This window comes from Polymorphospora sp. NPDC050346 (assembly GCF_040655695.1).
Lineage (GTDB): Bacteria > Actinomycetota > Actinomycetes > Mycobacteriales > Micromonosporaceae > Polymorphospora > Polymorphospora lycopeni.
In genome coordinates this window covers 1-104,658 of the sequence record NZ_JBFAKM010000027.1, presented here as the reverse complement: position 1 = coordinate 104,658, position 104,658 = coordinate 1, and the positions used below count along the sequence as shown (strand labels likewise).

General features: G+C 71.0%; 95 protein-coding genes, 1 tRNA gene and 2 riboswitches. Of the genes, 25 read left to right on the top strand and 71 right to left on the bottom strand.

Going from position 1 to position 104,658, the window contains the following annotated elements:
* Positions 1-286 precede the first annotated feature (286 nt).
* Positions 287-1,228 carry an EamA family transporter RarD gene (gene rarD, locus AB0I42_RS25320; protein WP_357540701.1) on the top strand — a complete coding sequence of 314 codons (942 nt, stop codon included), beginning with the start codon at positions 287-289 and terminating at the stop codon, positions 1,226-1,228.
* Between the two features lie 36 nt (positions 1,229-1,264).
* Here rarD and AB0I42_RS25315 read toward each other — a convergent pair whose 3' ends face one another.
* Positions 1,265-1,954, bottom strand: a complete 690-nt coding sequence (locus tag AB0I42_RS25315) for a zf-HC2 domain-containing protein (RefSeq protein WP_357540699.1) — start codon at positions 1,952-1,954, stop codon at positions 1,265-1,267.
* A gap of 46 nt (positions 1,955-2,000) precedes the next feature.
* Positions 2,001-2,516: a sigma-70 family RNA polymerase sigma factor gene (locus AB0I42_RS25310; RefSeq protein ID WP_357540721.1), complete on the bottom strand. Its 516-nt coding sequence runs from the start codon at positions 2,514-2,516 to the stop codon at positions 2,001-2,003.
* 243 nt (positions 2,517-2,759) lie between these two features.
* On the opposite strand from AB0I42_RS25310, the gene AB0I42_RS25305 reads away from it, so the two are divergent.
* Complete coding sequence (locus AB0I42_RS25305; RefSeq protein ID WP_357540697.1) at positions 2,760-4,877, top strand: PhoX family phosphatase; 2,118 nt, start codon at positions 2,760-2,762, stop codon at positions 4,875-4,877.
* A gap of 54 nt (positions 4,878-4,931) precedes the next feature.
* Here the strand turns inward: AB0I42_RS25305 and AB0I42_RS25300 are convergent, their stop codons facing one another.
* The 26 genes from AB0I42_RS25300 to paaA all read right to left on the bottom strand — a co-directional run bounded on the left by AB0I42_RS25300 (position 4,932) and on the right by paaA (position 34,293).
* Positions 4,932-5,714: a helix-turn-helix domain-containing protein gene (locus AB0I42_RS25300; protein ID WP_357540695.1), complete on the bottom strand. Its 783-nt coding sequence runs from the start codon at positions 5,712-5,714 to the stop codon at positions 4,932-4,934.
* 555 nt (positions 5,715-6,269) lie between these two features.
* Positions 6,270-7,313, bottom strand: coding sequence for a polyprenyl synthetase family protein (locus tag AB0I42_RS25295; protein ID WP_357540719.1), 1,044 nt, complete (start codon positions 7,311-7,313; stop codon positions 6,270-6,272).
* A 79-nt stretch (positions 7,314-7,392) separates the two neighbouring features.
* Positions 7,393-8,958 (bottom strand): NADH-quinone oxidoreductase subunit NuoN, encoded by a 1,566-nt coding sequence (gene nuoN / locus AB0I42_RS25290; protein WP_357540693.1) that lies wholly within the window; start codon positions 8,956-8,958, stop codon positions 7,393-7,395.
* Positions 8,959-9,073: 115 nt separating this feature from the next.
* Positions 9,074-10,609, bottom strand: a complete 1,536-nt coding sequence (locus AB0I42_RS25285; RefSeq protein ID WP_357540691.1) for an NADH-quinone oxidoreductase subunit M — start codon at positions 10,607-10,609, stop codon at positions 9,074-9,076.
* Positions 10,610-10,673: 64 nt separating this feature from the next.
* Positions 10,674-12,593 (bottom strand): NADH-quinone oxidoreductase subunit L, encoded by a 1,920-nt coding sequence (gene nuoL, locus AB0I42_RS25280; RefSeq protein ID WP_357540689.1) that lies wholly within the window; start codon positions 12,591-12,593, stop codon positions 10,674-10,676.
* A 12-nt stretch (positions 12,594-12,605) separates the two neighbouring features.
* Complete coding sequence (nuoK, locus tag AB0I42_RS25275; protein ID WP_212824468.1) at positions 12,606-12,920, bottom strand: NADH-quinone oxidoreductase subunit NuoK; 315 nt, start codon at positions 12,918-12,920, stop codon at positions 12,606-12,608.
* Positions 12,917-13,690, bottom strand: a complete 774-nt coding sequence (locus tag AB0I42_RS25270) for an NADH-quinone oxidoreductase subunit J (RefSeq protein ID WP_357540687.1) — start codon at positions 13,688-13,690, stop codon at positions 12,917-12,919. Before AB0I42_RS25270 ends, nuoK begins: the two co-directional genes overlap by 4 nt.
* A complete protein-coding gene (nuoI, locus tag AB0I42_RS25265) occupies positions 13,687-14,271 on the bottom strand; it encodes an NADH-quinone oxidoreductase subunit NuoI (RefSeq protein ID WP_357516493.1) in 585 nt (194 codons plus the stop codon). Before nuoI ends, AB0I42_RS25270 begins: the two co-directional genes overlap by 4 nt.
* A 1-nt stretch (position 14,272) precedes the next feature.
* Positions 14,273-15,691 (bottom strand): NADH-quinone oxidoreductase subunit NuoH, encoded by a 1,419-nt coding sequence (gene nuoH, locus AB0I42_RS25260; protein ID WP_357540685.1) that lies wholly within the window; start codon positions 15,689-15,691, stop codon positions 14,273-14,275.
* On the bottom strand, positions 15,688-18,165 hold the full coding sequence (locus AB0I42_RS25255; protein ID WP_357540683.1) for an NADH-quinone oxidoreductase subunit G: 2,478 nt from the start codon (positions 18,163-18,165) through the stop codon (positions 15,688-15,690). The genes nuoH and AB0I42_RS25255 overlap by 4 nt, the downstream gene beginning before the upstream one ends.
* Positions 18,165-19,481: an NADH-quinone oxidoreductase subunit NuoF gene (nuoF, locus tag AB0I42_RS25250; RefSeq protein ID WP_357540681.1), complete on the bottom strand. Its 1,317-nt coding sequence runs from the start codon at positions 19,479-19,481 to the stop codon at positions 18,165-18,167. The genes AB0I42_RS25255 and nuoF overlap by 1 nt, the downstream gene beginning before the upstream one ends.
* Positions 19,478-20,491, bottom strand: a complete 1,014-nt coding sequence (gene nuoE / locus AB0I42_RS25245) for an NADH-quinone oxidoreductase subunit NuoE (protein ID WP_357540679.1) — start codon at positions 20,489-20,491, stop codon at positions 19,478-19,480. Before nuoE ends, nuoF begins: the two co-directional genes overlap by 4 nt.
* Positions 20,488-21,813: an NADH-quinone oxidoreductase subunit D gene (locus AB0I42_RS25240; RefSeq protein ID WP_357516503.1), complete on the bottom strand. Its 1,326-nt coding sequence runs from the start codon at positions 21,811-21,813 to the stop codon at positions 20,488-20,490. The genes nuoE and AB0I42_RS25240 overlap by 4 nt, the downstream gene beginning before the upstream one ends.
* A gap of 22 nt (positions 21,814-21,835) precedes the next feature.
* Positions 21,836-22,552, bottom strand: a complete 717-nt coding sequence (locus AB0I42_RS25235; protein ID WP_357540717.1) for an NADH-quinone oxidoreductase subunit C — start codon at positions 22,550-22,552, stop codon at positions 21,836-21,838.
* A 23-nt stretch (positions 22,553-22,575) separates the two neighbouring features.
* Positions 22,576-23,247 (bottom strand): NADH-quinone oxidoreductase subunit B, encoded by a 672-nt coding sequence (locus AB0I42_RS25230; RefSeq protein WP_212824486.1) that lies wholly within the window; start codon positions 23,245-23,247, stop codon positions 22,576-22,578.
* Between the two features lie 8 nt (positions 23,248-23,255).
* Positions 23,256-23,621 (bottom strand): NADH-quinone oxidoreductase subunit A, encoded by a 366-nt coding sequence (locus AB0I42_RS25225; RefSeq protein ID WP_212824488.1) that lies wholly within the window; start codon positions 23,619-23,621, stop codon positions 23,256-23,258.
* 92 nt (positions 23,622-23,713) lie between these two features.
* The gene (locus AB0I42_RS25220) at positions 23,714-24,991 is read right to left on the bottom strand and encodes a geranylgeranyl reductase family protein (protein WP_357540677.1); all 1,278 of its coding nucleotides are present in this window, start codon (positions 24,989-24,991) and stop codon (positions 23,714-23,716) included.
* A gap of 198 nt (positions 24,992-25,189) precedes the next feature.
* Entirely contained in the window at positions 25,190-25,882 is a 693-nt protein-coding gene (locus AB0I42_RS25215; protein ID WP_357540675.1) for a demethylmenaquinone methyltransferase, read from the bottom strand.
* 113 nt (positions 25,883-25,995) lie between these two features.
* Positions 25,996-27,531, bottom strand: coding sequence for a hypothetical protein (locus AB0I42_RS25210; RefSeq protein WP_357540673.1), 1,536 nt, complete (start codon positions 27,529-27,531; stop codon positions 25,996-25,998).
* Between the two features lie 112 nt (positions 27,532-27,643).
* Complete coding sequence (locus AB0I42_RS25205) at positions 27,644-28,771, bottom strand: cell wall anchor protein (protein ID WP_357540671.1); 1,128 nt, start codon at positions 28,769-28,771, stop codon at positions 27,644-27,646.
* A 315-nt stretch (positions 28,772-29,086) separates the two neighbouring features.
* Complete coding sequence (gene mqnC / locus AB0I42_RS25200; protein WP_357540669.1) at positions 29,087-30,274, bottom strand: cyclic dehypoxanthinyl futalosine synthase; 1,188 nt, start codon at positions 30,272-30,274, stop codon at positions 29,087-29,089.
* A 105-nt stretch (positions 30,275-30,379) separates the two neighbouring features.
* On the bottom strand, positions 30,380-31,483 hold the full coding sequence (gene paaE / locus AB0I42_RS25195; RefSeq protein ID WP_357540667.1) for a 1,2-phenylacetyl-CoA epoxidase subunit PaaE: 1,104 nt from the start codon (positions 31,481-31,483) through the stop codon (positions 30,380-30,382).
* 87 nt (positions 31,484-31,570) lie between these two features.
* The gene (paaD, locus tag AB0I42_RS25190) at positions 31,571-32,107 is read right to left on the bottom strand and encodes a 1,2-phenylacetyl-CoA epoxidase subunit PaaD (protein ID WP_357540665.1); all 537 of its coding nucleotides are present in this window, start codon (positions 32,105-32,107) and stop codon (positions 31,571-31,573) included.
* The gene (gene paaC, locus AB0I42_RS25185) at positions 32,104-32,829 is read right to left on the bottom strand and encodes a 1,2-phenylacetyl-CoA epoxidase subunit PaaC (RefSeq protein WP_357540663.1); all 726 of its coding nucleotides are present in this window, start codon (positions 32,827-32,829) and stop codon (positions 32,104-32,106) included. Before paaC ends, paaD begins: the two co-directional genes overlap by 4 nt.
* On the bottom strand, positions 32,826-33,125 hold the full coding sequence (gene paaB / locus AB0I42_RS25180; RefSeq protein ID WP_357540661.1) for a 1,2-phenylacetyl-CoA epoxidase subunit PaaB: 300 nt from the start codon (positions 33,123-33,125) through the stop codon (positions 32,826-32,828). The genes paaC and paaB overlap by 4 nt, the downstream gene beginning before the upstream one ends.
* Before the next feature lie 70 nt (positions 33,126-33,195).
* The gene (gene paaA, locus AB0I42_RS25175; protein ID WP_357540659.1) at positions 33,196-34,293 is read right to left on the bottom strand and encodes a 1,2-phenylacetyl-CoA epoxidase subunit PaaA; all 1,098 of its coding nucleotides are present in this window, start codon (positions 34,291-34,293) and stop codon (positions 33,196-33,198) included.
* Between the two features lie 393 nt (positions 34,294-34,686).
* Between paaA and AB0I42_RS25170 the strand changes: the two genes are divergently transcribed.
* Together AB0I42_RS25170 and AB0I42_RS25165 are read left to right on the top strand one after the other, a co-directional pair.
* Complete coding sequence (locus tag AB0I42_RS25170) at positions 34,687-35,640, top strand: serine hydrolase (RefSeq protein ID WP_357540657.1); 954 nt, start codon at positions 34,687-34,689, stop codon at positions 35,638-35,640.
* 117 nt (positions 35,641-35,757) lie between these two features.
* Positions 35,758-36,585 carry a serine hydrolase gene (locus tag AB0I42_RS25165; protein WP_357540715.1) on the top strand — a complete coding sequence of 276 codons (828 nt, stop codon included), beginning with the start codon at positions 35,758-35,760 and terminating at the stop codon, positions 36,583-36,585.
* A gap of 39 nt (positions 36,586-36,624) precedes the next feature.
* Here AB0I42_RS25165 and AB0I42_RS25160 read toward each other — a convergent pair whose 3' ends face one another.
* The 5 genes from AB0I42_RS25160 to AB0I42_RS25140 form a co-directional block, all read right to left on the bottom strand.
* Positions 36,625-37,473 (bottom strand): menaquinone biosynthesis protein, encoded by an 849-nt coding sequence (locus tag AB0I42_RS25160; RefSeq protein ID WP_357540655.1) that lies wholly within the window; start codon positions 37,471-37,473, stop codon positions 36,625-36,627.
* Positions 37,466-38,824 (bottom strand): MFS transporter, encoded by a 1,359-nt coding sequence (locus AB0I42_RS25155; protein WP_357540653.1) that lies wholly within the window; start codon positions 38,822-38,824, stop codon positions 37,466-37,468. The genes AB0I42_RS25160 and AB0I42_RS25155 overlap by 8 nt, the downstream gene beginning before the upstream one ends.
* 42 nt (positions 38,825-38,866) lie before the next feature.
* A complete protein-coding gene (locus tag AB0I42_RS25150) occupies positions 38,867-39,445 on the bottom strand; it encodes a helix-turn-helix domain-containing protein (protein ID WP_357540651.1) in 579 nt (192 codons plus the stop codon).
* Positions 39,446-39,524: 79 nt separating this feature from the next.
* On the bottom strand, positions 39,525-40,910 hold the full coding sequence (locus tag AB0I42_RS25145) for a DUF234 domain-containing protein (protein ID WP_357540649.1): 1,386 nt from the start codon (positions 40,908-40,910) through the stop codon (positions 39,525-39,527).
* 117 nt (positions 40,911-41,027) lie between these two features.
* Complete coding sequence (locus tag AB0I42_RS25140; protein ID WP_357540647.1) at positions 41,028-43,097, bottom strand: AAA family ATPase; 2,070 nt, start codon at positions 43,095-43,097, stop codon at positions 41,028-41,030.
* A 273-nt stretch (positions 43,098-43,370) separates the two neighbouring features.
* Here AB0I42_RS25140 and AB0I42_RS25135 point away from each other — a divergent pair, with 273 nt between their 5' ends.
* Complete coding sequence (locus AB0I42_RS25135) at positions 43,371-43,691, top strand: helix-turn-helix transcriptional regulator (protein ID WP_357540645.1); 321 nt, start codon at positions 43,371-43,373, stop codon at positions 43,689-43,691.
* 137 nt (positions 43,692-43,828) lie between these two features.
* A complete protein-coding gene (locus tag AB0I42_RS25130) occupies positions 43,829-45,055 on the top strand; it encodes a serine hydrolase domain-containing protein (RefSeq protein WP_357540643.1) in 1,227 nt (408 codons plus the stop codon).
* A gap of 60 nt (positions 45,056-45,115) precedes the next feature.
* Here AB0I42_RS25130 and AB0I42_RS25125 read toward each other — a convergent pair whose 3' ends face one another.
* From AB0I42_RS25125 to AB0I42_RS25105, 5 genes are all read right to left on the bottom strand, one after another.
* Complete coding sequence (locus AB0I42_RS25125) at positions 45,116-45,958, bottom strand: ABC transporter ATP-binding protein (protein ID WP_357540713.1); 843 nt, start codon at positions 45,956-45,958, stop codon at positions 45,116-45,118.
* 44 nt (positions 45,959-46,002) lie between these two features.
* Complete coding sequence (locus AB0I42_RS25120; protein WP_357540641.1) at positions 46,003-47,181, bottom strand: iron ABC transporter permease; 1,179 nt, start codon at positions 47,179-47,181, stop codon at positions 46,003-46,005.
* The gene (locus AB0I42_RS25115; protein WP_357540639.1) at positions 47,178-48,113 is read right to left on the bottom strand and encodes an ABC transporter substrate-binding protein; all 936 of its coding nucleotides are present in this window, start codon (positions 48,111-48,113) and stop codon (positions 47,178-47,180) included. The genes AB0I42_RS25120 and AB0I42_RS25115 overlap by 4 nt, the downstream gene beginning before the upstream one ends.
* Positions 48,114-48,222: 109 nt before the next feature.
* A riboswitch (cobalamin riboswitch) is annotated at positions 48,223-48,283 on the bottom strand.
* A 207-nt stretch (positions 48,284-48,490) separates the two neighbouring features.
* Positions 48,491-49,003, bottom strand: coding sequence for a ricin-type beta-trefoil lectin domain protein (locus tag AB0I42_RS25110; RefSeq protein ID WP_357540637.1), 513 nt, complete (start codon positions 49,001-49,003; stop codon positions 48,491-48,493).
* A 376-nt stretch (positions 49,004-49,379) separates the two neighbouring features.
* Positions 49,380-51,242 (bottom strand): M14 family zinc carboxypeptidase, encoded by a 1,863-nt coding sequence (locus AB0I42_RS25105; protein ID WP_357540635.1) that lies wholly within the window; start codon positions 51,240-51,242, stop codon positions 49,380-49,382.
* A 212-nt stretch (positions 51,243-51,454) separates the two neighbouring features.
* Here AB0I42_RS25105 and AB0I42_RS25100 point away from each other — a divergent pair, with 212 nt between their 5' ends.
* Positions 51,455-52,789 (top strand): C39 family peptidase, encoded by a 1,335-nt coding sequence (locus AB0I42_RS25100; protein WP_357540633.1) that lies wholly within the window; start codon positions 51,455-51,457, stop codon positions 52,787-52,789.
* 51 nt (positions 52,790-52,840) lie between these two features.
* Here the strand turns inward: AB0I42_RS25100 and AB0I42_RS25095 are convergent, their stop codons facing one another.
* From AB0I42_RS25095 to mqnE, 3 genes are all read right to left on the bottom strand, one after another.
* Positions 52,841-53,170, bottom strand: a complete 330-nt coding sequence (locus tag AB0I42_RS25095; protein WP_357540631.1) for a DUF4229 domain-containing protein — start codon at positions 53,168-53,170, stop codon at positions 52,841-52,843.
* An 85-nt stretch (positions 53,171-53,255) separates the two neighbouring features.
* On the bottom strand, positions 53,256-53,678 hold the full coding sequence (locus AB0I42_RS25090; RefSeq protein WP_357540629.1) for a hypothetical protein: 423 nt from the start codon (positions 53,676-53,678) through the stop codon (positions 53,256-53,258).
* A 137-nt stretch (positions 53,679-53,815) separates the two neighbouring features.
* Complete coding sequence (gene mqnE, locus AB0I42_RS25085) at positions 53,816-54,985, bottom strand: aminofutalosine synthase MqnE (RefSeq protein WP_357540627.1); 1,170 nt, start codon at positions 54,983-54,985, stop codon at positions 53,816-53,818.
* A 238-nt stretch (positions 54,986-55,223) separates the two neighbouring features.
* Here mqnE and AB0I42_RS25080 point away from each other — a divergent pair, with 238 nt between their 5' ends.
* The 4 genes from AB0I42_RS25080 (at position 55,224) to AB0I42_RS25065 (ending at position 61,732) form a co-directional block, all read left to right on the top strand.
* On the top strand, positions 55,224-56,801 hold the full coding sequence (locus AB0I42_RS25080) for a C40 family peptidase (protein ID WP_357540625.1): 1,578 nt from the start codon (positions 55,224-55,226) through the stop codon (positions 56,799-56,801).
* 595 nt (positions 56,802-57,396) lie between these two features.
* Entirely contained in the window at positions 57,397-59,184 is a 1,788-nt protein-coding gene (locus AB0I42_RS25075) for a hypothetical protein (protein ID WP_357540623.1), read from the top strand.
* A 304-nt stretch (positions 59,185-59,488) separates the two neighbouring features.
* On the top strand, positions 59,489-61,018 hold the full coding sequence (locus AB0I42_RS25070; RefSeq protein ID WP_357540711.1) for a DEAD/DEAH box helicase: 1,530 nt from the start codon (positions 59,489-59,491) through the stop codon (positions 61,016-61,018).
* 102 nt (positions 61,019-61,120) lie between these two features.
* Complete coding sequence (locus tag AB0I42_RS25065; protein ID WP_357540709.1) at positions 61,121-61,732, top strand: putative glycolipid-binding domain-containing protein; 612 nt, start codon at positions 61,121-61,123, stop codon at positions 61,730-61,732.
* A 43-nt stretch (positions 61,733-61,775) separates the two neighbouring features.
* Here the strand turns inward: AB0I42_RS25065 and AB0I42_RS25060 are convergent, their stop codons facing one another.
* Complete coding sequence (locus AB0I42_RS25060; RefSeq protein WP_357540621.1) at positions 61,776-62,867, bottom strand: PLP-dependent cysteine synthase family protein; 1,092 nt, start codon at positions 62,865-62,867, stop codon at positions 61,776-61,778.
* A 99-nt stretch (positions 62,868-62,966) separates the two neighbouring features.
* Entirely contained in the window at positions 62,967-63,422 is a 456-nt protein-coding gene (locus tag AB0I42_RS25055) for an Lrp/AsnC family transcriptional regulator (RefSeq protein ID WP_357540619.1), read from the bottom strand.
* Positions 63,423-63,664: 242 nt separating this feature from the next.
* On the opposite strand from AB0I42_RS25055, the gene AB0I42_RS25050 reads away from it, so the two are divergent.
* Positions 63,665-63,946 (top strand): BldC family transcriptional regulator, encoded by a 282-nt coding sequence (locus AB0I42_RS25050; protein WP_357540617.1) that lies wholly within the window; start codon positions 63,665-63,667, stop codon positions 63,944-63,946.
* Positions 63,947-63,962: 16 nt separating this feature from the next.
* On the opposite strand, the gene AB0I42_RS25045 is transcribed toward AB0I42_RS25050, so the two are convergent.
* Positions 63,963-64,601, bottom strand: coding sequence for a UbiX family flavin prenyltransferase (locus AB0I42_RS25045; protein WP_357540615.1), 639 nt, complete (start codon positions 64,599-64,601; stop codon positions 63,963-63,965).
* Positions 64,602-64,768: 167 nt separating this feature from the next.
* Between AB0I42_RS25045 and AB0I42_RS25040 the strand changes: the two genes are divergently transcribed.
* Positions 64,769-65,755, top strand: coding sequence for a terpene synthase (locus AB0I42_RS25040; protein ID WP_357540613.1), 987 nt, complete (start codon positions 64,769-64,771; stop codon positions 65,753-65,755).
* Positions 65,756-65,812: 57 nt separating this feature from the next.
* Here AB0I42_RS25040 and mqnP read toward each other — a convergent pair whose 3' ends face one another.
* From mqnP to hemL, 8 genes are all read right to left on the bottom strand, one after another.
* Positions 65,813-66,736: a menaquinone biosynthesis prenyltransferase MqnP gene (gene mqnP, locus AB0I42_RS25035; protein WP_357540707.1), complete on the bottom strand. Its 924-nt coding sequence runs from the start codon at positions 66,734-66,736 to the stop codon at positions 65,813-65,815.
* Entirely contained in the window at positions 66,712-68,175 is a 1,464-nt protein-coding gene (locus AB0I42_RS25030) for a menaquinone biosynthesis decarboxylase (protein WP_357540611.1), read from the bottom strand. The genes mqnP and AB0I42_RS25030 overlap by 25 nt, the downstream gene beginning before the upstream one ends.
* A gap of 58 nt (positions 68,176-68,233) precedes the next feature.
* Positions 68,234-69,220, bottom strand: coding sequence for a c-type cytochrome biogenesis protein CcsB (gene ccsB, locus AB0I42_RS25025; RefSeq protein WP_357540609.1), 987 nt, complete (start codon positions 69,218-69,220; stop codon positions 68,234-68,236).
* The gene (locus AB0I42_RS25020) at positions 69,220-70,848 is read right to left on the bottom strand and encodes a cytochrome c biogenesis protein ResB (protein ID WP_357540607.1); all 1,629 of its coding nucleotides are present in this window, start codon (positions 70,846-70,848) and stop codon (positions 69,220-69,222) included. Before AB0I42_RS25020 ends, ccsB begins: the two co-directional genes overlap by 1 nt.
* Positions 70,848-71,684 carry a cytochrome c biogenesis protein CcdA gene (locus AB0I42_RS25015; RefSeq protein WP_357540605.1) on the bottom strand — a complete coding sequence of 279 codons (837 nt, stop codon included), beginning with the start codon at positions 71,682-71,684 and terminating at the stop codon, positions 70,848-70,850. The genes AB0I42_RS25020 and AB0I42_RS25015 overlap by 1 nt, the downstream gene beginning before the upstream one ends.
* Positions 71,684-72,199 carry a TlpA disulfide reductase family protein gene (locus AB0I42_RS25010; protein ID WP_357540705.1) on the bottom strand — a complete coding sequence of 172 codons (516 nt, stop codon included), beginning with the start codon at positions 72,197-72,199 and terminating at the stop codon, positions 71,684-71,686. Before AB0I42_RS25010 ends, AB0I42_RS25015 begins: the two co-directional genes overlap by 1 nt.
* A 98-nt stretch (positions 72,200-72,297) precedes the next feature.
* The gene (locus AB0I42_RS25005) at positions 72,298-72,945 is read right to left on the bottom strand and encodes a histidine phosphatase family protein (protein ID WP_357540603.1); all 648 of its coding nucleotides are present in this window, start codon (positions 72,943-72,945) and stop codon (positions 72,298-72,300) included.
* 16 nt (positions 72,946-72,961) lie between these two features.
* Positions 72,962-74,302: a glutamate-1-semialdehyde 2,1-aminomutase gene (hemL, locus tag AB0I42_RS25000; protein ID WP_357540601.1), complete on the bottom strand. Its 1,341-nt coding sequence runs from the start codon at positions 74,300-74,302 to the stop codon at positions 72,962-72,964.
* 143 nt (positions 74,303-74,445) lie between these two features.
* On the opposite strand from hemL, the gene AB0I42_RS24995 reads away from it, so the two are divergent.
* Positions 74,446-74,781, top strand: a complete 336-nt coding sequence (locus tag AB0I42_RS24995) for an STAS domain-containing protein (protein ID WP_357540599.1) — start codon at positions 74,446-74,448, stop codon at positions 74,779-74,781.
* 60 nt (positions 74,782-74,841) lie between these two features.
* On the opposite strand, the gene AB0I42_RS24990 is transcribed toward AB0I42_RS24995, so the two are convergent.
* From AB0I42_RS24990 to AB0I42_RS24980, 3 genes are all read right to left on the bottom strand, one after another.
* Positions 74,842-75,117, bottom strand: a complete 276-nt coding sequence (locus AB0I42_RS24990; RefSeq protein WP_357540597.1) for a hypothetical protein — start codon at positions 75,115-75,117, stop codon at positions 74,842-74,844.
* 69 nt (positions 75,118-75,186) lie between these two features.
* Positions 75,187-75,741: a response regulator gene (locus tag AB0I42_RS24985; RefSeq protein ID WP_357540595.1), complete on the bottom strand. Its 555-nt coding sequence runs from the start codon at positions 75,739-75,741 to the stop codon at positions 75,187-75,189.
* A gap of 61 nt (positions 75,742-75,802) precedes the next feature.
* On the bottom strand, positions 75,803-80,170 hold the full coding sequence (locus tag AB0I42_RS24980; protein WP_357540593.1) for a HAMP domain-containing protein: 4,368 nt from the start codon (positions 80,168-80,170) through the stop codon (positions 75,803-75,805).
* Between the two features lie 199 nt (positions 80,171-80,369).
* Between AB0I42_RS24980 and AB0I42_RS24975 the strand changes: the two genes are divergently transcribed.
* Positions 80,370-82,430 (top strand): SpoIIE family protein phosphatase, encoded by a 2,061-nt coding sequence (locus AB0I42_RS24975; protein ID WP_357540703.1) that lies wholly within the window; start codon positions 80,370-80,372, stop codon positions 82,428-82,430.
* Between the two features lie 57 nt (positions 82,431-82,487).
* Here the strand turns inward: AB0I42_RS24975 and AB0I42_RS24970 are convergent, their stop codons facing one another.
* Positions 82,488-83,042 (bottom strand): DUF1772 domain-containing protein, encoded by a 555-nt coding sequence (locus tag AB0I42_RS24970; protein ID WP_357540591.1) that lies wholly within the window; start codon positions 83,040-83,042, stop codon positions 82,488-82,490.
* 70 nt (positions 83,043-83,112) lie between these two features.
* Here AB0I42_RS24970 and AB0I42_RS24965 point away from each other — a divergent pair, with 70 nt between their 5' ends.
* A complete protein-coding gene (locus AB0I42_RS24965) occupies positions 83,113-83,817 on the top strand; it encodes a helix-turn-helix domain-containing protein (RefSeq protein ID WP_357540589.1) in 705 nt (234 codons plus the stop codon).
* Between the two features lie 15 nt (positions 83,818-83,832).
* On the opposite strand, the gene AB0I42_RS24960 is transcribed toward AB0I42_RS24965, so the two are convergent.
* Positions 83,833-85,131: an FAD-binding oxidoreductase gene (locus AB0I42_RS24960; RefSeq protein ID WP_357540587.1), complete on the bottom strand. Its 1,299-nt coding sequence runs from the start codon at positions 85,129-85,131 to the stop codon at positions 83,833-83,835.
* 210 nt (positions 85,132-85,341) lie between these two features.
* Here AB0I42_RS24960 and AB0I42_RS24955 point away from each other — a divergent pair, with 210 nt between their 5' ends.
* A complete protein-coding gene (locus AB0I42_RS24955; RefSeq protein ID WP_357540585.1) occupies positions 85,342-87,450 on the top strand; it encodes a S9 family peptidase in 2,109 nt (702 codons plus the stop codon).
* Between the two features lie 76 nt (positions 87,451-87,526).
* Here the strand turns inward: AB0I42_RS24955 and AB0I42_RS24950 are convergent, their stop codons facing one another.
* Complete coding sequence (locus AB0I42_RS24950) at positions 87,527-88,471, bottom strand: threonine/serine dehydratase (protein WP_357540583.1); 945 nt, start codon at positions 88,469-88,471, stop codon at positions 87,527-87,529.
* 146 nt (positions 88,472-88,617) lie between these two features.
* Here AB0I42_RS24950 and AB0I42_RS24945 point away from each other — a divergent pair, with 146 nt between their 5' ends.
* Entirely contained in the window at positions 88,618-89,505 is an 888-nt protein-coding gene (locus AB0I42_RS24945) for a DUF4352 domain-containing protein (protein WP_357540581.1), read from the top strand.
* 2 nt (positions 89,506-89,507) lie between these two features.
* Here the strand turns inward: AB0I42_RS24945 and AB0I42_RS24940 are convergent, their stop codons facing one another.
* The 6 genes from AB0I42_RS24940 to AB0I42_RS24915 are packed head-to-tail and all read right to left on the bottom strand — an operon-like array spanning position 89,508 to position 95,178.
* On the bottom strand, positions 89,508-91,049 hold the full coding sequence (locus AB0I42_RS24940; protein ID WP_357540579.1) for a fused response regulator/phosphatase: 1,542 nt from the start codon (positions 91,047-91,049) through the stop codon (positions 89,508-89,510).
* Between the two features lie 3 nt (positions 91,050-91,052).
* Positions 91,053-92,456 carry an ATP-binding protein gene (locus AB0I42_RS24935; RefSeq protein ID WP_357540577.1) on the bottom strand — a complete coding sequence of 468 codons (1,404 nt, stop codon included), beginning with the start codon at positions 92,454-92,456 and terminating at the stop codon, positions 91,053-91,055.
* The gene (locus tag AB0I42_RS24930) at positions 92,456-93,490 is read right to left on the bottom strand and encodes a SpoIIE family protein phosphatase (RefSeq protein ID WP_357540575.1); all 1,035 of its coding nucleotides are present in this window, start codon (positions 93,488-93,490) and stop codon (positions 92,456-92,458) included. The genes AB0I42_RS24935 and AB0I42_RS24930 overlap by 1 nt, the downstream gene beginning before the upstream one ends.
* Positions 93,478-93,897 carry an ATP-binding protein gene (locus tag AB0I42_RS24925; RefSeq protein ID WP_357540573.1) on the bottom strand — a complete coding sequence of 140 codons (420 nt, stop codon included), beginning with the start codon at positions 93,895-93,897 and terminating at the stop codon, positions 93,478-93,480. Before AB0I42_RS24925 ends, AB0I42_RS24930 begins: the two co-directional genes overlap by 13 nt.
* Positions 93,894-94,313: an STAS domain-containing protein gene (locus tag AB0I42_RS24920; RefSeq protein ID WP_357540571.1), complete on the bottom strand. Its 420-nt coding sequence runs from the start codon at positions 94,311-94,313 to the stop codon at positions 93,894-93,896. The genes AB0I42_RS24925 and AB0I42_RS24920 overlap by 4 nt, the downstream gene beginning before the upstream one ends.
* Before the next feature lies 1 nt (position 94,314).
* Positions 94,315-95,178 (bottom strand): STAS domain-containing protein, encoded by an 864-nt coding sequence (locus AB0I42_RS24915; RefSeq protein WP_357540569.1) that lies wholly within the window; start codon positions 95,176-95,178, stop codon positions 94,315-94,317.
* A 213-nt stretch (positions 95,179-95,391) separates the two neighbouring features.
* Here AB0I42_RS24915 and AB0I42_RS24910 point away from each other — a divergent pair, with 213 nt between their 5' ends.
* Positions 95,392-95,754, top strand: a complete 363-nt coding sequence (locus tag AB0I42_RS24910) for an STAS domain-containing protein (protein ID WP_357540567.1) — start codon at positions 95,392-95,394, stop codon at positions 95,752-95,754.
* 7 nt (positions 95,755-95,761) lie between these two features.
* On the opposite strand, the gene AB0I42_RS24905 is transcribed toward AB0I42_RS24910, so the two are convergent.
* Positions 95,762-97,096 (bottom strand): MFS transporter, encoded by a 1,335-nt coding sequence (locus tag AB0I42_RS24905; RefSeq protein WP_357540565.1) that lies wholly within the window; start codon positions 97,094-97,096, stop codon positions 95,762-95,764.
* Positions 97,097-97,145: 49 nt separating this feature from the next.
* Between AB0I42_RS24905 and AB0I42_RS24900 the strand changes: the two genes are divergently transcribed.
* From AB0I42_RS24900 to AB0I42_RS24885, 4 genes are all read left to right on the top strand, one after another.
* Entirely contained in the window at positions 97,146-97,856 is a 711-nt protein-coding gene (locus AB0I42_RS24900) for an FCD domain-containing protein (protein WP_357540563.1), read from the top strand.
* 40 nt (positions 97,857-97,896) lie between these two features.
* The gene (gene mscL, locus AB0I42_RS24895; RefSeq protein ID WP_357540561.1) at positions 97,897-98,361 is read left to right on the top strand and encodes a large conductance mechanosensitive channel protein MscL; all 465 of its coding nucleotides are present in this window, start codon (positions 97,897-97,899) and stop codon (positions 98,359-98,361) included.
* Positions 98,362-98,409: 48 nt separating this feature from the next.
* Positions 98,410-98,643, top strand: a complete 234-nt coding sequence (locus tag AB0I42_RS24890) for a hypothetical protein (protein ID WP_357540559.1) — start codon at positions 98,410-98,412, stop codon at positions 98,641-98,643.
* Between the two features lie 81 nt (positions 98,644-98,724).
* Positions 98,725-99,069 carry a hypothetical protein gene (locus AB0I42_RS24885; RefSeq protein ID WP_357540557.1) on the top strand — a complete coding sequence of 115 codons (345 nt, stop codon included), beginning with the start codon at positions 98,725-98,727 and terminating at the stop codon, positions 99,067-99,069.
* On the opposite strand, the gene AB0I42_RS24880 is transcribed toward AB0I42_RS24885, so the two are convergent.
* Entirely contained in the window at positions 99,038-100,309 is a 1,272-nt protein-coding gene (locus AB0I42_RS24880; RefSeq protein ID WP_357540555.1) for a benzoate/H(+) symporter BenE family transporter, read from the bottom strand. The genes AB0I42_RS24885 and AB0I42_RS24880 overlap by 32 nt on opposite strands.
* 65 nt (positions 100,310-100,374) lie before the next feature.
* On the opposite strand from AB0I42_RS24880, the gene AB0I42_RS24875 reads away from it, so the two are divergent.
* Positions 100,375-100,956 (top strand): XRE family transcriptional regulator, encoded by a 582-nt coding sequence (locus tag AB0I42_RS24875; protein ID WP_357540553.1) that lies wholly within the window; start codon positions 100,375-100,377, stop codon positions 100,954-100,956.
* A gap of 54 nt (positions 100,957-101,010) precedes the next feature.
* A riboswitch (TPP riboswitch) is annotated at positions 101,011-101,109 on the top strand.
* Positions 101,110-101,163: 54 nt separating this feature from the next.
* Positions 101,164-102,033, top strand: coding sequence for a bifunctional hydroxymethylpyrimidine kinase/phosphomethylpyrimidine kinase (thiD, locus tag AB0I42_RS24870; RefSeq protein WP_357540551.1), 870 nt, complete (start codon positions 101,164-101,166; stop codon positions 102,031-102,033).
* Here the strand turns inward: thiD and AB0I42_RS24865 are convergent.
* The 5 genes from AB0I42_RS24865 to AB0I42_RS24845 form a co-directional block, all read right to left on the bottom strand.
* Positions 102,030-103,100, bottom strand: coding sequence for a P1 family peptidase (locus AB0I42_RS24865; protein ID WP_357540549.1), 1,071 nt, complete (start codon positions 103,098-103,100; stop codon positions 102,030-102,032). The two genes, thiD and AB0I42_RS24865, sit on opposite strands and share 4 nt — an antisense overlap.
* 72 nt (positions 103,101-103,172) lie before the next feature.
* The gene (locus tag AB0I42_RS24860; RefSeq protein WP_357540547.1) at positions 103,173-103,640 is read right to left on the bottom strand and encodes a hypothetical protein; all 468 of its coding nucleotides are present in this window, start codon (positions 103,638-103,640) and stop codon (positions 103,173-103,175) included.
* Between the two features lie 47 nt (positions 103,641-103,687).
* Positions 103,688-103,760, bottom strand: a tRNA-Lys gene (locus AB0I42_RS24855).
* Between the two features lie 145 nt (positions 103,761-103,905).
* Positions 103,906-104,490 carry a histidine phosphatase family protein gene (locus AB0I42_RS24850; RefSeq protein ID WP_357540545.1) on the bottom strand — a complete coding sequence of 195 codons (585 nt, stop codon included), beginning with the start codon at positions 104,488-104,490 and terminating at the stop codon, positions 103,906-103,908.
* The coding region (locus tag AB0I42_RS24845) for a hypothetical protein (RefSeq protein WP_357540543.1) at positions 104,454-104,658 on the bottom strand (205 nt) is incomplete at its 5' end. The genes AB0I42_RS24845 and AB0I42_RS24850, both read right to left, overlap by 37 nt.

Sequence of the window (104,658 nt, the reverse complement as noted above, 5' to 3'; positions counted from 1 at the left end):
AGACCCGCGTACGCGGGCGGGTGGCCGTGAAGCGTGAACCCGGCACGACACCAGTCGGTCAGACCGGGACCGTCCCGCCGCAAGGCAGGACTACCAATCGTGAGCTCACCAAAGCTCACTGAGAGGTAACGGTGACAGCAGTCACCTGCAAGGTTCAGAATCCGTTCGACCCCTTACGGTGAGGGCATGACGGAGCCGAGCGAGGTGGGCGCATGACCGAGCGGAGCGAGGGCATCGACAAGCTCAGCCCAAGTCATGCTGCCACGGAGCGCAGCGGAGTGGACGCATGACCGAGGTGCGCCGTGGCTACCTGTACGGCCTCGGGGCGTACCTGCTCTGGGGCTTCTTCCCGCTCTACATCAAGCTGTTGCGGCCGGCCGGTCCGGTGGAGATCCTGGCCCACCGGGTCGTCTGGTCGGTCCTGTTCGTCGCGTTGGTGCTGGCCGTACTCCGCAACTGGTCGTTCGTGCTGCCCCTGCTGCGGCGGCCGGCCGCGGTCGCCGGTGTCCTGCTCGCCGCCGCGTTGATCGCGGTCAACTGGGGCACGTACATCTACGGGGTCAACAGCGCGCGGGTCGTGGAGACGTCGCTCGGCTATTTCATCACCCCGCTGGTCGTCGTGCTGCTCGGCGTGACCGTGCTCGGTGAACGGCTGCGGGTGGCGCAGTGGGTGGCGCTCGGGCTCGGCACGGTCGCCGTGGCGGTGCTGACGTACGACTACGGCCGGCTGCCGTACGTCGCGCTGATCCTGGCCCTGTCGTTCGCGGCGTACAGCCTGACGAAGAAGCGGCTGGCGCTGCCGGCCGCGGAGGGGATGTTCGTCGAGTCGGCGGTGCTCGCCCTGCCCGCCGTGACCTACCTGGCCTGGCTGAGCTGGCAGGGTACGGCGGCGTTCGGCCATGTCTCGGCGACCCACACGACGTTGCTGGTGCTCGCCGGCGCGGCCACCGCGATCCCGTTGCTGCTCTTCGCCGGGGCCGCCAACCGGTTGCCGCTGACCGCGCTGGGGATCCTCCAGTACATCGCGCCGATCCTCCAGTTCGCGATCGGCGTCCTGGTCTTCCACGAGCCGATGCCGCCGGCCCGGATCGGCGGGTTCGCCCTGGTGTGGTGTGCCCTGGTGCTCTTCACCTTCGACGGTCTGCGTAACGCCCGCCGTCGTCGGCGGCAGGAGCGGGCGCGGGCCGCCGCGACCGCCGAGCCGGTCGCCACGACCGCGCCACACTGACCCGACCGCGCCGGCATCGATCACGCCGGGCCGGAGCTACGGTACGTCGTACGCCAGCAGCGGCGTGCCGTCGTACCTCGTCAGCTCGATCCGGACCAGTTCCTCGGCGGAGAACCGGGTGGCCCCGGTGAACGTGACGTCGTCGCCCGGCGCTGCCTTCCACGAGCCGACCTGCTCCGACGCACCGTCCGGCCCGTACGCGACGAGCCGGAACGTGTACGCCTTCGCGTAGTCCTCGGTCTCGGCGTACGAGCACCGCATGATGACCTCGGTGCCCCAGGTCGCGCCGTTCAGGCCGATCTCGGCGGTCACCGGCACCGATCCCGCGACCGGCGCCATGGTCACCGTACGGATCTCGAAGTCGGTGCCGTCCGGCCCGACTGTGCGCAGCGAGCCGACGCCGAGGCCGACGAAGAGGGCGAGGCAGCCGGCGACGAGGGCGACGCCGGCGTACCGCCAGCGCCTGCGCAACCGGTCCCGGCGGCGCATCGTGGCGGCTCCGGCGAGCAGGTCCGTGACCTGCGGTCCGGTGGACGGCGGGCCGGCGACCCGGTCCAGGCCGGCCTGGTCGAGGCGGCCGAGCAGCCCCGGCAGTACGGCGATCTCGCCGACCGCCTCCCGGCAGGCCGGGCAGTCGGCGAGGTGGTGTTCGTAGCGCTCCCGTTCGGCGGGTGCCATCGCCCCCAGCACGTACGCGCCGTCGTCGTGCGCGAACTCGCAGCTCATGTCACCACCCCGTGGGCCCGTACCGGGTGCCGCCCGCCGTGGCCGCTCACCGGGTCACTCCCATCTCTTCGAGTACCAGCCGCAACGAACGCAGCGCGTAGTGGGTGCGGGACTTGACCGTGCCCGGGGGGATGCCCAGCCGGGCGGCCGCCTCGTTCACCGAGCGCCCCTCGTAGAAGCACTCGACGAGCACTTCCCGGTGGGCCGGTGAGAGGCGGGCGAGGGCCTCGGCGACCGTCCACGCCTCGACGGCCCGGTCGGCTTCGTCGACGGTCGGTGGCGGCTCCGGCACGTCGTCGGTCACCACCTCACCGCCGCGGGCGGTTCGTCGCCGCCACGCGTCGATGGCGAGGTTGCGGGCGGTGGTGAACAGCCAGCCGCGGACCGGGCCGCGGCTGGGGTCGAGCGCCTCCGGATGCCGCCAGGCGCGCAGCAGCGTCTCCTGGACGAGGTCCTCGGCCCGCTGCCGGTCACCGCTGGTCAGTCGCAGGGCGTGCGCGAGGAGCGCGTCGGCGTGTTCGTCGTGCAGCGCGCGCAGCAGTTGGGCGTCCCGGTCGGTGATCGCTCCCCCTCGGCTCGCTCGCGGAAAGGTCCTCCGTAATAGTGCACGCAAGCCCGTCACCAGCGGTTCATCGTGCGCCCGGCGGTCCGGTCGGCGCATCGACGCAGGTGTTCATCCGTGGTTCACCGAGCGGCCGGTCCCCGCTCACGGCGTGCTCCTAGCGTCCGGCACGCACGCATCCCCGTCCCGACCAGGCCCCACCCCCGACGGGATGCGTCCCGACCAGCTAGGAGGCCCATTTCCATGAGTGACCGACGCCGGCTCCTGCCGCTGCTCGGCCAGGCTGTCCACGGCAGCCGCAGCGCCATGACCTGTCTGTACCGCTGCGGAAACGCCTGCGACCACCCGGTGCCCAACGAATCGGACAACCCCTACTTCACGGATGTGGTCAACTCCGGCATGTCGCGCCGGGGCGTCGTACGGGCCAGCGCCGTCGGCGCCCTCGTGCTGGGCGTCGGTGGTGCGGCTGGTGGCGCGCTGCTGGGCGCGGCCCCGGCCGCCGCCACGCCGCCCGGGCCGGACCTGGCGGCGCTGACCCCGAGCCGGCCGAAGTCCGGCAACGGTGCGCTCACCTTCAAGCCGATCCCGCCGAACCGGCTGGACACGTTCGTCGTGCCCAACGGCTACGACCACTCGGTCGTCATCCGCTGGGGCGACCCGGTGGTGCCCGGCGCGCCCGCGTTCGACGTCAACGACCAGACGGCGGCCAAGCAGTCGGTGCAGTTCGGCTACAACAACGACTTCGTCGCGATCCTGCCGCTGCACCAGCACAACAAGCACGCCCTGCTGGTGGTGAACCACGAGTACACCAACGAGAACCTGATGTTCCCCGGGTTCACCACCTTCGACGCGATGACGCTGGAGCAGATCAGGGTCGCGATCGCGGCGCACGGCATGACCGTGATCGAGCTGGCGCGGGTCGAGCAGACCGGCGAGTGGGAGGTGGCGACCAAGGGCAAGCGGCCGTACAACCGGCGGCTGACGGCGCTGGAGACGCCCTTCGCCTTCACCGGCCCGGCGGCCGGCTCCGACCTGCTCAAGACGGCGGCGGACCCGAAGGGCCGGACCGCGATCGGCACGCTGAACAACTGTGCCGGTGGCGTCACCCCGTGGGGCACCGTGCTCTCCGGCGAGGAGAACTTCAACCAGTACTTCGTCGGTGGCGACGGGGTGGCCGACGAGGTCAAGCCGAAGCTGGCCCGGTACGGCATCAGCACCACCGCCCGCTACCCGGGCGACAGCCGCAAGTGGGAGCGGGTCGACGAGCGCTTCGACCTGACCCGGCACCCGAACGAGGCCAACCGCTTCGGCTGGATCGTCGAGGTCGACCCGTACGACCTCAAGGGTGGTCAGCGCAAGCACACGGCGCTGGGCCGGTTCAAGCACGAGGGCGCGAACGTCATCGTGGCCAAGAACGGCCACGTGGTCGCGTACATGGGTGACGACGAGCGGTTCGACTACCTCTACAAGTTCGTGTCGGACAAGAAGTTCATCGACGACAACTCGACGGTGGCGCGTAAGCACAACCTGACCCTGCTGGAGTCGGGCACGCTCTACGTCGCGAAGCTGGACTCCACCAGCGCCGACGAGATCGACGGTTCGGGCAAGCTGCCGTCGGACGGCGCCTTCAACGGCACCGGTACGTGGATCAAGCTGGTCCGGGGCAACACGTCGTACGTGCCGGGGATGACCGCGGCCGAGGTGCTGACCTTCACCAGGCTCGCCGGTGACGCGGTCGGCGCGACCAAGATGGACCGGCCGGAGGACGTGGAGCCGAGCCTGCTGACCGGCAAGATCTACGTGGCGCTGACCAACAACACCAACCGGGGTGTGGGCAGCAACCCGAAGGCCGACGAGGCGAACCCGCGCAACGCCAACCGGCACGGCCACATCGTGGAGATGGTGGAGGACCGCGGCGACAACACGTCGGAGACCTTCACCTGGTCGATCCCGATCGTCTGCGGCGACCCGGCCGACCCGTCGACCTACTTCGCCGGGTACGACAAGTCGAAGGTGTCGCCGATCTCCTGCCCGGACAACGTGGCGTTCGACGGCGCCGGCAACCTCTGGATCTCGACCGACGGCAACGCGCTGGGCAGCAACGACGGCCTCTTCGCCACGGCGATCGAGGGCCCGGAGCGGGGTCACCTCAAGCAGTTCCTGACCGTGCCGCTCGGCGCGGAGACCTGCGGCCCGTTCATCACCACCGACAACCAGTCGGTGTTCGTGGCCGTCCAGCACCCGGGTGAGATCTCCGGTGCCTCGCTGGAGGAGCCGGCGTCGAACTGGCCGGACGGCGACTACGCCAAGCCGGGCGTGGTGGTCACCTGGCGGCTCGACGGGGGACCGATCGGTAGCTGACCACACACTCCACGGCGCCCCGTACACCGCCGGTGTGCGGGGCGCCGTGCTGCGTCAGGTGTCGCTGTTGATGGCGTCGGCGATCGACCGGGCGGCGGCCAGCAGGCGGGTCCGGACCACCCGCGCGGAGGTCATCATCTCCGCGGCCGGGAGCGCACAGGCGAGCACCACCCGGCGTTCCATGTCCTTGTCGGGGGTCACCAGCACCGCCGCGCAGGCGACGCCCTGGCGGAACTGCCCCATCTCCAACTGCATGCCCCGGCGGTCACCGGCCGCGAGGTCGGCCTCGATCGCGTCGACCGCGACCAGGGTGTTGGGCGTGAACGGTCGCATGCCGTACTCGCGCAGGTAGCGGAACCGCTGGTCGACGCTGAGGGTGGCGAGCAGGGCCTTGCCGAGCGCGGTCGCGTGCGCCCCCTCGTCGAACCCGGGCACCAGGTCTTCGAGGTACGGCGACCGGGCGCCCTCGGCACCGGCGGTGATCGCCACCTGACCGCCGACGAACCGACCGAGGTAGTGGCTGTAGCCGCTGTCGAGGGCGGTGCGCCGCAGCACCTCGCCGACGGTCGCCGGTCCGCGGAAGGCGGTCACCAGCTCGCGGTAACGGTCGGCGACTTCGAGGCCGACGATGTAGGTGCCGTCCTCACGCCTGATCACATAGCCCTCGTAGGCGAGCGTGCGCACCAGGTGGTAGGTGGTGGCCACGGTCAGCTCGCAGCGCCTCGCGATCTGTTTGACGGTCAGGCCCTTGGGGGCACGCCCGACCGCCTCCAGCACACGCAGCGCACGCGAGACGCTACGGATCAGATCTGACGGTTCTGCCAGGGGGTCGCGCACAACCACCTCCGCTAGCCAAGGAGTTACACCATATGAAAAAGACCAGTCCTGCGGAATGCCCATTCGGATCGAGCAACCCGGATGTAAAGAGACTTTAGGTAGTGCACCCGATACGTACTGTTCGTACGACCGGCACGCCGAACCCGCTTGCCCGCCTCAGGATTCGTCCGACGCGTCGCACGAGGCCGCACCCGCGTACCGCAAGATCGGGCAAGCGGCCGAGTCACGGCGCCGAAAATCGGCCCTCGACGACCCGTTCCGCGACTCTCACACGGGCTACATAAAGCCGCTGTGAGCTGCGAGTTTCCGACCTACAGGAAGCGTGTCGACGCCGATGCGGCACCGCTTCGGCACGCCCCCGGACAATGGCCCGGCCGGCCATACAGAGATCCCCGGCCGAGCACATGGGCCGTACGGCCAGCGAATCGGCCAGCCCATCGCTCATGCCATTGGCCCCATTTGCCCGTTCAATCGTCACGCGAATGAAGAGACGATTTTCCTGGGCATCCGACAGTTCCGCGCCGACCGGCTGATCGCCGGACGAGATCACGAAACCTAGCTGGTGCGATCAGCGATGAAATCGCAGAGCGATTCGAGTGCCCGGCGCGGCGACCCGTCGGGCAACGCCATCAGCCGGGTCCGCGCCTCCTCGGCGTACGTCCGCACCGTCTCCCGGGCCCGCTTGAGCGCCGGCGACTCGCGCAGCAGCACCAGCGCCTCGGCGTGCAGGTCGTCGTCGGTCACCGCACCGGCGCTGAGAATCTCGCGCAGCCGCACCGAGGCGGCGTCACGGTCGTCGGAGCCCAACGCGTAGAGCACCGGCAGCGTCGGCACGCCCTCCCGCAGGTCGGTGCCGGGGGTCTTGCCCGACTGGGCGGACTCCGACGCGATGTCGAGCAGGTCGTCGGAGAGCTGGAACGCGACCCCGATCGTCTCGCCGTAGCCGGCCAGAGCCTCGACATATGCCGGCTGCGCGGCGCCGAACATCCCGCCGAACCGCGCGGACGTCGCGATCAACGAGCCGGTCTTCTCCGCGATCACGTGCAGGTGGTGGGCCACCGGGTCGACGCCGTCCCGCGGACCGGTGGTCTCGGCGATCTGCCCGTGCACCAGCCGGGCGAAGGTGTGCGCCTGGAGCTGGACGGCCTCGGTGCCCAGCCCGGCCGCGATGGCCGACGCCCGGGCGAAGAGGTAGTCGCCGACCAGGATGGCGACCGAGTTGGTCCACCGGGAGTTCGCGCTGGGCGCGCCCCGGCGCACGGACGCCTCGTCCATCACGTCGTCGTGGTAGAGCGTCGCCAGGTGGGTCAGCTCCATCACCAGCGCCGCCGGCACCACCAGCGGGGCGTCGGGGTCACCGAAATGCGCCCCGAGCGACACCAGCAGCGGGCGGAAGCGCTTGCCGCCGGCCTCGACGAGGTGACTGGCAGCCTCGGTGACGAACGGATCGGCGCTCTCGACACTGGCCCGCAACTCGGACTCGACCGTCGCCAACGTACGCAGGACCGAAGCCTCGACCACCGGGTCGGCGAAGTCGACCCCGATCGAGGTCAGCGCCCCGCCGCCGGCCGTGCCCGATCGTCCGCCAACCGTCCTCACCACGCCCCCAACGATGCCACATGCATCGAGTTGGGCCTGGTGCGGGGCTGCTGGCTGCGACGATCGGGCCGGAACGGCGTCATTGCACGAATTCGGCGGCGCTGTTGGTCAGGTCGAGCAACGGTGCCGGCGCGATGCCGAGCACCAGGGTCGCGACCACGCCGATCATCAACGCGGCGGCGGTGAACGCACCGGGAATCGACACGGTCGGCGTCGACTCGCCCGGCTCGGACAGCCACATCATCACCACGACCCGCAGGTAGGGGAACGCGAGGATCATGCTGGTCAGCACACCCGCGATCACCAGCCAGCTCTGGCCGCCGTCCAGGGCCGCCCCGAACACGGCGAACTTGCTGGTGAAGCCGCTGGTAAGCGGGATACCGGCGAAGGCCAGCAGGATGAACGTGAACGCACCGGCAAGCAGCGGCGAACGCCGGCCGAGCCCCGCCCAGCGGGACAGGTGGGTCGCCTCCCCGTCGGCGTCGCGGACCAGGGTCAGCAGGCCGAACGCGGCGATGACCGTGAAGCCGTACGCGACGAGGTAGAACATCGTGCTCGACAGCCCGTCCTTCGACAGCGCGAGCACCCCGACCAGCAGGTAACCGGCGTTGGCCACCGACGAGTAGGCGAGCAGCCGCTTGAGGTCGGTCTGGGTCACCGCGAGCACCGCGCCGACCAGCATGGTCAGGATCGCGATCGCGCCCAGGACCGGGGTGTAGTCCCAGGAGATCCCTTCGAGCGCCACGTACAGCACCCGCAGCAGGCCACCGAAGGCCGCGACCTTGGTGCAGGCGGCCATGAAGGCGGTGATCGAGGTCGGGGCGCCCTGGTAGACGTCCGGCGTCCACACGTGGAACGGGGCGGCGGCGGCCTTGAACAGCAGGCCGATGGCGACCATCGCGACACCGGCGAAGAGCAGCACCGGGCTCGCGGTCGAGCTGTTCACCGCGGCGTGCACGGTGGCGAAGTCGACGCCGCCCGACGTGCCGTCCGGGCCGGTGGCCACACCGGCGGTGAAGCCGTAGATCAGCGCGATGCCGAACAGGAAGAACCCGGAGGCGTACGCGCCGAGCATGAAGTACTTGAGCGCGGCCTCCTGGCTGAGCAGCCGCCGCCGGCGGGCGAGCGCGCACAGCAGGTAGAGCGGCAGCGAGAAGACCTCGAGCGCGATGAACATCGTCAGCAGGTCGTTCGCGGCGACGAAGACCATCATGCCGGCGATGGCGAACAACGCCAGCGGATAGACCTCGGTGGCCCCACCCTCCCGGGCGGCCTGGCGGCGGTCGGCCTCCGAGCCGGCGGTGATCGCCGCCTGGGCAACGAACGGGCCGCCCTGGTCCAGCGAGCGCTCGGCCATCAACAGCAACGCCATCAGCGCGAGGATGATGATCGCGCCCTGCAGGAACAGGGTCGGCCCGTCGATGGCCAGCGCCCCGCCCGCGGTGACGGTACGGGTGTCGAAGCCGACGATCACCATGACCAGCGCGCCGACGAGGGCGAGCAGCCCGACCCCGAGCTGCACCCGGTGCCGGTGCTTACGCGGGAGGAACGCCTCCAGCAGCACGCTGAGGCACGCAGCCGCGAACAGGACCAGGATCGGTGCGATCGCTCCATAGTCGATATCTGGGAGCTTGAGCTGATTCACCGGTCACACCTTTCGTTCGCGACTGCGGTGCTCCACTTCGCCGCACTCCTCGCGCTCACCGGAGTCGACCTTTCATTCGCGACTGCGGGGCTCCGCTTCGCCGCACTCCTCGCGCTCACCGGCCGGCCTCCTGAACAGTGGCCACCGTCGGCGCCGGGTCGGTCTTGCCGACATCCTGCATCGTCGCCTGGATGGCGGGGTTGATGACGTCGGTGACCGGCTTCGGGTAGAAGCCGAGCAGCAGCAGGAGAAGGATCAGAGGCGTCACGACGACCTTCTCCCGCAGGTTCAGGTCACGGCGCATCCCCTCCACCCCGGACAGTGCCGGATTGAGGGTGCCCTGCGTCGTTCGTTGCACCATCCACAGCACGTACGCGGCGGCGAGGATGATGCCGGCCGTGGCGATGATGGCGACCGGCTTGTTGACCGTGAACGTGCCGATCAACACCAGGAATTCCGACACGAACGGCGCGGTGCCGGGCAGCGCCAGCGAGGCCAGACCGGCGAAGAACAGCACCCCGGCGAGCACCGGCACCAGCTTGCCCGCGCCGCCGAAGTCGCTGACCAGCGCCGACCCGCGCCGGGCGACCAGCATGCCGACGACCAGGAAGAGCAGACCGGTGGCGAGGCCGTGGTTGACCATGTAGAGCACCGCGCCGGTGCCGGCCTGGGTGGTGAACGCGAAGATGCCGACCCCGATGAAGCCGAAGTGGGCGATCGACGTGTAGGAGACCAGCCGCTTGAGGTCGTTCTGCCCGATGGCGAGCAGGGCCGCGTAGATGATGCCGATCACGGCCAGGGTCAGCGCGTACGGCGCGAACCACTTGGACGCCTCGGGGAACAGCGGCAGGCAGTAGCGCAGGATGCCGAAGGTGCCGACCTTGTCCATCACCCCGACGAGCAGTGCGGCCGAGCCGGCCGGGGCGGCGCCACCGGCGTCCGGCAGCCAGGTGTGGAACGGGAAGAACGGTGCCTTGATCGCGAACGCGATGAAGAAGCCGAGGAACAGCCACCGCTCGGTGCCGGTCGTCATGTCGATCTGGGTCAGGCTCTCCCAGTCGAAGGTGCGCCCGCCGACCACCCACAGACCGATCACCGCGGCGAGCATGAAGAGGCCGCCGACCAGCGAGTAGAGGAAGAACTTCACGGCGGCGTACTGGCGCTGGTGACCACCGAAGCTGCCGATGAGGAAGTACATCGGCACCAGCATGACCTCGAAGAACACGTAGAACAGGAAGATGTCGGCGGCGGCGAAGACGCCGATCATCGTGCACTCGAGCAGGAGCAGCAGGGCGAAGTAGACCGGCACCGACCGCTTCGACTTGTCGGCGTCGTGCCAGCTCGCCAGGATCACCAGCGGCACGAGCAGGGCGATCAGCGCCAGCATCACCAGCGCGATGCCGTCGGCGGCGAAGGTGAAGTTGACGCCCCAGGTGGGAATCCAGGGATACGACTCACGGAACTGGAGCCGGTCGCCGCCCACCTCGAACGACACCCACATGAACACTGCGAGCACGAACACGGCCAGCGACCAGCCGAGGGCGACCCGCTTGGCGAGCTCGGGCCGGCTGCGTGGCATGAACGCCACCACCACGGCACCGACCAGCGGAGCCGCTGTCAGCACGGAGAGGAAGGGGAAGTCAGCGGACATTATTCGGCCTTACCTCCGATGTGAACGCAAGGTCCGCCGACACTGGCGGGCTGTACCTGGTACGTCACGCCAACCACCCCAACTGGAGCGCGAGGAACGCCCCCACGACGACCACGGCGCCGGCGAGCATCGACATCGCGTACGACCGTACGAAGCCGGTCTGGAGCCGGCGCAGGCGGCCCGATCCGCCGCCGATGGCGGCGGCGAGGCCGTTGACCGCACCGTCGATGCCCTTGTTGTCGAAGTAGACCAGGGCGCGGGTGAGGAAGATGCCCGGCTTCTCGAAGACGACCTCGTTGAAGGCGTCGGCGTAGAGGTTGCGGCGCGCCGCGCTGACCAGCGGGCCGGCGGGCTGCTCCTGCAGGGCGGTGCCGTTGCGGAAGAGCATCCACGCCAGACCGACACCGAGCAGCGTGACCACGAGGGACAGGATGTTGATGACGGTGTGCGAGAGCACCCCGTGCGACTCGCCGTGCTCGCTGCCGAGGACCGGGGTCAGCCAGTCCGGCACCGACGACGCGAGGAGTGCACCGGCGCCGACCGAGCCGACGGCGAGCAGCACCAGCGGGACCGTCATGACCGGCGGGGACTCGTGCGGGTGCTCGATCTCGTCGGTCCAGCGCTTCGGCCCGTGGAAGGTGAGCACGAACAGCCGCGTCATGTAGAAGGCGGTGAGGCCGGCACCGAGCAGCGCGGCACCGCCGAAGAGCCAGGAGGTCCAGTCGCCGCGGTCGAACGCCGCCGCGATGATCGGCTCCTTCGAGAAGTAGCCGGACAGCGGCGGGAGGCCGATGATCGCCAGCCAGGCCAGCCCGAAGGTCGCCCAGGTGATCTTCATGTACTTCCACAGCCCGCCGAAGCGCCGGATGTCGGTCTGGTCGTGCATCCCGTGCATGACCGAGCCGGCACCGAGGAAGAGGCCGGCCTTGAAGAAGCCGTGCGCGAGGAGGTGGATGATCGCCAGCGCGTACGCCGCGCCGCCGAGCCCGACGCCGAGGAACATGTAGCCGATCTGGGAGACCGTCGACCAGGCCAGGACCCGCTTGATGTCGTCCTTGGCGCAGCCGATGATGCAGCCGATCAGCAGGGTGAGCGCACCGATGCTGACCACCACGGTCTGCAGCGTGGTGTTGGCCGAGAAGATCGGGTTGGACCGGGCGATCAGGTAGACGCCGGCGGTGACCATGGTGGCGGCGTGGATGAGCGCCGACACCGGGGTCGGGCCCTCCATCGCGTCCGGGAGCCAGGCCTGGAGCGGGAACTGGCCGGACTTTCCGGTCGCACCGAGCAGGAGCAGCAGGCCCATCACCAGGACGGTGCCGGCGGCCAGGGCGTTGACGCCGTTGAAGACCTCGTCGTACTGGGTGGTGCCGAGGGTGGCGAACATGATGAAGATGGCGATGGCCAGACCGGCGTCACCGACCCGGTTCATCAGGAACGCCTTCTTGCCGGCGGTGGCCGCCGACGGCCGGTCGTACCAGAACGAGATCAGCAGGTACGACGCGACACCGACGCCTTCCCAACCGACGTACAGCATCACGTAGTTGTTGCCGAGCACCAGCAGCAGCATCGCGGCGACGAAGAGGTTGAAGAAGGCGAAGAACCGCCGCCGTCCCTCGTCGTGCGACATGTACCCGACCGCGTAGATGTGGATCAGGAAGCCGACGCCGGTGATCAGCAGTACGAACACCGCGGACAGCGGGTCGAAGAGCAGACCGAAGTCGACGTTGAAGCTGCCGACCGCGATGAAGTCCCACAAGCTCAGCTCGACCGACTTGTTGTCCAGGCCGCGGAGCTGGAAGAAATAGGTCAGCCCCAGCACGAAGGCGGCGCCGACGCTCGCCACACCGAGCCAGTGCCCCCACCGGTCGGCCCGGCGGCCGAGCAGCAGGAGGATCGCCGCGCTCGCCAGCGGGATGGCCACCAGCAGCCACACGCTGCTCAACAGCCCCGTGGCTTGGGCGTACTCCACAGTCTCGTCCACTCGAGGGCCCCTTTAGTACTTCAGCAGGTTCGCGTCGTCGACGCTCGCCGAGCGTCGAGTACGGAAGATCGACATGATGATGGCCAACCCGACCACGACCTCGGCGGCGGCGACCACCATCACGAAGAACGCCATGATCTGGCCGTTGAGGTCGCCGTTGATCCGGCTGAACGTGACCAGGCTCAGATTGGCGGCGTTGAGCATGAGCTCGACACACATGAACAGGACGATGGCGTTGCGCCGGATCAGCACCCCCACCGCGCCGATGGTGAACAGCACCGCCGACAGGATCAGGTAGTGGTTCGGCGAGACGTCGAAGAAGCTCACTTCTCGGTCCCCTTCGGTGCGGTTTCGGAGGAGCTCAGCTCACGCACCGGCAGGATCCGCGGGATGCTCCGCTCGCTGAGCGTCCCGTCGGGCAGCCGGGCCGGGGTGGTGACCGACGACGACGTGGCGAAGACACCGGGACCGGGCTTCGGGCCCGGGTCGTTGCCGGGGGCGAAGCGGGCCTTCATCCGCTCGACCTGGGTGAGCCGCTCGCCCTTACGCCGCTCGATGTGCGCCAGCACCATCGCGCCGACCGTCGCGACGATCAACAGCCCGCCGGAAAGTTCGAAGACGACGACGTAGTCGGTGAAGAGCAGGGCGGCGATGCCCTGCACGTTGCCGTTCGCGTTCGCCTCGTCGAGGCCGACCGCCTGCACGGTGCCGAGTCCGCGGGCGAGGCCGGCACCGACGAGCGCGGCGAACCCGATGCCGAGCACGACCGCGGCCAGCCGCTGCCCGCGCAGCGTCTCGATCAGCGAGTCGGACGAGTCCCGGCCGACGAGCATCAGCACGAAGAGGAACAGCATCATGATCGCGCCGGTGTAGACGATGATCTGCACCATGCCGATGAACGGCCCGGACTGGATGACGTAGAACGCCCCCAGGCAGAGCATGGTGATGACCAGCCACAGCGCCGAGTGGACGGCGTTGCGGGCCAGCACCATGCCGAATGCCCCGACCAGCGCCAGCGGTGCCAGCACCCAGAACGCGATCTGCTCACCGGTGGAGACTCCGCCGGACGCCGCGAGCACCACCTGTGCGCTCGTCATTTGACCTCTCCAGTCGCTCCGGACCCGTCGACCGTGCCCGACTCCGACCAGGGCGCCCGTTCGGCGCCCGCCGAGGTGCCGGGGTTGGTCAGCGCGCCGACGTAGTAGTCCTTCTCGGAGTCGCCGAGACGCATCGGGTGCGGCGGCTGCTCCATGCCGGGCAGGAGCGGCGCCAGGAGCTGTTCCTTGGTGAAGATCAGATCCTGGCGCGAGTCGCGCGCCAACTCGTATTCGTTGCTCATCGTCAGCGAGCGGGTCGGGCACGCCTCGATGCACAGCCCGCAGAAGATGCAGCGGGCGTAGTTGATCTGGTAGATGCTGGCGTAGCGCTCACCCGGCGAGAAGCGCTGCTCCTCGGTGTTGTCGCCGCCCTCGACGTAGATCGCGTCGGCCGGGCAGGCCCAGGCGCACAGCTCGCAGCCGATGCACTTCTCCAGCCCGTCCGGGTGCCGGTTGAGGATGTGCCGGCCGTGGTAGCGCGGTGCCGAGACCGGCGGCTTGAACGGGTAGTCGGTGGTGATGACCTTCCGGAACATGTGGGAGAAGGTCACCCCGAAGCCCTTGATGGATCCGAAGGCCATCTCACACCTCCTTGTCGGCCGGGCCGTTGGGGCTGGACTGGTCGGTGGCGCCCGGTCCGGTTTCGCCGGCGGCCGCGGTGTCGCCGCGGGCACCGGTCAGCGCGGGCTGCCGCTCGGCGACGTCGCGCCGGGCCCGTGGACTCGGTGGAACCTGTAGGTCCATCGGCGGCAACGGGAAGCTGCCCTTGGGGCGGGCGGCGATCTGCTCCTCGAGCGAGATGGTGGGTTCCTTCTTGCCGGACGGCCAGAGCAGTGCCAGCAGCAGCACGACCACGACGATGCTGCCGATGATCAGGTACTGGGCGGGGCCACCCTCCTGCCGCTGCACGATCTTGATGCCGGCCAGAGCGAAGATCCACAGCAGGCTGACCGGGATCAGGATCTTCCAGCCGAAGCGCATGAACTGGTCGTAGCGCAGCCGGGGCAGCGTGGCCCGCAGCCAGATGAAGCCGAAGAGCAGGAGCAGCACCTTGCCGAGGAACCACAGCATCGGCCACCAGCCGGAGTTGGCGCCCTCCCAGAAGCTGATCGGCCACGGGGCCCGCCAGCCGCCGAGGAACAGCGTGGTGCACAGCGCCGACACCGTGATCATGTTGATGTACTCGGCGAGGAAGAACATCGCGAACTTGAACGACGAGTATTCGGTGTGGAAGCCGCCGACCAGCTCGGACTCGGCCTCGGGCAGGTCGAACGGGGCCCGGTTGGTCTCACCGACCGCCGAGATGGCGTAGATGACGAAGCTCGGCGCGAGCAGTACGGCGTACCAGCCGGGCGCGGTCACCTCGAGGCCGAACAGGTTGATCGGGTTGCCGTGCTCCTGCGCCCGGATGATCTCGGAGGTCGACATCGTGCCGGCGGTCATGAAGACCGCGACGATGGACAGCCCCATCGCCACCTCGTACGAGATCACCTGAGCGGTCGACCGGAGGCCGCCGAGCAGCGGGTAGGTCGAGCCGGACGCCCAACCGGCGAGCACGATGCCGTAGACACCGATGGAGGCGCAGGCGAGCACCAGCAGGACCGATACGGGCGTGTCGGTCAGCTGGAGCGGGGTCCGCTGACCAAAGATCGACACCATCGGGCCGAAGGGAATGACGGCGAACGCGGTGAACGCGCAGGTGGCCGAGATCACCGGCGCGAGGAAGTAGACGACCTTGTCGGCCGTCTTCGGGATGATCTCTTCCTTGAACGGCAGCTTCAGGCCGTCGGTGAGCGACTGGAACCAGCCGTTCGGCCCGACCTGGTTGGGGCCCGGCCGGACCGCCATCCGGGCCACGACCTTGCGCTCGTAGTTGATCGTGAAGAGGGTCAGCAGGAGCAGCATCACGAACACGGCGACGATCTTGAGCAGGACGAGCCACCAGACGTCCTTGCCGAAGTCTTCGAGTGTCGGACTCTGCGCCAGATAAGTGGTGATCACTGAACGGCTCCCTCAGTGCTCTGCTGCGCCAGGAGAGGTCCGCCGGCGCCGGCGGAGACCCGTACGACCGCGCCGGACGTCGCGCCGAGGCTGCGCCGTACGGTCGCGCCGGGCGAGTTGGTCGGCAGCCAGACCACACCGTCCGGCATCTCGGTGATCTCGGCCGGCAGGGTCAGCGCGCCACGGTCGGTGCCGACCGTGACCGCCTCGCCGTCGGCCACCCCGAGCGTCTCGGCGAGCGCCTTGCCGATCCGGACCACCGGCACCCGGGCCGTACCCGCCAGCACCTCGTCGCCGTCGAGCAGGCTGCCCAGGTCGACCAGGTGGTGCCAGGTGGCGAGGACCGCCTCGCCGGCACCGACCGCCGGAAGCGCGGCCGACGCGACGGCCGGCACCTCGGCCGGCGCGGAGGTGGTGGCCGGCAGGGATCCCAGCTCGCGGCGGATGCTGTTGACGTCACCGGTCCCCAGCGTCACGTCGAGCTGGGCGGCGAGGGCGTCGAGCACCCGGGCGTCGGTCATCGATGCGGTGTTGAGGACCGCCTCGAAGGTGCGCAGCCGGCCCTCCCAGTCGACGAAGCTGCCGGCCTTCTCGACCACCGGCGCGACCGGGAACACCACGTCGGCGCGGCGGCTGACCGCGCTCTTGCGCAGCTCCAGGCTGACCAGGAACGGCACCTTGTCGAGGGCTTCCTCGGCCAGCCGGGGATCGGCCAGGTCGGCCGGGTCGACCCCGGCGACGAGCAGCGCGCCGAGTTCGCCGGCAGCCGCGGCGGCGACGATCCCGTCGGTGTCGCGGCCGGGCCGGCTGGGCAGGACCCCGGCGGCGAGGTCCCACAGGCCGGCCAGCTCCGACCGGGCGGCCGGGTCGGCGACCGGGCGGGCGCCGGGCAGCAGGTTGGGCAGGCAGCCGGCGTCGACGGCGCCCCGGTCCCCGGCGCGACGCGGCACCCAGGCCAGCTTCGCCCCGGTACGCGCCGCCAGCGCCGCGGCCGCCGACAACCCACCGGGTACGGCGGCGAGCCGCTCACCGACCAGCAGGACGGCGCCCTCGTGGCGCAGCGCGTCGGCGACCTTCGGGTCCTCGGCCAGCAACCGGGCCTCGTCGCCGGGCACCGTGGCGGTGACCGTGGCGCCGATCTTCGCCAGCCCACGGGTGACGTACGGCGCCAGCGCGTGCACCAGCAGCTTGCGCTTGGTGTACGCCTTGCGCAGCCGCAGGAAGAGGATCGGGCACTCCTCCTCCGGCTCCAGCCCGACGATGACGACCGCCGGCGCCTTCTCGACGTCGGCGTAGGTGACCGTGTTGGTGCCGACCACGGAGGAGGCGAGGAACTCGGTCTCCTCGGCCGACAGCGGCCGGGCCCGGAAGTCGATGTCGTTGGTGTTCAGCGCGATCCGGGCGAACTTGGCGTAGGCGTAGGCGTCCTCGACGGTCAGCCGGCCACCGGTCAGTACGCCGACGCCCCGGCCGCCGTCACGGGCGGCGCGCAGTCCGTCGGCGGCGGCCGCCAGTGCCTCGCTCCACGCCGCCTCGCGCAGCTCGCCCGTCTTGGCGTCCCGTACGAGCGGGGTGGTGAGGCGGTCGAAGGCGTTCGCGTACTGGAAGCCCCACCGGCCCTTGTCGCAGTTCCACTCCTCGTTCACCGCCGCGTCGTCACCGGCGAGCCGGCGCAGCACCTTGCCGCGCCGCCAGTCGGTGCGCTGCGCGCAGCCGGCGGAGCAGTGCTCGCACACGCTCGGCGTCGACACCAGGTCGAACGGGCGGGCCCGGAAGCGGTACTGGGCTCCGGTCAGCGCGCCGACCGGGCAGATCTGCACGGTGTTGCCGGAGAAGTACGAGTTGAACGGCACGTCACCGGAGTCGTCGTCCGTGGGCTCGGCGCCGTAGTAGTCGTCCCGGTAGACGTTGATCTCCTCGGCCGAGGAGCGTCCCATCAGGTCGATGAACTTGTCGCCCGCGATCTCCTCGGAGAAGCGGGTGCAGCGCTGGCAGAGAACGCACCGCTCGCGGTCGAGCAGGACCTGCGACGAGATGTTGATCGGCTTCTCGTACTCGCGCTTGTGCTCGTGGAACCGCGACTCGGCACGCCCGGTCGACATCGCCTGGTTCTGCAGCGGGCACTCGCCGCCCTTGTCACACATCGGGCAGTCGAGCGGGTGGTTGACCAGCAGCAGCTCCATGATCCCCTCTTGCGCCTTCTTGGCGACCGGAGAGGTGAGCTGGGTACGGACGACCATGCCCTCGGCGACCGTCTGGGTGCACGAGGCGACCGGCTTACGCTGGCCCTCCACATCGACCAGGCACTGCCGGCAGGCCCCGGCGGGAGCCAGCAGCGGGTGGTCGCAGAACCGTGGGATCTCGATGCCCATCTGCTCGGCGACCCGGATGAGCAGCGCACCCTTGGGGGCCGTCACCTCGATGCCGTCGATGGTGAGCGTGACCGTGTCCGCGGCCTTGGCTACGTCCGTCATTAGTGCGCTCCGACCAGAGTCTTCTCGGACAACCTCGGCGCCCGGCGGCCTTCGATGTAGTCGAGGTAGTCCTGCTTGAAGTACTGCAGCGACGAGGTCACCGAGCTGGTGGCGCCGTCACCGAGACCGCAGAAGGAGCGGCCCAGGATGTTGTCGCAGGTGTCGAGCAGGGTGTCCAGGTCTTCGTGGGTGCCCTGGCCGGCCAGGATCCGGCGGTAGACCCGCACCATCCAGTAGTTGCCCTCGCGGCACGGGGTGCACTTGCCGCACGACTCGTGGTGGTAGAACTCCAGCCACCGGTACGTCGCGTAGACCGGGCAGTCCTGGTCGGAGAAGATCTGCGTCGCCGTCGTGCCGAGGATCGAGCCGGCGGCGGACACTCCCTCGAAGTCGAGGGGCACGTCGAGGTGGTCGGCGGTGAGCAGCGGGGTGGACGAGCCACCCGGCGTCCAGAACCGCAGGTTGTGGCCGGGCTGCATGCCGCCGGCCAGCTCGATCAGCTCGCGCAGCGTGATGCCCATCGAGCACTCGTACTGGCCGGGGTTGGCGATCCGGCCGGACAGCGAGTAGATCATCGGGCCGGACGACTTCTCGGTGCCCATCGACTTCCACCAGGCGCTGCCACCGAGCACGATGTACGGCACGCTGGCGATGGTGCCGACGTTGTTGACCACCGTCGGGCTGGCGTAGAGGCCGTGGGTCGCCGGGAAGGGCGGGCGCAGCCGGGGCTGGCCACGGAAGCCCTCCAGCGAGTCGAGGAGCGCCGTCTCTTCGCCGCAGATGTACGCGCCGGCGCCGCTGTGCACGACCAGTTCCAGGTCGAAGCCGGAGCCGAGGATGTTGCGGCCGAGGTAGCCCGCCTTGTGCGCCTCGGCGACCGCGTGGCGCAGCCGGCGGGCGGCATGCACCGCCTCGCCGCGGATGTAGATGTAGGCGCGGTTGGCCCGGATCGCGTACGAGGCGATGATGACGCCCTCGATCAGCGAGTGCGGGTCGTGGGTCATCAGGGGCAGGTCCTTGCAGGTGCCCGGCTCGCCCTCGTCGGCGTTGACCACGAGGTAGTGCGGCTTGCCGTCGTTCTGCGGGATGAAGCCCCACTTCAGACCGGTCGGGAAGCCGGCGCCGCCGCGGCCGCGCAGCCCCGAGTCCTTGATCAGTTGGATCAGGTCGTCCGGGTCGGCCTTGATCGCCTTGCGCAGCGCGGCGTAGCCGTCGAGCCGCTCGTAGACGTCGAGCCGCCAGGCGTCCGGCGACAGCCAGCGCTTGGTCAGGACCGGGGTCAGCTTCTCCAGCGTCTCCCGCCGAGGCGTGGTCACTTCTCGGCCTCCGCTTCCTTCGATCCCTCGAGATTGGCCTGCCGGGCTCCGCCGTCGTCGCCGGCCGGCTTCGCGTCGCTGGCCGGCTTGTTGCTGTCGACACCGGCCGCCTCGGCCGCCTTCGCGTCGCCGGGTGCCGGCGGGGTGCCGTCGACCGGGGGCGTCGTACCCGGCGCGTCGGGGACCGGCGTCGCGGCGTCCGGCGACCGGGTCTCGGCCGTACGCACCTGCGGCGACTTGCTGTCGGGCGCCTTCACGTCGGGTGCGGTGGTGGCGGTCGCGGCGGCGGGCCGGGTGGTCGGGGGCGCCGGCTTGTCACCGGCGTCCCTGCTCCGGATCGGCGTGTTCGGGTCGAAGTCGCGGACCGCGATGCCGTGCTCCTGGGCCAGCCGCAGCCCGCGCAGCGTCGCGTCGCCGGCCGGACCGTCGGCGACCGCACCCTCGCGGGTGTCGGCGAAGCCGGCGAGCTGGAGCGACATCTCCTTGAGGGTGCACAGGCGCGCGCCCCGGGTCGGCATCGGCTGTTTGCCGGCCCGCAGTTCCTCGACGATGCCGGTGGCGACGTCGGGGTCGACCTTGTCGAAGAAGTCGTAGTTGACGGTCATGACCGGCCCGTAGTCGCAGGCGGCGAGGCACTCCGCGTGCTCCAGGGTGATGGTGCCGTCGGTGGTGGTCTGGTCGTGCCCGACCTCGAGCAGTTCGCTGAGGGTGTCGAAGACCTTCTGGCCGCCGAGCACGTCGCACATCGTGTTGGTGCAGACGCTCACCAGGTAGTCGCCGGTCGGCCGGCGCTTGTACATGGTGTAGAACGTCGCCACCGCGCCGACCTGCGCCTTGTTGATGCCGAGCACCTCGGCACAGAACTCGACGCCGGCCGGGGAGACGTAGCCCTCCTCGGACTGCACCAGGTGCAGCAGGGGCAGCAATGCGGAGCGGGACCGGTCGGCCGGGTAGCGGCTGATGATCTCAGCGGCCCGGGCCCGGGTCTGCTCGTCGAACGGCACAGTCATCGGTCACACCCACCCATCACCGGGTCCAGCGAAGCGCCGCCCGCGATCACGTCGGCCAGCAGTGCGCCCTCGGACATGGCCGGGATCGCCTGGAGGTTGACGAAGCTCGGCTCCCGGAAGTGCACCCGGTAGGGCCGGGTGCCTCCGTCGGAGACGGCATGTGCGCCCAGCTCACCGCGGGGCCCTTCGATCGGGACGTAGACCTGTCCGGGCGGCACCCGGAAGCCCTCCGTCACCAGCTTGAAGTGGTGGATCAGCGACTCCATCGACTGACCCATGATCTTGGCGACGTGCTCCAGCGAGTTGCCCATGCCGTCGACGCCGATCGCGAGCTGCGCCGGCCAGGCGATCTTCTTGTCGGCGACCATGATCGGGCCCGGCCGGAGCCGGTCGACCGCCTGCCGAATGATCTTCATCGACTCGCGGGTCTCGGCCAGCCGCACCTGGTAGCGGCCCCACACGTCGGCGCTGGTCGCGGTCGGGACGTTGAAGTCGTACGTCTCGTAGCCGCAGTACGGCATCGTCTTGCGCAGGTCCCAGGCCAGGCCCGCGGAGCGCAGCACCGGACCGGTGACACCCATCGCGAGGCAGCCGGTCACGTCGAGGACGCCGACGTTCTGGGTGCGCCCCTTCCAGATGACGTTGTCGCTCAGCATCGCCTCGTATTCGGCGAGGCGCTTGGGCAGGTAGTCGAGCAGCTCGTCGATCTTCTTGATCGCCTCGTCCGGCACGTCCTGGGCGACGCCGCCCGGCCGTACGTAGGCCATGTTCATCCGCAGGCCGGAGCAGAGCTCGAAGATGTCCAGGACGTACTCGCGCTCGCGGAAGCCGTAGAGCATCAGCGAGATCGCACCCAGCTCCATGCCGGTCGTGGCGAACCAGACCATGTGCGAGGAGATCCGGTTGAGCTCCATCATCAGCACGCGGATGGTGGTGGCCCGCTCGGTGATCTGCTCCTCGATGCCGAGCAGCTTCTCCACCGCCAGCGAGTACGCGGTCTCGTTGAAGATCGGGGCCAGGTAGTCCATCCGGGTCACGAAGGTCGTGCCCTGCACCCAGTTGCGGTATTCGAGGTTCTTCTCGATACCGGTGTGCAGGTAGCCGACGATCGGCCGGACCTCGGTGACCGTCTCGCCCTCGAGCTCCAGCACCAGCCGGAGCACGCCGTGCGTCGACGGGTGCTGGGGACCCAGGTTGACCACGATCCGCTCGTCGCTGAGCGGGTCGACGCCCTCGACGACGGTGTCCCAGTCGCCGCCGGTGACGTTGAACACCTTGCCCTCGGTGGTCTCCCGCTCGGTCGCGTAACCGGGAGTGCTCATACCGCCACCTCGTTACGGTCGATCACTGGTAGGACCTCCGCTCGTCCGGAGGGGGAATCTCCGCGCCCTTGTACTCCACCGGCACGCCGCCGAGCGGGTAGTCCTTGCGCTGGGGGTGCCCCTCCCAGTCGTCCGGCATCAGGATCCGGGTGAGTCCCGGGTGGCCGTCGAAGAGGACCCCGAACATGTCGTACGCCTCCCGCTCCTGCCAGTTGGCGGTCGGGTAGACGGAGCAGACGCTCGGCACGTGCGGGTGCTCGACCGTCACCGCGACCTCCAGCCGCACGATCCGGCGGTAGGTCATCGAGGTGAGCTGGTAGACGACGTGCAGCCGACGCTCGTCGGAGCCGAGGTAGTCGACCCCCGACAGCGACGAGAGCAGCTCGAAGCGCAGCGCCTCGTCGTCGCGCATCACCTGGCAGACCTCGACGATCCGCTCCGGGCGTACGTGGAGGGTCAGTTCGTTCCGGTCGACGACGACCTTCTCGATCGCGTCGGCGAACCCCGGGTACGCCTCTTCGAGGGCGTCGCGGACCTCGTCGAAGTAGCCGCCGTACGGCCGGGGGCTGTCGATGATCCCGAGCTGGCGGCGGACCAGGCCGCCGAAGCCCGAGGTGTCACCGGAGCCGTGGATGCCGAACATGCCGCGGCCGGCACCGCTGGCCGGCGGGAACTCGGCCGGGGCGCCGCTGGTCGCGCCGACCGGTGGGGCCGCCACCGGTACGCCGCCGCCGGGCACCTCGCTGGTCTTGTTGGGCTCGCTCAACGGGCACCCCCGCGGATGTGGTTCTGCGCCTTCATCCAGTTCTCGATGCGGAGCTGTTCCTCACGGCCCTCGCGGACCGCCTGCTCCCACTCGGCCCGCCGGGCCTTGTCCGAGCGGTACGACGACGGCATGGCGCCGGGCGCCACGACGGGTACGTCCCCACGCGCCTCGCGGGCGGCCAGCATCTTGCGGCCGTTCGGGCCGAGCGGCTGGGCCATGACCTTCTCGCGCATCTTGAGGATGGCGTCGATCAGCATCTCCGGGCGCGGCGGGCAGCCGGGCAGGTACATGTCCACCGGGATGATGTGGTCGACGCCCTGCACGAGCGCGTAGTTGTTGAACATGCCGCCGGAGGAGGCGCACACGCCCATCGAGATGACCGAGCGCGGCTCCGGCATCTGGTCGTAGATCTGCCGTACGACCGGGGCCATCTTCTGGCTCACCCGGCCCGCGACGATCATCAGGTCGGCCTGCCGGGGCGAGGCCCGGAAGACCTCCATGCCCCAGCGGCCCAGGTCGTAGTGGGGGCCACCGGCGGCCATCATCTCGATGGCGCAGCAGGCAAGACCGAAGGTGGCGCCCCAGAAGGACGACTTACGCGCCCAGTTGGAAAGCTTTTCCACCGACGTGAGCAGGATGCCGCTCGGCAGCTTCTCCTCGATACCCATGGCGAACCTCAGTCCCAGTCCAGGCCGCCGCGCCGCCACTCGTAGGCGTACGCGATGGAGACCATGCCGATGAACAGGACCATCTCGACGAACCCGAACAGGCCGAGCGCGTCGAAGTGCACGGCCCACGGGAAGAGAAAGATGATCTCGATGTCGAAGATGATGAACAGCATCGCGGTCAGGTAGAACTTGATCGGGAACCGTCCACCACCGACCGGCTGTGGGGACGGCTCGATGCCGCACTCGTACGCCTCGAGCTTGGCCCGGTTGAACCGCTTGGGGCCGACGATCGGAGCGATGCCCACGGAGAAGAGTGCGAAGAGGGCACCGAGGGTCAGCAGACCCACGATTGGCACCCACACGGAGAGTGACATCGTCTCCTCCTGCCGTCCTCACTTTTGCCTGATCGGATTTCACACTATTCGTACTTGTTACAGCCGTTCCGGCCGGGGGCCGTGATCGCGGGTCACACGGCGGGAGCGACCCTGGTCATGGCGTTGATGACCCGGTCCATGGCGTCGCCACCACGTGGATCGGTCAGGTTGGCGAGCAGCTTCAGTACGAAGCGCATCAGCAGCGGGTGCGGCATGCCGTGCCGGGTGGCCATCTTCATGATCTCGGGCCGGCCGATCAGCTTCACGAAGATCCCGCCGAGCCGGTAGTAGCCGCCGTAGCGGCTCTTCAGCTCGGTCGGGTAGAAGGCGAGCGCCCGCTCCCGCTCGGGGCCGGCGGAGCGGGCCAGCGCCTGGACGGCGACCTCGGCGGCCAGTTCGCCGGACTCCATCGCGTAGGCGATGCCCTCGCCGTTGAACGGGTTGACCATGCCGCCCGAGTCGCCGACCAGCAGGACGCCGCGGGTGTAGTGCGGCACCCGGTTGAAGCCCATCGGCAGCGCCGCGCCGAGGATCGGGCCGTCGGCGTTGGCCTCGTCGGTCATCCCCCAGTCTTCCGGGGTGTTGGCGAGCCAGTCGGTCAGCAGCCGGCGGTAGTTGGTCTTGCCGAACGCCGAGGAGGAGTTGAGCACGCCGAGCCCGACGTTGACCCGGCCGTCGCCCATGCCGAAGATCCAGCCGTAGCCGGGCAGCAGCTTGTCGGGGTTCTCCTTGCTGCGCAGCTCCAGCCAGGATTCGAGGTAGTTGTCGTCGTGCCGCAGTGGCGAGCGGTAGTAGCGGCGGACCGCGACACCGATCGGCCGGTCCTCGCGCTTGGCGAGGCCCATCGCCAGCGGGAACCGGCCGGACACGCCGTCGGCGGCGACGATCAGCGGGGCATGAAAGGTGACCGGCGCCTTGTCGGGGCCGGACTCCGCGGTCACGCCGATCGCGCGCCCGGCGTCGTCGAGCACCGGGGCGAGGACGTTGATGCCGGTCCGCAGGTCGACGCCCGCGCCGACGGCCTGCCGGGCGAGCAGGTCGTCGAAGTCGAGGCGGGTGCGGACCAGGCCGTAGTTGGGGAAGCTGGCCAGGTCGGGCCAGTCGAGTTCGAGGCGTACGCCGCCACCGATGACCCGCAGCCCGCGGTTGTGCAGCCAGCCGGCCTCGGGCGAGGTGTCGATGCCCATCTTCACGAGCTGCTTGACGGCCCGCGGGGTCAGCCCGTCGCCGCAGACCTTCTCGCGCGGGAACTCGGTCTTCTCCAGCAGCAGCACCCGCAGCCCATGGCGGGCGAGGTGGTAGGCCGTCGTCGAACCGCCCGGTCCGGCACCGACGACGATGACGTCGGCGTCGTGCTGAGTCGTGGCCATCTGCGCCTCCCTCCCGACCGCTCGTGAAACTCTTCACAAGCCTGATCCCGGGAGAGTCTAAGACCGAGCTGTACGCCCCTTACTGGTTAGGCATACCTAACCAAGCGAGGTGACAGCCCTGAACGGGCATCCGCCAGAAATCGACCAGCAATGGTCACGCAACGTAGCCAAGTCGCTTCGCTTCGCTGCTTCCCGAGGTCAGACCCGGGTCGCCCGGTGCAGCGCCACCACGCCCCCGCTGAGGTTGCGCCAGGCCACCTTCGCCCAGCCCGAGTCCATGATCCGGGCCGAGAGTCCGGCCTGGTCCGGCCACGCCCGGATCGACTCGGCGAGGTAGACGTAGGCGTCCGGGTTGCTGGACACCGCGCGGGCCACCGCCGGCAGCGACCGCATCAGGTACGACAGGTAGACGGTGCGGAACGCCCGGCTCGTCGGGTGACTGAACTCGCACACCACGAGCCGGCCGCCCGGCCGGGTCACCCGGGCCAGTTCACGCAGGGCGGCACCGGTGTCGACCATGTTGCGCAGCGCGAACGAGATGGTCACCGCGTCGAAGGTCGCGTCGGCGAACGGCAGCCGCAGCGCGTCACCGGCCAGCAGCGGCACGTCGGGACGTACCCGGCGGCCGGCCAGCAGCATGCCGAGCGACAGGTCGACACCCACCGCGTACGCGCCGGAGCGGGCCAGTTCCTCGGTCGACACCCCGGTGCCGGCGCCGAGGTCGAGCACCCGGTCACCGGGACGCAGCCCGAGCGCCGACCGGGTGGCCCGGCGCCAGCCGCGGTCCTGGCCGAACGAGAGGACGGTGTTGGTCAGGTCGTATCTCGAGGCGACGCCGTCGAACATCGCGGCGACCTCGTGCGGCTGCTTGTCTAGCTGAGCGCGGGACACGGGTCAACTCTGCCAGCACCGTGACCGGACCCGGCAGCCGCCCCGGTACGGCCGCGGGCGCCGGCGGTCAGACCGCCGGCGCCCGCGGGTGCCGTCCTGAGTGGGCGTACGCCCTACTTGTCCTCGGTCGGGGTGACCAGGACCACCCGGCGCCGCCGGGCGAGCACGAGCAGCACGCCGCCCACCACGACGACCAGCAGGCCGGCGCCGCCGAGCACGGTCGCCTGCACACCGGTCACCGGCAGCCCGCCGCCACCGCCCGAACCGCCGCCCGGACCTTCACCCGGACCCGCGCCGGACGCGGTGATGCTGATCGGCGCGACGTTGTCCTCCGGTGCCGACTCCGGCGAAGCGAAGGCGTTGCCGACCGTGATCTGCCCGTCGGTGCCGACCTGCTCCGCGTCGATGCGGAACGTCAGCGCGAAGGACGTCGTCTCCCCGACGCCCAGTTCACCGTCGAGTCCGCAGACCAGGCCGCCGTCCTTCTCGACGCACGACGGAACGATGCCCTCCTCGGGCAGCAGTGCCGTGGTGCCCTCCGGGGCCCGTACCTCGAACAGCGGGCTGCTGGTCGCCGGGCCCTTGTTCGTCGCCTCGAACTCGACCTCCACGGTGTCGCCGACCGCGCCGGTCGCCGGCGTGCTGGTGACCGACAGGTCGACCGGGTTGCGGCCGGTGACCACGGCGAACTGCACAGCGTTGTCGGACGGGTCGACGTCGCGGCGTACCTTCTCGTCGGCCGCCTCGACCACGGTGTCCTGGTCGGCCGACCGGGCGGCCAGCGGCCGCACGTCCGGGCTGGCCTTGCCGTTGGCGTAGCCGACGACCCAGCCACCGGAGAGTCCGACCGGCCCGGGAGCGTCGGCGGCCACCTTGACCTTCATCGGCCGGACCATCATGAAGAGCTCGCCCGGCGCCACGATGCGGGCGTCGCGCCGGCACGAGGCGACGGTGTTCTCGTCGTTGTACTTGCAGCCGGGCCGCTGGTCGGCGAACGTGACGTACGGCGGCAGCGCGATCTCGAAGGTCACGCCCTGCACCGCGTCCCGGCCCGCGTTGTACAGCGCCCAGTGCAGGTCGCCGGTCCCGCCGGGAGCCACCGGGGTGTTGTCGGCGTAGTCGGCGTAGACGTCCCGGGCGACCGCGGTCAGGTCGAGGCCGCGGGGAACCGCCTCGACGTTGACGGTCTGGGTGTTGTTCGCCGCGTTCGGGTCGGCGGTCACCGCGTTCACCGTGACGGTGAACGAGCCCGCGGAACCCTTGCGCTTCGGGGTGGCGGCGAACAGGGCCGGGAAGTCCGTCACCGTCGTACCGTTGGCCAGCTCGCCGAGTTCACAGGTGACCTTGGTCGGCCCGTCCTCCTCGCAGCCCGGCCCGGACGGCAGGCCGAAGAACAGCACGTTCTGGTCGATGTTGCCGGCGTCGATGGTGACCTTCACGCCCTGCGCGGCGTCGGGCCCGTCGTTCGACAGCCGTACGAAGAACTGTTTCACCGTGGCGTAGCTGACCACCCGCTCGCCGCTGACGGTGAGGTTGAGGTCGGCTGACGAGGTGTCTTCCGGGGCCGCGGCGGCCGGCGTGGCGGTGAGCGTGGCGGCCACGAGCGCCGCGGCCAGACCGGCGGCGGCACGCGGGATGCGGGGGTGCATGGGTCCTCCGGGAATCGGGGCGTTACCAGGGAGGGGGAGGTGGAGAGTCAACAGCCACGGGCGAGGTGGTTGCCCACCCCGCCCGTGACGCCCTGCTATCTATGTACGACCGTCAGGCGGTCGGCTTCTCGTCGCCGGGGGTCACCAGGACCACGCGGCGACGGCGGGAGATCAGGAACATCGCGCCACCGGCGGCGACCACGGCCAGGCCGATGCCGCTCAGGAGGCCGGCCTGCACACCGGTCACCGGCAGCCCGCCACCGCCGCCGTTACCGTCGGCGGCCTTGACGAACACGGTGAACTCGTCGGTGTTGTCGGACTCGTCGACGTCGCCGCCACGGATGCCCTCGACGCCCTGCGGAAGTTCCACCGCCGGCGGGGCCTGACGCAGCATCGGCCGCTCGGGCATCTGGTAGCCCTCGACGGTCGAGACGCCGCCGGTCAGGTTGACACCGGCCTCGGCGTCGTCGGCGACCTTCACCGGCAGGGCGAAGGTGTACGCGGAGAAGGCGTCGTCCTCGGTGGACTCGTCCTCGTCGACCGGGATCAGCGGCAGGTTGTCCCAGTCGCAGACCGCCTTGTCGCCGCTGAACTCGCAGCCGACGAAGTCGTCCGGGAACTGCTCGACGATGTTGCTGTCGAAGGTGGCGTTGTCGGGCAGGGTGGTGGTCACCTTGAAGCCCGCAACCGGCTGGTCGCCCTGGTTGCCGACCTCGATCAACAGCGCACCGGTCTCGCCCGGCGAGAGCGAACCGGTGGTGCCGTCCTCGTTGACCGGTACGTCGTCGGCCCAGACGTAGAGATCGGGGCCGTTCCCCCCGATGGTCACCGGCGCGGTGACGGTGTTGTTCTTCAGGTTGGGGTCGGTGGTCTCGGTCTCGACCGAGATGGTGATCGAGCCCACCGACTCCGCCGACTCGGTGTTCTTGCGGACCAGGGCGACCGGGACGTCGAAGTCCTCGCCCGGCTTCAACTCGTCCGGGGTGATGCCACAGATGAGCTGGTTGTTCACCGGCTCGTTGCAGCCGCCACCGAAGTGCACGACGTCGACGAGGTTGGTGTCGAGGTCGGAGAAGTCGACCGTGATGGTCAGACCGGTGGCGGTGGTCGTCTTGCTGTTGTTGATCAGCGACGCGAACGCGGCCTTGCCGGACGCGCCGGCGGCGATGGTGGTGCCACTGAGCTTGACCTCGACGTCGGCCGTGTCGTCAGCGAAGGCGGGCGTGGCGAAGGCGCCCACCGCGACGAGGCCGAAAGCGCCTGCACCGACTCGCGCGAGAGCGCGGTTTCGGAAGATCATGTTGGGGTGCCCCCATGGCGGTAGGGAAGATACGACCGGGGACGTTAGTGGTCACCGTCGGCCGGCGCTACCCCGTGATCCAGTGGCCATGACCAGGGCATCTAAGACAGACTTAAAAGAATGTCCAAATTGATGACTATTGCCACGAGAGATCCGCCGGCGATTCACCAGGGCAGCTCGAATGATCTACCGAATCGCCGGCCAACTACCACCCGAATGGCCGATCTCGAATATGACCGAGAGATCATTCTCCCATTACTGAACGTCAACCAAAGGCAGCGTCTTCACACCGCCGCCGGGCAACGCGATCGACGAGAAATGCGACACGACGCGCTCGTCCGACGGATCGTCGGCCGGCGTACGGTGCACCGCGAGGTGGTTGTAGAGAGTGTCCCGCTGGGCCGGGACACGACCGGCCGACCGGATCATCCAGATCAGCTCGTGCAGGTTCGACCGGTGCCGGGCACCCGCCGACGAGATGACGTTCTCCTCCAGCATGATCGAACCGAGGTCGTCGACACCCATGTGGAGGGCGAGCTGGCCGACGTCCTTGCCGGTGGTCAGCCACGACGCCTGCAGGTGCGGCACGGTCTCGAAGAAGAGGCGGGCCACCGCGATCAGCCGCAGGTATTCCAGGGTGGTCGCCTGGGTGCGGCCCTTGAGGTGGTTGTTCTCCGGTTGGTAGGTCCACGGGATGAAGGCCCGGAAACCCTTCGTACGGTCCTGCACGTCGCGGATCATCCGCAGGTGCTCGATCCGCTCGGCGTTGGTCTCACCGGTGCCCATCATCATCGTCGCGGTCGACTCGACACCCAGCGTGTGCGCCAACTCCATCACCTCGAGCCAGCGGGCGCCGGACTCCTTCAGCGGCGCGATCGCCTTACGGGGCCGGTCGGGCAGCATCTCGGCGCCGGCACCGGCGATCGAGTCGAGGCCCGCCGCCTTGATCCGGGTGATCGCCTCCTCCAGCGACACCCCCGACACCCTCGCCATGTGCAGGATCTCGCTCGGCCCGATCGAGTGGATCGCCAACTGCGGGTAGGCGGTCTTGACCGAGGAGAACAGCTCCTCGTAGTACTCCACGCCGTAGTCCGGGTGGTGGCCGCCCTGGAGCATCACCTGCGTCGCGCCCAGCTCGACGGCCTCGGCGCAGCGGCGCAGGATCTCCTCGGTCGGGTGGGTCCAGCCCTCGGCATGCTTCGGTGCCCGGTAGAAGGCACAGAACTTGCACGCCGTCACGCAGACGTTCGTGTAGTTGATGTTGCGGTCGATCAGGTAGGTGACGATGTTGTCCGGGTAGCGGCGCCGGCGCACCGCGTCGGCCGCCTCACCGAGCGCGTGGAACGGCGCGTCGGTGTAGAGCAGCAACGCCTCCTCGGGCGTGATCCGCCCACCGTCGGCGCCGCGCTGCAGGATGCTCTCGATCTCCCGGCTCTCAGTCACAGGTCCGAGCCTACGTCGGCACCGCCCCCCACCGGCATCCAGCGCCCGCCGATGTGACCCGTGCTCCCCCGGCCCGGGCCGCCCGACCACCGGACGGCCGGCCGGTCAGGCGTCGTAGTCGACGACGAGGCGGTCGGTCATAGGACTCGACTGGCAGGTGAGAACGTAACCGGCGGCAACCTCGTCGGGCTCCAGCGCGTAGTTGCGCGCCATCGACACCTCGCCCTCGACGACCTTCGCCCGGCAGGTCGAGCAGACCCCGCCCTTGCAGGCGTACGGCAGCTCGCCCCGGACCCGCAGCGCGGCGTCGAGGACCCGTTCGTCGGCCCCCATCCGCAGGCTCGACGCCCGCCCGTCGAGCACGATCGTCACCTCGGTGCCCCCCTCGGTGCCGGCCGGCCGGGCCGGTGGCGCCGGCACCTCGTCGACGTGGAACAACTCCGAGTGCACCGACCGCGCCGGCACCCCCCGCCCGGCCAGCACCGTCGTGGCCCCGGTGACCAGACCGTACGGTCCGCACAGGAACCACTCGTCGATCCGCTCGACCGGCACGACCGAGTCGAGCAGCCGGTTCAGCCGGTCGTCGTCGATCCGACCGGACAGCAGCGGCGACTCACCGGGCTCACGGGACAGCACGTGCACCAGGTGCAGCCGGGCCGGATACCGGTCCTTCAGGTCGGCCAGTTCCTCGGCGAACATCACGGTCCGGGCGTGCCGGTTGCCGTACACCAGGGTGAACCGGCTGCCGGGCTCGACCGCCAGGGCGGTCGCGACCAGGGACAGGACCGGGGTGATGCCGGAACCGGCGGCAACCGCGCCGTAGTGCCGGGCCCGGCCCGGATCGAAGTCGGTGGTGAAATGCCCGAGCGGCGGCATCACGTCGATGGTGTCACCGGCCCGCAGCGCGCGGCTGGCAAAGCTGGAGAACGCACCCCCCGGGATCTCCTTGACCCCGATCCGCAGCCGGCCGTGGTCGGCCAGGTCGGCGGGCGTAGAGCAGATCGAGTACGACCGCCGCACGTCGGCACCGTCCTCGACCCGGCGTACGGTCAGGTGCTGGCCGGCCCGGAAGGCGAAGAGCGGGCGCAGCTCCGGCGGCACCTCGAAGGTGATCGCCACCGCCTCGTCGGTGAGCCGGTCGACGGCCCCGACGGGCAGCGGATGGAAGGTCGGCCGGCGCCGCGCCGGCCGCGAGATCGTCACGCTCACGCCGTCACCTCGCTCCGCTCGGCGCCGACGTGTCCACAACTGAGCCAACCGGTTCGCTCGCTCCGCTCGCTCACGCCGTCACCTCGCTCACAGCGCCTTCACCTGGTCGAAGGGTTCTCGGCAGGACCGGCACCGCCAGAGCGCCTTGCAGGCGGTGGAGCCGAACCGGCTGATCTGCTCGGTGTCGGGCGCACCGCAGTGCGGGCACCGTACGGCCAGCGGCACCGCGACCGGCCCCGCCGGCCGGGCCGGGCCGGGTGGGGCGATGCCGGCGGCGGCGAGCTTGGCCCGTCCCCCGGCGGTGATCCAGTCGGTGCTCCACGGCGGCGCGAAGACGGTCCGCACCTCACCGTCCGGGTGGCCGGCGGCGGCCATCGCCCGGCGGATGTCGGCGCGGATCACGTCCATGGCCGGGCAGCCGGTGTACGTCGGGGTGATGGTCACCGTGACCCGCCCGGTCGCCGGGTCGGTGCTGACATCACGCAGGATGCCGAGTTCGGCGATGGTGACCACCCGGATCTCCGGGTCGACGACCGCGGCGACGGCGGCCCGGACGTCCGGGCCGGCGCCCGCGTCAGGGGTGCCGGCGGCGGTGCGGCCGGTGGTGGCGGGTAGGGCGGTCACCAGCTCGCCCCCGGATGGGCGCGGTGCAGCACCTGCATCTCGGCCAGCAGGTAGGACAGGTGCTCGGTGTGCACACCGGTCCGCCCACCGGCCGGTCCCCAGCCGTCGGCCGGACGGCGCAACGTCGCCTCGGTCAGCACACCCTCGATCGTGGACAGCCAGGCGCCCCGCAGATCGGCCGGATCGACCGGGGCGGCCGGATCGGCGGCGAACAGCTCGTGCGTGTACGGCCACAGCTCGTCGACGGCCGCCTGGACCCGGCGGTGCGACTCCTCGGTGCCGTCCCCCAGCCGTACCGTCCACTGTGAACTGTGGTCGAGGTGGTAGGCCGACTCCTTGCGTGCCTTGGCGCCGATCGCGGCGAGCCGCTCGTCGTCGCCCTCGGCGAGTGCGGCGTACAGCGGCAGTTGCCAGGCCGACAGGAACAACAGCTTGACGATCGTGACCGCGAAGTCGGCGTCCGGTAGCTCGACCAGCAGGCAGTTGCGGAACTCCCGGTCGTCGCGCAGGAAGGCGAGCGCGTCCTCGTCGCGGCCCGCCCCCTCCAGTTCCCCGGCGTACGTCAGCAGCAGCCGGGCGCCACCGAGCTGGTCGAGGGCGATGTTGGCCAGCGCCACGTCCTCTTCCATCTCCGGGGCGGCGGCGTACCACTCACCGAGCCGCTGCGCCGCGATCAGCGCGTCGTCGGCGATGGCCAGCACGTGGTCGACGGAGGGCTTCACAGGTGGTCCACCCCGTCGGGTACGTCGTAGAAGGTGGGATGGCGGTAGACCTTGTCGGCGGCCGGGTCGAAGAAGGCGTCCTTCTCGTCGGGGCTGGACGCGGTGATGGTGCTCGCCGGCACCACCCAGATCGACACCCCCTCCTGCCGCCGGGTGTAGAGATCACGGGCGTTACGCAGGGCCATCGACGCGTCGGGCGCGTGCAGGCTGCCGACGTGGGTGTGCGACAGCCCGCGCCGGGCGCGCACGAAGACCTCCCACAACGGCCAACCGGTTCCCTCGCTCCGCTCGGTCATGCGTCCACCTCGCTCCGCTCGGCGACCGCACGACTGCGACCGAGCCAACCGATTCCCTCGCTCCGCTCGGTCATGCGGCCATCTCCCGTACCCGTTGGCGTTCGGCCTGTTTGGCGGCGTAGGCCGCCGCCGCGTCGCGGACCCAGGCCCCGTCGGCGTGCGCCCGGCGCCGGTGGGCGATCCGGTCCCGGTTGCACGGCCCGTCCCCCTTGATCACCCGCATCAGCTCGGCGTAGTCGGGCTGGGTGTAGTCGTGCGCCTGCCGTTCGGCGTTCCAGCGCAGGTCGGGATCGGGCAGGGTAAGGCCGAGTACGCCGGCCTGCTGCACGCACATGTCGACGAACCGCTGGCGCAGCTCGTCGTTGGAGAACCGCTTGATCTTCCAGGCCATGGACTGGGCGGTGTGTGGCGAGTCGGTGTCCGGCGGGCCGAACATCGCCAGCGAGGGATACCACCAGCGGTCGATGGCGTCCTGCGCCATCGCCTTCTGGGCGGGCGTGCCGTGCGCGAGTACGTGCAGGATCTCGAAGCCCTGCCGCTGGTGGAACGACTCTTCCTTGCAGATGCGGATCATGGCGCGGGCGTACGGCCCGTACGAGCAGCGGCACAGCGGCACCTGGTTGACGATGGCCGCGCCGTCGACGAGCCAGCCGATCGCCCCCACGTCCGCCCACGACAGGGTCGGGTAGTTGAAGATCGAGCTGTACTTCTGCCGGCCCTCGATCAGCATCTCGACCAGTTCGTCCCGGTTGATCCCGAGCGTCTCCGCGGCCGCGTAGAGGTAGAGCCCGTGCCCGGCCTCGTCCTGGACCTTGGCCAGCAGGATCGCCTTGCGCTTGAGGGAGGGGGCACGGCTGATCCAGTTGCCCTCCGGCTGCATCCCGATGATCTCGGAGTGGGCGTGCTGGGCGATCTGCCTGATCAGCGTCTTCCGGTAGGAGTCGGGCATCCAGTCCCGCGGCTCGATCTTCTGGTCGGCCGCGATCACCGAGGTGAAGTAGTCGTGCATGGTCGCCTCGTCGGCGCCCGCCGGGTCCGGAGCGTCGCCCCGGCCCGCGTGGAGGTCCCGCCGGGCGGCATCCCGTAGTGCCACCTCGGCCGCCTCGACCTCGCCGAGCAGTCCCGCTGTCGGCCCCTGGTCGGGGCCGGGAAAGTCGTTGCCGTACACCCAGCAAGTGTTACAGCTGCAACGACTTCGGGCAACGCGGTGTCACACGACCGAGACCCCGACCACCCTCGGTAGCGGATCGTGGACCACCCGTGACGCCGCGATCCACTGTGGAGGAATGAAGCGGATCACATCGGGACCAATTTTCTGGATCTCTTGCACCATAAGGGCTTAATACCGGCGCTCTTCATCAAGGCTTAAGAAACTCGGCCTCGGCCCTGCACAGGTAGCCGACGTAGGCTCACCAGGTCCCACCCCTCCGGCCTCGACCGCAGGTGCCGGCCCTACCACCCCCGGCAGGGCCCACTGCCAATCCGGCAACACCGGCGGCGATCACGGCCAGCAGCACAGCCGTACCGCAGCAACGGCCCCGACCCCTGGAGCCAACCCCTCATGCGCCCTCGCGTGGTTCTGTATCTCACCGCCGCCGCGCTGGTACTCGGCGGCGTACTACTGGTGCCCACCGCCTCCGCCCGGCTGGGCAGCTCGCCTGGCGCGGCAACCGACGCCGGCGCGACCCCGACGGCCGCGCCTCCGACGCCCACCCCACTGACCCTGGCCGCCGCGCCCGTCGACGTGGAAATCGACGGCTTCCTCTCGTGGGCCCTGCTCGACCGGACGACCGGCAACATCACCGGGTCGGACAACGTAACGGCGACCAACTCGGCCGAATCGATGATCAAGATCTGGTTCGCCGCCGACGTACTCCGGCTCGCGACCGAGAGCGGGACCGAACCGGACACGGTTCTGCTTGACGCCGCCAGCACCGCGATCCGGGACAGCGACGACCCGGCCACGAACATGCTCTACCGCCTGGCCGGCGGTGCGACCTCCCTCCGGCGCATGATCCAAATGTGCGGGTTGACCGAAACCCGGCCGGTGGTCCCACCCGACGCCACCATCGTCTGGTGGAGCTACACCGAGATCTCGGCCCGGGACGCCGTACGCCTCGGCGAGTGTGTCGCGGACGGCACCGCCGCCGGCCCGCGGTGGACCCAGTGGGTGCTCGACGAGATGGCCCAGGTGCGCGGCACGACCGCCAGGCAGGATCAGCTCCCCACCCGGGGCGGCGGGCGCTGGGGGATCATCGACGGCCTGCCCGACGAGATCGTCGAAACCGGCTCGGTCGGCATGAAGAACGGCTGGACGCTGATCCACGCCGACGGGCTGTGGCACCTCAACTGCCTCGCCACCGCCGACGAATGGGTGCTCGCCGTGCTCATGCGCTATCCCGGCGGGCACGGCCTCGACTACGGGGCGAACGTCTGCCGCAACGTCACCAGCCAGCTCGTGGTCCCGGCTCCGGGCGCGGCGCTCAAGATCCCACAACCACTCGTCGAGGGCTGACCGGTGCCGGCATCTTCCACATCGCCCGAAGCCACCACCGCACCCGGCGGCCCGACCCGCCCGCGCCGGCCGAAGTCCCCGTGGCGGGCCGTCGGTGTCGCGGCCGCGCTCCTCGGGGTGCTGGCGACCGGCCTGCTGCTCCTGCCCGACTCGCCGCTGCGCGCCGACGCCGCCCCGAGCTGGCACGGTCCCGGCAGCCCCGTCCCCACGTCGCCCGCAACCCCGTCCGCCAGCCCCGAACCGCCGCCACTGGACGTACGACCCACCGACGTCGTGATCGAGACGACCGGTTGGTGGTCGTGGTCGATGATCGACCAACGGACCGGAGCCGTGTACGGCTCGGAGAACATGACCGAGACCAGCACGACCGCCTCGATGATCAAGTCGTGGGTCGCGGCGGACTACCTGCGCCGGGCCGCCGAGAAGGGCGAGACACCGGGCGAAAGCCGGATGGCGCAACTGACGGCCATGATCCGCGACAGCGACAACGAGGCGACCCAGATCGTCTACGACGAGTTGGGGCGGGCCACCTCGATCAAGCGGTTGATCGAGATCTGCGGCCTGACCGACAGCGAACCGGCCGAGGACGGCGCGTGGAGCCGTACCCAGCTGTCGGCGCGGGACACCGCCCGCATGGGTGTCTGCATCACCGACGGCCGGGCCGCCGGCTCGAAGTGGACCAAGTGGCTGCTCAACGAGATGCGCCTGGTACGCGGCACCGGCGACTTCGGCATCCGGGCCGCGTTCCCCACCGAGATCCGCAAGACCATCGCGATCAAGAACGGCTGGGTCGACCGGCAGGCCGAAGAGGAATACCACGTGAACTGCCTGGCGATCGGCGACGGCTGGACGGCCGGGGTGCTGACCGCGTATCCCATCCAGCTCGGCCAGAGCCACGGCGCCAAGATCTGCAAGCAGGTCGGCGAGCAACTTCGGGCGGACTGACCCGGCGCCGGGTCAGCGACCCGGCGCCGGCCGACCGGCTCAGTTGGTGAAGAAGACCGGCCCCTCGTCGGGCAGTGCCGGCACGGCCCCCAGGGTGGCGGCCCGCCGGGCGAACTCCCGCAGCCCGGCCACCTGGCGGTCGCCGAGCGAGAAGTCCAGCGACCGGAAGTACGACGCCAGCGTCGCGGCGTCGTACGGCTCCCAGCGGGCGGCGGACTCGGCGACCTCGTCGAGTTCGGCGAGACACAGGTCGCGCGAGCGCAGGAACGCCTCGTGCACCTCCTTCACCAGGCCGGGATGGTCGGCGGCGAAGTCGCGCCGGACCGCCCAGACGGCGAAGACCATCGGCAGGCCGGTCCAGTCCCGCCACTCCTGCCCGAGGTCGGTGACGGTGAGGCCCTGCCGGGGCGCCTCGTAGAGGGCCCGCAGCGCCGCGTCGCCGATCAGCACACCGGCGTCGGCCTCCAGCAGCATCTGGGTCAGGTCCGGCGGGCAGGTGAAGTATTCGGGGTGGGCGCCGTACCGCTCTCCGATCAGCATCCGGGCGAGCATCACACCGGTCCGCGAGGTGGAGCCGAGGGCGACCTTCGCGCCGTCGAGGTCGGCGAGCGGGCGGGTCGAGACGACGTTGACCGACAGCACCGGCCCGTCGCTGCCGACCGCGAGATCGGGCAGCAGCACCAGGTCCTGCGCGTGGCGCAGGTATTCGACGACGGTGATCGGGCCGATGTCGAGGTCACCTTCGACCAGGGCGGCGCTGAGCCGTTCCGGGGTGTCCTTGTGCAGGTCGACGTCGATCAGGGCGCCGGACCGCATCAGCCCCCAGTAGATCGGCAGGCAGTTGAGGAACTGGATGTGCCCGACCCTGGGCCTCCGAAGATCACTCATGGTTGCCACCGTATCCGGCCGCGGTGGCCACCGGCCGGGCGACCGGCCCGGTTGTGGCGGACGGCGCAGCCTCGGCCCCCTCCCCGGCCGCCACCCGGTGGTCCGTAGGGGCGGCGTCGAGCCGCGCCGCCCGGGTCGCCCGGACGGTCGACGGCACCAGCGCGAGGACGACCGCGACCCCGGCCAGCCCGGCAGCGGCGAACAGCGGCCGGATCGGCACCTGCTCGACCAGTACGCCGCCGGCGAAGAACCCGAACATCCCGGCCGCCTGGATGGTGCCGCCGAAGGTGGCGAACGCCCGGCCCCGACTTTCGGCCGGTACCCGGTTGGCCATCGCGACCCCGCTGAAGACGTTCATGCCGCCGTTGAACAGACCCGCCAGCACCCAGAGCGGGATCAGCCACAGGGCCGTGGCGACCACCGCGGCGACCGGCAGCAGCAGGCACACCACACCGAGTTGGACCAGCACTCCCCACACCAGGAACCGGTCGTCGGCGGTGCGCCGGGCCAGCCGGGCGAACAGCCATGCGCCGACGAGCATGCCGGCCATCTCCACCGCCTCGATGATCCCGAAGACGGTCTCGGAGGCGCCGAGCGTCTCCCGTACCAGGAAGACGTGCGCGACGTTGATCGCGCCGACGGCGCCGACCACGGCGGCGATCGCGACCACCATCGCCCGCAGCAGCGGGTCGCGCCACAGCGACCAGGCTTTCGCCGGTCGCCCGCCGTCACCGTCGCCGGCGGTCGCCATCGCGGCACCACCCCGCCGGGTATGCAGCAGCAGCCCGGCCGCCACCAGGGCGAGGTAGCTGACCGCGTCGATCAGCAGCGGAACGGTGGCACCGAACTGGCCGACGAGCACGCCGGCCAGGGCGGGTCCCGCCATCATGCCGGTGGTGGCGGCCGTCTGGCTGATCGCGCCGGCCCGGGCCAGGTCCTCCTTGCGGACCATCGCCGGCACCAGCGCGGCGAGGGTCGGCTGGGTAACGGCGAGCCCGACGGAGAGCAGCGTGACCAGGGCGATCACCGCGACGGGATGGCTGACGAAGGCCAGTGCCGCGCAGGTCACCGCCTGACCGAGGCCGGCGACCACGAGCACCGTACGGCTGTCGACCCGGTCGGCGATCCGGCCGGCGACCGGGGCGAGCGCCGCCATCGGGATGGTCTTGGCCAGCAGCAGTGCGGCGACGGCGAACCCGCCCGCGCCGGAGCCCTGGAGGGCGAGCACGAGCGCGGTGGCGGCGAGGAAGTCACCGCAGGTCGAGACGCCCCGCGCCACGGCCGCGAGGTAGACGTCGGACCAGCGCGAGGGCGGTTCGGGGGCAGCCGCGCCCGCAGACGTGAAGGACATACTTCGAAAGTAATCCTTCACATCTGTCGAGGGCAAGCAGGTTCAGTCCATCGGCATCGTCACGTAGTGGACAACCACCCGCCGGCTGCCGGCCGGCGGATCGGCGTGCCGCTCGCGCCGCCGGTACGGCGCCAGCAACTCGAACACCTTCTCGTTGACCTCCCGCAACTCCTCGGCGGTAAGCAGCAGGACCGGGCCGGCGATCACCGCGGCCTCGTACCACTCCTTCGGCTCGTCGTGCGACCGCCGCACCCAGTCCCGCATCCGGCCGAGGTCTCGCTCGATGAAGACGTTCACCAGGGTCTGCTCGGCCGCCTGCGCCTCCGCGTCGTGGCCCGCGTCGACCGACCAACCCCGCATCGTCGCCCGCCACACCCGTTCCCGGGCGTCGCCCCGGCTCGGCGCGTGCTCCACCAGCCCGAACTTCGCCAGCTCACGCAGGTGGTAGCTGGTGGCGCTCGGCGACAGGCCGACCAGCTCGGCGACCTCGGTGGCGGTCACGTCCGACCCGGTGCTGCTCAGGTGCTCCATGATCTCCAGGCGGGCCGGATGCGCCAGCGCCCGCATCACCTTGGGATCACTGATCGTCAGCCGGCGCTGCTCGTCGTCACCGTCGCTCATCGTGAAATGATCCCGCGCCCACCCCGGACGCCGCGACCGAGGCCACGACGAACCGAACGGTCCGGTCGGGCCACCGCCCTCAGCCGGTCCCCAAGATGTCGGCGGGAGTGAAGGTACGTACTTCGGGATGTGCGGCAAGACTCTCGTCCGCACTGCCCCGCGCCCAGAACGCGAAGATCAGTCCTGCCTGCCCCGGCGACGGCAGATGCGCCGCCCGCCGCCGGAGATCAGCAAGATCTCGCTGCGTCAACGGTTTGGTCTGCCAGCGGCATTCACCGACCAAAGCCGGCTGATCCCCGGTGAGTCCGAGTACGTCGATTTCAACGGTTTCGTCTTTCCACCACCGGCCGATGATGGTATCGCCGGGCAGTGTTCCGTTGGCCACCAAACGCTGAGCATGTTCGCGCGCCGCCGACTCGAAAACCCGGGCGACGTGCGTCTGCCAGCGCCCCCACGTACGTTGCCGAACGGCGGCTCCCTGGCCGCCGTCGATCAGATCGGCGTCGTCCCGCAGTACGGCGAACCAGTAGGCGAGGTAGTCATCGGCGATCTCATAGAGTGGATCGGTCGAGCCACTGGTGCCGAGCGCCCGGATCACCTGGACGTATCCCGCACGGCGCAAGCGGTCCAGGGTGTAGTCGATGCGCTGCTGCGCGCGGCCAGCGATCCTTGACCGCCGCCGAGCACCGCCAGCCATGGCCGTGAGAACCCGTTCGTAACCACCTCGCCAGTCAAGATCCTCAGAGAGGATGTCCGGCGCGTCACGGAGAAGAAGCCCACCCGGTGTGAAAGCCATCTCCTGAAGATTCTCCTCGGTGGACCGTTCCGCCGACCATCGCATGAGATGCAGCGGATAGCCGCCACAGGCGGCATATGCCTGGAGGAAATCTGCCGGGGACAGGTCCGGCTGGAATGCCCGTGCGTCGAGCACGGGAAAGGGATCCATTCGACGCTCGACGCCAGCTCGACGGTGCAGGCCGCCCTGAGGGCCCAGCATCTGCTCCATCAGCGCCACCGCTGAACCCGACAGCACCAGCATCAACCGTTGGTCCCGGACGTGATTCTCCCAGACAGCGGAAACGGTGTCGGCGAAGTCGGCATGCCCTCCGGTGAGCCGAGGCGCTTCGTCGAGGACGATCAACAGCGGCTCGATACGGGCCAACCCCGCGAGGAATCGCAACGCCGCTTCCCAACTGGGGAAGGTCGACGGTGCCAGATCCGCCACCTCGCCGCCGAGTTGCTCGCGTACGGCCTCGGCGAACCGGCGAAGTTGCCGTTCGTCGGCGTCCTGTCGGGTCGCCGTGAAATAGACGGAGCGCTTGCCCTGCGCGAAATGGGTCAGGAGGTAGGTCTTGCCGACCCGGCGGCGCCCCCAGACCACCGCCAACTGGGGTTTACCAGCTTTGGCACGGTCCCAAGCTGCCGCCAGCTCCGCCAACTCGGCACGTCGACCCACGATCTGCACCGACCCAACGTACTACAAACTGTTTGTAGTACAAGCCGCTTGTAGTACAAACAGTTTGTAGTACGTCGGCTGCGTGATACGCGGCCTCGGGGTCGCATGTCCTGGGTCGGGCTCGGCCTAGCCGGTCAGCACGGCCGGCAGCGGCTCGGTGTGCAGCACACTCAGCCGGGAGACGGCCCGGGTCAGGCAGACGTAGAGCCGGTGCAGGCCGCGCGGCTCGGCGGCCACGATCGCGGCCGGTTCGGCGACGACGACATGGTCGTACTCCAGGCCCTTCGCCAGCGTCGCGGGCACCACCGTGACCGCGCCGTCTTCCGGGTCGTCCAGGTCGGCGGTCTTCAGCCCGGCCGCGTCCAGCGCCGCCCGCAGCGCCGGGATCTGCCGGTCGGCCGCGATCAGGCCCACCGAACCCGGGTACGCGGTCGCGGCCCGCACCTCGGCGACGACGGCAGCCGGCAGGTCGGCCACGGCGCGTACAGCCAACTCGCCGTCCCGGCGCAGCGACACCGCCGGCGGCACGTCGACCTCCAGGGCCGGCAACAGCCGGTTGGCCAGCGCGACCACCGCCTCCGGCACCCGGAACCCGGTCGTCAGCGGAATGACCGCGGCCGCGGGCTTGCCGAGGTGTCGCAGCGACTCGGCCCAGTCGGCGGCGGCCCACGGCGCGGTGCCCTGGGCCAGGTCGCCGAGCAGGGTGATCGAGCCGTGCGAGGTACGCCGGGCGATGGCCCGGCAGTGCATCGGGGAAAGGTCCTGCGCCTCGTCGAGCACGATGTGGCTGACGCTCGACTGGCGTTCGAGCAGCCCGGCAGCCTCGTCGAGGAGCACCAGGTCAGCCGTGCTCCACTTCGCGCCGCGGACCGTACGCGGCGGCTTCGGCCAGACCAGCGCGGCCCGCTCCTCGGCGGTGAGCACCCCGTCGGCCGCCCCGGCGAGCAACTGTGGATCGGTGAGCAGGTCGAAGACCAGCGTCTCCGGGGTCACCGCCGGCCAGCAGGCGTCGAGGAACTCCACCACCGGCCGGGCCTTGCCCATCCGGCGCTGCCAGGACTCCGGCGGCGACTCACCGCTGCGCGACTCGGCCTGCCGTTGCAGGAGCGCCACCGTACGGGCCCGGACCCGCTCCCGGCCCAGCGTGTACGGCAACTCCTCCCGCCGTACGTCGTCGACGAGCCGGCGCAGCACCCCCTCGTCGATCCGCCACCGGTAGGCGCCGTCGGAGATCTGGATCGGACCGGCCGGGCGGGCCAGCCGCGCCCACAGCGCCCGGTGCAGCACGGTCGCCATCCGCGGATCGTGCTTGACCACCTCGGTCTCCACCGGGTCGGTGCCGCGTACCGGCACCCGGGCGATCAGGTCGTCGATCGTCGACTGCTTCACCTCCAGCTCGCCGAGCGCCGGCAGGACGGCGGCGATGTAGCCGAGGAACGCCTGGTTCGGCCCCACGATCAGCACACCGGACTTGCGCAGCCGTTCGCGGTGCAGATACAGCAGGTACGCCGCCCGGTGCAGCCCCACGGCGGTCTTCCCGGTGCCCGGCGCCCCCTGCACGCAGATCGACGTGTCGAGGTCGGCCCGGACGAGTTCGTCCTGCTCCGGCTGGATGGTGGCGACGATGTCACGCATCGGGCCGACGCGCGGCCGCTCGATCTCCTCGATCAGGATGCGGCTCGTGGTACCCAGTTCCTCGCCCCGGTCCAGCCGCTCGTCCTCGAAGCTGGTCAACTCGCCACCGGCGAACCCGAACCGGCGCCGGACCCGTACGCCCTGCGGCTCGCGGGCACTGGCCCGGTAGAACGCCCGGCTGACCGGCGCCCGCCAGTCGAGTACGAGAGGTTCGCCGAACGCGTCGGTGACGTGCCGGCGCCCGATGTGGAACCGGCCGGTCGTGGCCGCGTCTTCCGGGGCGAGGTCCGGCCGGTCCCCGGAGCCGGCATCCGGACGCCGCTCCGGGGCGAAGTCCAGGCGGCCGAAGAACAGCGGGGTGTTCGGGTCGTCGGCGAGTTCGGCGACCCGCCGGGCCAGGGCGATGCCGAGCGTCTCGGCGGCGAACGGGTCCCCGGCGATCGACGCGCCACTGGCGTAAAGCTGCTCGGCCCGCAGCCGCATCGCGTGCAACGCGGTGCGGGACGTGGCCAGGTGGGTCCGCTCGTCGGCGAGCTGACTGTCGAGATCGGTGGACGGCATGCGGCTCGGCACCTCCCGGGTCGATGTCTTGACCTGGGCCGCCCGGCCCCCCGCGCCAGCGGTACCGGCAGTGCCCGGCGCGGCGACGCCACGCACGAGCGAACCACTCTACGACCTGGTTCGCGTCCTGGTTAGTCCTTTTCAACAACATGGCCAGCCACCGATCGGTTGCCTGGAGCAAAGCGGCCCGGGCGAAGGACGACCGCTCGTCGACAGCGTCACCACGTCACCTCTACGCCACATACTTGAAGGAGCGGGAGAAGGAGATCGACTATGAGCGGCGTTAAGCGGTGGCGGGACAGCGGTCACCTTGAGCGGGCGGTCGAGACCGCCGGCGGGCAGAGGGCCTTCGATGCGGCGGTCGGCGAGATGCTTGACCAGGCTCGCGGCTGGCGACTCGCCGAGTTGCGGAAACACCGCGGGATGACCCAGGAGCAGGTTGCTTCTCGCATGGGAGTCTCTGTCGCACGGGTGTCGCAGATCGAGGCCGGAAACGTCTCCACCCAGGAAGTGCTGGGTCGCTACATCGCCGCACTCGGTGGCACGCTCAAGCTGATCGCCGATTTCGGCGACGAGCAACTCAAGGTCGCCTGACCTAGGGCCTCGCCGGTCGGAACCGAGCGTTCTCCCACCTGGGGAGGACCGAATGATCGATAGCTGGTAGGAGCCGCGCCGCCCCGGGTAACGGAAAGATGGATGATGTCGGATCCGTCGTCCACTGGGGAGGGCATGTGGGAAATCCGTACCGGAAGATCTTCGCCGCGGCATGCGCGGCGACCCTGAGTGTGGTGCTCGTCGCCACCGGCTCGCCGGCCGTGGCCGCGCCGGCCGACGACCTGCAGGCCGGGCTTAACAGGATCACCGCGGCCGGCATGGTCGGCACGTTCGCGGAGGTCCGGGACGGCAACGGCCGCTGGTCGCGGGCCAGCGGGATCGCCGACATCGACACCAACCGCAAGATCCGCCCCACCTACCAGCACCGGGTGGGCAGCATCACCAAGACGTTCACCGCCGTCGCGCTGCTCCAACTCGTCGGTGAGAGCCGGCTCGACCTCGACGCGCCGGTCGGCCGTTACCTGCCCGACCTCGGGCGCGAGGGCGTCACCGTACGGATGCTGCTCAACCACACCAGCGGCATCGGCAACTACACCAACGCCATCTTCGCCACGCCCGAGCAGCTTCTGGCGGCCCAAAGCAAGACCTTCCAGCCCCGTGAGCTGGCCCGCGTCGGCCTGGACATGCCGGCGACGAACGCACCGGGCGAGCGCTACAGCTACTCGAACACCAACTACATCCTCGCCGGGCTGATCCTGGAAAAGATCACCAGGCTGCCGGCGGCGCTGGAGATCAGCCGTCGGGTGATCTGGCCGACCGGGCTGTGGCAGACGTACTTCCCGGGCCGGACGCCACGCATCCTGCTGCCGCACGCGAAGGCGTACGTCCCGTGGACCGAGACCGAACTGCGGGACTTCAGCGTCTTCAACATGTCGTGGGGCTGGATGGCCGGTGAGCTGGTCTCCACGACCAGCGACCTGAACAAGTTCTACCGGGCTCTGCTCACCGGCAAGTTGCTGCGTCCGGCGGAACTCGCCGAGATGCAGAAGACGGTTCCGTTCATCCCGGAGTTCCCCGAGGCGGGTGGCTACGGCCTGGGCCTCTACAGCAACGCGCTGCCGTGCGGCACGGTGTGGGGTCACGACGGGCAGGTGTTCGGCCACAACGCGATCTCACTGCACTCCCCCGACGGGACCAGGCAGTTCACGTTGATGCAGAACATGACGCACTACCAACTGCCCGGCCAGCCGGATCCGATCTCGCAGGCACTGGTGGAAACGCTGCTCACCGCCCTGTGTGGCGCCGACTCCGCCGGCCCGGCCACGCTCCGGTCGGAACAGCCGGTACGGCTGTTCACCCCGGCGATGGACGCGGCACCGAAGCTCACGCCGGCAACAAACTGACCGTTCGCCGCCGGAATCCGGGGGTGTCCGCCGTGGCGGGCACCCCCGGTTCTCGTCGATCTAGGTCTTGTCGTGGCTCAGGCCGACCGAAATGCCGGAAGCATCCCCTTGATCGGCGCCCGCGCCGCCACCCGCGCGTGCCGCGAACCGCGGTCGGACCGGTACGACCAGGGGACCGTGGTCGCCGGGGATGACCCGTACCCGGGCCCGGTAGTGGGTGGCGAGCAACTCCTCGGTGAGCACGTCCTGCGGTGGACCGGCCGCGACGACCCGGCCGTCGGCGAGCAGCACCATCCGGTCGGCGTACTCGCCGGCCAGCGACAGGTCGTGCATGGTGGCGAGCACGGTGAGACCGTGGTCGCGGCGAAGCTGGTCGACGAGTTCGAGCACCTCCTGCTGGTGCCCGATGTCGAGCGCGCTGGTCGGTTCGTCGAGCAGCAGCAGGGTGGCCCCCTGGGCCAGCGCCCGGGCCAGGAAGACCCGCTGGCGCTCACCGCCGGACAGGGTGGCGAGCTGCCGGTCGGCGAACCGGTCGAGATCAAGTTGCCCGAGTACGTCCCGGACCGCCGCCAGGTCGGCGGCCGACTCCCGCCCGAGCGGCGCGATGTACGGCGTACGGCCGAGCAGCGTGTAGTCGAAGACGGTCATGCCCGGCGGTACGGCCGGCATCTGCACCACGGTCGCGACGATCCGGGCCCGGTCCCGGCGGCGGAGCGCGCCGGCCGGCGTACCGAAGAGGGAGATGGCGCCGGTGGCGGGCAGCAGGCCGCCGACGGCGCGCAGCAGGGTCGACTTGCCGGCCCCGTTGGGGCCGATGACGGTGACCCATTCGCCGGCGTGGACGGTGAGGTCGACGTGGTCGACGATCCGGTTTCCGGAGAGGTCGACGCAGAGCCCGGCCACCTCGACGGCGGCCGGTCCCGGCGATGGTGCCGGCGCTCCCGCCGTCACACCGACACCCGCTTGGCACGGCGCAGGACGAGCACGAAGAACGGCGCGCCGAAGAACGCGGTGACCACCCCGATCGGGATCTCGGCGGGGGCGGCGGCGGTACGGGCCACCAGGTCGGTCAGCGCGAGGAAGGCGCCGCCGAAGAGCATCGACAGCGGCAGGATGGTCCGGTAGCTGGTGCCGGCGAGCAGCCGTACGGCGTGCGGGACGATGATCCCGACGAAGCCGATCAGGCCGGAGACCGAGACGGCGGCGGCGGTGCCCAGCGAGGCGGCGGCGAGCAGCAGGTAGCGGGAGCGCTGCGGGTGCAGGCCGAGGCTGGCGGCCTCCTCGTCACCGACCGACAGTACGTCGAGTTCGCGCCGGTGCAGGAGCACGATCGCCGCGGTGACGGCGGCGTACGGCAGCACGATGAGGACGTCGTGCCAGCCGGCGGTGGCGACCCGGCCGAGCAGCCAGGAGTAGACCTCGCGGATGTTGTCGACGTTCTGCTGGAGCAGGTAGGTCTGGCCGGCGGCGAGGAACGCGGAGACGGCGACGCCGGCGAGGATCAGGGTGGCCGGGCTACGGTCGCGGCCGCCCGCGACGCCGAGCAGGTAGGTGAGCAGGACCGCGCCGACGGCGCCGACGAAGGCGGCGAGCGGCACGGTGACCGGCAGGCCGGCGGTGGCGTCGCCGGCGGTGGCGGGGCGCAGCGCGATGACGGCGGTGACGGCGAGGCCGGCGCCGGCCGCGACGCCCAGCAGGTGCGGGTCGGCCAGCGGGTTGCGGAACACAGCCTGGTAGCAGCCGCCGGCGAGGGCGAGCATGCCGCCGACGAGCAGGCCGAGGACGACCCGGGGCAGCCGGAGTTCGGTGACGATGGCGGCTTCCCGGGCGGTCAGTCCACTGTCGATGTCGACACCCGGAATGAGGTTGAGCAGTTCGGCGGCGACGCTCAGCGGGGGCAGGCTGATCGGCCCGAAGGCGAGGCCGGCGACGGCGGCGACCAGCACGGCGCCGAACCCGGCGATCAGCCAGCCCGGACGCAGCCGCGCCGGCCGCGGGCCGGATGCCGGGGAGCCGGGCCGGGCCACACCCGATGCCCGGTCGGGGCCGGTCGGCCCCATCCGAATGGACTTCGCCCGGCCCGCGGTCGCGGGCCGGGCGGAATCCGCCGGAGGGCGCAACGTCACGCGGGGACCTTGCTGACCGCGTCGACGATGGCGCGTACGAGGTCGACGACGCGCGGGCCCCAGCGGGATGCGATGTCGTCGTCGAGGGCGACGATCTGGTTGTTCTTGACCGCGGTCAGGTCGGCCCAGCCGGGCCGCGCCTTGACCGTCTCGGCCGACTGCTGGCAGCACTTGACGTCGGCGAGGAAGACGAAGTCGGGGTCGGCGCTGAAGAGCGCTTCGAGGCCGAGCTGCGGGTAGCCGCCGTTGGCGCCGTCCGGGTCGGCCGGGTCGGCGACGTTGTCCAGACCGACGAGGCCGAACAGCGAGCCGATGAAGGTCTTGCTGGTCACCGTGTAGTAGGTCGGGTCGAGTTCGTAGTAGTAGGTCAGCTTCTCCGACCGCTGCGGTACGTCCTTGACCAGCTTGGCGATCTCGTCGGCGATCCGGGTGGCCAGGTCGTCGGCGGCGTCCGGGTGTCCGGTGAGCGTGCCGAGTTCGCGGATCTGCCGGTACGTGTCGTCGAGGGTGGTCGCGGCCGCCGCGACGTACACCGGAATCTGGAGCCGGGTGAGCTGGTCCACGATCTTGTTGGTGTCGTTGGAGAGCACCACCAGGTCGGGTGCCTCGGCGGCGATCGCCTCGGCGTTGGGGTTGAACCCGGACAGTTCGCTCTTGGGCACGTCGGGCGGGTAGTTCGAGTTGTCGTCGACGGCGGTCACCTGCGACCCGGCGCCGATCCCGTAGAGCATCTCGGTGGCCGAGGGCGACAGCGAGACGATCTTCTCCGGCCGCTGGTCGAGGGTGACGGTGCCGACGGTGACCGGGTAGGTGGCGCTTTCGCTCGGCTGGCCGGCGGGCTCGTCGGCACCGGAGCCGCCGGCGCAGGCGCCGAGGGTCACGGCGACCGCGGCGGCGAACGCCGTGGCCAACATCCGGGTACGTCTGGACATCGTTCCTCCTGTCGGTCGAGGTTGTGTTGCATCGCCGACAGGGTTCGTTGGGCGCCCCGCCCGCGAGGCACCCTTCCTCGAGAGCGCGGTTCGCGACCGGCGCAGGCGACCTGGCTCGTCCCCGCGTAGGGGGCATCACAGTTGCGGGACAGCGCCGGAATCACACCGGCTTCGCTGCGGACGGTCGCTAGCACGGTAGCGCAAACCCCTTGACCCGCCCCAGAACCGTGTCCAGCAACTCACCGTCGCAGCAACCACTCAGGAACCGGCCCCGATCAGGATGACCGGCCGACAACGGAGCGCGGCCGGGCCGCCGACGAGCGGGTGATGCCGGGGCATCACCCGCTCGTCGGCCGTCACCGGAGGACGCCGCAGTATCAGTAGAGGTACCAGTCGTGGTAGATCACACCGCTGCACGGCGTCGTATACACAGCATTGTTGAAATTCGCGCTCAAGCAGCGACCAGTTCCCGCATTGATGACGTTCCACCCCGATCCGACCCACCCGTGGTAGATCACACCGCTGCACGGCGTCGTATACACAGCATTGTTGAAATTCGCACTCAGGCAGCGACCGGTTCCCGCGTTGATCAGCTCATTCGAGGAACTGAGATACCACTCGTGGTAGATAACGCCGCTGCACGGCGTCGTATACACAGAATTATTGAAGTTGGCACTCAGGCAATTACCAGTTCCCGCGTTGACGAGAATGTAGCTCGCGGCTGCCGCCGACGCACGTTCGCCATCAGGTCCCGCCGCAACGCTTTCCAACTTGTCACCCGCTGGAGCCGAGGCAGCGGCCTGGCTCGCGGCCGGGACCGCCAGCAGGGCCGCCGCCAGGACAGCCACCCCCAGCACGCGAAGAACTCGCTCCACAATTGTTAATCTCACGTTCACTCCCCCGTTTCCCGCGAATACCGTCGATGCCGCAAAGGCACCGGTCGGCCGCCTTTTGCCCTTTGTGCACCCGACTTCATCCACCCTATGAGATCTACATCTATCAACACAAGGTCGCAATTGCAGAATCTCCGAAAGCCTCTTTCACCAACTGGGTCGGTCATCAGGAAAGTCGGTTCGGTCGACGGCCGGCGCTTCCCACCGAAACGACCCGGCCGGCGCGGCGAAGGTGACGCAGGCGCTACGGCTGACGGTGGAGGGTGACGCGAACAAGCGAAGGGCGTTCGCCCGGGCGAAGTACGCCCGCGCGAACGCCCCCAGGGGCTGGCCCGGCGCGGGCAAAGAGCGCCCGCGCCAGGCCACCTGCCGATCAGGAACTCACAACGGTCACATTGTCGACGGCCGCCTCGACGAGGCTGGCTCCGGAGGCGTCGGCGGCCTGGACCAGGATCCGCACCGACTGTCCGGCGTACGGGGTCAGGTTGAGGTTGGCCGCCGTCCAGGTGCCGTTGCGGTTGCTGGCCGCCCCGTTGACGTTGAGGAGCTGGGTGGTGCCGCCGTTGTGCACGACGCTGATCCGGAAGTAGTCGGCCGACGACGAGTTGGAGCCGTGCGCCAGGTACCAGTTGAGCCGCAGGCTCAGCGTCCCGCTGGCGGGCAGCGTGATCGCCGGGGACCGGGCGCTGGTCACCCCGCCGTCGATGTCGTAGTCCCCGGCGGCGGTGCCGGCGAGCCGTCCGGTGACCAGGTCGTTGGTGCCGGCGAACGGGGCGAGCTGCTTGGCGCCGGAGGAGTTGGTCGGCTGGGCCGTACCGCGTTCCCACTGCCCGGAGGTGGCGGTGTCGGTGCCGTCCGGGTTGATGGTCCAGCCGGTCGCGGTCTCGAAGGTGTCGGACCAGACCGTGGTGCCGCCGCCTCCGCCGCAGTACTGGTCCTGCTTGCCGGTGGCCCGGTACGGGCAGTCGGCGTACTCGGCGAGGATCAGCACCGCTTCCCGGTTGCGGGAGGTCTGGGCGGGGATGACCTCGTCGGGCGGGTAGAAGCCGCCACCGCCGGCCGAGCCGGGGTACATCTCGAAGGTGTACGCCCAGATGCCGTGCTGTCCCCACATCCAGTCGATGCTGTCGCCGTCGGTGATGTAGAGGTCGGACGACTGTTCGGGGGTGTAGCCGTTGGTGGCCGCCATCTGCTGGCCGATGGTCTGGAAGACGGCCTGCTGGTCGGCGTTGAGGCCGGGTGCGGTGTTGGCGGTGGTGTAGCCGAACGGCCAGAGGACGAGTTCCGAGTAGGTGTGGAAGTCGATGTTGGCCTTGAGCTGCTGGACGCCGCCGACGACCCGGCTGTTGACGAAGTTGCGCAGGGCCGCGGTCTCGGGCGCGGAGAACGCGGACGGGCCGCGGTAGGTGTCCGACGACGTGGAGCCGGACGAGCCACCGCAGCAGCCCCAGTTGTAGCCCCAGTTGCGGTTGAGGTCGGTGCCGACGTACGAGGATCCGCTGTTGGGTTGGCGGTTCTTGCGCCACGAGCGGTAGGAGCCGGTGGCGATGTCGTACTCGCTGCCGTCGGGGTTGACGGTCGGGACGATCCAGATCTCCCGGCTGTTGACGATGTTGGTGATCCGCGAGTCGGTGCCGTAGTTGTCGGTGAAGAGGTTGAGCAGGTAGATCGCCATCTCGACGGTCAGGTGCTCGCGGGCGTGCTGCTGGGAGTTGAAGAGGATCTCCGGCTCGTTCTCGTCGGTGGCGACGTTGTCGGAGATCTTGATCACCGGCAGGTCCCGGCCCTCGTACGAGGTACCGATGCTGCTCTTGCGGGCGATGGTCGGATGGTCGGCGACCACCTTGTTCACGACGGCGATGAGTTCGGCGTAGTCGTGGTAGTTGGAGTCGGCCGGCGGGAAGGCGTCGGTGCTGGCCCCGGTGCCCCGCGCGGGTGGTGCCGGTACGGCTTCGAGCTTGAAGCCGAGGGCGGCGATGGCCTCGGCCTCGGCGGGGATGGCCGACACGTGGAGCCGGCCGTGCTCGACGTAGTCGATCGAGGCGCCGGTACGCGCGACCGCGTTGCGGTCGGCGAGGTCGTGCGGGCCGGTGACCCGGTATTCGGTGGTGCCGCCGGCGGCGGCATCGGGTCGGGGATCGGCCGACACCGGGCTGACCACCGCGAACAGGCCGACCGCGAGGGCGGTGGCGAGGGTGGTGGCCCGCCGGGTCGATCCGGGGGTGCGCAACGGCATACAAACCTCCAGAGAGTGCGGAGGATCCCGCTTGTCGATGCATCACTGCACCACCCTGCACATGGTCATATCAACATGACTCACTCTCTGTTCCATGTCAGAGTGATCGTCACGCCGGCAAAGACTTTCCAACCGTTGGGGTCTGGCGAAAAATCTCTCCAAGCGGGATAGTGGCGGGCAGATATCGACCCCCGACAAAATGCGGAGCCCTCATGGTCAGACCACGTCTCCGCGCGGTCGCCGTCGCCGGCGTCACCGCGTCCGCCCTCCTCGTCCCGGCCGCCCCCGCGCTGGCCACCGGGCCCCCCACCAGCCACGACGAGCAGATCACCTACCAGGAGTGGTCCAGCTTCCGCGACTGGCGCGGCGGCACCCACCGCGGCACCGTCGCCCTGCCCGGCCTGCGCACCGGCATCACGATGCTCAACCCCGCCGGCACCACCGAATACGCCGATCCGCACAGCGGCGAGACCCGGACCTGGAAATACTCCACCTGGACCTCACCGGTGACCCAGGTCGGCTTCGCGGCCAGCGAACTCGTTCCGTCCTGGAACGCCGTCACCCCCGAGGGCACCTGGATCCAGATCGAACTGCAGGGCACCTACAACACCGGGAACCAGACCCCCTGGTACGTGATGGGCCGCTGGGCCTCCGGCGACGAGGACATCAAGCGGACCAGCGTCAACCGCCAAGGGGACCCCTGGTCGACGATCTGGACCGACACGTTCTCGATCGACGACGTCGCGAACGGCGTGATGCTGACCGCCTACCAGTTCCGGCTGACCCTCTACCGGGCGCCGGGCCAGTGGCAGTCGCCGCGGGTGTTCATGCTCGGCGCGATGAGCTCGTACGTCCCCGACCGGTTCACCGTCACACCGAGCGCCGGCGGCATCGCCTGGGGCCGGGAACTCGCCGTGCCACCCCGGTCGCAGATGATCCACCGGGGCAACTACCCGGAGTGGGGCGGCGGCGGGCAGGTCTGGTGCAGTCCCACGTCCACCACGATGGTGCTGGAATACCACGGCCGCGGACCGTCCACCTCGGACATGTCCTGGATCACGCCCGGCTACACCGACCCGCAGGTCGCCCACGCCGCCCGGATGACCTGGGACTACGCGTACGGCGGCGCGGGCAACTGGCCGTTCAACACCGCGTACGCGGCAACCTTCCCCGGCATCGACGCCCGGGTCACCCGGCTGCACTCCCTCGACGAGGTCGAACACTTCATCAAGGCGGGCCTGCCGGTGGTCACCTCGCAGTCGTTCCTCGCGAACGAACTCGACGGCTCCAACTACGGCACGTCGGGCCACCTGTTCACCATCGTCGGCTTCACCGCCGACGGTGACGTGATCGTCAACGACCCCGCGTCGTCGACGAACGCGGAGGTGCGCAACGTCTACCAGCGCGAGCAGTTCGAGCAGATCTGGCTGCGCACCAAGCGGATCAACGCCAGCGGTGGCGTCTCCGGCGGCTCCGGCGGCATCGCCTACCTGATCAAGCCCTGGTGGAAGCCCTGGCCGAAGGTCGCCGGCTCGACCAACTGGTGAGCCCGGTGGGTCCGGTGCGGTCGACGATGCCCGCGCCGGACCCGCCGTACGTCAGCGATCCGCGTCCGGCGACCGCTTGCCGGCGGCCGCGTCGTCGGTCGAGGCGTCGCCGGTCGCGGACGTGCTGCCGGCCGCCTGGTCGTCACCGGCCAGCGCCGAACGCAACTTCTCCTTCTCGGTACGACGCCGGGTGACATTGTCGGACAACTGCTCCGCCATCTGGTCGCGCAACCCGCGCAGCAGGAAGAAGGCCAGCGCCGCCGAGATGATCACCGCCAGCATGAGCTTGACGAAGAGGTTCAGGGGAACCGGCCACAGCACCAGCGCGACCGCCAGGAACAACCCGAGCCGGCCCAGCGTGTACTTAACCCCGGGACTCATGACAACTCCTCGCTTCGCTCACATTTGCCATGAGTCACCCTGCGCCAGCCGATTCGCTCACCGCGCTCGCTCATGACAACTCCGATCAGCCGACCCGGTGGGCGAGCCACCGGATGCCGTAGAACCAGATCAACGAGTAGACCAGCGCGAACACCCCGGCCGCGAGCGAACCCGACGCCAGTGCCGGCAGTTCCTCGGCGAGACCGGCGGCCAGCAGCCCGGCGGTGATCGACACGGCGGCGGCGACCAGGGCCGCCGCGATCCGGGCCGGCCCGTACGACCATGCCCGGAACTCCTCGACGAAGATCCACGCCGGCAGGATGATCGCCAGCCAGCCGTTGGCCCGGCCGAACTCGCCCAGCCCCATCAGCGCGAAACCGGCGTCGAAGACCACCAGCGCGAGCACGCCGATGACCAGGCCCGCCAGGGCCACCCCGAGCAGGTCGGGCAGATGCTCTATGCGGCCTTCGGCGTCCCGCCGGGGATACGTGGTCTTCTCCTCGGTCATGACGGCCGCCCGCAGCCGTCACGGACGAGCCTGGGCCGACCGATTCGCTCACTCATGACCAGTTGAGGGTAGCCGGGCCGGGGCGGCGTCCGGTCACCCGCCCGGACCGGCAGGTCACGGGCGGGTGGGACGGTGCGTCAGGCCCAGACCTGCTGCGGCTCGGCCCGCCGTTCGGCGAGCGGCGGCGGGGCGTCGTACTCGTGGACGACGTTGTAGCGGGTGTCCCGCTCGACCGGCCGGAAGCCGGCGTCCCAGATCAGGTGCAGCAGGTCGTCGCGGTGCATGGTGTTGGGCGTGCCGTACGAGTCGGCGTCGTGGGTGATCTTGTATTCGACCACCGAGCCGTCCAGGTCGTCGACGCCGAAGTTGAGCGACAACTGGGCCACCGACAGGCCGTGCATCACCCAGAAGCACTTGAGGTGCGGGATGTTGTCGAGCATCAGCCGGGACACGGCGAAGGTCTTCAGCGACTCGGCCGGGGACGCCATCGTCGTACGGGCCTGGATCCGGTTGCGGATCTTGCCATCGGCGGAGTCGACGAAGTCGTGCTGGTAGCGCAACGGGATGAAGACCGTGAAGCCGCCCGTCTCGTCCTGCAGCTCACGCAGTCGCAGCACGTGGTCGACCCGGTGGCGCGGCTCCTCGATGTGGCCGTAGAGCATCGTCGACGGCGTACGCAGCCCCTTCTCGTGGGCCAGCCGGTGGATCCGCGACCAGTCCTCCCAGTGGCAGGCGTGATCGACGATGTGCTGCCGGACCTCCCAGTCGAAGATCTCGGCACCGCCGCCGGTCAGCGACTCCAGCCCGGCGTCCATCAACTCGTCGAGGATCTCGCTGGCCGGCAGACCGCTGATCTTCTCGAACCACTGGACCTCGGTCGCCGTGAACGCCTTGAGCTTGACCTTCGGCAGGGCGGCCTTCAGCTCGCGCAGCACCTTCGGGTAGTAGCGCCAGGGCAGGGTCGGGTGCAGGCCGTTGACGATGTGCAGCTCGGTGAGCTGCTCGTCCTCCATCTCCTTGGCCTTGCGGACCGCCTCCTCGATGCGCATCGTGTACGCATCCTTCTCACCCGGTTTGCGCTGAAAAGAGCAATAGGCGCAGGAGGCACTGCAGACGTTCGTCAGGTTGAGGTGCCGGTTGACGTTGAACATCACCCGATCGCCGTTCAACTCCGTACGTCGGTGGTGCGCCAGCCGGCCGAGCCAGGCCAGGTCGTCGCTGTCGTAGAGCGCCTCGCCGTCCTCGCGGGTCAGTCGCTCCCCCGCGTAGACCTTCTCCTCCAGCTCGCGCTTTCGTCCGACATCCATGCCCGCAACGCCCCTTCCGGCCAACTTCCCGGTCAGAGCCTACGTCCCGACGGGGGATCCGCCGACCGTCGGCCGGTGAGCAGCGACCCACTTCACCAACTTCTCAGGTACCTGTTACCCGTGACCCAATCGACAGGAGTGGCGCCGGTGCGGTAAGAAAAATTGGGACGCCACGACCGCGTGGCGTCACACCTCGCCCCGCTACCAGCGGGGCGGTTACCCACCGGACGGGGCAGGGATGGCCAAGAAGAATTCCAGGCGGCACCGCCGACAGGACGGCACGATCAGCTTCGTTCTGCGACCGGTGGCCTGGTCCGCTCTTCTCGCCGCCGCCGCGACGATGGCGCTCGCCGCGCCCGCGTACGCCGATCCGCCCCTGCCGACGACGATCCCGGACAGCGGCAGCCGGCCGCTGCCGACCGGCCCCTTCCAGCTGCCCGGCACCACGACCCCGAGCGGCGGCACGGGCACCCCGACGGTGCCGACCGTCAACGGCCCGCTGGCCGCCGACATCATGGCCAAGCAGATCGAATACGGCCGGATCAGCGACCAGCTCCTCAAGCTCCAGATCGACCGGGACGCCGCGACCACCACGCTGACCACTGCCGAAGCCACCCTGCGCACCGCCCGCGAAGACCTTGCCAGGGCCGAGGGGCTGGCCGACCAGAGCGCGACCGACGCGCTCAAGGACGCGGCCGCCATGCCGCCCGGGATCTTCGGCACCGACCTGCACGGCCTCGGCGCGCTCTCCCGGATCCAGAAGGGCGCCCAGACCGGCGCCGACACCGGCACCGCGGCCCGCGAGGTCGCCCGCGCCCGCGCCGCCGAGCAGGCCGCCAACCAGGCCTACCTGGCCGCCAACACCGTCGCGCAGGGCCTGGTCGGGCAATACAACACCCTCGCGACGACCCACCGTCAGCAGGAATCCACGCTGCAGTCGTTGATGCAGCAGAACCAGGCCCAGGTCCTGCTCGCCGAACAGCAGCGGGACGCCCAGGAGCAGCAGCTCGCACCCGGCTACGACGGCAGCGGAAGCGTCGCGGGCAAGGTCGCCAACCCCAAGGCTGTCGGCGCCGTGAACTACGCCCTGGCCCAGCGCGGCAAGCCGTACGAGTGGGCGGCCGAGGGGCCGCACCGCTTCGACTGCTCCGGGCTGATGTGGGCCGCCTACCGGTCGGTCGGCCACACCCTGAACCGGGTCGCCAAGGACCAGTACTACGGCACCCGTAACAAGCCGGTGGCCCGCACCCAACTCCTCCCCGGCGACATGCTCTTCTTCTCCAGCAGCAACAGGTGGCAGGACATCCACCACGTCGGCATGTACATCGGCGGCGGCAAGATGGTCCACTCGCCGACCACCGGCGACGTGGTCAAGGTCTCGACCGTCTGGTGGTCGCGCTTCTTCGGCGCCACCCGGGTCTTCGACGCGCTGCCGGCACCGAACAAGCCCCCGACGTCGCCGAGTCCGACTCCGCGCCCGACGACGCCCACCCCGGGTCCGACCACGCCGACGCCACGGCCGACCACCCCGACGCCGGGCCCGACCACCCCGACCCCGGGTCCGACCACCCCGACGCCGAACCCGACCACGCCGAGCCCGACCACGCCGCCCAGCCCGACCGAGCCCGCCGAGCCGACGACCCACCCGGGACCGACCACCAACCCGGAGCCGACCGCCGGCACCTCGGCCTCGGCCAGCGCGGGAACGTCCGCCTCGGCCAGCGGCAGCGCCTCGGCGACCGCTTCGGCGAGCCAGCGGGTCAGCGCGGCGCCGTCCGGCGGCTCGCCGACGCCGAGTTCGACGTCGGGTCGCTGACAGGTCCGTCGCACTCCGGCTGTGCTCGTTCGCCGTCATGTGGCACGGTGGACGGTGAGGTTCGTTCTGCTGCCGGCGTCTGGAGCTGGGCAGGGCGTGGGCGCGGGAGGCACTGATGGACGAAGAGCGGGTTCCGCCGTACGCGGACCGGCCCCGCCCGGCGGCGGCCGACGCACCTGAGCAACCGGCGGCCACACCAGCCGCCGACCTGCCGCCCCTGCCCCCGCCGCCGGCGGTCGGCACCGCGCTGCCCGACGCACCGGCCGAAGAGTTGCCCGACCTGTACGAGCCGCCACCGCCGCCCCCGACGGGTGCGCTGTGGCCGGGCCTCGCCGCACGGGAGCCGGTCCCGTCGCAGGTCACCGCCGCGCCGCCACCGGTTTCGGCTCCGCCTGCGGTATCCGCGCCGCCCGTCGCCGCAGTGCCCCCGGTCTCCGCACCCCCCGTCACTTCCGCACCTCCCGTCGTTTCCGCGCCACCGGTCGTGTCGGCACCACCGGTCGTTTCCGCGCCTCCCGTCACTTCCGCACCACCGGTCGCTTCCGCACCCCCCGTCGTCTCCGCGCCGCCCGTCACCTCCGCTCCGCCGGCTTCGGTGGCGACGCCCCAGCCCGCCGAACCCGTACCCGCGACCGCCGAACGGCCGATGGTCGAGCGGTCCGCCGGCCGGGCCGTCGTCGGGCGGGCCACCGTCTCGGCCGGCACCGCCGCGTCGGCCGAAGAGGTCGCCCGGCTGGCCACACCGGTCCAGCCCGGACGCACCTACCGTGCCGGCGACCTGCGGCCGGCCGCCGCCGAAGGCCGGGCCGAGCCCGCCGCCCCGCCGACGGGAGCGGGCCTGCCGCCGCAGCCGGCCGCGGCCACCACCCCGCCGGCCGACCCGGCCCCAGCGGCTCCGGAGGCCGGCCCGTCGGCTCTGCCACCGTTGCAGCGCCGGCAGCCGAAAGCCCCCGAAGCCGACTCGCCGTGGTCGGCGTTCGCCAGCGGCTGGTCCGAGTCGGCGAACCCGGCGGAAACACCACCGGCAGCCGGTCCGGCGTCGGCGGCCGCACCGGCGGCACCCGCGACGGTGACCGGATCGGGCACGCCGCCGTTCGAGAGCTCGTTCAGCTCGGCTCCGCCGCTCGTGCCGGCGCAGCGGGCGCCGGAGTCCGGTGACGCCGCGCGCGCCCGGGTCTCCGTTCCGGGCCTGCAACGCGTCAGCGCCGCGGAGGTCGAGGCGGCCGTCGCGACCAACCGGGCCAGGGCGGGGGTCTACCGGGCGACGCCCGACCGCACCGATCCGCCGGCCCGGCCCCACGATCCGGCGCAACCGGCCACCCCCGGCGAACCGTCCCAGCCGTCCCCGCCGCCCCGGCCGGATCCCGAGCACCCCGGCCCGGCGCCCACGCCACCGGTGCCGGCACCGCCGCCCGGCCCGCTGCCGGGGCCGATCCCGCCGGGGCCGGGGCCCGTTCCACCCGGCCCGGTGCCGGGGCCCGTCCCGCCCGCACCGGAACCCGGTCCCATCCCACCCACGCCCCCGACACCGCAGCCCGGTCCCAACCCGGCCCCGCCCTTCCCACCCCCGCCGGCCGCCGCCGCGGGTGGCACGCCGGCGTGGCCGACGCCAGGTGCCAGGCCCGCGTCGCCGCCGGTGGTCGTACCTGCCCCGGCGCTGCCGGCCTGGCCCGCGCCGACCAACCCGACCGATCCGAACCGCCGGGCCGCCAGCCCGCCCGATCCGACCAGCCGGGCCGCCGAACCGCCGGCAGCGGTCTACCCGCCACCGCCGTCACTGCCGGCGTACACGCTTCCGCCGACCACACCCACGAGCGGGCCACCGGGCGCCGCCCCCTTCACCGCCCCGCCGGTCGGCACTCCGGCAAGCGGCGGGCCGTACGGCCCGCCGACCGGTGGCGCACCCCACGGCCCGCCACCCACGAGTGGTGCGCCGTACGGTGCGACCGCCCCGCCGCACCTGCCGGCCGGTGGCACGCCGTACGGCGTACCCGGGGCGGGCGGCCCACCCGGCGGCCCGGCACCGACCAGCGGTGCGCCGGCCGGTCCCGCCCCCAGGACCGAGGTGCCCACCTCGCCGGAGTACGGCCAGTGGGCCCGTGGGCAGCGGACCGGCGGCACGGTGTACGGCAGCGACGGCCCGGGCGCCGGCCAGATGACGGTCGCGGTTCCCGGCGGCCAGTCGATCGAGCAGACCGGGTCGCTCACCGGCCACATCCTGGCTCAGGGGCGGCTGGACGAGCCGGTCGCGAGGGGCAACACCGCGAAGGTCGTCGTCGTGCTGGTGATCGGGTTGGGGATCCTGATCGCCGTCGGGCTGATCGTGGCGCTCGGGGCCGGTGACATCTTCGGCACCCTCTTCGACGGGCTTCTGGTCGGCTGACCGTTCCCCGGGCGGCGCTCCCAGGGGTGAGCCAGCCCACCCCTGGGAGCGCCGCGCGGCACGGTGCGGCAACTGGTCGTACACTTGTTTACGATTACTGACCTGGCATGCCCACGAGCATGTCCATGGGCGATCTTGCGGGCAGTTCAACGGCACTCTGACAGCCGTGGCGGGCCATTCGCGAAGAAGCGCCCCGCTCTGAGAGGTTTTCTTGACAGTCTTCGCTGATCCCAGCACGTTTCCATCCGTCTTCGAAACCCCGGTCGAGCCGGTCGAGACCACTTCCGCCGGCACCCCGACGCAGATCCGCGACTTCGCCGCACTCGGCCTGCCCGAGCCGCTCGTGCGCGCGCTGCACCGGGAGGGCATCACCACCCCGTTCGAAATCCAGCAGGCGACCGTTCCCGACGCGCTCGCCGGCCGGGACGTGCTCGGCCGTGGTCAGACCGGCTCGGGCAAGACCCTGGCCTTCGGTCTGCCGATGCTGGCCCGGGTCGCCGCCGGCGGCCGGGCCCGGCCGCTGCACCCCCGGGCACTCGTCCTGGTGCCGACCCGTGAGCTGGCGATGCAGGTCAACGACGCGTTGATGCCGCTCGGGCGGGCTCTCGGGGTGTTCCTGAAGACCGCCGTCGGCGGGGTGCCGTACGACCGCCAGATCGACTCGCTGCGCCGGGGCGTGGAGATCGTCGTGGCCACGCCCGGCCGGCTCGGTGACCTGATCTCGCGCGGGGTGTGCAACCTCGACGAGGTCGAGATCACCGTGCTCGACGAGGCCGACCAGATGGCCGACATGGGCTTCCTGCCCGAGGTGACCGAACTGCTGGCCAAGACCCCGGCCCACGCCCAGCGGCTGCTGTTCTCGGCCACCCTGGACGGCGATGTCGACGCGCTGGTCAAGCGCTTCATGACCGACCCGGTCACCCACTCGACCGCGCCGCCCACCGCTGCGGTGTCCACGATGGACCATCACCTGCTGCTGATCCCGCCGCACGACAAGTTCGCCGTTTCCGCGTCGATCGCCGCCCGCGCCGGCCGGACCATGATGTTCGCCCGGACGCAGATGGGGGTGGACCGGCTCGTCGGCCAGCTCGCCGCGGTCGGCGTACGGGCCGGCGCCCTGCACGGCGGCAAGACCCAGCGGGTACGCACCCGTACGCTCGCCGAGTTCAAAGAGGGCCGGATGAACGTGCTGGTCGCCACCGACGTGGCGGCCCGTGGCATCCACGTCGACGGCGTCTCGCTGGTCGTGCACGTCGACCCGCCGAAGGACCCGAAGGACTACCTGCACCGGGCCGGGCGCACCGCCCGGGCCGGCGAGTCCGGTGCGGTGGTCACGCTGGCGCTGCCCAAGCAGCGGCGGACCACGCTGGCGATGCTGACCAAGGCGGGCGTCGAGCCGGTCGAGACCCGTACCCGCGCCGGTGAGCCGGCGCTGGCGGAGCTGACCGGGGCGCGCGAGCCCAGCGGTGTACCCGTGGTCGACGAGCCGGCGCCGCGCCGGCCCGAGCGTTCCCGTGGTGACCGGCCGGCCGGTGGCTACCGCCGGTTCGGCGACCGCCCCGAGGGTGAGCGGCGCTTCCGGGGCGGCGACCGGCCCGCCTCGGACCGGCCGGGCGGCGAACGCCGGTTCGGTGAGGGTGCGGGCCGCGCCGAGCGGGGCAGCGACTGGCGGGCCACCGACCGGCGTGGCGGGTTCCGGCACGACGGCCGCCCCCGGGACGACCGTCCCCACGACGGTCGCCCGCGCGACGACCGGCCGTACCGGGACGACCGGCCGCGCGACGACCGCCGGCAGGGCGACCGCCGGTTCGGCCGTCCGAGCCGTACCCACTGATCCCACACGTCCGACGGGCCGGCGGTGTCGACACCGCCGGCCCGCGCCGTGTCCGGCGTACGGGCGGCGGCGGACGGCGGTAACGTCCGGTCCATGTCGACGATGCCGAAGTCGCTGTACTGGACCCGTACCGACGTGCCGGGCGCCGAACACGCCCTGATCGACGACCGGCGTGGCCTGGCCGTCAAAGGGACGGCGTTGGCGGTCGATCCGATCGCATACACCTGCCAATACGAGCTGTCGACCGACGAGGCGTGGCGAACCGGCCGGCTGGAACTGACCGTCGAGGGCAGCGGCTGGCGGCGTACGCTACGGCTGGAGCGGGCGGCCGGACGGTGGCGGGCGGCAACGGGTGAGCAGGGCGATCTCGACTCGGTGTTGCGGGCCGGTGGCCACCCGGGCGCAGGGCTGCCCGGCACCGAGGACCCGGACAGTCTCGAGTCGGCGCTCGACGTCGACGTCAGCGGAAATCCGCTGTTCAACACGTTGCCGATCCGGCGGCTCGGCCTGCTGACCGCGGCCCCCGGCACCACGTACGAGGTCACCGTGGCCTGGGTGCTGCTGCCGGGGCTGGAGGTGATCCCGGCCGAGCAGTCGTACACGGCGCTCGGTGGTGGCCGGGTGCGCTTCGAGAGCGAGGGGTTCACCGCCGAGATCGACGTCGACGCGGACGGGTATGTGACCCGCTATCCTGGCCTGGCCAACCGCCCCTGAGACGGCCGGCCCGGACAGCCCGGCCGAGCCGCGCCGGCGCGGGTCAGGACGGCCAGGTGCCGGTGGCCAGGAAGCGCTCGACCGTCGCCCGGTGCGGCGCCAGGTCGAGCCCCTGTGCGGCGACCCAGTCGTCGGCGTAGTAGGTGTCGGCATACCGTTCGCCGCCGTCGCAGAGCAGGGTCACCACCGAGCCGGTCTCCCCGGCGGCGCGCATCCCGGCGATCAGTCCGAACGCGCCCCAGAGGTTGGTGCCCGTCGATCCGCCGACCCGCCGGCCGAGGACGGTGCAGGCGGCCCGCATCGCGGCGAGCGACGCCGCGTCCGGCACGCTCACCATCCGGTCGACGACCGACGGCTGGAACGACGCCTCGACCGTGGGCCGGCCGATCCCCTCGATGCGGGAGCCGCGGCCGGTCCGGACCGTCCAGTCCGCCGCCTGCCACGCCGGGTAGAAGGCGGAGTTCTCCGGGTCGACGACGCAGATCTTGGTGGGGTGCCGCTGGTAGCGGACGTACCGGCCGATGGTCGCGCTGGTGCCGCCGGTGCCGGCGCCGATCACGATCCAGGCGGGTACGGGGTGCCGCTCCAGGGCCAACTGGGTGAAGATCGATTCGGCGATGTTGTTGTTGCCGCGCCAGTCGGTGGCCCGTTCGGCATAGGTGAACTGGTCCATGAAGTGGCCGCCGAGGTCGTCCGCCAGCCAGCGGGCCTCGACCACCACGGCGGCGGGATCGGCGACCAGGTGGCACTTGCCGCCCTGGAACTCGATCAGCGCGATCTTCTCCGGTGATGTCGACGCCGGCATCACCGCGATGAACTGCAGTCCGAGCATCCGGGCGAAGTACGCCTCCGACACGGCGGTCGAGCCCGACGACGCTTCGACGATCGTGGTACGCGGTCCGATCCAGCCGTTGCAGAGACCGTAGAGGAACAGTGACCGGGCCAGCCGGTGCTTGAGCGAGCCGGTCGGGTGGACGGACTCGTCCTTCAGGTAGAGGTCGACGCCCCACTCGCGGGGCAGCGGGAACGGCAGCAGGTGGGTGTCGGCGGAGCGGTTGGCGTCGGCCTCGACCATCGCGACCGCTTCGGTGACCCAGGCCCGGTCGGCGGCGTCGCATCGGTCCAGGTGTTCCATCCGCCGACGGTAACAGGGCCGGCCACCGCCCCCACCCTCCCGTCGATCAAGGACAAGCCGTGCCCGCTTCGCGCTGATTGTCCGCCAGCTTCTCCATGATCAGCGCTCGCCGGGGATTGGCTGGGGACGGTTCTCCCACTTGGTCGACAGCGCGATCGCGGTACGGGTGGACGCGACGCCCGGCGTCCGATTCACCCGGACGATCAGTTGCTCCAGTTCGGCGATGGTGCCGACCCGCGCCTTCAACAGGAATGACTCGACACCGGCCAGGAAATAGCACGACTCGATCGCCGGAATGGCGCGGAACGCCGCGAGCAGGTCGTCGGTGTCGCCGCCGGAGTCCTCGACGACTCCGATGAGTGCGGTCACCCCCAGCCCGACCGCCTCCGGCTCGACGTCGGCACGGTAGCCGCGGATCACTCCGCTGGCCTCCAGCTTGCCGATCCGCTCGTGCACCGCTGGCGCCGACAGCCCCACCTGTCGGGCGAGTTCGGCGAACGAGAGCCGGGCATTGCCCCGCAGCAGTTCGACCAGGCTCAGATCAATGGCGTCCACGGCATCAGACCCTAATCGGAGCACCCGCGGTCCGAGACAACCGGGCGAAAGAAATCGACCAAAACAAACTTAGTTCGCAAATACTACCTGCTAACTTCCCACACAGTGCGTTTTCCGCGTTTCCCGGACACGGCACGCTAGCGGTGCTCTAATGACCGTACGTCCCTATCAAAGGCTCCGGCCCACGCCCCGCGGGGGTGGCGTGAGCTGCCCGGAGACTCTGTCGACGCGAGGAGGGGGCCGTGGACACTGGAGACCGTCTGCTGACGCCGGGCGAGGTGGCTGCGCTTTTCCGCGTCGACCCGAAAACCGTGACCCGATGGGCCGCGGCCGGCCGGATCGGCAGCATCCGCACGCCCGGCGGACACCGGCGCTTCCGCGAGTCGGAGGTCCGGGCCCTGCTGGAGGGTGAGGGCGTCCTCGACGAACTCGAAGAGGGCCCCGAGAACCGGCCCCGTAACGCCGGCCCGGCGAACCCGCCCGGCGGCGGCCCGGCCGGCGCCGGCAACATGGGCATGCACTGACCGACCCGGCCGGCGCTCAGGAGTCCTCGGCCCGGGCGGCACCCAACTCACCCGCCCAGCGCCGGAAGAGGGTGTGCTCCACACCGAGCGTGTCCAGCACCTTGCCGGCCACGAAGTCGATCAGTTGCCCGGCGGAGGCCGCCGCGCCCGCACCGTAGAATCCCGGGCTGGCCGGCAGCACCACCGCGCCGGCGTCGTACAGGGTGATCAGGTGTTCGAGGTGGCTGCGGGTCACCGGCGTCTCCCGGGGCACCACGACCACCGGTCGGCGCTCCTTGAGATTGACCTCCGCCGCCCGCTGCAGCAGGTCCTTGGACAGGCCGATCGCGATGCCGGCGCAGGCCGCCGTGCTCGCCGGCACCACCGCCATGCCCCGCACCGGATAGGACCCGCTGCTCGGGCCGGCCGCCAGGTCGCCGGCCGCCCAGTGCACGATATCGGCGGTGGCCAGGTCGCGGCCCAGCCACCGGGCCAGGTCGTCCTTCCAGCGCCCGTCCCGGAACGGCAGCCCGGTCTCGTCCAGGATCGTGAGCCGGGCGGCCCGGGAGACCACCAGATCGACGGCCTCACCCGCGTCGAGGAGCGCGCGCAGCACGGCCGCCGCGTACGGCGTACCGGACGCGCCTGAGACACCGATCACCCACGGCCTTCGCATAGCGTCTAGCCTCTCGTGAGACGGCGGCCGGCTGATCACCGACCCACCCGGCTATTCCACCCCGATGCCGGTCTTCCCATCGGGCGTGCGATGCCGGACGGTCGTGACGAGACAGCAGGCAGGTACGCGCGAAGGGCAGGGCATTGAGTATCGATCATGCACGACCGATGCACGCGGCGTGTTCGATCCCACCACGGATCTCCCCGTACACCGAGGAGGTTCAGCGCTGGCTGGTCGACTGGGTGCGCGGCACCGGCCTGCCCCTGGACGAGACCGGCGCCCGACGGCTGGCCTCCGGCGGCTTCGCCCGCTACGCCGGCCGCCTCTACCCGACGGCGACGGCCGCCGACCTGCGCACCCTGACCGCGCTGTTCACCTGGTTCTTTCTGATCGACGACGCCTGGGACGGACCGGCGGTGCCCGGTCAGCAGCACCTGCGGGCCGTACGCGACGAGATCCTGACGGTGCTGCGGACCGGGGCCGCCACCCTGCCCGGCCCCGACGCGCTGTTCACCGGACCGCTGCGCCGGATGCTGGTCGACGCCTGGCGGGAGCCGTACGGGCGGCTCACGGCGGCGGCGCGGACCCGGTTCGTCGACGCGGTCGCCCATCACCTCGACGGGGTGCTGGTCGAGGCCGCCAACAAGGCCACCGGCCGCCGTCCCGGGATCGCCGAATACGTCGAACTGCGCCGGGCCACGTCGGCGGCGTACGTCTCGTACACGTTGATCGAGTTTGCGACCGGCTCGGCGCTGCCGGACCGGATCCACCGGCACCCGCTGGTGCACGAGATCGCCACCACCGCCAACGACCTGCTGTCCTGGTTCAACGACGTGGTCTCGCTCGAGCACGACACGGCGGTGGCCGGCGGCCACAATCTGGTGCTGGCGGTGGCCGCCGAGGAGCGGCTGCCGGTGGCCGAGGCGATCGGGGCGGTGGAGACGCGGTGGCGCACGACGATGCGCCGGTTCACCGAACTGCGGGCGGCACTGCCACGGTTCGGCCGGGCGGTCGACGGGCCGCTGGCGGAGTATCTCGACGGGGTGGCCAACTCGGTGCGCGGCACCATCGACTGGTCGCTGGAGTCGGCCCGCTACCGGGGGCACGATGCCGGCAAGCCGGCCCCGTGCGCCCCGGACCCCAAGGCCGGCTGACACCGACCCAGCCGACCCGTCCCCGTCAGGGATGCGGGCCCGGCCGGCCCGTCCCCGTCAGGGGCGCAGGCCGAGCCGCACGACCAGGTCGAGCAGCGCGAAGAAGAAGAGCGCGATGCCGACGAAGCCGTTGGCGGTGAAGAAGGCGCGGTTGACCCGGGACAGGTCGGTCGGCGTGACCACCACGTGCTGGTAGGCGAAGGCGGCCGCCGTCAGCACCAGCCCGATCCACCACGGCCAGCCGAAGCCGACCAGCGCACCGAACCAGACGAAGAGCGCGAACGTCACCACGTGGGCGACGGTGGAGGCGTGCAGCGCCCAGCCGATGCCGTACCGGGCCGGCACCGACCGGACCCCGATCTCCCGGTCGACCGCGGTGTCCTGGCAGGCGTAGATCAGGTCGAAGCCGCCGATCCACAGCCCGACGGCCGCACCGAGCAGCCAGGCCGGCCCCGAGCCCTCGAACGTGCCGGTGACGGCGAGCCAGGCGCCGACCGGTCCGACCGCCTGCGCGACCGCCAGGATCGCGTGCGGCCAGTCGGTGAACCGCTTGCCGTAGGGGTAGACGACCAGCGGCACCACGGCGAGCGGCGCGAGTGCCAGGCAGAGCGGGTTGAGCGCCGCCGCCGCGGCCAGGAAGACGACGATCGCGACGCCCGCGCCGGTCCAGGCCGTCCGGACGCTCACCGCACCGGTCACCAGTTCCCGGCCCGCCGTACGCGGGTTCCGGGCGTCGATCCGCCGGTCGATGATCCGGTTGGCGGCCATGGCGAAGGTACGCGCCCCGACCATCGCGATCGTGATCAGCAACAGGTCGAGCCAGCGGATCCGGCCGCCGTCGACCTGCATGGCGGTCAGCGCGGACAGGAAGGCGAACGGGAGCGCGAACACCGAGTGTTCGATGGCGACCAGCCGCAGGAACGCCTTCACCCGACCGGGTGCGGGGGCGGTGGTGGTCACGAGATGCCGTATTCCTTCCAGCGCTTGTCGACCAGCGAGGCTACCTCCGGTGACATCGTCATCCGCTCCGGCCAGCCCCGGGTGTAACCCTCGGTCGGCAGCTTGCGGGTCGCGTCGACGCCCGCCTTGCCGCCCCAGAACTGCTGGTAGGACGAGTGGTCGAGGTGGTCGACGGGGCCTTCGGTGAGCAGCAGGTCGCGGGAGTAGTCGACGTTGCCGAAGGCCCGGAAGGCGACCTCGTTGTAGTCGTGGACGTCGCAGTCCTCGTCGACGATGACGATCAACTTGGTCAGCGACATCAGGTGGGCGCCCCAGATCGCGTTCATCACCTTCTGGGCGTGCTTCGGGTAGCGCTTGCGGATCGAGATGATCGCGCAGTTGTGGAAGACGCCGGCGGCCGGCAGGTCGTAGTCGACGATGTCCGGGATCAGCAGCTTGAGCAGCGGCTGGAAGATCCGCTCGGTGGCCTTGCCGAGGCCGTGGTCCTCCTGCGGCGGCTGCGAGGTGACGATCGAGTGGTAGACGGGGTCACGCTGCATCGTCATGCACTCGACGTGCATCACCGGGAAGGGCTCGACCGGCGTGTAGAAACCGGTGTGGTCGCCGAACGGGCCCTCCGGCAGCCGCTCGCCCGGCTCGATGTAGCCCTCCAGCACGATCTGGGCGTGCGCCGGCACCTGGAGCGGGACGGTGAGGCAGTCGACCATCTCGACCCGCTCGCCGCGCAGGTAGCCGGCGAACAGGTATTCGTCGATGTCACCGGGGAGTGGCGCCGACGCCGAGTAGCAGACGACCGGGTCGGCGCCGATCGCGATGGCGACCGGCAGCCGCTCGCCGCGCCGCTCGGCGACGGCGTGGTGCGCGGTGGAGTCCTTGTGGATCTGCCAGTGCATACCGAGCGTGTTGTGCGAGTGCTGCTGGAGCCGGTAGAGGCCGAGGTTGCGCTTGCCGCTCTCCGGGTGCTTGGTGTGGGTCAGCCCGTAGTTGTGGAAGATGCCGCCGTCGCCGGGCCACACCTGCAGGCCCGGCAGCCGGTTCAGGTCGACGTCCTTGCCCTTGTAGACGACCTGCTGGCAGGGGGCGGTCTTGACCTTCCTCGGCGGCAGCGACTTGAGTTGCAGCACTTTGCCGAGTCCTTCGCGGATGCCGGACCAGCCGACCGGCAGCTCTGGCTTGATCATCGCGCCGATCCGGGCGCCGACCTCGTTCAGGTCGTCGACGCCGAGCGCCATCGACATCCGCTTCTCGGTGCCGAAGAGGTTGATCGCGACCGGCATCTCGCCCCGGGTGGGCCGCTCGAAGAGCAGCGCCGGGCCGTCCGCCCGCACCGTACGGGTGACGATCTCGCTGATCTCCAGCGTCGGATCGACCGGTACGCCCACCCGGCGCAGCTCACCGGCGCTCTCCAGCGCCGCGAGGAAGTCCTTCAGATCCTGGTACGGGAACCCACGTGCCGCCATGCTTCGCAGACTTTCCTTCCGGTCGACGTACGGCCGCGGGTCGGTTCGCCCGACCCGGTCAGGCGTACGAGTGCAGGCCCTCGAAGAACAGGTTCACGCCGAAGAGGTTCATCAGCATGCTGAGGAAGCCGATGATCGCGATCCAGGTGGCGACCTTCCGCTTCACACTCGGGGTGGCCCGGGCGTGCAGGTAACCGGCGTAGATCACCCAGGAGATGAACGACCAGGTCTCCTTGGGGTCCCAGCCCCAGTAGCGGCCCCACGACGCCTCGGCCCAGATCGCCCCGCCGATCACACCCATCGTCCACAGCGGGAAGGCGAAGGCGTGGATCCGGAAGGTGAGCCGTTCGAGTACGTCGGCGGCCGGCACCCGCTCGGCGAGGCTGTACGGGAAGCCGCGCTTGCCCTGGTCGTAGCCGTTGCGCAGCAGGTAGAGCACCGCCGGCACGATGCCGAGCACGAACGCGCCGGAGGCGAGCCCGATCGCCGAGATGTGCACGTAGAACCAGTAGGAGTCCAGCGCCGGGACCAGCGGGCCGACCGGGGTGTAGATGACCAGGCCGGTCACGCCGAGCAGCAGCACCATGACGAGGGTCATGAACAGGCCGAGGTGCCGCAGGCCGGGCCGGCGCAGCAGCAGGCCGAGCCAGGCGGCGATGCCCACGAAGGTGACCGCGAGCACGAACTCGTACATGTTGCCCCACGGCATGCGCTCGGCCGCGATGCCCCGGGTGACCAGGGTGCCGAGGTGCAGTAGGGCGGCGACGACGGTGAGGACGACGGCGATGCGACCGGCGAGCGCGGCCCGGCCGGACGGCGGCGGGTCGAGCCGGTCGGCGGCCGGTTCGTCGACGGCCGGTGGCTCGAAGGCCGGCTGGTCGCCGCCGGCACCGGCACCGACCAGGGCCGGTTCGCGGGCCGGCCGGACGGCGGCCCGGCCCACCAGGCTGCGGTCGCCGAACGCGAACTCGACGGCGTGACAGATCATGGCGACCAGGTAGGCCATGATCGAGACCACCAGAAGCTGGTCGGACAGTGCGGCCATCAGCTTTTCCCTTCGCTGCGCTCGACCGCCGCCACGAGTTGCTTGAACTCGTCGGCGAACCCGGAGTAGTCGGTGCGCGGCAACCCACCGGCCTCCATCAAGCTACTACCGCCCGTCGTGGAAGCCGTCGTGGGGGCCTCCGTACCGGCCGCGGCCGGCGTACCGGCACGCGCCGGCCCGGTCCGGAACCAGATCCGGCGGCGCTTCCCGAAGATCGACATCATCAGGCCGGCGAGCATGACGATCGAGCTGACCAGCACGATCCGCTCACCCGGGTCGTACCGGACCGACAGCGTGATGAACTCGCGGGTGCCGACGAACTCGACCGTCGAACCGTCGTCGAGCGTCCAGCTCTCGCCGGGGCGCATCAGCTTCGCCTCGCCGACCTGCTTGAGCTTGCCGGCCTCCACCTGGCGCTGGTCGAGGACGTAGACCGAACTGGGGATGCCGGCGTCGAGGCCCAGGTTGCCCCGGTAGGCGATCAGCATCAGCGCCGGCGACCGCTCGGCCGGGAACACCGAACGGACGTACGGCGGCGCGTCCGGAGCGGTCGGCAGGTAGATGCCCTCGAAGGCCATCTGCTGGTCGGGGTCGCGGTCACCGGTCGCCGGGTCGATGTTGACGTCGGGGAACGCGGCGACACCCTCACCGGTGAGGTTGCCGTCGGTGGTCAGGAACGGCGCCACCGAGGTCTGTGCCCGGCCGAGCCGGTCGGTGTAGCGGATCACCGGGGCGTAGCCGTGGCCGAGCAGGTAGGCGTTGGCGCCGTCGAGCCGCAGCGGCGAGTTGACCGAGAACTCGACGTCGCGCGGGTCACCGCCGGCCTCGTCGACCCTCGCGCTGGCCTGGAAGTACGACGGCTGGCCGGTGTCGCGGAAACGGGCGTCGAAATCGGTCAGTTCGAGGCAGAACGGCGGCAGGTCGGCGGCGTCGACCCGGGGGCCGAGCCCGGTTTCGGCGTACTGCTGGAGGTTGTTGCAGAAGGCGGTGTCCGGACCGGCGACCAGCAGGCGGTTGCCGTGCCAGCCGTACCAGGAGCCGAACGCGACACCGAACAGCACGCCGATCAGCGCAAAGTGGAAGATCAGGTTGCCGGTTTCCTTGAGGTGGCTCTTCTCGGCCGACACCTCACCGTCGCGGACCACCACCCGCCAGCGGCGCTTGCGCAGCACGGCGGCGATCCGCGCCGGGTCGGCGGCCGGCGCGGCCAGGACCGCGTGCTGCGGCAGCCGGTCGAGCCGGCGCGGCGCCGCGGGCGGCGCGGCCCGCAGGGCGCGTACGTGGTCGCGCAGCCGGGGCACGATGCAGCCGATCAGCGAGACGAAGAGCAGCACGTAGATCGCCGAGAACCACGGCGACGCGAAGACGTCGAACCCGCCGAGCCGGTCGATGATCGGATAGAGGTCGGGGTTCGCCCGCCGGTACGCCTCGACGTTCTCGATGTTGACGTCACGCTGCGGCAGGATCGAACCCGGGATCGCCGCGACGGCGAGCAGGAAGAGCAGGACCAGCGCGGTACGCATGCTGGTGAGCTGCCGCCACGAGTTGCGCAGCAGGGCCAGCACCCGGTTGGGCCGGCGCGGCGGCGGAGCGGCGGGCGGTGCGACCCGGTCCTCGACGACGGACATCAGATCACCACCGTCACGTCACCGACGTTGAAGGTGGTCTGCAGCCAGATCACGAAGTCCTGCCAGCCGCCGGTGAGCAGGGCCAACCCGATGACGATCAGCAGCGCGCCGCCGATCCGGGTCACCCAGCGGCTGTTGCGGCGCACGGCCCGGAAGACCCCGAGCAGCCGCTGGAAGAACAACCCGAACGCGACGAACGGCAACCCCAGCCCCAGGCAGTACGCGACCGCGAGCACCACCGCCCGGTCGGTCTGCCCGCTGACCGCGGCCATCGTCGTCACCGCACCGAGGGTCGGGCCGACGCAGGGCACCCAGGAAAGCGCGAAGACCGCGCCGAAGACCGGCGCGCCGAGCAGCCCGGCGGACGGCAGCCGCCGGATGCGGAACTCGCGCTGCATGCCCGGAACGAGGCCGAGAAAGGCCAGGCCGAGCACGATCACGATCAGCCCGGCGGCGATCTCCAGGGCCCGCTCGTACTCGAACAGCACCCGCCCGATGCTGGCGAACAGGATCGCGGTGGCGGTGAAGACCACGGTGAACCCGGTGATGAACAGCAGCGTCCCGGCCAGCATCCGGCCCCGGACCGCGGTCGGCGTACGGGTCGCCACGGCGACCCCGCCGCCGGTGCCGTCGGGTTCGCCGGTCGGTGGAGCGGCCGGCGCCGGCCGCCGCGCGTCGAGGTCGGCGCCGGCCAGCCCGGTCACGTAGGACAGGTAGCCCGGCACCAGCGGAAGCACGCACGGGGAGAGGAAGCTGACCAGGCCGGCCAGGGCGGCCGCGCCGATCGCCAGCAACAACGGGCCGCCCTGGGCGATCTCCGCGAAGGTCTCACCCATCAGCGGTCCTGCGGCCGTTCCGCGGCGATCCGGGCGACGATCGGTTCCAGCGTCTCCTGCCGTACCGCCTTGCGGATCACCACCGCGATCCGGCCGTCGCGGTCGAGGACCACGGTGGCCGGAATGGTGTTGGGCGGTACGTCGAAGGCCAGCGCGAGCCGGCTCGCCGGGTCGAAGAGGCTCGGATAGCTGACCCGGCCCTCCTCGAAGGCGATGGCCTTGTCACGGGCGTCCTGGATGTTGATGCCGAGGAAACGCACCCCGCTGTCCTTGGTCGCCTGGTAGGTGCCTTCCAGGTCGGCGGCCTCGGCCCGGCACGGCGCGCACCACGAGCCCCAGAAGTTGACCACCACGACCTGGCCCCGGTCCTGGATGACGTCGTAACGGCCGCCGTCGAGCAGATCACCCGCGACCTCGGGGGCGGCCGGCCGGTCGTCCGGGGCGCATTCGATCACGCCGTCCGGCGTGGTGTCGCAGTCCTGCTCCCAGCCGCCGTCGCGGGTGCAGCCGGCCAGCGCGACGGCCGCGAAGAGGGCCACCAGCAGCGCCAGGCGGCCGGGGCGGCCCGTGGCCGCCCGCCGCGCCGGGTTCCCGGCTGTGATCCGCACGGCCGTCACGCGCCCTTGGCCGTACGGGCCCCGGGCGACATGGCGACCAGGTGCGCGGCCGGCTCCGAATAGCCGATCCCGACGACCTTGGCCCCGTCGAAGTGGAAGGACGTCAGGCTGGCCAGCCCGCACTGCCGCTTGCGCGGGTCGTGCCACAGGCGCTTGCGCTCGACGTGCCGGCGCAGCGTCCAGATCGGCAACTGGTGCGAGACGCAGACCGCTTCGCGGCCCTCGGCGGCGACCCGGGCGGCGTGCACTGCGGCGAACATGCGCTCGGCGATGACGGTGTACGCCTCACCCCACGACGGCGTCATCGGGTCCCGCAGCACCCACCAGTTGCGGGGGTCACGGAAGGAGCCGTCGCCGGGCGACACCCGCTTGCCCTCGAACCAGTTCGCGCTCTCGATCAGCCGCTCATCGACGGCGACCTGGAGGCCGAACTGCGCGGCGATCGGTTCGGCAGTGTCCTGGGCCCGTTCCAGCGGGCTCGCCACGACGTGGGAGATGTCCCGGTCGGCCAGCGCCTGCGCGGCCGCCTTGGCCATCTGGGTGCCCAACTCGGACAGGCGGTAGCCGGGTAGTCGCCCGTAGAGGATCTTCTCCGGGTTGTATACCTCACCGTGCCGCAGCACATGGACGACCGTCTCAGCCACCGTTCACCCCCGCCTGTCAACCACCGTGCGTCCGCGCGGCCGCGGCCGCGTCGGCGGCAGCCGGAAGGGCCGCCGCGATCTGCTCCAGCGCGGCGTCGTCCAACGCCGCCGAGACGAACCACGACTCGAACGCGCTCGGCGGCAGGTAGACCCCGGCCGAGAGCATCGCGTGGAAAAAGGCCCGGAACGCGGCGGTGTCCTGGGTGCGCGCGCTGTCGTAGTCGACGACGTCGGCCTCGGTGAAAAAGATCGAGAACATGTTGCCGGCGTACGACAGCCGGTGCGGGACACCGGCGGCGGCCAGCGCGTCGGACGCGAGCTTGCCCACGGTGGCGGACAGCTCGTCGAGCCGGGTGTAGAGCGCCGCGTCGGCCAGCCGCAGGGTGGCCAGGCCGGCGGCGCAGGCCAGCGGGTTTCCGGACAGCGTGCCGGCCTGGTAGACCGGGCCGGCGGGGGCGAGCCGGGCCATGATCTCGGTACGGCCGCCGAAGGCGGCGGCGGGCAGCCCGCCACCCATGACCTTGCCGAACGTGAACAGGTCGGCGTCGACCGGGTCGAGCCCGGCCCAGCCGCCGGCGGAGACCCGGAAGCCGGTCATCACCTCGTCGACGATCAGCAGCGCGCCGTGTTCGTGCGCGATCCGGGCCAGTTCCTGGTTGAAGCCGTCGCGGGGGGCGACCACGCCCATGTTGCCCGGGGCCGCCTCGGTGATGACGGCCGCGATGTGCTCGCCGTCGGCCGCGAACGCCGCCGCGACCGCGGCCGGGTCGTTGTAGGGCAGCACGATCGTCTCGCTGGCAGCGGCGCCGGTGACGCCGGGCGAGTCGGGCAGGCCGAGGGTGGCGACGCCGGAGCCGGCGGCGGCGAGCAGCGCGTCGACGTGGCCGTGGTAGCAGCCGGAGAACTTGACGATCCGGGACCGCCCGGTGAAGCCGCGGGCCAGCCGGATGGCCGACATGGTCGCCTCGGTGCCGGAGTTGACCAGGCGGACCTGCTCGACCGGGGTACGGGCGACGATCTCGGCCGCCAGCTCGACCTCGCCGGCGGTCGGGGTGCCGAAGCTGGTGCCCCGCGCGGCGGCCTCCTGCACGGCGGCGACCACCTCCGGGTGGGCGTGCCCGAGGATCAGTGGGCCCCAGGAGCAGACCAGGTCGACGTAGCGGCGACCGTCGGCGTCGAAGAGCCACGGGCCGGCGCCGCGGGCCATGAACCTCGGCGTGCCGCCGACCGCCTGGAAGGCGCGCACGGGAGAATTGACCCCGCCCGGGATGATGCGTCGGGCGCGGTCGAACAGGGCCTCGGAGGCGGGCGCGTCAGCCGGGAATCGGCTGGCACCGGCGGTATGCGTTTCGGTCACGGTGCTGCCATTCTGACAGCGCTGCGGCGCTGGCTGGCAGCCACCCCTGCCGAGGGCAGTCAACGTCACCCCGTGGAACCCACCGGTCACCGGCGCCGTCCGGTCGACGGGCCGGGTGGGCGAGAGCGCGATAAGGTGGCCTTGTGGAGCGTCCGGAGCTGTCGATCGCGGTGCAGCGTACGGCCGACGAGGCGGTGGTGACCCTGGTCGGCGAGATCGACATGCTCACCGCGGCACGCCTGTCGAGCACGGTGAACGAACTACTGATCGATCCACCGGCCCGGATCGTCCTGGACCTGGCCGGTGTGACGTTCTGCGACTCGCAGGGGCTGGGCACCCTTGTCGTGCTCAGCCGTAAGGCGAGCCACTCACGCAGCCCGCTGATCCTCACCAACGTGGGCGACTTCCTGCTGCGGGTGCTCGACATCACCGGCCTGCGTTCGGCGCTGATGGTGCGAAACGAGCAGTCCGCCGGCTGATCCGGGCACGGTCGTCGCGGGCTGGCCCGATCTGCGCGGCTGGCGCGGTCGCCGGGCCGCTCAGCGGTCCCCGGCGTCGACCGTGGCCAGCGCTCCGAGCACCGCGGATCCGGTGGCGAACCCGACCACCACGAAGACGGCGGCCTGCAGCCAGCCGCTGGCGCCGGCCAGCAGCGAGTTGGCCAGCAGCACGCAGAGCAGACCGGCGATCGGGCCGCTGAGCAGCGCCAGCAGGATCGCCGTACGCCGCCGGCCGGGGCTCGGCCGCGGAAGCGTGTGGAACCGGTACAGCGGGTCGAGGTGACCGGGCGCGGGGAACGTCTCACGCTGCGACATGCCCCGACAACTACCCGCATCGACAGCGCTGGAAACGGCACCCGGCCGGCTCCGCGGTGTGGCGAGCCGTCAGGCGCCGGTTCCCCAGCGGGCCTGCTCCAGCAGTTCGACGGCGCGCTCGCGGGCCGACGGGTCGTCGGAGCGCAGTTGGGCCGTTGCCGCGTCGACGGCCTCGGTCAGCGACCGCCACTGCGCCTCGCGGGCGCGTACGGCCTCGGACTGCGCCGCCAGCTGGCGGCTCTTGGTCCACAGGTCGACGAAGATCGACACCTTGGCCCGGAGCACCCACGGGTCGAACGGCTTGGTGAGGTAGTCGACCGCGCCGACCGCGTAGCCGCGCAGGGCGAGCTGCGCGTCGCGGTCGGCGGCGGTCAGGAAGATGATCGGCACGTGCCGGGTACGTTCCCGGCGCTTGATGTGGCTCGCCGTCTCGAAACCGTCCATGTCGGGCATCTGGGCGTCGAGCAGGATCACCGCGAAGTCGTCGACCAGCAGCCGCTTCAGGGCGGCCTCACCGCTCTCGACGGCGACCGACTGCACCGGCAGGCCCTGGAGGATCGCCTCCAGGGCGAGCAGATTGTCCTTCCGGTCGTCGACGAGCAGCGCTTTCGCCATTTCGGTCACTGGGTGGGGCCCTTCGTCGTGGTGCCGGCTGCGTACGCGTCCGTCCCGGACGCCCGGACGGTCACGCCTTTACCTCCCGCCCCCCGCCGTTGACCCAGTCCGCCATCAGGGCGATCAGGTCGTCGAGGTCGACGGGTTTGGTGATGTAGTCGCTGGCCCCGGCCGCCAGGGCGGACTCCCGGTCACCCGGCATCGCCTTGGCGGTCAGGAACACCACCGGCAGGTCGGCGAACCGGTGATTGCGCCGGATCGCCCTGGTCGTCTCGTATCCGTCCTGGTCAGGCATCATCGCGTCCATCAACACGATATCGACCTCGGGATGCTCGGCGAGCAGGCGTACCCCTTCGGCGCCGTTGTCGGAATAGAGCACCGTCATCCCGTGCAGTTCGAGCGCGCTGGTCAGGGCGAAGACGTTCCGTACGTCGTCGTCGATGATCAGCACGGTGGTGCCGTCGAGCTGGCGGGTGACCGGCGCGGCCGGCAACTCCTCGGCGGCCGGCAGCACCAGCGACGGGCTGACCCGGGCCGGCGGCAGCGGGGTCGGCCCCGGCGTCACCACCGCGTCCGGCGCGAGCACGTCCGGCAGGAACAGCGTGAACGTCGACCCCTGCCCGGGCGCGGACGAGACGACGATCGTGCCGCCGAGCAACTGGGCGATGTCCCGGCTGATCGACAGGCCCAGGCCGGTTCCGCCGTACCGGCGGCTGGTGGTGCCGTCGGCCTGCTGGAACGCCTCGAAGATCAGCGACAGCTTGTCGTCCGAGATCCCGATCCCGGTGTCGATCACCGCGAAGGCCACCACCTGGCGGGCGGTCGCCAGCGCCGGTACGTCGAAGTACATCCCCTCCGGAGCCGGGCCGATCTGGAGTAGAACCGCCCCGGTGTCGGTGAACTTGACCGCGTTGGAGAGCAGGTTGCGCAGGATCTGCTGGAGGCGCTGCGCGTCGGTGACGACCACCGGCGGCAGGTCCCGGGAGATCTGCACCTGGAACTCGAGGGTCTTCTCCTCGGCCTGCGGGGCGAACGCCTGCTCGACGTAGGCCTGGATGTCGGCGAAGCCGACCTCGGTCGGCTCGACGTCCATCCGGCCGGCCTCGATCTTCGACAGGTCGAGGATGTCGTCGATCAGGGAGAGCAGGTCGGACCCAGCGCTGTGGATCGTGCGGGCGAACTCGATCTGCTTCGGGCTGAGGTTCTGCTCGGTGTTGTCGGCCAGCAGCCGGGCGAGCAGGAGCAGCGAGTTCAGCGGCGTACGCAGCTCGTGGCTCATGTTGGCCAGGAACTCCGACTTGTACGCCGACGCCCGGGACAGCTGCTGGGCCTTCTCCTCCAGACCGATCCGGGCCATCTCGATCTCGCGGTTCTTGGTCTCGATGTTGCCCTTCTGCTCCGACAGCAGTTGCGCCTTGTCCTCCAGTTCGGCGTTGGTGCGCTGCAGCTCCGCCGACTGCTCCTGCAACTCGTGGGCCAGTCGCTGGGACTGGGCGAGCAGTTCCTCCGTACGCCGGTTGGCCTGGATCGTGTTGAGCGCGATCCCGATCGTGGCGACGAGCCGTTCGAGGAAGGTCAGGTGCAGTTCGGAGAAGGCGGCGACGCAGGCGAACTCGATGACGCCGAGCAGTTCGCCCTCGAAGAGGACCGGCAGGACGACCAGGTCGCGTGGGGTGGCTTCGAGCAGGCCGGAGCGCAGGGTGAGCTGGCCGGCCGGCGCGGTGGCGCCGACCCGGATGATCCGCCGGGACACCGCGACCTGGCCGACGAGCCCTTCGCTGGGCCCGAAGGTGACGTCGTGGTTGCGGGCGACGTAGCCGTACGAGGCGGTCAGCCGGAGCCGGGTGACGGCCTCGTTGTTGTCGGCGAGGAAGAAGGCGCCGAGTTGCGCGTCGACGAGTGGGGTCACCTCGGTCATGATCATTCGGCAGACCTCGCCGAGGTCGCGCTGGCCCTGGAGCAGCCCGCCGATCCGGGCCAGGTTGGAGTCGAGCCAGCCCTGCTCGGCGTTCTTCTTCGTCGTCTCGCGGAGCGTGACGATCATCTGGTTGATGTTGTCCTTCAGCTCCGCGACCTCGCCCTGCGCCTCGACCGCGATCCGCTGGGTCAGGTCGCCGCGGGTCACCGCCGTGGAGACCTGGGAGATCGCCCGGAGCTGGGTGGTCAGGGTCGAGGCGAGCTGGTTGACGTTGTCGGTGAGGTCGCGCCAGGTGCCGGCCACGCCACGCACCTGGGCCTGACCGCCGAGCTTGCCCTCGATGCCGACCTCCCGGCCGACCCGGGTGACCTCGTCGGCGAACGACGAGAGCTGGTCGACCATCGTGTTCACCGTCGACTTCAGCTCCAGGATCTCGCCCTGCGCGTCGACGGTGATCTTCTGACCGAGGTCGCCGCGGGCCACGGCGGTGGTGACCGAGGCGATGTTCCGCACCTGGGCGGTCAGGTTCGACGCCATCGAGTTGACGTTGTCGGTCAGGTCGCGCCAGGTGCCCGAGACGCCGCGTACCTGGGCCTGGCCGCCGAGCTTGCCCTCGATGCCGACCTCGCGGGCCACCCGGGTCACCTCGTCGGCGAACGACGAGAGCTGGTCGACCATCGTGTTCACCGTCGACTTCAGCTCCAGGATCTCGCCCTGCGCGTCGACGGTGATCTTCTGCGACAGGTCGCCGCGCGCGACCGCGGTGGAGACCTGGGCGATGTTGCGGACCTGGGCGGTCAGGTTCGACGCCATGAAGTTGACGTTGTCCGTCAGGTCGCGCCAGGTGCCGGCCACACCGCGTACCTGGGCCTGGCCGCCGAGCTTGCCCTCGGTGCCCACCTCGCGGGCCACCCGGGTGACCTCGTCGGCGAACGACGACAACTGGTCGACCATCGTGTTCACCGTCGACTTCAGCTCCAGGATCTCGCCCCGGGCGTCGACGGTGATCTTCTGCGACAGGTCGCCCTTGGCGACGGCCGTGGTGACCGAGGCGATGTTCCGCACCTGCGAGGTCAGGTTCGACGCCATCGAGTTGACGTTGTCCGTCAGGTCGCGCCACGTGCCGGAGACGCCCTTGACCTGGGCCTGGCCGCCGAGCTTGCCCTCGGTGCCCACCTCGCGGGCCACCCGGGTGACCTCGTCGGCGAACGACGACAACTGGTCGACCATCGTGTTCACCGTCGACTTCAGCTCCAGGATCTCGCCCCGGGCGTCGACGGTGATCTTCTGCGACAGGTCGCCCTTGGCCACCGCCGTCGACACCTGCGAGATGTTCCGGACCTGTGAGGTGAGGTTGCCGGCGAGCTGGTTGACGTTCTCGGTGAGGTCGCGCCACGTGCCGGACAGGCCACGCACCTGGGCCTGGCCGCCGAGCTTGCCCTCGATGCCGACCTCGCGGGCCACCCGGGTGACCTCGTCGGCGAACGACGACAACTGGTCCACCATCGTGTTGACGGTGTCCTTGAGTTCCAGGATCTCGCCCTGGGCGGCCACCGTGATCTTCTGCGACAGGTCGCCGTTGGCCACCGCCGTCGACACCTGGGCGATGTTCCGCACCTGGGCGGTCAGGTTCGACGCCATCGAGTTGACGCTGTCGGTGAGGTCCTTCCAGGTGCCGGCGACGTTGGGCACCTGGGCCTGGCCGCCCAGCTTGCCCTCGGTGCCCACCTCGCGGGCCACCCGGGTCACCTGCTCGGCGAAGAGCCGCAGCGTGTCGGTCAGCGAGTTCATCGTGTCGGCCAGCTCGGCGACCTCGCCACGTGCCGACACGGTGATCTTCTGCGACAGGTCGCCCCGGGCCACCGCGGTCGCCACCTGCGAGATCGACCGCACCTGGTGGGTCAGGTTGGAGGCCATCGTGTTGACCGAGTCGGTCAGGTCCTTCCAGGTGCCGGCGACGCCGCGCACATCGGCCTGACCACCCAGCTCGCCCTCGGTGCCCACCTCGCGGGCCACCCGGGTCACCTCGTCGGCGAACGACGAGAGCTGGTCGACCATCGTGTTGACGGTGCGGCCGATGCGCAGGAACTCGCCGCGCAGCGGCCGGCCGTCGATCTCGAGGTGCATGTGCTGGGAGAGGTCGCCGTCGGCGACCGCGACGATGACCCGGGCGATCTCGGTGGTCGGCCGACCGAGGTCGTCGATCAGGGAGTTGATCGCCCGCTGGCCGTCTGCCCACGCGCCGTCGAAGCCCTCCTCGTCCAGCCGCTCGGTGAGCCGGCCGTCCCGCCCGACGATCCGGCTGATCCGCCGTACGTCGAGGTTCTGCCGCTCTTGCAGCCCGACCACCTCGTTGAAGGCGTCGACGACCTCGCTGCCGACACCGGTGCGCCGGGGCAGCCGCGTCTTCAGCTCGCCCCGGCGGACCCTGCGCAGCGCCTCGGCCAACTCGTCGAGCAGGACAGCTTCCTCGGACCGGGTCGGGTCGGCAGCCGTGGCCTGCTGTTTCGCCGTCGTCATCGCGCCTCGCTCAAATCTGGGACAGGGCAGCACGTCCACCGGCCGTTTCTTGCCGGCCGGTACCTCATCATTGCTCCTTTGCGGCGCCGAGTGCGAGCGTGACCATGCTTGGGGCGTACCCGGTCGGGTGCCCGGCTTGGAGGATCAGGGGCCGCCGGTGGAGGATGCAGGGGTGTCAGCGGAGACCGGACAGGGCCCGATGGGCGCGGACGAGCACGTCCGCAGGGTTCGGCTCCCCGCCGACCGGCGCACGCCGGCGGCCGCGCGGGCCGTGGTGCGATCGGTGCTCGCCGACGCCGACCTCGACGAACTGCTCAACGAGGCGTTGCTGCTGACCACCGAACTCTCGACCAACGCGGTCATGCACGCCAAGACCGAACTGGACATCGAGGTGGTCGCCGACCCCGCCGGGCTGACCGTGACGGTCACCGACTTCGCGGCCGGCCCCCTGGAAACAGTACGGGTCACTCCGAAAAACGACCAAACGGACATATCCGAAGTGTCGGAGCGAGGGCGTGGCCTGCTGCTCGTCGACCACTTCTCCAGCCGGTGGGGCACCACCCACCTGCCGACCGGCAAGGGCGTGTGGTTCCGGCTCGACCGCAAGGGCGGTCCGGCGGCCGATCCGCCACCGGCCGACCACCGGCACAACCCCGGCCCGTCACCCACCCCGACGATCACCACCGCCGCGGAGCCGAGCGACGCCCCGAGCGCCGGCGCGATGAACGCGCTGATGCACGTCGCCCCCGACGCCTACGCCGACGACACGCTGTCCGACTTCGCCGGCGCGCTGCTCGCCCGGGTCGCCGAGATGGTCGGTGCCGCCGGTGGGGCGGTCCGCCTCGACCGTGGCGACGGCGCGGGCGCCCAACTGCTCGCCCGGTACGGCCGGCACCCGCGTCCCGAGGACGACCTGGTGCGCGTCCCGCTCGCGGTCAACCGGCCGTACTCCGGCGAACTGGAACTCGACGCCGCGCCCTCCGGGTATGCCCGGCCGCTGGCCGCGCTCGTCGCCGAACGGCTCTCCCTGCACCTGGAGAACGACCGGCTGCGCCGGGCCGACGTACGCCGGCAGACCTGGTTGACGTTCCTCGCCGAGGCCAGCGAACTACTCGCCCAGTCGCTCGACGTCGAGCTGACCATGGCCCTCATCCCGCAGCTCGTGGTGCCGCGGCTCGGGCAGTGGTGCGCGGTGCACACCACCGACGAGTGGGGACGGCTGCACCTGGCCGCCGCCAGCCACGCCGACGAATCGGTCCTGCCCCAACTCCACGACCTGCTCAAGGAGAACGGCTCCGACTCGCTGCACGGGCGGCTGCGCGAGGCGTCGCGGTCCGGTTCGCAGGTGCCGCTCGGCGCGCCGATGGACGGGATCGCCGTACCGCTGATCGCCCGGGGCCAGCGGCTCGGCACCCTCGCGGTCGGCCGGCACCAGCGGCACCGGCACGACCCCGACGAGGTGGCCGTCCTCGAAGACGTGGCCCGGCGGGCCGCGCTGGCCATCGACAACGCGCGGATCCACGACGAGCGTCGCCGCATCGCGCACACCCTGCAACAGTCGCTGCTGCCGCCGGTGCTGCCGGTGGTCGAGGGCATCGGCTTCGCCGCCGAATACGTCCCGACCGGCGACACCGCCGCCGTCGGCGGCGACTTCTACGACGTCGTACCGCTGCCCGACGGTCGCTGGCTGGTGGTCATCGGCGACGTGTCCGGCAAGGGCGTGCAGGCCGCGGCGGTGACCGGGCTCGTCCGGGACGTCATCCGGGTGCTCGTCGGCGACGGCAAGCCGCTGCCCGAGGCGCTGGCCCGGCTCAACAAGACCCTGGTCGAGCGCGGCGGCGGACGCTACTGCACGCTCGCCCTCGCGGCGGTCGGCCGGGCCGGCGACGGGCTGCTCGACGTGTCGCTGCACCTGGCCGGTCACGACCGGCCGGTGCTCGTACGCACCGACGGCCGGGCCTCGTTCGTCGGCACCGGCGGCACCGCCCTCGGGCTGCTCGACACGATCGCCTCGCCGTCGGTCGGAGTGCCGCTGCGCCCCGGCGACGCGCTGGTGTTCTACACCGACGGGGTGACCGAGCGGCGGCGCGGCCGGGAACTGTTCGGCACCGAACGGCTGCGCGACGCCGCCGGCCCGCTCGCCGGATACTCCGCCGACGTGGTGGCGGCCCGACTGCGCAGTGCGACGCTCGGCTTCTCGGTCGAGTCGCCGCGCGACGACATCGCGATCCTGGTCATCCGCAACGACGGCACCGCCTGATCCGTCGGCCGGTCGGCCGGATGATTCGAAACCCTTGACCGTGCGCGGGCTTCGGGTTCAGTGCCGTCGGGCCGCAGCGGGTGCGTCCTCGGGCTGACGCGGCGCGCTGACGCCGGTGCCGTCGGACGCTGCCCGGGACTGGTCGACGGCCTGCGCGAGCAGGAGACAGGCGAACGCCGCCACCGCCAACACCGTCCGGACCAGATGCAGGGACCACCAACGGTCGCGCAGGCTCGACCAGGTGCCGGGAGGCTCGTCGGGGTGCCACGAGTTCGCGATGTCGTTGAGCGGCTCCAGCCAGGTCACGGTCAGGACGATGACGCCGATCGCCAACCCGGTGGCGGCGAGACTCAGGACGAAGGTGAGCCCGCCGCGCCGGTAGGACAGGGCGGAGGTCGCCACCAGCAGGGCGACGCAGGTCAGCAGCAGCACCGGCATGGCCCTGCCGTAGTCGCCGTTGAGTGCCTGCCAGTACCTGACGTACGCGGGTCCGGGCAGCTCGCGCAGGGACGGGGCGAGCACGGTGAAGATCAGGCCGCCTGCGAACAGGCCGAGTAGCAGTGCTGCCGCGGTGCGCGCGATGGCCAACAGGCTCATGGGTTCGCCCTTCACCCACCAATTAGAAGGAACGCCATACTTTCATTAGAGGTAGATCTAATCAACTCTTTGGCAGGATGGGGCGGTGCGCAAGGAGACGAAGCGGCGCTACACCAGCGACCTGCGCCAGGAGCAGGCCGCCGCGACCCGGCAGCGAATCGCCGAAGCGGCCCGCGAGTTGATGCTGGAGCACGGATACGCCGGCACGACCATGGCGGACGTGGCCCGCGCCGCTGGCGTGGCCGTGCAGACGCTGTACTCGTCCTGCCCGGGCGGAAAACCGGGCCTGGCCCGGCTCGTCTACGACGTCACCCTGGCCGGTGACGCCCAGCCGGTGCCGCAGAGTGACCGCCCGCAGGTGCACGCGATCATCGCCGAGCCCGACCCGAGCCGGAAGCTGGAGCTCTATGCCGCCATGGCGACGGCCATCTTCCAGCGGATCGGCGCGGTGCACCGCGTGCTGCGGGCGGCCGCGGGTGCCGGGCCGGGCGACGCCGGCATCGACGAGTTGCTGACCGATACCGAGCGGCAGAGGCTGGTCGGCAGCCGGGGGCCGGCCGACCATCTGTCCCAGGTGGGCGCTCTCCGCGCGGGGCTGACCGTCGACCGCGCGGCCGCCCACATCTACGCGCTGACCTCGATCGAGGTTTTCGAGCGCCTCACCGGGATCTGCGACTGGAGCGCCGCCGAATACGAGAGGTGGCTGGCCCGGACGTTGATCGACACCCTGCTGGCCACGCGGGACGGGTGCGCCCCGGCGCACGGGACGAGCCCGCCGCCGCCCGGCTAGCCGGCGGCCTCCCGGTCAGCGGCTGCCGGGGAAGCGGCCGGGGGCGAGCCGGGCGTGCGGGTCGAAGCGGTGCTTGATCCGTCGCAGCAGGGGCAGGGTGGCCAGGTCGCCCCACAGGTCGACGGCTTCCCTGATCGGCGTCGGCGCGGCGACCACCACGCAGGTGCCACCCCGGCCGAGCAGCACTCCGCGCACCGCGGCCAGGATCGCGCTCACCCGTTCCGGCGGCAGCCGGCCCGGCAGGGCCGCGTGCACGACCCCGACCCCGGCCGAGCCACGTACGGGCACGGCGGAGCCGGCGGCGTCGCGCAGCGCGTAGATGGCGGCGTGCAGGTCGCCGACCGGCACGTCGAGTTGCAGCGCCACGTCGCCCGGACCGAACGGGTAGCGCCGCCACCAGTCGGGCGGCCCACCGTAAGCCTGCGCGTCCCCACCGGCGACCGCGATCAACTCGGCGACCCGCTCGGCCACCTCGGCAGGACCGCCTTCGACCAGTATCGACAGGGTGCCGGGGCCGGCCGGCGGGTGGGCCGGCCGGTTCCTCGCGCCGATCGCGGGCGTGGCCGGGCGCAGGTCGACCTCGATCGCGGCCGGCGCCAGCCCGGCCTCCCGTACGTCGCGCACCACGTCGTGCATCTCCAGCGGGGTCCAGACCGAACGGGACACCCAGACCCGGCTGGCCGGCGTCGGCTGGACCCGCAGGGTGGCCGACACCACGACGCCGAGCGCGCCGAGTGAACCGCAGAGCAGCCGGGCCGGGTCGGGCCCCGGCGTCCACGCCGCCGACCAGCCCTCCGAGCGGGTGACCGCGCCGGACGCGTCCACATAGCTGAGTCCGACCAACTGGTCGGCCGGGGTGCCGTGCAGTTGACGCAGCGGGCCGGCCTCGTCGGCGGCGACCACGCCGCCGACCGTCGCGCCGGGTGACGGCGGGTCGAGCGGCAGCCGCTGGCCGACCCAGTCGAGTGCGGCCTGCACCGCCCGCAGCGGGGTGCCGGCGCCGATCTCGGCGACCAGTTCGTCCGGGGTGCCGTGCCGGATGCCGGCGAGCCGGCCGGTGTCGAGGACGATGTCGACCGGAGCGGCCGGCGCTCCCCAGTCGATCTTCGAGCCGGCCCCGCGGGCGACCACGGACAGGTCTTCCTGCGCCGCGATCCGCAGCACGGCGGCCACGTCGTCGACCGATCCGGGTGCCGCCACCCACCGGGCCGGGGCGCCGGCCACCAGATCGGCCGGTCCGGCGGGCCGGGCGAACCGGGCTCCGCAGATGTCACCCAACCGCCGCACCAGATCGGGACCGCTCGCCGGTGTCATCGTGACCTCATCCCCGTAACGCCTCGTCAGCCCGCACACCGGTGGCACGTGACGTGGACCGGGAGTGGGTGGCGGGACGACCGAATCAACCACCACCGATCGTACACATGTTCGAACGAGTCGCAACGGACGTACGCCCGCCGGGGCGAACGCGTGGGGCCCGCGTGCGCGGCACGTGTGGTGGCGACGGCGGGCGGTAACGTGGCCGTCGTGACGACTGAGACGCCCGCCACCGCCGCCCCCGTCGCCAAGCGGGTGCCCACCGAGCGCACCCACCACGACGACACCGTCATCGACGAATATGCCTGGCTCGCCCGCAAGGACGATCCGGAGACGATCGCCTACCTGAAGGCGGAGAACGAGTTCACCGAGGCCAGCACCGCCCACCTGGCGGCCCTGCGCGAGACGCTGTTCGCCGAGATCAGGCAGCGCACCCAGGAGACCGACCTGTCGGTGCCGACCCGCAAGGGCGGGTACTGGTACTACACCCGCACCGTCGAGGGCCAGCAGTACGGCATCCAGTGCCGCCGGGCGATCCGCGACGGCGAAACCGATCCGCCGATGCCCGACGACGGGGCGCCGCTCGACGGCGAGGAGATCCTGGTCGACGGTAACGCCCTCGCCGAAGGCCACGACTTCTTCGCGCTCGGCACCTTCGACCTCAGCCCCGACGGCAACCTGCTGGCATACTCGACGGACTTCGCCGGCGACGAGCGGTTCACCTTGCGGATCAAGGATCTGCGGACCGGCGAGGTGCTGCCCGACGAGGTGCCCGACACGTTCTACGGCAGCGCCTGGTCGGCCGACGGCTCCACGCTGTTCTACATCACCGTCGACGACGCGTGGCGGCCGCACCGGGTCTGGCGGCACGCGGTCGGCAGCCCCGCCGCCGACGACGTCGTCGTCTACGAGGAGACCGACGAGCGCTTCTGGGTCGGCATCGAGCTGACCCGCTCGGAGAAGTTCGTCGTCATCGACGTACACAGCAAGCTCACCAGCGAGGTACGGGTCATCCCGGCGAGCGACCCGACCGGCGAGCCGATCGTCGTCGCACCGCGCCGGCAGGGCGTCGAATACTCCGTCGAGCACCACGGGCACCGGTTCCTGATCCTGCACAACGACGGCGCCGAGGACTTCGCGCTGGCCTACACCTCGGCCGACGCGCCCGGCGACTGGGTGCCCATGATCGAGCACTCCCCCGGCACCCGGCTGGAGTCGGTCGACGCCTTCGCCAACCACCTGGTCGTCTCGATGCGCAAGGACGGCCTCACCGGCCTGCGGGTGCTGCCGATCGGCAGCACCGACACCTTCGACATCGACTTCCCCGAGCCGATCTACAGCGTCGGACTGTCCGCCAACCCGGAATACGACACCAACTCCGTCCGGCTGTCGTACACCTCGCTGGTCTCCCCCGATTCGATCTACGACTACGACCTGGTGACCCGCCGGCTGACCCTGCGCCGGCGCAAGCCGGTGCTGCCCGGCCCGGACGGGCGGCCGTACGACCCGGCCGACTACGAGCAGCACCGCGAGTGGGCCCTCGCCGACGACGGCACCCGGATCCCGGTCTCGCTGGTCTGCCGGGCCGGCACCCCGCGCGACGGGTCCGCGCCGTGCGTGATCTACGGCTACGGCTCGTACGAGGCGAGCATGGACCCGTGGTTCTCGGTGGCCCGGCTGTCGTTGCTCGACCGTGGGGTGATCTTCGCGGTGGCGCACGTCCGCGGCGGCGGCGAGATGGGCCGTCGCTGGTACGAGGACGGCAAGATGCTGACCAAGAAGAACACCTTCACCGACTTCGTGGCGGCGGCCCGGCACCTGGTGAAGAGCGACTGGACGTCGAGTGCCCGACTGGTGGCGCGGGGCGGTTCGGCCGGTGGGCTGTTGATGGGCGCGATCGCCAACCTGGCGCCGGACGCCTTCGCCGGCATCGTCGCGCAGGTGCCCTTCGTCGACGCGCTCAACACCATCCTGGACCCGTCGCTGCCGCTCACCGTCACCGAGTGGGAGGAGTGGGGCAACCCGCTGCAGGACCCGGAGGTCTACGCCTACATGAAGTCCTACACGCCGTACGAGAACGTGGCGGCGGTGGACTATCCGGCGATCCTGGCGGTCACCAGCCTCAACGACACCCGGGTGCTCTACCACGAGCCGGCCAAGTGGGTGGCCCGGCTGCGGGCGGTCGCCCCGGAAGGCTCCTACCTGCTGAAGACCGAGATGGGTGCCGGTCACGGCGGCCCGAGCGGCCGCTACGACGCGTGGAAGGAAGAGGCGTTCGTCAACGCCTGGATCCTCGACCACCTGCTCCCGCCGGCCTGACCGTTCCCCCGCGATCTTGCACTTGTCTCCCCCGTTCGCCCTGTTTGTCGGGCGACAAGTGCAAGATCGCGGGCGTTCAGAGGGTGGCCAGGGTGGCCAGAAGAGCGGGGTCGATGTTGCCGCCGCTGACCACCGCGACCGTACGGCCACCGGGCAGTTCGTCCGCCCGGAACATCCGGGCCGCCGTGGTCACCGCCCCGCTCGGCTCCACCACCAGGCGCGCCTCGCGCACCAGCCGGGCGTTGGCCGTCCGGATCTCGTCCTCGGTGACGGTCACGATCCCGTCGAGATGCCGGCTCAGGTGGGCGAGGGTGAGTTCGGACAGGTTGGTGCGCAGCCCGTCGGCACTGGTCCGGTAGGTGTCCGCGAGGTCCCAGACGACGACCTCGCCGGCGACGAGCGAGTCGCGGGCGTCCGCCGCGTACTCGGGTTCGACGCCGACCACGGCGACGTGCGGGGCCAGCGCCTTGACGGCGGTGGCGACCCCGGAGGCCAGCCCGCCGCCACCGACCGGCACGAGCACCACCTCCACGTCGGGCGCCTGCTCGAGGATCTCCAGCCCGACGGTCCCCTGGCCGGCGATGACCGACCGGTCGTCGAAGGGCGGGACGAGCGTCAGCCCGCCCTCCGCCGCGAGCCGCCGGGCCTCGGTGAGCCGCTCGGCCGGCGGGACGATCACCACGGTGGCGCCGAGGGCGCGCACCTGGTCGACCTTGATCGTCGGGGCGCCGTCGGGGATGACGACGGTGCAGGGCGCCCCGGCGGCACGTGCGGCATAGGCGAGGGCCTGGCCGTGGTTGCCGGACGAGTGGGTGACCACCCCGCGGGCGCGGGCGTCGGGGGTCAGCGAGGCGACGGCGTGGGTCGCGCCGCGTAGCTTGAACGACCCGACCGGCTGCAGGCTCTCGGCCTTCAGCGCCAGGCCGTCGTCCCACCGGCAGGGCACGAGCGGGGTACGCAGGGTCACGCCGTCGACCGACGTGGCCGCGGCTCTGATCTCGTCGAGGGTCACCAGTCGCATGCCCACCACTATGCGGGCGCCCGCCGGGCCGGCGCGCGGTCCAGTCCGGCCCGCGTGGACCGGGCCGCCGCCTTGGAACCGTTTCACGGGATAGCCGGACCACCTGAGCCTAGAATCGGGCAAAGCGCGCGATTCGGGGGACCGCGATGAGCAGGCACGATCCGGCCGGCAGCGACCCGACCGACCCGGGGCAGGCCAGCCGTCCCGGGCCAGGCGACCAATCCCGGCCCGCCGACGGGCCGGGGCCGACCACCCCGTCCGGCCCCGCACCCGGCCAGCCCGGCCCGTCCGCACCCGGCCAGCCCGGCCCGCCCGGCGGCAGCCCGTCCGGGCCCGTACCCGGTCCGGCCGGACCGAACCGGCCACCGGACTGGTCCACACCGGAGACCGCGGCCTCCGCACCACCACTCGGCGGCGGCCCGCCCCCGCTCCCGCCGCCCGACCTTCCCCCACCTCCCGACCTGCCACCCCCGTACGGCCAACCCCACCAGCCGCCCCCGGAACGCCGCGGCCGGCTCGCCCTGATCATCACGATCGTGGCCGTCGTACTCCTCTGCTGCTGTGTCGGGGTGGTGGTGAGCGCGCTGATCTGGGGACGCGACATCTACAACGACGCGCGCGACCGTGGCGGGCGTACGGTCGGCATCAACCAGCCGGTACGCGACGGCGACCTGGAGTTCCGGGTGACCGGCCTGGAGTGCGGCATCGGGCGGATCGGCGACCTGTTCGTCAGCCAGAGCGCCGCCGGCCAGTTCTGCCTCGTCGACCTGGTGGTACGCAACGTCGGCGACCGCCCGGCCACGTTCTCCGACAGCCTCCAGAAGGCGTACGGCCCGACGGACAAGCAGTTCGGCGCGGACAGTAGTGCCGGCGCGCTCGTCAGCATCGACCAGCAGGTCCTCCCCGGCCCGCTGAATCCCGGCAACCAGGTGACCGGCGTGCTCGTCTACGACATCCCGCCGGACGCCCGGATCGTCCGCCTCCGGCTGCACAGCTCGAAGGATTCGCCCGGGGTCACGGTCCGTACCGAGTGACGTCAGTGCCGGCGGACGGCGACGACCGCGATGTCGTCGTGGATCTCGGGAGCGGCCAGCTCGACCAGCAGGCGGTCGCAGAACCGGTCGAGGTCCGGCTCGACCGTCGTCGCGCAGGTCGCCAACGCCCGCATCCCCTCGTCGATGTCGGCGTCGCGCCGCTCGACGAGCCCGTCGGTGTAGAGCACCAGGGTCGCCCCGGGCGGCAGGGTGAACTCCAGGTCGTCGGGGCGCCCGGCCCGTACGCCGAGCAGCGGCGCGCGCCGCTCCAGGTAGTCGACGCCCCCGTCGGTCACCAGCAGCGGCGGGAGGTGACCGGCGCTGGCCATCCGGATCCGCCCGGTCTCCGGGTCGAGCAGCAGCAGGCAGATCGTGGCCAGTTCGCCCGGCAGCAGGGTACGTAGCAACTCGTCGACGCGTTCGAGGACGGCCCCCGGCTGGTGTCCCTCCACCGCGTACGCCCGGACGGCGTGCCGTACCTCGGCCATGACCGTGGCGGCGTGCAGGGAGTGTCCGGCGACGTCGCCGATCGCGACGAGCAACTGCTCGCCGATCATCGCCAGTTCGTAGAAGTCGCCACCGATCTCGGTCTGCGCGCTCGCCGGCTCGTACCGTACGGCGAGGTCCAGGCCGGCGATCTCGGGGATGTGGCGGGGCAGGAGGCTGCGCTGGAGGGTGATCGCGATGCGGTGTTCCTCGTCGTACGACCGCTGCGCCTCGACCGCGGCCGCGACCGCCTGCGCCAGCTGGCCGAGCACCGGCACACCGGGCAGCGGCCCGCTCGCCGGCACCACGACGTACAGCGGGGGGCGGTCGGCCCGCAGCCGCGCCGAGGCGACCGCCACCTTCTCCTCCGGCCAGTCCAGCACCGCCCACCGGTCGCACGGCTCCTCGCGCACGCTGGAGCCGACCGAGACGTCTGGTTCCTGGACCTTCCAGGGACGCACCCACGGCTCCGAGCCGGGTCCGGTGGTGATCGCGGCCAGGCATTCGCCGTCGCCGCTCTCGGCGGCGACCAGTGCCGGCGAGCCGTAGATCCGGGCGGCCCCGGCGGCGGCCGCCTCCAGCAGCTGGAGCAGCGTGGACGCGGAGTTGACCGCGAGCGTCGTGTCGGCGAGCAGGCTGAGCCGGCGGACGAGCAGTTCGGCCCGCTGCCGGGCCCGGTAGTAGCGCAGCACCGCCTGGGCGGTGGCGACCAGTTCCTCGGGCTCGATCGGTTCGGCGAGGTAGGCGTCGGCGCCCCGGGTCAGTCCCTGCGCCCGGTCGACGACGTCGACGGCGTGCGCGGACACGTGGATGACCGGCAGGGCGCCGTGCCGCGGATCAGACTTGATCTTCTCGCAGACGTCGAGCCCGTTCATGTCCGGCAGCCGTACGTCGAGCACGACGAGGTCGATCGGCAGCTCGCCGACCATGGCCAGCGCCTGGCCGCCGGTTTCCGCCTCGACGACCTGGTAGCCGGCCCGGGTCAGCCAGTTGACCAGCAGGTAGCGCTTGGTGACGCTGTCGTCGACCACCAGCACGGTCGCCGCTTCGGTGTCCACCGGTCAGGCCCCGTCGCCGACGGTGGGCAGGAAGAGGGTGAAGGTGCTGCCGTGCCCCGGTTCGCTGGTCAGCTCCAGCGATCCGCCGAGCAGGGTCGCCAACCGTCGCGCGTACGGCAGGCCGAGGCCTGTTCCCGGCTTCGCAGTGCCCGGCACCTGGTAGAACTCCTCGAAGATCCGCTGGTGCAGCTCGGCAGGGATGCCCGGGCCGGTGTCGACGACCGACACCCGCCAGCCGCCGGCCACCGTCTCGGCACGCATCCGGACCTCGCCGCGCTCGGTGAACTTCAGCCCATTGTGCAGCAGGTTCCGCAGTACGCGGGTGAGTAGCACCTCGTCGGAGCGGATGATCGACGGCGCCGGCGGGTCCTCGACCTCCAGCCGTACGTCCGGGGTGGTCAGGGCCCGCAGGGTGCCGCGCAACTGGCCGAACACCATCCGCAGGTCGATGTCGGACCAGTGGGGCTCGATCCGTCCGGACTCGGCCTTGGCGAGGTCGAGCAGGTCGTTGACGAGCGACAGCAGGTCTGCCGCCGACGACCGGATCAGCTCCACGTGGGTCTCCTGCTGCGGGGTCAGCGGGTCCGAGGCCGGATCGGCCATCAGCCGCCCGAGCCCGATGATCGCGGTGACCGGTGCCCGCAGTTCGTGGCTGACGTTGGCCAGGAACCGGCTCTTCGCCTCGCTGGCGGCCCGCAGTTGCGACGACTTCTCGTCCAGCTCGGCGTAGAGCGCGACGACGCCGCGGTTGGTCTCCTCCAGCTCTTCGGAGAGCTGCCCGTAGAGCGCCATCACGCCCCGGTTGGTCTCCTCCAGTTCCTCGTTGAGCCGGGCCAGGTGGTCGCGGTGGGTGCGTACCTGCTCGAGCGCGGCAAGCAACTGTTCGTTCTGTACGGCCAGTTCGTCGAGCGGGGTCCCCGGCAGGCTGCGCTCGAGTTCGGCACGCAACTCCGCGATCCGCTGCGGGTTGGGCGGCGGCGCGGTGGTCGGGAAGCGGCGCGACATCCGTACGACCGCGGCCGTCCCGTCGTCGTCCATCTCCAACGTGTCCACCAATCGTCCGACCGCGGCGAGGTGCCCGCCGGGCAGGTCGCCGACCCGTACCGTCGCGCCCGATCGCACCTCGATCCGCAGTACCGGTCGAAGATCTCCTGTCTGGGCGAAGAATGCCACGTCGGCGGGACTGCCGCACGACAACAGGAGCCGGCCCACCTCGCTGAGCGCGGTGGCGATCCGGATCTGGTCCTGGTGTTCGAATCCGACGGCGTCGGCCACCTCGCGGCCGCGCTGACGTACGACGAAGATGTCCTGCTCGACCCGGAGTGTCATCGCCAGGATCAGCGCGGGGTCGGCCTCGGGCGACCCCGCGCGGTCCGGGCCGTTCGTCCAGGCGTCCGGGCCGCTCATCAGGGTGTCCGGGCGACGAGTACGCAGGCGTCGTCCCGCCGTACGCCGGCGTCGCGCAGCATGGTCGCGGCGATGAGCTGCGGGGCCCGGGTGAGCAGGCCGGGATAGTCGTCCACCCGCCACCGGTCGGCGACCCCGTCGGAGTGCATGATCACCACCCCGGTGGGCGGCAGCGGGTACTCGTATTCACGGACGACGCGGCGCTGGTGACCGGCGATGCCGGGCATCGACACCATGCCCCGACGGTTGCCCCCGTCGATGACCACACCGGCGATGTTGCCCAGCCCGGCGTAGCGGACGACGGCGGTCGGGGCGTCGAGTTCGGCGACGGCGAGCGCGGCGCCCCGGGTGTGGCCGATCGCCCGGTGCAGATGCTCGACGAGCGCGGCCGGCGGCACCGCCGGTGCGGTGTGGAAGGCGGAGATCGCGGCGGCGGTGGCGGCCGCGGCGAGCGGCCCGTGCCCGAGCCCGTCGCAGACCAGGAGCTGGTGCCGCCCCTGCGTGACCCGGACGGCGAAGCCGTCTCCGCTGACCGTCTCGCCGGTCAGCGGCCGGATGACGCCACCGGCCCAGGCGGGGGTTGGCACCGGCCCGGGCCACACCTGTACGGCGAGTACGGTCCCGCGCCCGGGCACGCTGTGGGCGTCGAACCAGCTCGCCTGGCGGGCGATCGAACCGAGGCCGATGCCGAGCGTGCCGGCGGTGGAGTGGCCGTCACGGGCGGAGTGCGCCAGGTCGGCCATGCCCGGCCCGGAGTCCACGGCGATGATCTCGATCCCGGCGGTGTCGTCGGCGCGTACCGGGCGCAGCAGCAGCACACCCTCGTCGGCGTGCTTCACCAGGTTGCTGGTCAGTTCGGCGGCGGCGATGGCCAGCGCGGCGGTGGGGCCGGCGCCGAGGTCGATCTGGCCGGCGAGCCGTTCGGCGGCCCGCCGTACGGCGCTGGCGCTGCTGGGCTCCTCGACGCGGAACCAGACACCCTCGTCGCCCAGTCTCTCCGGGTTCGCCACGGTTGCTCCGATCAGCGGGACCATTTGGTCACCGTGACGCGGGTGCCTCGGCCCACCGCGGTCTCGATGTCGAACTCGTCGACCAGCCGGCGGGCGCCGCTGAGGCCCAGGCCCAGCCCGCCGCCGGTGGTGTAGCCGTCGGTCAGTGCCAGGTCGAGGTCGGTGATTCCCGGCCCCTCGTCGGCGAAGACGATCTGGATTCCGCGCCGGCGGCCGTTGTCGACCACGGTGACCGACACCGCGCCGCCGCCGCCGTAGACCAGGGTGTTGCGGGCGAGTTCGCTCGCCGCGGTGACCAGCTTGGTCTGGTCGACCAGGGAGAGTTTGACCGCCACCGCGACCGTACGCACCAGCTGCCGGACACGTACGACGTCCTCGTCCGCGGCGATCGTCTGCGTCTGGGTCTGGCCGGTCTCGAGCCCGGCGGTCATGGCGACTTCGCCACCGGCTCGGCCTCGGTCGAGTCGATGTCCTCGTCGTCGTACTCGAGTTCGTCGTCGGACCGGGCGAGCAGTTCGATGCCGCGCTCGACGTTGAGCGCGGTGCGGATCCCGTTCAGCGACAGGCCCAGCTCGACGAGGGTGATCGCCACGGCGGGCCGCATGCCGACCACGACCGTCTCGGCGTCGAGCACCTTGGAGATCGACGCGATCGTGGCGAGCATCCGGCCGACGAACGAGTCGACGATGTCCAGGGCGGTGATGTCGATGATCACGCCGTGGCAGCCGGTCTGCACGATCCGCTCGGCCAGGTCTTCCTGGAGCTGGACGGCGGTCTGGTCCTGCATGTCGATCTGGATCGAGACCAGCAGGATGTCGCCGATCTTCAGAACCGGTACGCGTTCCACGTCAGTGTGCCTTCCGCGCCGCACGGCGGCCGGCTTCGACCCCGGTCAGCCGGAGCACGTGTCGCAGGGCGTCGGCGAGGGTGGCCTTGGTGGCGATGTCGCCGAACTCGATGCCCAGGGCCACGATCGTCTGGGCGATCTGCGGGCGGATGCCGGAGATGATGCAGTCCGCGCCCATCAGCCGGGCGGCGACGACGGTCTTGAGGATGTGCTGGGCGACCTGGGTGTCGACGGCCGGAACGCCGGTGATGTCGATGATCGCGTACGGCGAGCCGGTGTCGACCAGCGTCTGGAGCAGCCGCTCCATCACCACCTGGGCCCGGGCCGAGTCGAGGGTGCCGACCAGCGGTACCGCGACGACGCCCTCCCAGAGCTTGACGACCGGGGTGGACAGTTCGAGCAACTGTTCGGCCTGGTCGGCGATCAGTTCCTCGCGCGCCTTGGCGTACGTCTCGAAGGTGAACAGCCCCATCTGGTCGACGAAGGCGCCGAACGCGACGTAGTCCCGCAGGTTGGTCGGATCCGCGTTCTGGACGTCGATCAGGTCGAGCAGGACCTCCTTCAGCGCGAAGACGCTGACCGCCGTCTCCGTGGCGCTGAAGCCCTGGCGGGCCCGGCTGCGGGACAGGTCGGCGAGCACGGCCCGCAGTTCGCCGGCGGATTCGGCGCCGAGGTCGACGCCGCCGGCGTCGAGCGCGGCCTGGAGGCCGCGGCGCAGATCCTCCACCTGCCGATGGAGTTCGGCCCGGCTCTGCCGCCCGCGCAGCGAGGCGGACACCAGTTCGGTCCAGCGGTTGACGATCCGCTCGGTGTGCTGCGTGAGCAGGGCGGCCAGCCGGCCACTCGCGTCCGCGTCCAGTGGCATCGGTGCCTCCCTCGCTCCCTGGTCACCCGCCGACGAACGACCGGGTCGGACCGGGCGGACTCTATCACCGCACCCTGCGGCGTTAGTTGCTACACATCAATGATTTTGCCGGACGTCATCACCGGTCACTTCCGCCCCGCCGGACGCCCCGCCCCATCTGGGACGGATGGCCGATCGTGGAGTAACGTTCGGACGATAAGCGGGAGGTCGCGGATGTCGTTGACGGTGCACACGGAGCAACAGGGCAATCTGGTCGTCGTGTCGGTCGCGGGCGAACTCGACATGGCGACAGCGCCGCAACTGCAGGACCAGATCACCGATCTGCTCGACAAGGGCCGTAACCGGCTGGTCTTCGACCTCGCCGAGGTCTCGTTCTGCGATTCGACCGGCCTGTCGGTCTTCGTCCGGGCGAAGAACAGTTGCGACGAGACCGGTGGGGTGGTGCGGCTGGCCGCGCCGCAGCGCGGCGTGCTGCGCATCCTCGAGGTCAGTGGCCTGGTCGAGGTGCTCCAGACCTATCCGACGGTGGCCGAGGCGGTCGCCGACGGCAGCACCGCCAAGCCCGCCGCGGGCTGACCGCCGCTCACCGCGGTCGGGCGGCCACGGCGCCGGGCTCGTCCTCCAGGAAGCGGGGCCGGGCCAGCGCCAGCCCGGCAAGCGTCTGCACGACCACCGCGACCAGCAGAAGTGCGATCGGCAGGTGCCAGCCGCCGGTCGCCGCGTAGAGCATGCCGACCAGCAGCGGGCCGAGCGCCGCGATGGCATACCCGGTGCTCTGCGCGAACGCGGACAACGCGACCGTGCCCTCGGCCGTCCGGGCCCGCAGGCCGATCGTCGCCAGCACCAACGGGAACGCGCCGTGTCCGATGGCGAGCAGGGCCACCCAGAGCAGGGCACCCTCGTACGGCAGGAACGCCAGCCCCAGGTAGCCGGCCGCCATCGCCGTCGACAGCAGGAGGACCGCCGGTCGCAGCGCCCCCGGCCGGGTGGCCACCGAGGGCATGATCAGCGCCACCGGGATACCGAACGCGGTGACCAGCGCCAGCAGCAGACCGGCGTACTGCGCCGAGTAGCCGGCGTCCCGGAACATCTGCGCCAGCCAGCCCATCGCCGCGTACCCGCCCAGCGACTGCACCCCGAAGTAGAGCGCCATGGCCCAGCCGAGCCGGGTGCGGGCCGGCCGGATCCGACCGGTGGGGGCCGCACCGGTCGCGGCCGGTGGCCGGGTACGCCGCAACGCGGCCGGCAGCCAGGGCAGGAGCGCGACCGCGGCGAGGAACGCCCAGGCGCCGAGCCCGACCCGCCAGGAGCCGAACGCGTGCGCGACCGGCACGGCGGCCGCGGCCGCGGTCGCGGTGCCGATGGTCAGCGACATCGAGTACGCCCCGGTGACCAGCCCGGCCCGGGCCGGGAAGTACTGCTTCACCAGCATCGGCAACAGGATGTTGGCGATGGCGACACCGGCCAGCGCGACGGCGGTCAGCGCCACGAAGGCGTACGGGTTGCCGGTGAGGACCCGCAGCACCTGCCCGGCGGCGAGGACGGCCATCGCGACGGCCAGCAGCCGGGCCGGCGAGATCCGGCGGACCAGCCACGGGGTCGCCGCGCCGAGGACGGAGAAGACGATCGCCGGCATGGTGGTGATCAGGCCGGCCATCGCCCCGGACGCGCCGAGCCCGACCCGGACCTCGTCGAGGAGCGCGCCCAGGCTGGTCACCGCCGTACGCAGGTTGAGCGCGACGAGCAGGATGCCGACCAGGATCACCAGACCGCCCCGGACCGCCGGCCCGCTCCCGGTGCTGCCGTCGGCGGGCGGGCCGGCGACGGCGGTCGGCGGCGGTTCCACGCGACGGGCGGCCGGCGGCGGTTCCACGCGAGGGGCAGCCGGCACGGCGAGCGAGGTGGGTGGCGGGGTCATACCGGCGACCATACAATCATGGGATGATTTTCGGCCGAGGCTGTAACCGATGACACTGCCGCCGGCGGGGCCGCGTGCCGGCGCCCGGCAGACCCTCGTCCGCCAGGTCATCGACCAGCTCAACGAGCAGGTGACCAGCGGCGCGTGGCCACTCGGCAGCAAGATCCCGACCGAGCCACAACTCGTGGAGTCGCTCGGCGTGGGCCGCAACACGGTCCGCGAGGCGGTCCGGGCCCTCGTGCACGCCGGCGTCCTGGAGTGCCGGCAGGGCTCGGGGACCTACGTCACCTCGACCGACGAACTGTCCGGTGTGGTCGCCCGCCGGCTGGCCCCCACCGCGGCCCCGGAGGTCGTCCGGGCCGCCCGGGCCGCCGAGGCCGTCGAGGTACGCCGGGCGTTCGAGGTCGAGGCGGCCCGGCTCGCGGCGCTACGACGTACGCCGGAAGACCTCGCCGCGCTCGACGCCGCGCTGACGGCCCGGGAGGCCGCGTGGGAGTCCGGCCGGCCGGAGGTCTTCGTGGCCGCCGACGCGGACCTGCACACGACGATCGTGGCCGCGGCACACAACACGATGCTGGCCGAGCTGTACGCCTCGTTCGGTACGGCGATGCGCGCCACGCTGACCGAGGCGATCGGGCCGGAGCTGCACCCCGACCGGTACGTCGACCACTCGGCACTGGTCGAGGCGATCCGGGCCGGCGACACCGAAGGGGCGACGCGCGAGGCGGGTGCTTTCCTGGAGACCCCACTGCGGGCATAGGTTGTCGATCGACAGCGGCAATCTTCCCCGGAGGTTGGGAATGCTCAAGGGCTTCAAGGACTTCATCCTGCGCGGCAATGTCGTCGACCTGGCGGTCGGTATCGTGATCGGCGCCGCGTTCACCGCGGTGGTGACGCAGTTCACGAAGTCGTTCCTCGAACCACTGATCCGGGTGGTCACCCTGCTGGTCACCGGCGGGGACGGGTTGGAACAGACCGCGCCCGAGTTCCGGGGCATCCCGTTCGACTGGCCGGCGTTCATCAACGCGGCGATCACCCTGTTCCTCACCGCCGCGGTGCTCTACTTCCTGGTGGTCATGCCGATGAACAAGCTCGCCGAGCGGCGCAAGCGGGGCGAGGAGCCGCCGCCCGCGGCGCCGAGCGAGGAGGTCAAGCTCCTCACCGAGATCCGCGACGCCCTGGTCGCCGCCGGCCGGGCGCCGGGCCGCGACGGCGACGCCCTCGACCGCCTGATCAACCGGGAGCAGCCGCCGGCCCAGCGCTGACGCCGGGGCGCCGGCCATTGTCGAACACCTGTTCGATAGGGTCCGCGCATGGAACAGCGAAAGCACTGGTGGAACGGCAAGTGGGGACGACTTGCCCGGCGTGACGTCTACCTTCGCGCCGACGGCGACCGGTGGCACGTGGAGCAGCGCGCGGGGGGCGCCGACGGCGTCCCCCGCTTCTACGAGTTCGACAGCGAGGACGACGCCCTCGACGCCGTACGCGCCCTGCTCGACGGTCCCGGCACCTGGCGGGAACTCTCCGCCCGCCCGACCGCCTGGTGAACGGGACGGCGCGGTGAACGGGACGGCCCGGTGGGCGCGGCCGCCGGGTTTGGCGGCATCCGCCCGGGGTACCGAGGCGCCATGCGACCACCAGTCGATCCGCCGTTCGCCGAGGTCGAGTCCGGAATGCGCGTCGTCGACGCGACCGGGGCGGAGATCGGCCGGGTCGCCGCGTCCCGGCCCGGCGACCCCAACGCGGTGACGGTGCAGGCGCCGCCGGACGGCGCCGGTGAGGGCCTGTCCGAGGTCGAGACACCGGCGGCGCCGGACGTGCCCCCGGATGCCGCCGCCCGCCTGCTCCGGGCCGGCTACCTGCGCGTCGACGGCACTCCCGACCACTACGTGGCGGCCGACCAGATCGCCGAGGTGACCGGCGACGTCGTACTGCTCAAGGTCAGGACGGATCAGCTGACGTCCGGACGCTGACCGGCCCGCCCGCGCCGCCCACCGGCTGCGGTTCGGTGCGCTCCGGCGTCGTGGTCGGCGTCGGCGCGGGCGGCTCGGCGGCGCCGCGGTTGCGGCTGCGCATCAGCAACAGCATGAACCCACCGGCGACCAGCCCCCAGAACGCCGCCCCGATCCCCAGCACCGACAGGCCGGACGCGGTCACCACGAAGGTCACCGCCGCCGCCTCCCGCCCCTCGGGCGCGGCCACCGCCGCGGCGAGGGCGGAGGCCAACGCACCCAGCAGCGCGAGCCCGGCCACCGCCTCGACCAGCACCGGCGGGGAGAGCAACACGAACGCCGTCGCCAGCCCGGCCGTCAGCCCGAGTACGACGTAGCCGACGCCCGACGTCATCGCGGCGATCCACCGGCGGTCCCGGTCGGGGTGGGCGTCCGGGCCGGCCACCAGGGCGGCGGTGATCGCGGCGAGATTGATGACGTGACCACCGGCGGGCGCCGTCAGGCCGCTGGCGATCCCGGTGCCGACCAGGATCGGGCGCAGCGGCGCCCGGTAGCCGTAGTTGGACAGGACCGCCATGCCGGGCACGTTCTGCGAGGCCATCGTGACGACGAAGAGCGGCAGGGCGACGCTGACCAGGGCGGACACGTTCCAGGTCGGCGCGGTGAACTCGAGGACCGGCAGCAGGGCCGCCCCGGTCAGGCCGCCGGGCGGGCCGGACACCGTGATCGCGACGACGGCCACGACGAGCGCGGCGGGCACCGCCCACCGGCGGGCGAACCGGGTCAGCAGCGCCCAGGTGAGGATCACCGGCGCCGCCATCAGCGGTACGTCGATCAGCGCCCGGACCGGGGCGATGCAGAGGCTGAGGAGTACGCCGGCCAGCATGGCACTGGCGATCGGCTGCGGGATGGCGGCGATCCAGCGCCCGAGTGCCGGGAACAGGCCCGCCGCCACGATGAGCAGCGCCGAGACCAGGAACGCGCCCACGGCCGCCGGGAACCCGCCCTCGACCGCCCCGGTCGACACCAGCAGGGCGGCCCCCGGGGTGGACCAGGCGACACTGATCGGCAGCCGGTGGCGCAGGCTCAGCCAGATCGCCACCAGCCCCATCACGACACAGAGGGCGAAGAGACCGGAGGCGGCCTGTCGCTCGGTGGCGCCCACGGCGCGCAGCCCGGCGAGCACCACCGCGAAGGAACTGGCGAAGCCGACGAGGGCGGTCACCACACCGGCCAGCACCGGTTGCGCCAGGCGTTCCATCGACGGTCCTCCCCATGACCAGGCCGTTCCGCAAACGGAACGCTCCGGTCATGCACCATAGCCGGATGGATTCGCGTCGTACAAGCCGCCGACCGGCGGTCGACGGAGGCGGCGAGGGCGCCGAGGTCGGCCGGCGGGTCCGCGAACTCCGGGAGGCCCGGGGCGTCTCCCTCTCCGCCCTGTCCCGACGCGCCGGCGTCGGCAAGGCGACCCTGTCCGGCCTGGAGAACGGCACCCGCAACCCGACCCTGGAGACGCTCTACGCGGTGACGGCCGAACTCGGGGTTCCGCTGGCGGCCGTACTCGCCGCCCCCGGCACGGATGCCGCGACGATCCGCGGTACGGCGGTCGAGGCGACCCTGCTCCAGGTCTTCGACGAGGGCGACGTCACCTTCGAGCTCTACCGGATGCGGGTGCCGCCCGGACCACCGCAGACCTCACCGGCACACCAGCGGGGGGTGGCCGAACACGTCACCGTCTTCAGTGGACTGCTCCGGGCCGGCCCCGTCGGCGCGCCCGCCCTCGCCGGCACCGGCCAGCACATCACCTGGATCTCCGACGTACCCCACGTCTACGGCGCGGTCGGCGACGACGAGGTGCACGCGAGCCTGCTGATCCGCTACCCCGGCCGGTCGCGACGCCCGTAGCCGGGCCACCCGGTCTCACTGCTCGTACCCGGCCCGCGGGCTGGATACGATGTCGGCAGTGACACGGGGTGCCCGCCCTTCGAGCGGGCTGAGATCACACCCGTCGAACCTGATCTAGTTCGTACTAGCGAAGGGATGTCCGGGTGAGCCCACGCCTGTCCACCATTGCCCGGTGCGCCGCCGCTCCCTTCAGGAAGGCGTGCGGCCATGCACCCGACTGACCCGACCGACCACCGGCAGACACCACGCGTCCTCTCCGTCGCGGGTACGGACCCGACCGGCGGCGCCGGAATCCAGGCGGACCTGAAGAGCATCGCCGCCAACGGCGGATACGGCATGGCGGTGGTCACCGCCCTGGTCGCCCAGAACACCATGGGAGTCCGGTCGGTGCACATCCCGCCGGTCGAGTTCCTCACCGAACAACTCGACTCGGTCAGCGACGACGTCGAGATCGACGCCGTGAAGATCGGAATGCTCGCCAACTCGACCATCATCGAGGCGGTCGCCGACTGGCTCCGCCGGCAGCGGCCGCCGGTCGTGGTCCTCGACCCCGTCATGGTCGCCACCAGCGGCGACCGGCTGCTCGACGAGCGCGCGGTCGACGCGATCCGGGACCTCGTCCGGCACGCCGACCTCGTCACGCCCAACATCCCCGAACTCGCCGTCCTCGCCGACGAGCCCGCGGTCTCCCGGTGGGACGACGTACTCGAGCAGGCGCACCGGGTGTCCGCCACGTACGGCGTCACCGTCCTGGCCAAGGGCGGGCATCTCGCCGACGGGTCGGCCTCCGACGCCCTGGTCGACGCCGGCGGGCGGCTGTCCGGCGGCCGGGACCTCTTCGAGTTCCCCGGTGAACGGATCGAGACGACCAACACCCACGGCACCGGCTGCTCGCTGTCGTCGGCGCTGGCGACCCTGCGCCCGCAGGCACCCGGCTGGGAGCATGCCGTCGACCGGGCGAAGCGCTGGCTGACGGAGAGCATCACCCACGGCGCGGCGCTCCGGGTCGGCCACGGCAACGGCCCGATCAGCCACTTCGCCGGCCTGTGGGCCGGCCAAGAGGGGACGTGGTCCTAGCCCGTACGGGCCACACCACGCTCACCGAGCAGCGCGAGCAACCTGTCGTGCGGGACGGCATACCTGACGTGGCCGTTGAACCCGACCGTGGTCGTCGCCATGAACAGCGAGTTCAGCAGCGCCTCCTCGGTCGCCTCGAGGACGGCGGTGAACAACGGATCCACATCGGCCTCCGGCAGCACCGGCAGGCCCGGTTCGGCCGTGGCGAACGCCAGCGCGTAGTCCCCGCTGCCGCTGGTGAAGTCCGACCCGACCCGCCCCATCGCGAAGATGGCGCGCCGGGCGAGGCGGCCGAGCTGGCGCGCGTCCAGGCGGGCGTTGGTCGCGACCACGATGACACAGGAGTTGCCCGGATGCTCCGTGGCCGCCCCAGGCGCCGCTCCTGGCATCGCCGGTGCCACCGGTACGCCCATCCGCTCGCGCGACACCGGCACCCCGCACACCCGCAGCACGCCGGAGAAGTTCGACTGGACGAGGACACCGACGGTCGCCGCTCCGCGCGAGGTCGTGGCCACCCGTGACGACGTACCGATGCCGGCCTTGAACCCCAGGGCGCCGGTGCCGGTGCCGGCGCCGACACACCCCTCGCCCGGCAGCCCACCGGTGGCACCGTGCAGGGCGGCGAGCACGTGTTCCTCGGTCACCGGCCGCGCCCGGATGTCGGAGAGGAAGCCGTCGTTGGTTTCGGCGACCACCGGGTTCACCGACTGCGCGTCCTCCCGCCCGGGCAACCCCAGCAGGTACGTCACCAACGCGTCCGCGACCCGGAACGTCGACAGGGTCGCGGTCAGCAACACCGGCGTCTCGATCTCGCCCAGCTCGGCTACCTGGGTCGATCCCACGATCTTGCCGTACCCGTTCCCGACGGACAGCCCGGCCGGCAGCGCCGCCCGGGTGAACAACTGCTCCGGTACGACCGCGGTCACCCCGGTACGGATGCTGTCGCCGGCCACGATCGTGGTGTGACCGACCCGTACACCGCTGACGTCGGTGATGGCGTTGTGGGCGCCCGTCGGCAGCACACCGATCTCGATACCGAGCTGTCGGGCCCTACGCGGTTCCTGCACGGCTGGACGCCTCCCGAATCCTGGGTACTGTCGGCGAGCTCCACACCCGACGACCGGATGCTCCCGACCAGGTCAGGAAGGCTCCGCCGCGAGGTGGTCACGTAAACGTTCGACGAACACCGTCACCGCTCGTGGATCAGGCGTCTGTCCGGCCTGGAACATCGCCATCTGCAGTGCCGGCCCGAACCGGTCGTGGCCGTCCATGTCCTCGCGCCGTACCGGCTGGACGACGAAGTGGATGTGGCCGGGCCTGCCGTCGGCGTGCGACCACAGGCACACGTAGACCTGCTCCGGGCTCGTCAACGCCGTCACCGCGGCGGCCATCCGCCGCAGCAGTGGGCCGAGTTCCGAACTCTCGCCATCGGTCAGCTCGGCGACCTGCACGACGTGCCGCAGCGGCTTGACGATCAGGGTGCCCACACCGAGCGGACCGACGCAGTGCTCGACCACCCAGTGCGCCGTCCGCTGGATGCGACCGCCCGGTACGGATGTCCGGCCTGCGGTGAGGTCGCAGGCCAGACATCCGACGACGTCGTCCATCCGAGCCTCCAGACCGGCGCCGGCGGACGGTCGCCATGGATCCCGAGTGGGCCGCCAGGGACTCGAACCCTGAACCTATGGATTAAAAGTCCACAGCTCTGCCTATTGAGCTAGCAGCCCGCGCGACCAGGCTACCTGACCGGCGCCCAGCGGTCGCACAGTTACTTCCCCCCACGGGTTCACGGTGGCTCGGATGAGGGGTTGTGCCTACCGACCGTGGCAGCCTGCCGGTGCGCGGTCGTCGGCTGCCGACGTGTCGAGCTGGCTAGACGTGCTGGTCCGGTGGAAAGCCGGTCCAGCGTAGTGCGGCGGGAAGGTGCCCCATGTCGTTGAAGAGCACCAGTGCTGGCGGGCGATCCGGGCGGTACAGGATCGTGGTCAGGGCACAGTTGCCCTGGTTGAGGCCGAGCCACCGCGACTCGGGGGCGTCGAGGGCGTGCCGGATGAACCAGCCGATGAAGAAGTTGTGGGTGACGATCAGCTCATGGCTGGCCGGGTCGGCGCCGCCAGCCGTGGCCGGTACGCCGTACCGCTGGATGGCGGCGTTCGCCAGCTCCGCTCCCGTCGCGTAGTCCTCGGCGGAGACCCCGTCGAGAAACCTTGCGTACACATCGGGCAGAGCCTGCGGCTCCGGAACTGGCGGGATGTAGTCACCCACCAGTTCCGAGGATTCGACCGGGACGCCAGGCAGGTGCTCGCAGATCACCCGTGTCGTCTCCACCGCACGGAGCAGCGGACTGTGATGGATGGCTCTGATCGGGAGTGACGCCAACCGCTGTCCCAACATCGCGGCCTGCTGCCGGCCGCGATCGGTCAGCGGGCCGTCGGCCAGGGCTTCACCGTGTCGCACCAGATGTAGAAAACGATCTGCCACGTTGCCTCCCGCGATCGCACCGTCGTGCCCTGATCGTCTACGGTCCGACCATTCAAGGCAAAAATGGTTGTGGGCCACCCGACAATTCGGGTGGCCCCCTCGAACCCCTGAACTCGAAACTGGAGGAAGACGATGGCCGTCCTC

Coding starts and splice junctions, on each gene's coding strand:
- AB0I42_RS25030 (WP_357540611.1), bottom strand. CDS start 68,175: ATGGCGGCACGTGGGTTCCCGTACCAGGATCTGAAGGACTTCCTCGCG.
- AB0I42_RS24935 (WP_357540577.1), bottom strand. CDS start 92,456: ATGAGCGGCCCGGACGCCTGGACGAACGGCCCGGACCGCGCGGGGTCG.
- AB0I42_RS25140 (WP_357540647.1), bottom strand. CDS start 43,097: ATGCCGTCCACCGATCTCGACAGTCAGCTCGCCGACGAGCGGACCCAC.
- AB0I42_RS25080 (WP_357540625.1), top strand. CDS start 55,224: ATGGCCAAGAAGAATTCCAGGCGGCACCGCCGACAGGACGGCACGATC.
- nuoI (WP_357516493.1), bottom strand. CDS start 14,271: ATGGCCTTCGGATCCATCAAGGGCTTCGGGGTGACCTTCTCCCACATG.
- AB0I42_RS25095 (WP_357540631.1), bottom strand. CDS start 53,170: ATGAGTCCCGGGGTTAAGTACACGCTGGGCCGGCTCGGGTTGTTCCTG.
- AB0I42_RS24900 (WP_357540563.1), top strand. CDS start 97,146: ATGACACTGCCGCCGGCGGGGCCGCGTGCCGGCGCCCGGCAGACCCTC.
- ccsB (WP_357540609.1), bottom strand. CDS start 69,220: ATGGCCGCACTGTCCGACCAGCTTCTGGTGGTCTCGATCATGGCCTAC.
- AB0I42_RS24950 (WP_357540583.1), bottom strand. CDS start 88,471: ATGCGACTGGTGACCCTCGACGAGATCAGAGCCGCGGCCACGTCGGTC.
- AB0I42_RS25210 (WP_357540673.1), bottom strand. CDS start 27,531: ATGCACCCCCGCATCCCGCGTGCCGCCGCCGGTCTGGCCGCGGCGCTC.
- AB0I42_RS25155 (WP_357540653.1), bottom strand. CDS start 38,824: ATGTCCTTCACGTCTGCGGGCGCGGCTGCCCCCGAACCGCCCTCGCGC.
- AB0I42_RS25090 (WP_357540629.1), bottom strand. CDS start 53,678: ATGACCGAGGAGAAGACCACGTATCCCCGGCGGGACGCCGAAGGCCGC.
- mscL (WP_357540561.1), top strand. CDS start 97,897: ATGCTCAAGGGCTTCAAGGACTTCATCCTGCGCGGCAATGTCGTCGAC.
- AB0I42_RS24930 (WP_357540575.1), bottom strand. CDS start 93,490: ATGGTCCCGCTGATCGGAGCAACCGTGGCGAACCCGGAGAGACTGGGC.
- AB0I42_RS25015 (WP_357540605.1), bottom strand. CDS start 71,684: ATGGGTGAGACCTTCGCGGAGATCGCCCAGGGCGGCCCGTTGTTGCTG.
- AB0I42_RS24890 (WP_357540559.1), top strand. CDS start 98,410: ATGGAACAGCGAAAGCACTGGTGGAACGGCAAGTGGGGACGACTTGCC.
- AB0I42_RS25105 (WP_357540635.1), bottom strand. CDS start 51,242: ATGCCGTTGCGCACCCCCGGATCGACCCGGCGGGCCACCACCCTCGCC.
- AB0I42_RS25240 (WP_357516503.1), bottom strand. CDS start 21,813: ATGAGCACTCCCGGTTACGCGACCGAGCGGGAGACCACCGAGGGCAAG.
- AB0I42_RS24945 (WP_357540581.1), top strand. CDS start 88,618: ATGAGCAGGCACGATCCGGCCGGCAGCGACCCGACCGACCCGGGGCAG.
- AB0I42_RS24910 (WP_357540567.1), top strand. CDS start 95,392: ATGTCGTTGACGGTGCACACGGAGCAACAGGGCAATCTGGTCGTCGTG.
- rarD (WP_357540701.1), top strand. CDS start 287: ATGACCGAGGTGCGCCGTGGCTACCTGTACGGCCTCGGGGCGTACCTG.
- AB0I42_RS24975 (WP_357540703.1), top strand. CDS start 80,370: ATGGGCGCGGACGAGCACGTCCGCAGGGTTCGGCTCCCCGCCGACCGG.
- AB0I42_RS25115 (WP_357540639.1), bottom strand. CDS start 48,113: ATGTCCAGACGTACCCGGATGTTGGCCACGGCGTTCGCCGCCGCGGTC.
- AB0I42_RS25315 (WP_357540699.1), bottom strand. CDS start 1,954: ATGAGCTGCGAGTTCGCGCACGACGACGGCGCGTACGTGCTGGGGGCG.
- AB0I42_RS25065 (WP_357540709.1), top strand. CDS start 61,121: ATGCCGAAGTCGCTGTACTGGACCCGTACCGACGTGCCGGGCGCCGAA.
- AB0I42_RS25270 (WP_357540687.1), bottom strand. CDS start 13,690: ATGACGAGCGCACAGGTGGTGCTCGCGGCGTCCGGCGGAGTCTCCACC.
- AB0I42_RS25135 (WP_357540645.1), top strand. CDS start 43,371: ATGAGCGGCGTTAAGCGGTGGCGGGACAGCGGTCACCTTGAGCGGGCG.
- AB0I42_RS24880 (WP_357540555.1), bottom strand. CDS start 100,309: ATGGAACGCCTGGCGCAACCGGTGCTGGCCGGTGTGGTGACCGCCCTC.
- AB0I42_RS25160 (WP_357540655.1), bottom strand. CDS start 37,473: ATGAGTGATCTTCGGAGGCCCAGGGTCGGGCACATCCAGTTCCTCAAC.
- AB0I42_RS25255 (WP_357540683.1), bottom strand. CDS start 18,165: ATGACGGACGTAGCCAAGGCCGCGGACACGGTCACGCTCACCATCGAC.
- AB0I42_RS25150 (WP_357540651.1), bottom strand. CDS start 39,445: ATGAGCGACGGTGACGACGAGCAGCGCCGGCTGACGATCAGTGATCCC.
- AB0I42_RS24980 (WP_357540593.1), bottom strand. CDS start 80,170: ATGACGACGGCGAAACAGCAGGCCACGGCTGCCGACCCGACCCGGTCC.
- AB0I42_RS24915 (WP_357540569.1), bottom strand. CDS start 95,178: ATGCCACTGGACGCGGACGCGAGTGGCCGGCTGGCCGCCCTGCTCACG.
- AB0I42_RS25305 (WP_357540697.1), top strand. CDS start 2,760: ATGAGTGACCGACGCCGGCTCCTGCCGCTGCTCGGCCAGGCTGTCCAC.
- AB0I42_RS25225 (WP_212824488.1), bottom strand. CDS start 23,621: ATGTCACTCTCCGTGTGGGTGCCAATCGTGGGTCTGCTGACCCTCGGT.
- AB0I42_RS24925 (WP_357540573.1), bottom strand. CDS start 93,897: ATGACCGCCGGGCTCGAGACCGGCCAGACCCAGACGCAGACGATCGCC.
- AB0I42_RS25285 (WP_357540691.1), bottom strand. CDS start 10,609: ATGTCCGCTGACTTCCCCTTCCTCTCCGTGCTGACAGCGGCTCCGCTG.
- nuoE (WP_357540679.1), bottom strand. CDS start 20,491: ATGACTGTGCCGTTCGACGAGCAGACCCGGGCCCGGGCCGCTGAGATC.
- AB0I42_RS25230 (WP_212824486.1), bottom strand. CDS start 23,247: ATGGGTATCGAGGAGAAGCTGCCGAGCGGCATCCTGCTCACGTCGGTG.
- AB0I42_RS25100 (WP_357540633.1), top strand. CDS start 51,455: ATGGTCAGACCACGTCTCCGCGCGGTCGCCGTCGCCGGCGTCACCGCG.
- AB0I42_RS24860 (WP_357540547.1), bottom strand. CDS start 103,640: ATGGACGACGTCGTCGGATGTCTGGCCTGCGACCTCACCGCAGGCCGG.
- AB0I42_RS25060 (WP_357540621.1), bottom strand. CDS start 62,867: ATGGAACACCTGGACCGATGCGACGCCGCCGACCGGGCCTGGGTCACC.
- AB0I42_RS24875 (WP_357540553.1), top strand. CDS start 100,375: ATGGATTCGCGTCGTACAAGCCGCCGACCGGCGGTCGACGGAGGCGGC.
- AB0I42_RS25170 (WP_357540657.1), top strand. CDS start 34,687: ATGCGCCCTCGCGTGGTTCTGTATCTCACCGCCGCCGCGCTGGTACTC.
- AB0I42_RS24885 (WP_357540557.1), top strand. CDS start 98,725: ATGCGACCACCAGTCGATCCGCCGTTCGCCGAGGTCGAGTCCGGAATG.
- mqnE (WP_357540627.1), bottom strand. CDS start 54,985: ATGGATGTCGGACGAAAGCGCGAGCTGGAGGAGAAGGTCTACGCGGGG.
- AB0I42_RS25220 (WP_357540677.1), bottom strand. CDS start 24,991: ATGGCCACGACTCAGCACGACGCCGACGTCATCGTCGTCGGTGCCGGA.
- paaB (WP_357540661.1), bottom strand. CDS start 33,125: ATGACCGAGCGGAGCGAGGGAACCGGTTGGCCGTTGTGGGAGGTCTTC.
- AB0I42_RS25040 (WP_357540613.1), top strand. CDS start 64,769: ATGCACGCGGCGTGTTCGATCCCACCACGGATCTCCCCGTACACCGAG.
- AB0I42_RS25020 (WP_357540607.1), bottom strand. CDS start 70,848: ATGTCCGTCGTCGAGGACCGGGTCGCACCGCCCGCCGCTCCGCCGCCG.
- AB0I42_RS24905 (WP_357540565.1), bottom strand. CDS start 97,096: ATGACCCCGCCACCCACCTCGCTCGCCGTGCCGGCTGCCCCTCGCGTG.
- thiD (WP_357540551.1), top strand. CDS start 101,164: ATGCACCCGACTGACCCGACCGACCACCGGCAGACACCACGCGTCCTC.
- AB0I42_RS25045 (WP_357540615.1), bottom strand. CDS start 64,601: ATGCGAAGGCCGTGGGTGATCGGTGTCTCAGGCGCGTCCGGTACGCCG.
- AB0I42_RS24990 (WP_357540597.1), bottom strand. CDS start 75,117: ATGTCGCAGCGTGAGACGTTCCCCGCGCCCGGTCACCTCGACCCGCTG.
- AB0I42_RS24960 (WP_357540587.1), bottom strand. CDS start 85,131: ATGACACCGGCGAGCGGTCCCGATCTGGTGCGGCGGTTGGGTGACATC.